At 62.2% G+C, this 114,088-nt stretch carries 105 protein-coding genes, 1 tRNA gene, 3 pseudogenes and 1 riboswitch (2 of these 110 only partly in view); of the genes and pseudogenes, 73 read left to right on the forward strand and 36 right to left on the reverse strand.

Annotated elements, in window-relative coordinates; all coding sequences use genetic code 11:
* From M4J40_RS21200 to treZ, 13 genes and pseudogenes are all read left to right on the forward strand, one after another.
* Positions 1-283 (forward strand): annotated as a pseudogene (locus tag M4J40_RS21200) (flagellin); its annotated part reaches 509 nt to the left of the window's first position; the annotation flags it as partial.
* A gap of 222 nt (positions 284-505) precedes the next feature.
* Positions 506-802 (forward strand): annotated as a pseudogene (locus M4J40_RS22655) (flagellin); the annotation flags it as partial.
* 88 nt (positions 803-890) lie between these two features.
* A complete protein-coding gene (fliD, locus tag M4J40_RS21210; protein WP_251756398.1) occupies positions 891-2,615 on the forward strand; it encodes a flagellar filament capping protein FliD in 1,725 nt (574 codons plus the stop codon).
* Between the two features lie 25 nt (positions 2,616-2,640).
* A complete protein-coding gene (fliS, locus tag M4J40_RS21215) occupies positions 2,641-3,141 on the forward strand; it encodes a flagellar export chaperone FliS (RefSeq protein WP_251756399.1) in 501 nt (166 codons plus the stop codon).
* Between the two features lie 261 nt (positions 3,142-3,402).
* A complete protein-coding gene (locus M4J40_RS21220; protein ID WP_251756400.1) occupies positions 3,403-3,687 on the forward strand; it encodes a hypothetical protein in 285 nt (94 codons plus the stop codon).
* Between the two features lie 291 nt (positions 3,688-3,978).
* On the forward strand, positions 3,979-4,257 hold the full coding sequence (locus tag M4J40_RS21225; protein WP_251756401.1) for a flagellar hook capping FlgD N-terminal domain-containing protein: 279 nt from the start codon (positions 3,979-3,981) through the stop codon (positions 4,255-4,257).
* An 11-nt stretch (positions 4,258-4,268) separates the two neighbouring features.
* Positions 4,269-5,516, forward strand: coding sequence for a flagellar hook protein FlgE (gene flgE / locus M4J40_RS21230; protein WP_251756402.1), 1,248 nt, complete (start codon positions 4,269-4,271; stop codon positions 5,514-5,516).
* Between the two features lies 1 nt (position 5,517).
* Positions 5,518-5,859: a hypothetical protein gene (locus M4J40_RS21235; RefSeq protein ID WP_251756403.1), complete on the forward strand. Its 342-nt coding sequence runs from the start codon at positions 5,518-5,520 to the stop codon at positions 5,857-5,859.
* On the forward strand, positions 5,834-6,286 hold the full coding sequence (locus M4J40_RS21240) for a flagellar protein FlgN (RefSeq protein ID WP_251756404.1): 453 nt from the start codon (positions 5,834-5,836) through the stop codon (positions 6,284-6,286). Before M4J40_RS21235 ends, M4J40_RS21240 begins: the two co-directional genes overlap by 26 nt.
* 25 nt (positions 6,287-6,311) lie before the next feature.
* Positions 6,312-8,048, forward strand: coding sequence for a flagellar hook-associated protein FlgK (gene flgK / locus M4J40_RS21245; protein ID WP_251756405.1), 1,737 nt, complete (start codon positions 6,312-6,314; stop codon positions 8,046-8,048).
* 25 nt (positions 8,049-8,073) lie between these two features.
* The gene (locus tag M4J40_RS21250; protein WP_251756406.1) at positions 8,074-8,967 is read left to right on the forward strand and encodes a flagellin; all 894 of its coding nucleotides are present in this window, start codon (positions 8,074-8,076) and stop codon (positions 8,965-8,967) included.
* Positions 8,968-9,192: 225 nt separating this feature from the next.
* Positions 9,193-10,107, forward strand: a complete 915-nt coding sequence (locus tag M4J40_RS21255; RefSeq protein ID WP_251756407.1) for a DMT family transporter — start codon at positions 9,193-9,195, stop codon at positions 10,105-10,107.
* A gap of 95 nt (positions 10,108-10,202) precedes the next feature.
* Positions 10,203-11,966, forward strand: coding sequence for a malto-oligosyltrehalose trehalohydrolase (gene treZ, locus M4J40_RS21260; protein WP_251756408.1), 1,764 nt, complete (start codon positions 10,203-10,205; stop codon positions 11,964-11,966).
* 18 nt (positions 11,967-11,984) lie between these two features.
* On the opposite strand, the gene M4J40_RS21265 is transcribed toward treZ, so the two are convergent.
* Positions 11,985-13,154: an iron-containing alcohol dehydrogenase gene (locus M4J40_RS21265; RefSeq protein ID WP_251756409.1), complete on the reverse strand. Its 1,170-nt coding sequence runs from the start codon at positions 13,152-13,154 to the stop codon at positions 11,985-11,987.
* Between the two features lie 232 nt (positions 13,155-13,386).
* Positions 13,387-16,017: an EAL domain-containing protein gene (locus M4J40_RS21270; RefSeq protein WP_251756410.1), complete on the reverse strand. Its 2,631-nt coding sequence runs from the start codon at positions 16,015-16,017 to the stop codon at positions 13,387-13,389.
* A 763-nt stretch (positions 16,018-16,780) separates the two neighbouring features.
* On the opposite strand from M4J40_RS21270, the gene M4J40_RS21275 reads away from it, so the two are divergent.
* The 3 genes from M4J40_RS21275 (at position 16,781) to msrQ (ending at position 19,825) form a co-directional block, all read left to right on the forward strand.
* On the forward strand, positions 16,781-18,100 hold the full coding sequence (locus M4J40_RS21275) for an O-acetylhomoserine aminocarboxypropyltransferase/cysteine synthase family protein (protein ID WP_251756411.1): 1,320 nt from the start codon (positions 16,781-16,783) through the stop codon (positions 18,098-18,100).
* Positions 18,101-18,248: 148 nt separating this feature from the next.
* Complete coding sequence (msrP, locus tag M4J40_RS21280; RefSeq protein ID WP_251756412.1) at positions 18,249-19,208, forward strand: protein-methionine-sulfoxide reductase catalytic subunit MsrP; 960 nt, start codon at positions 18,249-18,251, stop codon at positions 19,206-19,208.
* On the forward strand, positions 19,208-19,825 hold the full coding sequence (gene msrQ / locus M4J40_RS21285; RefSeq protein ID WP_251756413.1) for a protein-methionine-sulfoxide reductase heme-binding subunit MsrQ: 618 nt from the start codon (positions 19,208-19,210) through the stop codon (positions 19,823-19,825). The genes msrP and msrQ overlap by 1 nt, the downstream gene beginning before the upstream one ends.
* Before the next feature lie 97 nt (positions 19,826-19,922).
* Here the strand turns inward: msrQ and rpiB are convergent, their stop codons facing one another.
* The 4 genes from rpiB to hutC all read right to left on the reverse strand — a co-directional run bounded on the left by rpiB (position 19,923) and on the right by hutC (position 23,606).
* Complete coding sequence (gene rpiB / locus M4J40_RS21290; RefSeq protein ID WP_251756414.1) at positions 19,923-20,387, reverse strand: ribose 5-phosphate isomerase B; 465 nt, start codon at positions 20,385-20,387, stop codon at positions 19,923-19,925.
* A 138-nt stretch (positions 20,388-20,525) separates the two neighbouring features.
* On the reverse strand, positions 20,526-21,110 hold the full coding sequence (locus M4J40_RS21295; RefSeq protein WP_251756415.1) for a HutD family protein: 585 nt from the start codon (positions 21,108-21,110) through the stop codon (positions 20,526-20,528).
* A complete protein-coding gene (gene hutU, locus M4J40_RS21300) occupies positions 21,107-22,780 on the reverse strand; it encodes a urocanate hydratase (RefSeq protein WP_251756416.1) in 1,674 nt (557 codons plus the stop codon). Before hutU ends, M4J40_RS21295 begins: the two co-directional genes overlap by 4 nt.
* Positions 22,781-22,868: 88 nt before the next feature.
* Complete coding sequence (gene hutC / locus M4J40_RS21305; RefSeq protein WP_251756417.1) at positions 22,869-23,606, reverse strand: histidine utilization repressor; 738 nt, start codon at positions 23,604-23,606, stop codon at positions 22,869-22,871.
* Between the two features lie 108 nt (positions 23,607-23,714).
* Here hutC and hutF point away from each other — a divergent pair, with 108 nt between their 5' ends.
* The 10 genes from hutF to efeO (M4J40_RS21355) all read left to right on the forward strand — a co-directional run bounded on the left by hutF (position 23,715) and on the right by efeO (M4J40_RS21355) (position 34,352).
* Entirely contained in the window at positions 23,715-25,091 is a 1,377-nt protein-coding gene (gene hutF / locus M4J40_RS21310) for a formimidoylglutamate deiminase (RefSeq protein WP_251756418.1), read from the forward strand.
* Positions 25,092-25,169: 78 nt separating this feature from the next.
* Positions 25,170-26,006, forward strand: a complete 837-nt coding sequence (locus M4J40_RS21315; protein WP_251756419.1) for a transporter substrate-binding domain-containing protein — start codon at positions 25,170-25,172, stop codon at positions 26,004-26,006.
* Positions 26,007-26,083: 77 nt separating this feature from the next.
* Positions 26,084-26,806, forward strand: a complete 723-nt coding sequence (locus tag M4J40_RS21320) for an ABC transporter permease (protein WP_251756420.1) — start codon at positions 26,084-26,086, stop codon at positions 26,804-26,806.
* Positions 26,807-26,819: 13 nt separating this feature from the next.
* The gene (locus M4J40_RS21325; protein ID WP_251756421.1) at positions 26,820-27,557 is read left to right on the forward strand and encodes an ABC transporter permease; all 738 of its coding nucleotides are present in this window, start codon (positions 26,820-26,822) and stop codon (positions 27,555-27,557) included.
* A complete protein-coding gene (locus tag M4J40_RS21330; protein ID WP_251756422.1) occupies positions 27,550-28,329 on the forward strand; it encodes an ABC transporter ATP-binding protein in 780 nt (259 codons plus the stop codon). The genes M4J40_RS21325 and M4J40_RS21330 overlap by 8 nt, the downstream gene beginning before the upstream one ends.
* 7 nt (positions 28,330-28,336) lie before the next feature.
* Complete coding sequence (gene hutH / locus M4J40_RS21335) at positions 28,337-29,818, forward strand: histidine ammonia-lyase (protein WP_251756423.1); 1,482 nt, start codon at positions 28,337-28,339, stop codon at positions 29,816-29,818.
* A gap of 330 nt (positions 29,819-30,148) precedes the next feature.
* Positions 30,149-30,994 carry an iron uptake transporter permease EfeU gene (efeU, locus tag M4J40_RS21340; protein ID WP_251756424.1) on the forward strand — a complete coding sequence of 282 codons (846 nt, stop codon included), beginning with the start codon at positions 30,149-30,151 and terminating at the stop codon, positions 30,992-30,994.
* A gap of 2 nt (positions 30,995-30,996) precedes the next feature.
* Positions 30,997-32,187: an iron uptake system protein EfeO gene (gene efeO, locus M4J40_RS21345; protein WP_251756425.1), complete on the forward strand. Its 1,191-nt coding sequence runs from the start codon at positions 30,997-30,999 to the stop codon at positions 32,185-32,187.
* 5 nt (positions 32,188-32,192) lie between these two features.
* On the forward strand, positions 32,193-33,500 hold the full coding sequence (gene efeB / locus M4J40_RS21350) for an iron uptake transporter deferrochelatase/peroxidase subunit (protein WP_251756426.1): 1,308 nt from the start codon (positions 32,193-32,195) through the stop codon (positions 33,498-33,500).
* A gap of 33 nt (positions 33,501-33,533) precedes the next feature.
* Positions 33,534-34,352 (forward strand): iron uptake system protein EfeO, encoded by an 819-nt coding sequence (efeO, locus tag M4J40_RS21355; protein WP_251756427.1) that lies wholly within the window; start codon positions 33,534-33,536, stop codon positions 34,350-34,352.
* A 60-nt stretch (positions 34,353-34,412) separates the two neighbouring features.
* Here the strand turns inward: efeO (M4J40_RS21355) and ribH are convergent, their stop codons facing one another.
* The 7 genes from ribH to M4J40_RS21390 all read right to left on the reverse strand — a co-directional run bounded on the left by ribH (position 34,413) and on the right by M4J40_RS21390 (position 40,518).
* Positions 34,413-34,868 carry a 6,7-dimethyl-8-ribityllumazine synthase gene (gene ribH, locus M4J40_RS21360; protein ID WP_251756428.1) on the reverse strand — a complete coding sequence of 152 codons (456 nt, stop codon included), beginning with the start codon at positions 34,866-34,868 and terminating at the stop codon, positions 34,413-34,415.
* A gap of 7 nt (positions 34,869-34,875) precedes the next feature.
* The gene (gene ribB / locus M4J40_RS21365; protein WP_251756429.1) at positions 34,876-36,084 is read right to left on the reverse strand and encodes a 3,4-dihydroxy-2-butanone-4-phosphate synthase; all 1,209 of its coding nucleotides are present in this window, start codon (positions 36,082-36,084) and stop codon (positions 34,876-34,878) included.
* A complete protein-coding gene (locus tag M4J40_RS21370) occupies positions 36,060-36,668 on the reverse strand; it encodes a riboflavin synthase (protein ID WP_251756430.1) in 609 nt (202 codons plus the stop codon). Before M4J40_RS21370 ends, ribB begins: the two co-directional genes overlap by 25 nt.
* A gap of 6 nt (positions 36,669-36,674) precedes the next feature.
* The gene (gene ribD / locus M4J40_RS21375) at positions 36,675-37,682 is read right to left on the reverse strand and encodes a bifunctional diaminohydroxyphosphoribosylaminopyrimidine deaminase/5-amino-6-(5-phosphoribosylamino)uracil reductase RibD (protein ID WP_251756431.1); all 1,008 of its coding nucleotides are present in this window, start codon (positions 37,680-37,682) and stop codon (positions 36,675-36,677) included.
* A 90-nt stretch (positions 37,683-37,772) separates the two neighbouring features.
* Positions 37,773-37,924: riboswitch (FMN riboswitch) on the reverse strand.
* 116 nt (positions 37,925-38,040) lie between these two features.
* A complete protein-coding gene (locus M4J40_RS21380; RefSeq protein ID WP_251756432.1) occupies positions 38,041-39,003 on the reverse strand; it encodes an ABC transporter substrate-binding protein in 963 nt (320 codons plus the stop codon).
* Positions 39,000-39,752 (reverse strand): ABC transporter ATP-binding protein, encoded by a 753-nt coding sequence (locus M4J40_RS21385; protein ID WP_251756433.1) that lies wholly within the window; start codon positions 39,750-39,752, stop codon positions 39,000-39,002. The genes M4J40_RS21380 and M4J40_RS21385 overlap by 4 nt, the downstream gene beginning before the upstream one ends.
* Positions 39,745-40,518 carry an ABC transporter permease gene (locus tag M4J40_RS21390; RefSeq protein WP_251756434.1) on the reverse strand — a complete coding sequence of 258 codons (774 nt, stop codon included), beginning with the start codon at positions 40,516-40,518 and terminating at the stop codon, positions 39,745-39,747. The genes M4J40_RS21385 and M4J40_RS21390 overlap by 8 nt, the downstream gene beginning before the upstream one ends.
* 136 nt (positions 40,519-40,654) lie before the next feature.
* Here M4J40_RS21390 and pabB point away from each other — a divergent pair, with 136 nt between their 5' ends.
* Positions 40,655-42,070: an aminodeoxychorismate synthase component I gene (gene pabB / locus M4J40_RS21395; RefSeq protein WP_251756435.1), complete on the forward strand. Its 1,416-nt coding sequence runs from the start codon at positions 40,655-40,657 to the stop codon at positions 42,068-42,070.
* Complete coding sequence (locus tag M4J40_RS21400; RefSeq protein ID WP_251756436.1) at positions 42,067-42,675, forward strand: aminodeoxychorismate/anthranilate synthase component II; 609 nt, start codon at positions 42,067-42,069, stop codon at positions 42,673-42,675. The genes pabB and M4J40_RS21400 overlap by 4 nt, the downstream gene beginning before the upstream one ends.
* On the opposite strand, the gene M4J40_RS21405 is transcribed toward M4J40_RS21400, so the two are convergent.
* The gene (locus M4J40_RS21405) at positions 42,676-44,175 is read right to left on the reverse strand and encodes a CoA-acylating methylmalonate-semialdehyde dehydrogenase (RefSeq protein WP_251756437.1); all 1,500 of its coding nucleotides are present in this window, start codon (positions 44,173-44,175) and stop codon (positions 42,676-42,678) included.
* 120 nt (positions 44,176-44,295) lie between these two features.
* Between M4J40_RS21405 and M4J40_RS21410 the strand changes: the two genes are divergently transcribed.
* Positions 44,296-45,213: a LysR family transcriptional regulator gene (locus tag M4J40_RS21410; protein WP_251756438.1), complete on the forward strand. Its 918-nt coding sequence runs from the start codon at positions 44,296-44,298 to the stop codon at positions 45,211-45,213.
* Positions 45,214-45,360: 147 nt separating this feature from the next.
* Positions 45,361-46,221, forward strand: coding sequence for a serine O-acetyltransferase (gene cysE / locus M4J40_RS21415; protein ID WP_251756439.1), 861 nt, complete (start codon positions 45,361-45,363; stop codon positions 46,219-46,221).
* Positions 46,222-46,295: 74 nt separating this feature from the next.
* Here cysE and M4J40_RS21420 read toward each other — a convergent pair whose 3' ends face one another.
* The 4 genes from M4J40_RS21420 to M4J40_RS21435 all read right to left on the reverse strand — a co-directional run bounded on the left by M4J40_RS21420 (position 46,296) and on the right by M4J40_RS21435 (position 50,128).
* Positions 46,296-47,576 (reverse strand): TRAP transporter large permease, encoded by a 1,281-nt coding sequence (locus M4J40_RS21420; protein ID WP_251756440.1) that lies wholly within the window; start codon positions 47,574-47,576, stop codon positions 46,296-46,298.
* On the reverse strand, positions 47,576-48,112 hold the full coding sequence (locus tag M4J40_RS21425) for a TRAP transporter small permease (RefSeq protein WP_251756441.1): 537 nt from the start codon (positions 48,110-48,112) through the stop codon (positions 47,576-47,578). Before M4J40_RS21425 ends, M4J40_RS21420 begins: the two co-directional genes overlap by 1 nt.
* Before the next feature lie 95 nt (positions 48,113-48,207).
* Positions 48,208-49,119 carry a TRAP transporter substrate-binding protein gene (locus M4J40_RS21430; RefSeq protein WP_405030783.1) on the reverse strand — a complete coding sequence of 304 codons (912 nt, stop codon included), beginning with the start codon at positions 49,117-49,119 and terminating at the stop codon, positions 48,208-48,210.
* A 193-nt stretch (positions 49,120-49,312) separates the two neighbouring features.
* Complete coding sequence (locus M4J40_RS21435; protein ID WP_251756443.1) at positions 49,313-50,128, reverse strand: 2-keto-4-pentenoate hydratase; 816 nt, start codon at positions 50,126-50,128, stop codon at positions 49,313-49,315.
* A 140-nt stretch (positions 50,129-50,268) separates the two neighbouring features.
* Between M4J40_RS21435 and M4J40_RS21440 the strand changes: the two genes are divergently transcribed.
* The 5 genes from M4J40_RS21440 to M4J40_RS21460 all read left to right on the forward strand — a co-directional run bounded on the left by M4J40_RS21440 (position 50,269) and on the right by M4J40_RS21460 (position 55,748).
* Entirely contained in the window at positions 50,269-50,979 is a 711-nt protein-coding gene (locus M4J40_RS21440; protein WP_311134178.1) for a GntR family transcriptional regulator, read from the forward strand.
* 124 nt (positions 50,980-51,103) lie between these two features.
* Complete coding sequence (gene rhaB, locus M4J40_RS21445) at positions 51,104-52,582, forward strand: rhamnulokinase (RefSeq protein ID WP_251756445.1); 1,479 nt, start codon at positions 51,104-51,106, stop codon at positions 52,580-52,582.
* A gap of 359 nt (positions 52,583-52,941) precedes the next feature.
* Positions 52,942-55,038, forward strand: coding sequence for a carbon starvation CstA family protein (locus M4J40_RS21450; protein WP_311134179.1), 2,097 nt, complete (start codon positions 52,942-52,944; stop codon positions 55,036-55,038).
* Positions 55,004-55,234: a YbdD/YjiX family protein gene (locus M4J40_RS21455; protein WP_251756446.1), complete on the forward strand. Its 231-nt coding sequence runs from the start codon at positions 55,004-55,006 to the stop codon at positions 55,232-55,234. Before M4J40_RS21450 ends, M4J40_RS21455 begins: the two co-directional genes overlap by 35 nt.
* Positions 55,235-55,352: 118 nt before the next feature.
* The gene (locus tag M4J40_RS21460) at positions 55,353-55,748 is read left to right on the forward strand and encodes a rhodanese-like domain-containing protein (RefSeq protein ID WP_251756447.1); all 396 of its coding nucleotides are present in this window, start codon (positions 55,353-55,355) and stop codon (positions 55,746-55,748) included.
* Between the two features lie 18 nt (positions 55,749-55,766).
* Here the strand turns inward: M4J40_RS21460 and M4J40_RS21465 are convergent, their stop codons facing one another.
* Positions 55,767-57,440 carry an alpha-glucosidase gene (locus tag M4J40_RS21465; RefSeq protein ID WP_251756448.1) on the reverse strand — a complete coding sequence of 558 codons (1,674 nt, stop codon included), beginning with the start codon at positions 57,438-57,440 and terminating at the stop codon, positions 55,767-55,769.
* A 290-nt stretch (positions 57,441-57,730) separates the two neighbouring features.
* Between M4J40_RS21465 and M4J40_RS21470 the strand changes: the two genes are divergently transcribed.
* From M4J40_RS21470 to M4J40_RS21480, 3 genes are all read left to right on the forward strand, one after another.
* Entirely contained in the window at positions 57,731-58,705 is a 975-nt protein-coding gene (locus M4J40_RS21470; RefSeq protein ID WP_251756449.1) for an aldo/keto reductase, read from the forward strand.
* A gap of 170 nt (positions 58,706-58,875) precedes the next feature.
* A complete protein-coding gene (locus M4J40_RS21475; protein ID WP_251756450.1) occupies positions 58,876-59,652 on the forward strand; it encodes an SDR family NAD(P)-dependent oxidoreductase in 777 nt (258 codons plus the stop codon).
* 40 nt (positions 59,653-59,692) lie between these two features.
* Positions 59,693-60,583, forward strand: a complete 891-nt coding sequence (locus M4J40_RS21480) for an NAD(P)-dependent oxidoreductase (RefSeq protein ID WP_251756626.1) — start codon at positions 59,693-59,695, stop codon at positions 60,581-60,583.
* 26 nt (positions 60,584-60,609) lie between these two features.
* Here the strand turns inward: M4J40_RS21480 and M4J40_RS21485 are convergent, their stop codons facing one another.
* Positions 60,610-61,530 carry a LysR family transcriptional regulator gene (locus tag M4J40_RS21485; RefSeq protein ID WP_251756451.1) on the reverse strand — a complete coding sequence of 307 codons (921 nt, stop codon included), beginning with the start codon at positions 61,528-61,530 and terminating at the stop codon, positions 60,610-60,612.
* Positions 61,531-61,708: 178 nt separating this feature from the next.
* Here M4J40_RS21485 and M4J40_RS21490 point away from each other — a divergent pair, with 178 nt between their 5' ends.
* On the forward strand, positions 61,709-62,371 hold the full coding sequence (locus M4J40_RS21490) for an HAD family phosphatase (protein ID WP_251756452.1): 663 nt from the start codon (positions 61,709-61,711) through the stop codon (positions 62,369-62,371).
* 25 nt (positions 62,372-62,396) lie between these two features.
* On the opposite strand, the gene M4J40_RS21495 is transcribed toward M4J40_RS21490, so the two are convergent.
* From M4J40_RS21495 to M4J40_RS21505, 3 genes are all read right to left on the reverse strand, one after another.
* Positions 62,397-63,194, reverse strand: coding sequence for an ABC transporter ATP-binding protein (locus tag M4J40_RS21495; protein WP_251756453.1), 798 nt, complete (start codon positions 63,192-63,194; stop codon positions 62,397-62,399).
* Positions 63,191-64,072, reverse strand: a complete 882-nt coding sequence (locus tag M4J40_RS21500; RefSeq protein ID WP_251756454.1) for an ABC transporter permease — start codon at positions 64,070-64,072, stop codon at positions 63,191-63,193. The genes M4J40_RS21495 and M4J40_RS21500 overlap by 4 nt, the downstream gene beginning before the upstream one ends.
* A 139-nt stretch (positions 64,073-64,211) precedes the next feature.
* Positions 64,212-65,165, reverse strand: coding sequence for an ABC transporter substrate-binding protein (locus M4J40_RS21505; protein WP_251756455.1), 954 nt, complete (start codon positions 65,163-65,165; stop codon positions 64,212-64,214).
* A gap of 292 nt (positions 65,166-65,457) precedes the next feature.
* Here M4J40_RS21505 and M4J40_RS21510 point away from each other — a divergent pair, with 292 nt between their 5' ends.
* The 7 genes from M4J40_RS21510 (at position 65,458) to M4J40_RS21540 (ending at position 74,708) form a co-directional block, all read left to right on the forward strand.
* Complete coding sequence (locus tag M4J40_RS21510; protein ID WP_251756456.1) at positions 65,458-66,303, forward strand: DeoR/GlpR family DNA-binding transcription regulator; 846 nt, start codon at positions 65,458-65,460, stop codon at positions 66,301-66,303.
* Positions 66,300-67,010 (forward strand): class II aldolase/adducin family protein, encoded by a 711-nt coding sequence (locus tag M4J40_RS21515; RefSeq protein WP_251756457.1) that lies wholly within the window; start codon positions 66,300-66,302, stop codon positions 67,008-67,010. Before M4J40_RS21510 ends, M4J40_RS21515 begins: the two co-directional genes overlap by 4 nt.
* A 54-nt stretch (positions 67,011-67,064) precedes the next feature.
* Entirely contained in the window at positions 67,065-68,837 is a 1,773-nt protein-coding gene (locus M4J40_RS21520) for an L-fucose isomerase (protein ID WP_251756458.1), read from the forward strand.
* A gap of 79 nt (positions 68,838-68,916) precedes the next feature.
* Complete coding sequence (locus M4J40_RS21525; protein WP_251756459.1) at positions 68,917-69,915, forward strand: aldo/keto reductase; 999 nt, start codon at positions 68,917-68,919, stop codon at positions 69,913-69,915.
* Positions 69,916-70,535: 620 nt separating this feature from the next.
* Positions 70,536-71,543, forward strand: coding sequence for a D-xylose ABC transporter substrate-binding protein (gene xylF / locus M4J40_RS21530; RefSeq protein WP_251756460.1), 1,008 nt, complete (start codon positions 70,536-70,538; stop codon positions 71,541-71,543).
* Positions 71,544-71,966: 423 nt separating this feature from the next.
* Positions 71,967-73,505: a xylose ABC transporter ATP-binding protein gene (locus M4J40_RS21535; RefSeq protein ID WP_251756461.1), complete on the forward strand. Its 1,539-nt coding sequence runs from the start codon at positions 71,967-71,969 to the stop codon at positions 73,503-73,505.
* A 33-nt stretch (positions 73,506-73,538) separates the two neighbouring features.
* A complete protein-coding gene (locus M4J40_RS21540; protein ID WP_251756462.1) occupies positions 73,539-74,708 on the forward strand; it encodes a sugar ABC transporter permease in 1,170 nt (389 codons plus the stop codon).
* 94 nt (positions 74,709-74,802) lie between these two features.
* On the opposite strand, the gene M4J40_RS21545 is transcribed toward M4J40_RS21540, so the two are convergent.
* Positions 74,803-75,849, reverse strand: coding sequence for a dipeptidase (locus M4J40_RS21545; RefSeq protein WP_251756463.1), 1,047 nt, complete (start codon positions 75,847-75,849; stop codon positions 74,803-74,805).
* Between the two features lie 301 nt (positions 75,850-76,150).
* Between M4J40_RS21545 and M4J40_RS21550 the strand changes: the two genes are divergently transcribed.
* Positions 76,151-76,465 (forward strand): DUF2249 domain-containing protein, encoded by a 315-nt coding sequence (locus M4J40_RS21550; protein WP_251756464.1) that lies wholly within the window; start codon positions 76,151-76,153, stop codon positions 76,463-76,465.
* Between the two features lie 87 nt (positions 76,466-76,552).
* Here the strand turns inward: M4J40_RS21550 and M4J40_RS21555 are convergent, their stop codons facing one another.
* The 5 genes from M4J40_RS21555 to M4J40_RS21575 all read right to left on the reverse strand — a co-directional run bounded on the left by M4J40_RS21555 (position 76,553) and on the right by M4J40_RS21575 (position 82,334).
* On the reverse strand, positions 76,553-79,009 hold the full coding sequence (locus M4J40_RS21555; protein WP_251756465.1) for a glycogen/starch/alpha-glucan phosphorylase: 2,457 nt from the start codon (positions 79,007-79,009) through the stop codon (positions 76,553-76,555).
* Positions 79,010-79,295: 286 nt separating this feature from the next.
* Entirely contained in the window at positions 79,296-80,216 is a 921-nt protein-coding gene (prmB, locus tag M4J40_RS21560) for a 50S ribosomal protein L3 N(5)-glutamine methyltransferase (protein ID WP_251756466.1), read from the reverse strand.
* Between the two features lie 334 nt (positions 80,217-80,550).
* Positions 80,551-80,625, reverse strand: a tRNA-Glu gene (locus M4J40_RS21565).
* A 104-nt stretch (positions 80,626-80,729) separates the two neighbouring features.
* The gene (locus M4J40_RS21570; protein WP_251756467.1) at positions 80,730-81,851 is read right to left on the reverse strand and encodes a D-Ala-D-Ala carboxypeptidase family metallohydrolase; all 1,122 of its coding nucleotides are present in this window, start codon (positions 81,849-81,851) and stop codon (positions 80,730-80,732) included.
* A gap of 42 nt (positions 81,852-81,893) precedes the next feature.
* A complete protein-coding gene (locus M4J40_RS21575) occupies positions 81,894-82,334 on the reverse strand; it encodes a VOC family protein (RefSeq protein WP_251756468.1) in 441 nt (146 codons plus the stop codon).
* Positions 82,335-82,665: 331 nt separating this feature from the next.
* Here M4J40_RS21575 and M4J40_RS21580 point away from each other — a divergent pair, with 331 nt between their 5' ends.
* Positions 82,666-83,241 (forward strand): cold-shock protein, encoded by a 576-nt coding sequence (locus M4J40_RS21580; RefSeq protein ID WP_251756469.1) that lies wholly within the window; start codon positions 82,666-82,668, stop codon positions 83,239-83,241.
* A gap of 93 nt (positions 83,242-83,334) precedes the next feature.
* Positions 83,335-83,850 (forward strand): DUF192 domain-containing protein, encoded by a 516-nt coding sequence (locus tag M4J40_RS21585; protein WP_251756470.1) that lies wholly within the window; start codon positions 83,335-83,337, stop codon positions 83,848-83,850.
* A gap of 31 nt (positions 83,851-83,881) precedes the next feature.
* Here the strand turns inward: M4J40_RS21585 and M4J40_RS21590 are convergent, their stop codons facing one another.
* Positions 83,882-85,720, reverse strand: a complete 1,839-nt coding sequence (locus M4J40_RS21590; protein WP_251756471.1) for a potassium/proton antiporter — start codon at positions 85,718-85,720, stop codon at positions 83,882-83,884.
* A gap of 381 nt (positions 85,721-86,101) precedes the next feature.
* Here M4J40_RS21590 and M4J40_RS21595 point away from each other — a divergent pair, with 381 nt between their 5' ends.
* The 4 genes and pseudogenes from M4J40_RS21595 to M4J40_RS21610 all read left to right on the forward strand — a co-directional run bounded on the left by M4J40_RS21595 (position 86,102) and on the right by M4J40_RS21610 (position 89,730).
* Positions 86,102-87,802, forward strand: a complete 1,701-nt coding sequence (locus M4J40_RS21595) for a glycosyltransferase family 39 protein (protein WP_251756472.1) — start codon at positions 86,102-86,104, stop codon at positions 87,800-87,802.
* Positions 87,803-88,103: 301 nt separating this feature from the next.
* Positions 88,104-88,442 (forward strand): annotated as a pseudogene (locus M4J40_RS21600) (phosphatase PAP2 family protein); the annotation flags it as partial.
* Positions 88,443-88,655: 213 nt separating this feature from the next.
* Positions 88,656-89,411 carry a glycosyltransferase family 2 protein gene (locus M4J40_RS21605; protein WP_251756627.1) on the forward strand — a complete coding sequence of 252 codons (756 nt, stop codon included), beginning with the start codon at positions 88,656-88,658 and terminating at the stop codon, positions 89,409-89,411.
* Complete coding sequence (locus M4J40_RS21610) at positions 89,404-89,730, forward strand: lipid-A-disaccharide synthase N-terminal domain-containing protein (protein WP_251756473.1); 327 nt, start codon at positions 89,404-89,406, stop codon at positions 89,728-89,730. Before M4J40_RS21605 ends, M4J40_RS21610 begins: the two co-directional genes overlap by 8 nt.
* Before the next feature lie 75 nt (positions 89,731-89,805).
* Here the strand turns inward: M4J40_RS21610 and ruvX are convergent, their stop codons facing one another.
* Together ruvX and M4J40_RS21620 are read right to left on the reverse strand one after the other, a co-directional pair.
* Positions 89,806-90,300 carry a Holliday junction resolvase RuvX gene (gene ruvX / locus M4J40_RS21615; protein ID WP_251756474.1) on the reverse strand — a complete coding sequence of 165 codons (495 nt, stop codon included), beginning with the start codon at positions 90,298-90,300 and terminating at the stop codon, positions 89,806-89,808.
* Positions 90,301-90,373: 73 nt separating this feature from the next.
* Positions 90,374-91,261, reverse strand: a complete 888-nt coding sequence (locus M4J40_RS21620; RefSeq protein WP_251756475.1) for a diguanylate cyclase — start codon at positions 91,259-91,261, stop codon at positions 90,374-90,376.
* Between the two features lie 442 nt (positions 91,262-91,703).
* Here M4J40_RS21620 and gatC point away from each other — a divergent pair, with 442 nt between their 5' ends.
* The 10 genes from gatC (at position 91,704) to M4J40_RS21670 (ending at position 101,262) form a co-directional block, all read left to right on the forward strand.
* Entirely contained in the window at positions 91,704-91,991 is a 288-nt protein-coding gene (gatC, locus tag M4J40_RS21625; RefSeq protein WP_251756476.1) for an Asp-tRNA(Asn)/Glu-tRNA(Gln) amidotransferase subunit GatC, read from the forward strand.
* Between the two features lie 45 nt (positions 91,992-92,036).
* Entirely contained in the window at positions 92,037-93,512 is a 1,476-nt protein-coding gene (gene gatA / locus M4J40_RS21630) for an Asp-tRNA(Asn)/Glu-tRNA(Gln) amidotransferase subunit GatA (RefSeq protein ID WP_251756477.1), read from the forward strand.
* Between the two features lie 96 nt (positions 93,513-93,608).
* Positions 93,609-95,003, forward strand: a complete 1,395-nt coding sequence (locus tag M4J40_RS21635; protein WP_251756478.1) for an esterase-like activity of phytase family protein — start codon at positions 93,609-93,611, stop codon at positions 95,001-95,003.
* A gap of 175 nt (positions 95,004-95,178) precedes the next feature.
* Positions 95,179-96,657, forward strand: a complete 1,479-nt coding sequence (gene gatB, locus M4J40_RS21640) for an Asp-tRNA(Asn)/Glu-tRNA(Gln) amidotransferase subunit GatB (protein WP_251756479.1) — start codon at positions 95,179-95,181, stop codon at positions 96,655-96,657.
* 205 nt (positions 96,658-96,862) lie between these two features.
* Entirely contained in the window at positions 96,863-97,642 is a 780-nt protein-coding gene (locus M4J40_RS21645; protein ID WP_251756480.1) for a MotA/TolQ/ExbB proton channel family protein, read from the forward strand.
* A gap of 118 nt (positions 97,643-97,760) precedes the next feature.
* Positions 97,761-98,624, forward strand: a complete 864-nt coding sequence (locus M4J40_RS21650) for a flagellar motor protein MotB (protein ID WP_251756481.1) — start codon at positions 97,761-97,763, stop codon at positions 98,622-98,624.
* A gap of 65 nt (positions 98,625-98,689) precedes the next feature.
* Positions 98,690-98,986 (forward strand): hypothetical protein, encoded by a 297-nt coding sequence (locus M4J40_RS21655; protein WP_251756482.1) that lies wholly within the window; start codon positions 98,690-98,692, stop codon positions 98,984-98,986.
* Between the two features lie 97 nt (positions 98,987-99,083).
* Positions 99,084-99,791, forward strand: coding sequence for a glutathione binding-like protein (locus M4J40_RS21660; RefSeq protein ID WP_251756483.1), 708 nt, complete (start codon positions 99,084-99,086; stop codon positions 99,789-99,791).
* Between the two features lie 342 nt (positions 99,792-100,133).
* On the forward strand, positions 100,134-100,400 hold the full coding sequence (locus tag M4J40_RS21665; protein ID WP_251756484.1) for a sel1 repeat family protein: 267 nt from the start codon (positions 100,134-100,136) through the stop codon (positions 100,398-100,400).
* Between the two features lie 184 nt (positions 100,401-100,584).
* Positions 100,585-101,262 (forward strand): orotate phosphoribosyltransferase, encoded by a 678-nt coding sequence (locus M4J40_RS21670; RefSeq protein ID WP_251756485.1) that lies wholly within the window; start codon positions 100,585-100,587, stop codon positions 101,260-101,262.
* Between the two features lie 28 nt (positions 101,263-101,290).
* Here the strand turns inward: M4J40_RS21670 and arsC are convergent, their stop codons facing one another.
* Positions 101,291-101,722: an arsenate reductase (glutaredoxin) gene (gene arsC, locus M4J40_RS21675; RefSeq protein ID WP_251756486.1), complete on the reverse strand. Its 432-nt coding sequence runs from the start codon at positions 101,720-101,722 to the stop codon at positions 101,291-101,293.
* 417 nt (positions 101,723-102,139) lie between these two features.
* Between arsC and M4J40_RS21680 the strand changes: the two genes are divergently transcribed.
* The 3 genes from M4J40_RS21680 to M4J40_RS21690 all read left to right on the forward strand — a co-directional run bounded on the left by M4J40_RS21680 (position 102,140) and on the right by M4J40_RS21690 (position 109,169).
* A complete protein-coding gene (locus M4J40_RS21680; RefSeq protein WP_251756487.1) occupies positions 102,140-103,942 on the forward strand; it encodes a site-specific DNA-methyltransferase in 1,803 nt (600 codons plus the stop codon).
* Positions 103,939-106,512: a DEAD/DEAH box helicase gene (locus M4J40_RS21685; protein ID WP_251756488.1), complete on the forward strand. Its 2,574-nt coding sequence runs from the start codon at positions 103,939-103,941 to the stop codon at positions 106,510-106,512. Before M4J40_RS21680 ends, M4J40_RS21685 begins: the two co-directional genes overlap by 4 nt.
* 923 nt (positions 106,513-107,435) lie before the next feature.
* The gene (locus tag M4J40_RS21690; RefSeq protein WP_251756489.1) at positions 107,436-109,169 is read left to right on the forward strand and encodes a peptidoglycan-binding protein; all 1,734 of its coding nucleotides are present in this window, start codon (positions 107,436-107,438) and stop codon (positions 109,167-109,169) included.
* A gap of 58 nt (positions 109,170-109,227) precedes the next feature.
* Here the strand turns inward: M4J40_RS21690 and M4J40_RS21695 are convergent, their stop codons facing one another.
* The 3 genes from M4J40_RS21695 to M4J40_RS21705 form a co-directional block, all read right to left on the reverse strand.
* Positions 109,228-109,491 carry a pyocin activator PrtN family protein gene (locus M4J40_RS21695; protein WP_251756490.1) on the reverse strand — a complete coding sequence of 88 codons (264 nt, stop codon included), beginning with the start codon at positions 109,489-109,491 and terminating at the stop codon, positions 109,228-109,230.
* A gap of 8 nt (positions 109,492-109,499) precedes the next feature.
* Complete coding sequence (locus tag M4J40_RS21700; RefSeq protein ID WP_311134180.1) at positions 109,500-109,823, reverse strand: GapR family DNA-binding domain-containing protein; 324 nt, start codon at positions 109,821-109,823, stop codon at positions 109,500-109,502.
* A gap of 406 nt (positions 109,824-110,229) precedes the next feature.
* Positions 110,230-110,574 (reverse strand): transcriptional regulator, encoded by a 345-nt coding sequence (locus tag M4J40_RS21705; protein WP_251756491.1) that lies wholly within the window; start codon positions 110,572-110,574, stop codon positions 110,230-110,232.
* Between the two features lie 456 nt (positions 110,575-111,030).
* Here M4J40_RS21705 and M4J40_RS21710 point away from each other — a divergent pair, with 456 nt between their 5' ends.
* The 7 genes from M4J40_RS21710 to M4J40_RS21740 all read left to right on the forward strand — a co-directional run.
* On the forward strand, positions 111,031-111,324 hold the full coding sequence (locus M4J40_RS21710) for a hypothetical protein (RefSeq protein WP_251756492.1): 294 nt from the start codon (positions 111,031-111,033) through the stop codon (positions 111,322-111,324).
* A gap of 136 nt (positions 111,325-111,460) precedes the next feature.
* Positions 111,461-111,940 (forward strand): hypothetical protein, encoded by a 480-nt coding sequence (locus M4J40_RS21715; RefSeq protein WP_251756493.1) that lies wholly within the window; start codon positions 111,461-111,463, stop codon positions 111,938-111,940.
* Entirely contained in the window at positions 111,937-112,212 is a 276-nt protein-coding gene (locus M4J40_RS21720) for a hypothetical protein (protein WP_251756494.1), read from the forward strand. The genes M4J40_RS21715 and M4J40_RS21720 overlap by 4 nt, the downstream gene beginning before the upstream one ends.
* Positions 112,209-112,793, forward strand: a complete 585-nt coding sequence (locus M4J40_RS21725) for a hypothetical protein (protein WP_251756495.1) — start codon at positions 112,209-112,211, stop codon at positions 112,791-112,793. Before M4J40_RS21720 ends, M4J40_RS21725 begins: the two co-directional genes overlap by 4 nt.
* Positions 112,790-112,996: a hypothetical protein gene (locus M4J40_RS21730; protein ID WP_251756496.1), complete on the forward strand. Its 207-nt coding sequence runs from the start codon at positions 112,790-112,792 to the stop codon at positions 112,994-112,996. The genes M4J40_RS21725 and M4J40_RS21730 overlap by 4 nt, the downstream gene beginning before the upstream one ends.
* On the forward strand, positions 112,993-113,301 hold the full coding sequence (locus tag M4J40_RS21735) for a hypothetical protein (protein WP_251756497.1): 309 nt from the start codon (positions 112,993-112,995) through the stop codon (positions 113,299-113,301). The genes M4J40_RS21730 and M4J40_RS21735 overlap by 4 nt, the downstream gene beginning before the upstream one ends.
* Positions 113,302-113,918: 617 nt before the next feature.
* On the forward strand, positions 113,919-114,088 hold the 5' end (the start) of the coding sequence (locus M4J40_RS21740; protein ID WP_251756498.1) for a hypothetical protein. The gene runs 328 nt beyond the window's last position; only the first 170 of its 498 coding nucleotides appear in the window; its start codon is at positions 113,919-113,921; its stop codon lies beyond the right edge, outside the window.

Genomic DNA, 114,088 nt, shown 5'->3' on the forward strand with positions numbered 1-114,088 from the left:
ATCTTCCGCCCTCGATCTCTCCACCTCGGCAGCCAACGACATCACCGCCGAACTTTCCGGTGTCTCCATCGGTATCGGGCAGGGCGCAAGCGCAACCCAGATCGTGCTGACCATCGGTTCGACCGACGATGCCGGCGCCGCCACGACGGTCAATGTCACGCTCGGCGCTTCGGCGGACACCGATGGCGATGGTGTGCTGACCGGTGAGGAGATTGGCGACTTCCTGACCACTGATACGACCACCACGACGGCGCTGGACGCGGCCAACGTGGCGATTTCCTACAGCAACGGTACGCTCACCGTTTCCAACTCCTCCGAGGCTACGGGCTCCTCCAGCGCCCTGTCCATAGGCGTCGATACGACCGCCACCACCGGCACGACCTTCGACGCGGACGCTGACGGCACGGTCGCCGGCGACGCTGACGGTGTCCTGAAGGCGCTCGGCTTTACGTCCGACTCGTCGCAGTCGACGATTTCGACGAAGGGGTCCGGTACGTCCAATATCGACGTCACCACGCAGGACAATGCCACCACCGCCCTTGAAGCCATCGATGCCGCCATCGACAAGGTGTCGGCCGCCCGCGCCAGCATCGGCGCTCAGGAAAGCCGCTTCGAGTTCTCTTCGGAGTCGATTGCGACTTCCATCGAAAACCTGTCGGCCGCCAACTCGGCGATCACCGATGTCGACGTCGCTTCCGAGGAAGCAAAGCTCGCTTCCGCCGAAGTCAAGGTGCAGGCAGCCGTCGCCGCTGCGTCGTCGGCGAACGACATGACGCAGAACCTCTTGAAGCTGCTGCAGTAAATTTGCGGAGGGCTAAAGAGCGGAAGGCGCGGTTGACGCGCCTTCCTTCAACTATGTTTCCCCGGTTCGGGGCGATGGAGGAGGTCTCATGTCTTCGGTCACCAGCGCCACGACCAGTTCGACCGCATCGACGACGACGACGACCAGTACGTCCACGTCGAGCAGCGGCTCGACCTCGACCAACTATGCCTCCACCGACACTTCGTCGATCGACTGGGACGGTCTTGTCGAGGAGCTTTATGAGGCGAAGCTGGCCAAGGCCGATACCTACGAGACCAAGATTACCAACAACGAGACCAAGATCGCTGCCTACGAGGACGCAGCCACTCTTCTCTCGACGTTGCAGGATACGGCGTCGGCTCTGCGCGTTGCGACCGACTCTTCGGGAAGTGGCGACGACGTCTTTAGCGAACGAACCGCCTATCTCACATCGGTCGGGAACGTCGATACCGACTCCACCCTGTCCGTCTCCGCCGAGGCCGGCGCGGAGACCGGCAGCTACTCGATAACCGTCCAGCAGTTGGCGACGGCCCACAAGGTCGCGAGCAGCAGCTACGCTTCCTCCAGCAGCGACCTGTCGCTGTCGGGCAGCATCTCGCTTGGCATCGAAGGCGGCACCGAGGTGACCATCGACGTCACGGAGGACATGTCGCTTTCGGAGATCGCGGCCGCCATCAACAAGCAAAGCGGGACCAGCGGCGTCAAGGCCACCGTGCTCAAGGTTTCCGACTCCTCCTACGAACTCATCCTCACGAGTTCCGAAACCGGGCAGACCATCGGTTTTGAAGATCCGGATGGCGTCTTGCAGAGCCTGGGCGTGATCGACGAGGACGGCGCTTTCGCAGACGAGTTGCAAGCCGCCCAGAATGCCATCTTCACCGTCGATGGGGTTCCAATCACGCGGTCGACCAACGATATCGACGACGTCATCGACGGCGTGACGTTCTATCTTTACTCGACGACGACGGACAATCAGTCCATCACCGTCGAGATCGGCCAGAATCTCTCCGATATCAAGAGCGCGGTCCTTGAGTTCGTCGATGCCTACAATGCCTATCGGGAATGGGCCATCTCGCAGCAGCAGTTGGCGACGGGCGGCGGCGCCTCGGCCGACTCCGTCCTGTTTGGCGATGCGAGCATTCGCAGCATCAACCAACAGGTCGCCTCGGCTCTGAACTTTTCGCTCGATGAAGCATCGATCTCGGCGATCGGTCTCAGCTTCGACGAGAACAACTACCTCGAATATGACGAGGACACGCTGGACGATGTCCTGCTTGAAGACCCGGACCTTGTTCGGCAGTTGTTCGGCTACACCTTCGAGAGCTCTTCGAGCGATGTCGGCGTACTTTATCGGGGCACAAGCGCGCCTTCGACGTTCCAGCTTGAGATCACGGTGGATGAAAGCGGCGCGCTCTCGTCGGTAACCGTCAATGGCGAGACCGGGCTGTTCACGGTGTCCGGCAGTCGCATCAAGGGCGTCGAAGGTACGGCCTACGAGGGTTACACGCTGGTGTTTACCGGCACGACATCGCAAACGGTGACCATCAGTCAGGCCTCCGGTATCGCCGAGCAAATCTATAACCTCGCTGATAGCGCCATCAACTCGGATGACGGCACGCTAACGACGATCGTCACCAATCTCACCGAGAAGAATGACGAGTATCAGGATCAGATCGACACCATCACATCGCGGGCCGAGACCTATCGGGACAATCTGATCACTCGTTATGCCCGCCTGCAGGCCTCAATCAGCACGGCTCAATCAACACTCGCTTACCTCCAAGCCCTGCTCGACGCCAAGAGTAGCAGTTGATCGTGGATATCAGGAGTTCCAGGATATGAATTCTCGCATGGGCCAAGCTGCGGCCGCCTATCGGCAAGCTGCCGCGTCCGTTCATCCGACCGTCGCCGTCGTCAAGCTCTACGATGCCACGTTACTGGCGATTTCCCAGGCCATTCGGGCGCGCGAGGCGTCGCAGTTCGAGGAGTGCTTCATCAAGGTCATGCGGGCGGCCACCATTTTGCGCGGTCTGGACCATGCTCTCGATTTTGCGAAGGGCGGGGCCGTGGCCGAACGGCTGCATCGCGTCTACAAGGGATACATCATCGCCCTTCACCTTTCCTACGGCAAACCCGATGTCGTGCGGCGCTATCGCAAACTTCACGACAGCCTTGTCGAGCTGCGAGACGCCTGGGCCGGCATAGCCGGCATGGCGGCTTTCGTTCGCCAGGACGGGGCGGATGCCCCGCAGCCACGGAGCACGATCGAGCCGGGGCCGCGCCTGGTGCCGGAGGATCGATTGGATCCGTCGATGTTCATCGGTCTGACCGGCCGCTGACGTTGGGCGTTGTCCATCTGACGCGCGATTGATTCCCCCCTGGGCCAAGCAGATTCGTGCTCTTGCGTGAATGGCATCGAGCCTCGGCCCTTCGTTCGCGACACGGGCTGCCTCGCCGCCCCATAGGCAACTGTGCACAACCCATCGGGCGTGTGGAGGTTGCGGGATGTAACGCTGCGTGTCGACTGTTTCTCTATTGATCGCGGTTGGACGCCAGTAGATACTCAGCGGCAATCTGTTACGAATGAACTGGTTGCACCGATGGACGAAGCGCAGTTTCAGGACCTCGTCGACCGTCATGGCGAGGACTTGGCGCTTTGGCCGGCGGCTCTTCGCGCTGACGCGGAAGCTCTGTTGGAGCATTCCGACCGCGCGCGTTCCATTCTCGACGCCGCGGTCAAGCTACGCAAAGCATTGACGTCCGGACCGAAGGTGCGGGCGCCGGCGGGGCTGGCGGCCCGCATCGTAGCTCTCGCCGACGATGACGAAGCCGACAAGCCCACGCCTTCGGACAAGGCCTCTCCGCGCGCGCGCGCCGGCTCCTGAGCTTCTTGCAATTCGCATCGGTTTTCGACGTTGAGAGCGGTGACGCGTCCGGCAGCCGTATCTGTCTTCTTGCCCGCGCCATGGATTTTCGCGGATTGGCCCGCGATGCCGATGAAGCCTGACTTGAAGTATTAATTTGCGTTAACGAATTTCGTTGCTAACTTTCATTAAGTTTTCGCGCCTGGTTTTGCGACCTGGCCCGTCTAAAGACTGAAGCCAATCAACAACGGCACCGATCAGTCTCTTGATCCGGACTTCTTTAGTGAAGTCTGGAGGCGGGTGAGGTTTATCATGTCCTCTATTTCTGCGGCGACCACCACCACAACATCTACGGCGTCGACAACAAGTTCATCTTCGTCCACGTCCATAGACACTTCACAGTTTCTGCAGCTGCTGGTGCAGGAGGTGCAGAACCAGAATCCGCTGAACCCGACGGATACGTCTGACTTTCTCAACCAGATGATGTCCTACGCGAGCTACTCGCAGCTCAGCGAGATGAACGCGACGCTCCTGTCTCTACAGGAGTCGATGGACGCGATCTCATCCAGTCTCACCACCACGACGGCCTGAGGAGAAACGCCATGTCTCTCACGGGCGCGATGAACTCCTCCGTTTCGGCGATGCAGGCTCAGTCGTCGGCATTGTCGATCATTTCCAACAACCTAGCCAACGTTTCGACGACCGGATACAAGGCCAGTTCGGCGAGCTTCTCTTCGCTTCTGACCTCCGGTGACGCCAACAGCTCCAGTGGCGGCGTCACGGTGGCGAAGTCGCAGAACATTCTGGCGAGCGGCACACTCGTCTCGTCCTCGATCAGCACCAACATTGCCATCGATGGTGATGGTTTCTTTGCGGTCACCACGGGCGATGGCAGTGATATCTACTATACTCGCAACGGCAGCTTCACCGTCGATGACGACACGGGCTACCTCACGAGCAATGGCTACTCGCTGCTCGGTTGGCCGACCGATGCCGATGGCAATGTGGTCGGCGGCACTACGGAAACCAACCTTGAGCAGATCGACACTGATGTACTGACCGGTTACGCGGCGGCTACGACAAGCATGTCGATGACGGGCAGCCTGCCGGCCGACGCTGCGGTCGGGGATACCTATACCAGTCAGATCGAGCTGTTCGACAGTCTGGGCACTGCCTACACGATGGACGTGACCTGGGAGAAGACGGCCGAGAACACCTGGGAAATGTCCTTTGCCGATCCGTCTTCGACGGGAGGCTCCACAGGTACCGCTCAGACGACGACCGTTGAGATCAAGTTCAACGAAGATGGCACGCTCTTGACCCCAGACACGGCGACCCTCTCGATCACCGGTCTCAGCGACGGTGCCGCCGACATGTCGGTCACCCTCGATTTCGGTACCATCAATGGTTCGGACGGCCTGTCGCAATATACCCCCGACGACAGCAGCGACGCGACCGTCGACATAGCGGGTACCGGAAACGGCTGTTCCTACGGCACGCTCTCCGGCGTCTCGATCGACGAGGACGGCACCGTCTTCGCCAACTACAGCAACGGCGAGTCGATCTCGATCTACAAGATTCCGCTCGCCACCTTTTCCAATGCCAACGGTCTTATTGAGATGAGCAACTCGGTCTACTCGGCCTCGACCACTTCGTCGGGCGCCACCTATCACTTTGCGGACTCGGACGGCGTCGGCTCGATCCAGGATTATGAGCTCGAGGAGTCCACCACCGACACCAACACGGAGTTCTCGTCGATGATCGCGGCGCAGCAGGCCTACTCGGCGGCCTCGCAAGTGATTTCGACGGCAAAGGACATGTTCGACTCCCTTCTGTCGGCGGTGCGTTGAGATGACGGCTCAATCGGAACGGGACGCAACGCAGGCAGCCATCGACCTGCTGGTCGGGCGCCTGGAAAGACTTCAGCGAGACATTCGGCGGGAAGGGAAGGATGCCGATGTTCGCAGCATCGGTCTCTTCAAGGGCGATGTCACCGAAGTGCTTTTCGAGTTGGAGCGCCATCTCGACGAAACGGCTGCCGCGCTCTCCAACGCGAACACCGGCTATGCCGTCAGCCACGCCTATCTGGCCGTGGGAAAGCTGCTTGCCGCGTCAACCGAAGGAACCGGTGTTGTCGTTCCTCTCGATCAGTTCAGGAGAGCAAGCCATGCCAAGCGCCAAGCTGCCCGCTGAGACAAGTTCGCTCGATATGGGGCGCTTTGCCGAGCTGGACCGGCTGATCGATCAGCTGATTTCCATCATCGATGACGAAAACGCGCTGCTTGCCAGCGGCATGCCGGCTTCGCTGGCCGCGACCACCGGCACCAAGAGCAATCTTGCGGGCAGCATAGAAGAACGCCTTAGGGCGCTCGGCGACGCCGGTCCGGTCTCGCCTGAGGAACGCGCCTATCTCGACGAGCGGATCACCCTTGTTCAGAGCAAGGCGAAGGACAACCTGTCCCGCCTTGCTGGAGCCATCGGCGCATCGCGACGGCGGATTGCCGCCGTGGTGGCGGCCGTCCGGGAATCGGGAACCACGTCCGTTTACGGCCGTACCGGCAACCGCGTTGCAGACGCGCCAAGCGGCCGCTCGTCGCTGTTGCCCGACCGGCTCGCCTGAGGCCGTACATCACCGGGGGACGCCCATGTCGATATCCGTCGCAAGCACCATCGCCCTGTCCGCTTTGCGGGCGGCGCAGGTCGGTATCAGCGTCACCTCTTCCAACATCGCCAACGCGGACGTCGACGGCTACACCGTCAAGACTGCTAATCAGGTGTCGACGGTGTCGGCCTCGACCGGTTCCGGTACGGCTGTCGCCTCGATCACCGGCGGTGTCGACAAGTACGTGTTCGCATCCCTGATCTCCGCCAACGCCGAAGTTGGGGCCGCTTCGGTCACCGCGAGCTACACCGACCGCCTACAGGCGCTGATGGGATCGACGACGGGCAGCGAAGATGGCGGGACATCCGTGGCGACGCTGGTGACCGATCTCCAAACTGCCGTCAACTCGCTCGCTTCGTCGCCCGAGGACGACACAGTCCAAAGCGAGGTTATAGCGGCGGCCGACAGCTTGGCGAGTTCGCTGCGCGAGACCTCGTCTTCGATCCAGAGTCTGAGGTCCGATGCCGACCGACAGATCGCCGACGACATCGGTACCATCAACGATGCGCTTGAGACCATCGATGACCTCAATGACGCGATCCTGGCCGCGAAGGCGAAGGGAACCTCAACCGCGGATCTCGAGGATCAACGCAATGCCGCCATCGAGACCATTTCCGGGCTGATCGACATCAAGACGACCACCGCTTCCAATGGGGCGATCTACATCTCCACCACTGGCGGCACCGCACTGCTCACCAGTTCCGTGCACCAGCTGAGCTTCAGCGCGTCGGCGACCGTAAGCTCCAGTTCGGTGTTGAGTGGTGTCTCGGTGGATGGCAAGGACATCACCGACGAGCTCTCCAGCGGTGAGGTTGGCGGCCTCCTGACCTTGCGCGACACCACGTTGGTCGAGGCGCAGGATGAACTCGACGCGCTGGCGAACGCCCTGATCGATACCATGAACGCGGTGACCGCCGATGGCTCGGCAGTGCCGGCGCCTGAAAGCCTCAGCGGCATTACGGAAGTATCGTCATCGACCGCTCTGTCGGCGTCCGGCAGTGTCCGCATCGCGCAGGTCGACGAGGATGGGGCGCTGGTCGCCTACACCGACCTCGATCTTTCCAGCTACGCCACGGTCGGCGATCTGGTTTCGGCTCTTGACGCCATCGACGGCATCGATGCCTCCCTCGACGGTGATGGCAAGTTGACCATCACCTCGACGACGACGGGTGCTGGTGTCGCCATCGGAGCGCTTGATGGCGACATGACTGGTGACGGCACCAGCTTCTCGAGTTACTTCGGTCTCAACGCCTTGTTCAGCGGGAGCAGCGCCGCCAACATCTCATTGTCTTCGGCGATTGCCGATGATGCGGGCGCTCTCGCCATCGGCACGCTCTCGACCTCGACGACGGTTGGGGCGACGGTGCTGACCTCCGGCTCGACGACGGTGGCCGATGGGTTGCTCGCGGCGATGACCGAAACGCAATCGTTCGAGGCCGTAGGAGGCATAGGTTCTTCCACCGTCACCCTCGGCGATTATGCGGCTCGCATAGTCTCCGATTTTGCCAGCCGGGCTTCGAGTGCCGAGGAGGCGGAAACCAGCGCGGAAACGCTGGCGACCTCACTCGCGGACACCATCGCCTCGCGGTCGGGCGTGAACATAGACGAGGAGACGGCGAAGTTGTCCGATTACCAGGCGCTTTACTCGGCGGCCGCTCAGATCATCCAGGCGGCCAACGACATGTTCGAGGCGCTGTTGTCGGCCGCCAAGTCGGCTTGAAGAACGGGAAGATATGCCAATGGGCATGCGTGTCGCTACCTTCGCTTCGTCCGACCGTCTGTTGCAGGCGGCGCTGAAGATACAGGCCAAGCAAGCCGAGGCGACGCTGCAACAGGCGTCCGGACAGATTTCCGAGGATTATGGCGGTCTCGGCAGAGCGGCCGGATCTGTTGTCTCGTTGCAGTCGTCGATCTCGATGTCCAAGGCCTATGCCGAGGCGGCAAGCACGGCCGGCAATCGCGTCGAGGCGATGTACGATGCCGTCGACAGCATCATCGACCAGATCACCGGCATGAAGGCGACCCTGTCATCCTTCTCGTCGACGACCAGCGGGACCGACGAGCTGAAGGTTACGGCCGAGGAGATGCTGGAGAGTCTTGCCTCGCTCATGAACACTCAACTCGGCGGTCGCTACCTTTTCTCGGGCAGCGCCGTGGAGATCGCGCCCATCGATTTGGGGAGTCTCGCGTCGGCAACCACGCCGTCAACCTCCGACACCAGCTACTACAAGGGAGACGAAGCGGCTGCGTCGGTGAAAGTTTCATCCGAACAGACGGTCACCTATGGCGTTACCGCTGATGACGAGAATTTCGAGAAAGCACTCAGGGCCTTGTCGCTGGTCGCGTCCGGAGCCACCGACGATGACACGCTGTCGGAAGCAAGCGACCTCCTGGACGAAGCGATCAGCGGTCTCGCCACCGTGCAGACCCGTCTGTCGCTCAATGCTTCAGCGCTAAAAACGGCGATCAGCGATCAGGAGACCTATCAGGACTTCGCCGACAACCTCGCAACCAGTCTCAGCGGCGTGGACGTCGCCGTTGTGGCTGCCGAGATGTCTGCCTACGAGACCCAACTGCAGGCGGCATATGCCGCTATCGGCAACATCGCCAGCCTAAAGCTGTCGAGCTATCTGTCCTGACGGGCTGGGCAAGCCGCGGGGAAGCAAAAGAGTTTCGAGCGGGGCGCATTTACCGTCCGTTCATGTCGTTTTGCCACAGCCCCGGTTTTTTTGTCGTACTTTTCAAAGCTGCCTTGTCTTTGCCTCAAAATCGTTTCATCCAACACGTGGCGACTGAGCCAACCTGAGCCGACTTCGCCTATACGCGGCTCTCTTTTCGGGCAAATCAAGGTGACCTCCCAGACCATGTCTCCGACGGTCGACGTCGGGCTGTCGCGCGTCAACGAGCAGGTGCTGCTCGCCATCTCCCTGATCGTCGCGTCGACGTTGCTCTTCGCTGCCTGCGATGTGGGCGCCAAGTTCATCCAGAATGAAGCCAGCGCCGAGAAGATCGCTTGGTGGAGAAATCTGACCTATGTGATCGTGGCCGTTCCGTTTGCGCTACGCCGCGAGGGGACGGCGGTGTTTCGCCCCACGCACCCGTGGCTCAACATTCTGCGCGGATTGGCGGCGATCTGCGGCACCATCCTGTTCCTGCTCGGCCTGCAGCATCAAACCATCCCCGACGCGACGGCGATCGCCTTCGTTTCGCCGGTGTTCGTGATGGCGCTGTCGATCGTGTTTCTCGGAGAGATCGTAGGCGTGCGACGTTGGCTTGCGGCGCTGGTCGGCTTTACCGGTGTGCTGATCATCGTCCAGCCGGGAACCTCGAGTTTTCATTACGCATCGATTTTCACGTTGGTGGCGGCGTTTGTCGGCGCTTTCTCGACCATTCTGACGCGCAAGGCGGTGCGCGACAGCGCCGAGACCATGATGGTCTGGACGTCGGTCATCGGTCTCTTGGTGACGACGACGCTCGTCTGGCGCGAGATCGGAGAAACGTCCTGGCACGAGGTCGTCTTCGGACTTGCCGGCGGCCTGTTCTTTGCTCTGGGCCAGATCTGTTGCGTGTTCGCCTATCGCATGGCGCCCGCCTCCCTGCTTGCTCCCTTCAGCTACGTGCAGATGATTTCCGCTACGGCCGTGTCCTATCTGGTGTGGAGCATTGTGCCGGGCGTGACCACGACCATTGGCGCCTCGCTGATTGTTGCCAGTGGACTTTATTCGTTGCATCGCGAGCGATTGCGCGCCCGTCAGCGGCTTGAGGCCTTGAAGTTGTAGTTTGCAGAAGCTGACCGGTTGCTTGCGTGGACCGCGACAGCCACAATGGTCCCAGCTGATCGGTCGCATCGCGACCGTCAACGGGGGAAGCCGGGATGGACATGTCAACGCCGGCCGCGCCGACAACGATCGTGATGGAGCGTCCGCCGGTGGCGTTCGGGCCCGTTCGACGCGCCGGGCTCGTCCATTTCAGGCTTTGGGCGCCGAATCTGGCTGAGGTTTCGCTGGCAATCGAAGGGCGCGACCCCGTGCCCATGGAGGGCGGTGACGACGGTTGGTTCACCCTGACGACTGCCGCTCCAGATGGCTGTCGCTATCGTTTTCTTCTCTCCGATGGCACCCTGGTTCCCGATCCAGCCAGCCGATTCCAGCCGGAGGACGTACACGGACCGAGCGAGGTCGTTCCCCAGGATATCTTTGGCTGGTCGGACCACCGGTGGCGTGGTGTTTCGTGGAATGAGGCGGTGATCTACGAGTTGCACTTCGGCACGTTTACGCCGGAGGGCACATTCCGCGCCGCCGCTGCAAAGCTTCCCTACCTGAAGTCGCTCGGCGTCACGGTCATCGAGATCATGCCGATCGGCGATTTTCCCGGTCGATGGAGCTGGGGTTATGACGGGGTGCTGCTGTTCGCCCCCGACAGCCGCTACGGGCGCCCCGACGATCTCAAGTTCTTCGTCGACCGCGCCCATGCGCTCGGTCTCGCCGTGCTGCTGGACGTTGTCTACAACCATTTTGGCCCGGACGGAAACTACCTGCCGCTGCTGGCTCCGGCCCACACCGACCGATATGCGACGCCTTGGGGGGAGGCCATCGACTATGGTCCGCGCGAGACGACGTCCATGCGCGATCTCGTACTCGCCAACGTCCGAATGTGGATTGGAGAGTTTCATCTGGACGGGTTGCGCATCGACGCCGCTCACGAGATTCGCGATGTGGACCCCGGTCACATACTGGAGGACATCGCCGAGGCCGCTCGGGCCGCAGGCGGTGACCGGAAGATACATCTTGTCCTGGAGAGCGCCCGACTGGAACCTGATCGGATACCGCCGGTCGGTGGCTTTACCGCTCAATGGAACGACGATCTTCATCATGCACTTCACGCCGCCGCGACCGGCGAGACCGACAGGGACTACGCCGATTACGCTGGGAGGCCGGATATTCTGGCACGGGCTCTCGCCGAGGGAGTGCTGTCTTGCGACGAGGCGGCGCCGGCGGTTTCTCCGCCTCAGGTCGCGTTCGTCTCGTTCCTTCAGAATCACGACCAGATAGGAAATCGGGCGCATGGCGAGCGGATCGGCATGCTGGCCCCGCCGGCCGCCGTTCGGGCGGCGACGGCTGCTTTCCTCCTGGCTCCACAGATCCCAATGCTGTTTCAAGGTGAGGAGTGGGCCGCGACTGCTCCGTTTCCCTTCTTTTCCGATCTCGCACCGGCGTTCGTCTCGGCGGTAAGGGAGGGGCGGATCGCCGCTTTCGCAGTCGATCCGGGCGATCTGCTCGATCCTTTTGCTCCCGCAACCTTCGAAGCCGCCCGGCTCGATTGGAGCGAGCAAAGCCTTAGGCATCATGCCCGGTTGCTCGATTGGCACCGCGCCATTCTGCGTGTTCGCCGTCGAGAGATCGCACCGCTTGTCGCGGGCATCCGAGGTGCAGGTCATTGGCAGGTGGACGACGGCGTTATCCGCATCGCATGGCAGGGGGAGGCGAGGGATCTGATGCTGACCCTCAACCTTGCTCCCAGGCAGGCGCCGTTGCCGGCTCCCCTGACGGGCAAGCCCATCTGGCGGGAAGGGCGAGCGGCGAACGGCCTATGCTCGCCGTGGTTCGTTGCCTGGTCGGTTCGGCGGCGGGAGAGATAGCCCCCCGCCGCCGTGAGCTCAGAGGGCGAGACGCAAGATTTCCGCGATGGCTTTGCTGTCGAGCTTGACGAAGTTGCCAAGCGTTCGGCTGTCGTCGCCGGTGCCCTTCTTTGCCATTTCCTCGATCCGGTCGTCGTGGATGCCCAGCGAGGCGAGCGTCGTGCCGAGGCCGATCCTGTGGAAGAACGCCTCGAGGCGGGCAATGCCCTCACGCGCGGTCGCCTCCTTGTCGAACACGTCGAGTTCGACGTTCCAAACGCGCACCGCCCACTGGACGAAGCGGTCGATGTCATGGTGGAGCACGTATTTCATCCAGGCCGGGAAGACAACCGCAAGGCCGGCGCCGTGGGCGACGTCGTAGATTCCGGAGACTTCGTGCTCGATGTCGTGCGAGGCCCAGTCGCCAATGCGACCGGTGTTGAGCAGATTGTTGTGGGCGATGGTGCCGGCCCACATCAGCTCCGACCAAGCGTCATAGTCGTCCTGGTTGGCCAGCACCTTGGGGGCCTGGGCGATAACCGTCTTCATGGTCGCTTCGATCAGCCGGTCGGTGAAGGCGACATTGGTCACGTTGGTGAAATAGCGCTCCATCAGATGCGCCATGATGTCGGCGGCGCCACAGGCCACCTGGAACGGCGGCAGGGTGGCGCAAAGGGCCGGGTTGAGGATCGAGAAGCGCGGGTAGAGGAACGGGCCTCCGACCGCGCGTTTCAGCCAGCCGTCCTCATTGGTGATCACCGTGCCGTCGCTTGACTCCGAGCCCGCGGCCGGAATGGTCAGCACGGTACCGATGGGGAGCGCGTCGGTCGGCGTACCCTTGCCGACGTAGAAGTCCCAGACGTCGCCGTCGATCACGGCTCCCATGGCGATCGCCTTGGCCGAGTCGATGGCGCTGCCGCCGCCGACCGCGAGGATGAAGCCCAGCCCGTGCTGCTTGCAAAGGCGCACGCCCTCGTGGACCAGGGAAAGGCGCGGATTCGGCTTGACCCCGGCGAGCTCGACCCACTCGACGCCAGCTGCCTTGAGCGAGGCGCAGACGCGATCGTAAAGGCCGGACGCCTTGATCGAGCCGCCACCATAGTGAAGCAGAATCTTGCGGCTGTAGCGGGCGGTTTCCACGCCGACCGATGTCTCGCTGTCCCGGCCGAAGACGATCTTGGTCGGATTGAGGAAGGTGAAGTTCTCCATTGCGTCTCTCCCGTCTACCGGCGGTCCCTTTTTTGATGGACGGCGCGGACTTGGGCGCAACCTATGCGCCCGAGACGATCGACACAACGGGCAAGGAAGCGCTCACGCCAGCTCGAAGGCCAAGTCGCCGAGTCTCGTCTTCTGACGAGATGGCCAAGGCTAAGGACGGGAGTGGAGCGCCACTGTGCGACTGCTGCCGACTACATCGGACAGGGCGCACCGGTTCTCGTGCTCAGAGCGTACGGGCCGAGGCCAAGGTGTCGACGATCTTGTCGTAGACCTGGATCGGTGCCGGCCGTCCGATGATGTAGCCCTGGATCTCCGGACAGTGTTCCTGGGCGAGGAAGCTGCGCTGTTCTTCGGTCTCGACGCCTTCGGCAATGACGGGAATGCCTAGGCCGCGGCACAAGCCTATGACGGCTCGGATGATCGTCGTCGCCTGCTCGGTGCGTCCTATGGACTGCACGAAGCTCTTGTCGATCTTGATCTTGTCGAATGGAAAGGCCTGCAGATAGGAGAGCGACGAGTAGCCTGTGCCGAAGTCGTCCATGGCGATGCGTACGCCCATCGCCTTGATCCGCCTCAGCATACCGACAATGTGGGCGAAGTCGCCGAGCAGGATGCCTTCGGTGATCTCCAGCTCGAGCCGGGATGGCGGCAAGCCCGTGTCGATCAGCGTCTGCTGAATGAGGCGAGGCAGCTCGCCGTGCTGAAACTGGATCGGCGACAGGTTGACGGCGACGGTGAGCGGATGTGTCCAGCCGGCCGCCGTGCGGCAGGCCTCTTCGAGCACCCACTCCGACATGTCGAGGATCAGGTTGGATTCCTCGGCCAGTGGAATGAATTTCTCGGGCGAGATGGGGCCGCGTGTGGGATGCGTCCATCTCATCAGGGCCTCGAAGCCGAAGATCCGTCCGTTGATCTCCGCCTGTGGCTGGAAGTGCAGGGATAACTCTCCATTGCGAAGAGCATGTCCCAGATCTGCCTGCAGCACCCAACGGTCGCGAATGACCTGGTCGGCCTTGGACTCGTAGACGCGGACCTGACCGCGCGCCTCGGACTTGACGTGATAGAGCGCGGCTCCGGCATTGGCGAGCAGCAGTGAGCCGCTGTCGCCGTCATGCGGGTAGGTGGCGACGCCTATGCTGATCCCTATGCGGATGGACTTGTCGTCAACGACGATGTCCTTCGAGAAAACGCTCTGGGCCAGCGCCGCCAGTCGACGAGAGGCGTTCGGCTGGTCCGGATCGTTGGAGATCATCACGAACTCGTCGCCGCCAGGGCGGAAGACCAGGCCGTCGCCTGCTATATCGACCAGACGCCGCGCCGCTTCCTTCAGGACCTTGTCGGCCACGGCGTGGCCGTAGAGGTCGTTGAGCGTCTTGAAGCGGTCGATGTCGACGCTGAGGAGACCGAAGCGTGCCTGCGTCGCCGTCGCGGCAAAGATGCCGTCGGCAAGGCGCACCATCATCGCTTCTCTGTTGGGCAGGCCTGTCAGGGCGTCATGCTGCGAGAGGTAGGCGATCTGCTCCTCGGCGCGGCGCTTTTCGGTGACGTCCATCGTCACGCCGACAATGAACCGTGGCGAGCCGTCGGGGTTGCGAACCACCATGCGGGTGATCGTCAGGAGCCGGGTGCCGTTGGGTGTCGAGACGGTTTCCGAGGCGGTAAGTTGCTTCACCCCGCCCGACAGGAGCTCGTCTTCCTCGGCCTCGGCGGCGATAGCTACCCGCTCGCCGAAAATCTGGCGGGCGCTCTTGCCGATGAAGTCCTCGCGCATACAGCCGAACAGAAGTTCGCCCGCCCGATTCAGCAAGATGTATTTCCGACTGACAGGATCCTTGGCGAACAAAGCTGCCGGCACGTTCTCGATGATCGTGTCGAGAAACTCTCGTGTCGCTTCCAACTCGTCGGAGGCGCGCTTGCGCTCGGTGACGTCGATCGCCGTCACCAGCACCGCCTGCCGGCCGTTGTGGAGCTGTTTTCGAGAAAAGACTTCGACGTCGATTTCAGTCCCGTCGGCTTTGAGGTGTCGGAACAGCTGGTTGCCGCTTTGCGTGTCGACCCCGTTTCGAATTGCCACGAGCGCTTCGGCCCTCAACCGCTCCGGGCGCATGTCCAAAACGCTCATGTTCATGAACTGATGGACGGTGTAGCCGTAGCGGGAAACGGTCGCGCGATTGACTGCCAGGAAGCGCAGCGTCTCGGAGTCGAACAAATACATCGGAACGGGGCTGTCTTCGAACAGCAGCCTGGAGGCTGCCTCCCGTCGCTTGAACTCGCTTATGTCGACACGGATGCCAACGCGTCCGCCGTCCGCCATCCGGCGCTCTTCAACGCGAATCCAGCGTCCGTCTGCGCGGTGCTGTTCCTCGATGCTATTTGGAAGAGCGTGCCGCTCGAGACGCGCCTTGAGCCATTCCTCCTCGCGGCCGCGGGCATCGACATAGGCGCCGCGCTCCAGACCAAGGCGCAGCATTGTCTCGAACGAGCGCCCCTCGACGAGAAAGCCTTCGAGCTCCGGATAGAACTCAAGGTAACGCTGGTTCCAAAGAACGATCCGATCATCGGCATCGAAGACCGCAATTCCCTCCGACACTGTGTCAAGCGCAAGGGTCACCAGGGCGTTCTTGTCGGTCTTCTCGACGCTCAACGCATCGGTTCGCCCGTCGATCCTCCCAAGCTCCGTCGCCAGGTTTTCGTAGGTCGACCCGATAGCCTCTAGAAGCGCGGGCAGGTCGACTTCTCCGTTGGCGCGCGTCGCCTCGGAAAGCTGGTGTGCCAAGAGCTCGGTTGCTCGTTGACTTCCCGCCTTCTCGCCGAGGCCCGGCTCTTGGCGTGTGTCGCTCTCCCGGTCGGACATCAAATCGAGTGTTCTCCTCGGGAACAAAGGGTTATCCGGTGTAGTCAGCGAACGACCCATTCACTGAAAGGCCTAATTTCGGCGGTCTCACGTATCGGAATCGAGCCGCCGTTACTTGTCCCATATCGCGGCCGTTTGCATCAATGTCTCGGGCGCGCAGCCTTTCGTCGAGTTGATCGCCGCCAGTCCAGACGTTTAACTGCGTGATGCAGCTCTATTGGGAGAGCTGGCCTTGAACGACTCATTTTCAACCTATCGGTGTGTGCAAGCATTCCTGATTTTCATACTACAATCTATCTATCAATTTTATCATGATTGCAAGGTTCCGCAGATTGAGGGCTCGTTTGGAGTCTATTACGCATTCTGCTCGAAGAATATATTAACATCTGAACTGCGCTTGTTTGGCGTGGAATTCTGTTGAAATATTTATCAAGGGCAACGAAAATGATCCGGCGAGACTATTTGCCTTAGTCTCTGGTGTCAGAGACTTGGGATTTTTAGCGTATGCCATGTCCTTTGAGATCGTTACGACGCCTTGTGCGTCGGACCGTGCCTCGGGGCGGCGAGGAAAGTTGGTCCTGAAATGAGCTTGCTCAAGGATGGATATTACCTTTCTCGACCGCGCAAAGAAATTCCAGAACTGTCGTCCTTCCTCCGGGCGTGATGGAATGAAATTCGTTGCTGGGGCTGAGGAGGAAAAATCCATCTCAGGCCGCTGAGGCGCCAAAACGAGCGTCGTATGATCGAGCTGGGAGAGAAATCCATGAGCAAGTCGCTGCATCCCGAGACCCTTGCGCTTCACGGCGGCAGTTTCCGTGCCGATCCCTCTACTGGCTCGGTCGCGGTGCCCATCCACCAGACAACGTCCTATCAGTTCCAGGATGCGGGGCACGCGGCCCGTCTGTTCGGTCTCCAGGAACTCGGCTTCATCTATACCCGCCTGGGAAATCCGACGCAGGATGCGCTTGAAACTCGCATCGCCGCGATCGAAGGCGGTTCTGCGGCCGTTGCCGTTTCTTCCGGGCAGGCCGCGACCACCTTCGCCATCCTCAATCTGGCGTCTGCCGGCGACAACATCGTTTCCTCGACCGATCTCTACGGGGGAACCTGGACGCTTCTTGCCGATACGCTCAGCCAGTTCGGTATCGAGGTCCGTTTCGTCGATCCCGCCGACCCGGAGAACTTCCGAAAGGCGACCGACGAACGTACCCGGGCTTACTATGCCGAGCTGTTGCCCAACCCCAAGCTCAACGTTTTTCCGGTAAAGGAGGTGGCCGACATCGGCCGGCCTCTCGGCATTCCGCTTATCATCGACAACACGGCGGCGCCGTTGCTGTCCAAGCCGTTCAAGCACGGAGCGGCGGTGGTGGTCTATTCGGCCACCAAGTACATCGGCGGTCATGGCACGTCGATCGGGGGGCTGATCGTCGATGGCGGCAATTTCGAGTGGGACAAGTTCCCGGAGCGCCAGCCTCTGCTCAACACGCCCGATCCGGCCTATCACGGCGCCATCTGGGCCGAGGCGGCCAAGCCGCTCGGACCGATTGCCTTTGCTCTGCGCGTCCGCGTCAAGCTGTTGCGCGACGTCGGCGCGGCCATTTCGCCATTCAATGCCTTCCAGCTCATCCAAGGGCTCGAGACGCTGCCGCTCAGAATTCGCCAACACGTGGCGAACGCCGAAAAGGTGGCCGACTATCTTGCCGGTCACTCCGCAGTGACGAGCGTCATCTACCCGAAGCTACAGGATGGTGAGTTCCGCCGCCGCGCCGATACCTATCTCGAGGGCGGGTACGGCGCTCTGCTTGGCTTCGAACTCAAGGGCGGCATTGAGGCTGGCCGTAAGTTCATCGATGCGCTGAAGCTGCTCTACCATGTCGCCAACATTGGCGATGCGCGATCGCTGGCCATTCATCCGGCATCGACCACGCATTCGCAGCTGACTGCCGAGGAGCAACTGAAGACCGGTGTCACGCCGGGCTACGTGCGCCTGTCGATCGGCATCGAACACCCGGACGACATCATCGCCGATCTCGATCAGGCGCTGGCCGCCGCGTCGGAAACGGTTGCCACTGCCGCCGAGTAGTCGTCGTTTCTTCAGAAGAATGGGCCGGCGCTGAGGTTCATGGCGCCGGCCTTTTGCTTCTCTACACGAAATAGTGGCTTTTCATTCTGTCGCGTACAGTCGAGAATGCCTCCAAAGTGCAGTTCTGGGAACCGCTTGGAGGAATGCCATGCCGACCTATCGTCCGCCCGCCATTCCGGCATCCGAAATCACGCCACGTTCGGTCTATCTTCGTCGTCGCGAGTTCATGGGGCTCATGGCCGGGGCAGGGGTGATGCTTGGCGTCGGTGGGGCTCGTGCCGAGGCGCCGGCAACTTCGCCGCTCAAGACGGTGCCTGGCCCCTACAAGGTGGATGAGCCGCTCACGTCACGGGAAGATGTGACCACCTACAACAACTTCTATGAGTTTGGCACCGACAAGGCCGACCCGTCGCGCCATTCCGGCGATTTCAAACCGCGTCCGTGGACCATCACCGTGGATGGACTGGTCGGCAAGCCACAGACCTTCGATGTCGACAAGCTGATCGCCGAGCTGCCCATCGAGGAGCGGATCTATCGCATGCGCTGCGTCGAAGCGTGGTCGATGGTGATCCCCTGGGACGGTTTTCCGCTGAAGGCGCTGCTCGACAAGGTGGAGCCGCTGGGTTCGGCCAAGTACGTGGCCTTCGAGACGGTGGTTCGGCCCGAGGAGATGCCGGGGCAGAAGGGCTACTTCCAGCCCATGCCATGGCCCTATGTCGAGGGGCTGCGTCTCGACGAGGCGCTTCATCCGCTCACCATCCTCGCGGTCGGTCTCTATGGCGAAACGCTCCCCAACCAGAATGGAGCGCCCATCCGCCTCGTGGTGCCCTGGAAGTATGGTTTCAAGGGGATCAAGTCGATCGTCCGCATTTCGCTCGTCGAAAAGCAGCCGCCCAACTCCTGGAACTCGCTTCAGGGCAGCGAGTATGGCTTCTACGCCAACGTCAATCCCGAGGTGGACCACCCGCGTTGGAGCCAGGCGACTGAGCGACGCATCGGCGCAAGCGGCTTTTTCGGCTCTGGCCGGCGCCCGACGCTGATGTTCAACGGCTATGCCGACGAGGTGGCGAGCCTCTATGCCGGGATGGACCTGAGGGCAAACTACTGATGGCGTCGGATCGGTCGCCCCTCGTCGAAACGTTTGCCGGCTGGGGCATCTATGTTGTCGGCTTCATTCCGGCGGTCTGGAGCTTCTGGCTCGGGGCGACGGGCGGTCTTGGGGCCGATCCGGTTCGTGCCTTCGAACAGACGCTCGGCCTGTGGGCGCTGCGCTTTCTCGTTCTGACGCTGGCCGTCACCCCGCTTCGTCAGTTGGCGGGTATCAACCTTCTGCGCTTTCGGCGTGCTCTCGGTCTTCTCGCCTTTTGGTACGCCGCGATGCATTTCAGTGTCTACCTGACGCTCGATCGCGGCCTCATCTGGAGCACGATCATTCCCGATATCGCGCGGCGGCCGTTCATCACGTTGGGCTTTGCAGCCTTGATGTTTCTGCTGCCGCTGGCCTTGACCTCCAACCGGTTGTCGATCCGTCGACTGGGGAAGAACTGGCGGCGGCTGCACCGTCTCGTCTACGTCGCAGCGTCGCTCGCCGCCGTTCACTACCTCTTGGCGACAAAGGTGCTCGATCCCACGCAAGCCGCTCATATCGGGTTGGTGCTGCTGCTGCTCGGCTATCGCCTGGTTCGAGCGCTGCTGGTCCGGCGGCCCGAGCGACGGGCAGCCTGAATGGCCCCGATGCAAGAAGGGCGTCCGAACACAAGGTCCGAACGCCCTTATCTCCTCCCGGCCGGCCGCCAATCGGGAGAACGGCGGCCACGCCCTTTCAGCAGACCGAGTGGCCCGCTTCAAGCTCGGAAATCATGCCGACGCGGCGAGCGTGCCGCCCGCCTTCGAACTCGGCATTGAGGAACTCGTCGACGATCATCAACGCGAGATCCTGGCCGACGACGCGGGCGCCGAAGGCGAGCATGTTGGCGTTGTTGTGCTGGCGCGACAGCTTGGCGGTGTAAGGCTCCGAACAGACGACGCAACGGATGCCCTTCAGCTTGTTGGCGGCAAGCGAAATGCCGAAGCCGGTGCCGCAGATGGCAATGCCAAGCTGCGCGCCGCCGGCAAGCACCACCCGCGCCGCCTTCTCGCCCCACTTGGGGTAGTCGGTGCTCTCGGTCGACGTCGGACCGACGTCCTCGACCGCATATCCTCGCGTTTCCAGGTGGGCGACGACGGCCCGCCTGAGGTCGATACCGGTGTGGTCGGACGTGATGACGATTTTGGTCTTGTCGCTCATGGCTCTGCGCCCATGCTGTTGTCTAGCTGATCGGTGCCAGAACACCGCGGAAGTCAGCTTCCCCTAACACTCATGTCTGACAAATTCCAGCATCCATGCCGCGAGTAACGTCTTCGTGCCAATACGCATCGCGCGCAGTCACTCCGTTGGCATAGCCTCGCCGTCGATCCGGTCCAGACGAACGGCGAGAGCGGTTCCCGGCTCGTCGCACTCCACCCGTACAGGCCCGCTTTCTCGGCATTCGACCAGCTCGCCCGCCTCGGCCCGTATCGTGGTTTTTCCGGCATTCACCGTGACGCCGCCGCCTGCGGCGAAGACATAGGCAAGCTCGGCGGGAGCTAGGCCGGCTCCAGCAACCTCGACCTTGGCGGCAACCTTGTCGCGCGCCGTCATCACGTTGAAGTCGCGTGACGGGCCGCGAACGACCGTGGCGGTCGTCCGCCAATCGCCCGAAAATGCCAGCGGTTCGAACGATCGCAGTGAGACGCTCTGTCTCGAACCGGCAAAGTCGAGATCGAAGCCCTCGCCATCTATCAGGGTGATCACCCGGTCGATGCCGGGAAGCGGCGAGAAGGGGCCGGGCTCGATCACATCGGCAACCGACAGGCGCCAGAGCAGGGCGCCTGTCGCGTCGTCCTGACGCACGAGCTCCAGCGTCGTGCCTCGACCGTTCTGCCAGGGCAGGCGACGGAACTCGGTCGCCGTCAGAAGCCGGATGCTCATTTCCCGAGCATCGGCAGGTCGAGATCCTTCTCGCGAGCGCATTCGACGGCGATGTCGTAACCGGCGTCGGCGTGGCGCATCACGCCCGTCGCCGGATCGTTGTGCAGGACGCGGGCGATACGCCGGTCGGCATCCTCGCTGCCGTCGCAGACGATCACCATGCCCGCATGTTGCGAGAAGCCCATGCCGACGCCGCCGCCGTGGTGCAGCGACACCCAGGTTGCGCCGGAAGCAGTGTTGAGCAGCGCGTTGAGGAGCGGCCAGTCGGAGACGGCGTCGGACCCATCGCGCATTGCCTCCGTTTCGCGGTTCGGCGAAGCGACCGAGCCACTGTCGAGGTGGTCGCGGCCGATGACGATCGGCGCCTTGACGATACCCTGCCGGACCATCTCGTTGAAAGCGAGGCCGAGGCGGGCGCGGGCGCCGAGCCCGACCCAGCAGATGCGAGCGGGCAGGCCCTGGAAGGCGATGCGCTCGGCGGCCATGTCGAGCCAGTTGTGAAGGTGCGGATTGTCGGGCAGCAGTTCCTTGACCTTTGCGTCGGTCGCGGCGATGTCTGCCGGATCTCCCGATAGCGCGGCCCAGCGGAACGGTCCGATGCCCCGGCAGAACATTGGCCGGATATAGGCCGGGACGAAGCCGGGGAAGGCAAAGGCATTCTTTTCGCCGGCATCGAAGGCGCGCTGGCGGATGTTGTTGCCGTAATCGAAGACGGGGACGCCGAGCGTCTGGAAATCGAGCATGGCGCGGACGTGCTCTCGTATCGAAGCCGTGGCGGCGGCGATCACCGTCTCGGGTTCGACCTTGGCACGCTCGCGATACTCTTCCCAGGTCCAGCCGGACGGAAGGTAGCCGTTGAGCGGGTCGTGGGCCGATGTCTGGTCGGTGACGAGGTCGGGCCGCACGCCGCGCCGAACCAGCTCCGGCAGCACGTCGGCGGCATTGCCGAGCAGGGCGATGGAGACGGCTTCGCCTTTACCGGTATGCTCGGCGACGAGGCGCAGCGCGTCGTCGAGGTCCTTCGCCTGCTTGTCGACGTAGCGGGTTCGCAGGCGGAAATCGATGCGCGACTGCTGGCACTCGACGACCAGCGCGCAGGCGCCTGCCATCACGGCGGCAAGCGGTTGGGCGCCGCCCATGCCGCCGAGGCCTGATGTCAGCACCCAGCGCCCCTTGAGGTCGCCGTCATAGTGCTGGCGCCCGGCCTCCACGAAGGTCTCGTAGGTGCCCTGCACGATACCCTGCGCGCCGATGTAAATCCACGAGCCGGCCGTCATCTGGCCGTACATCATCAGTCCCTCGGCATCGAGCTTGTTGAAGTGCTGCCAGTTCGCCCAGTTGGGGACCAGATTCGAGTTGGCGATCAGGACGCGCGGCGCGTCCTTGTGCGTGCGGAACACCCCGACCGGCTTGCCGGACTGGACGAGCAGAGTTTCGTCGTCTTCGAGGCGCTCGAGCGTACTGATGATGGTGTCGAAGCACTCCCAGTCGCGGGCGGCGCGACCGATGCCACCATAGACAACCAGTTCCTTTGGGTTCTCGGCGACATCGGGATCGAGGTTGTTCATCAGCATGCGGAGCGGCGCCTCCGTCAGCCAGCTCTTGGCCCGAAGCGTGGTGCCCCTGGGTGCGCGGATTTCCACGTCACGATATCGCGTGTTGCTCGGCATGATGATCCCCTGTCTTGTCTATACAAGATAGAAGCACCGGCACGGGCAAGTGTCAATGGAGAGGGTAATGGGCCTTTGGGGAGTGCCCTCAGGCCGAGCCTGCGGTCTGCCGGCTCTCGATGCGACTGCGCCCGCCTGGCATCAGCAGGCGCACCGAGGTGACGACCCGCTCGCCCGAGAAGGTGCGACGTCGGATCAGCAGGCAGGGGTCTCCGCGAGCAATGGCCAGAAGCTTGGCCTCCCAGGAGGCGGGAAGAACGGCCTCGACCGTATGTTCGACCGTTGTCCAGGGCGCCACGGCGCTCAGATAGCTGTTAGGTGTGCGGGCGGAAAAGTCTTGAGCAAGATAGTCCGGGGCCAGGGTCGGATTGACATATCTGTCTTCGAGCTGGACCGGGATGTCGTTCTCGAGGTGGATGACCAGCGAATGGTAGACGGGAACGCCGAGTTCCACGCCCAACTCGTCGGCAAGCTCGGGTGTCGCCTTCACCTCGTCTTTCATCACGGTCTGCGCCGCGTGGGCGTGGCCGCGCTCGCGGATTTCGTCGGCGATGTTGCGCACCTTGAACACGGAGGTCTGGCTCTTGCCCTCGGCGACGAAGGTTCCAAGTCCCTGGATGCGCAGCAGGACACCGTCTGCCGCAAGCTCGCGCAGTGCCCGGTTGATGGTCATCCGGCTGAGGCCGAGCGTGGCGACAAGCTCGTTCTCGGAAGGGATGCGATGGCGGGCGGGCCATTCGCCGCTACCGATCCGTCCGAGAATCATCTGTTTGACCATGGCATAGTGCGGGGGAGTCCCACCTTGACGTTCGCTGACGTCGCTCATTTTCTAGGCACTCCCTAAAAATGGTCAGAGGCGAATGGATTCGGCTTGCGGCCTAAGAATTTTCCTCTACAGTGCTTGTATGTACAAGCGTGAGGTTTCGCGAACAAGATGGTAACAGATAACCATCAATTACTTTTCGCCGAAAGAGCCTTGCTGATTGATGGCTGGGCCGAAGACGTCGTCTTTGCCGTTGACGTCGACGGGCGGATCGTCTCGATCGAACGTCAGGCCGATGCGGGCGACGCCAAGCGGCTTGGCGGACCGGTCATCCCGGCGGTGGCCAATCTCCATTCGCACGCCTTCCAGCGCGCCATGGCCGGACTGACGGACGTTGCAGGGCAGGGGGACGACAGCTTCTGGACCTGGCGCGAGGAAATGTACCGGCTGGTGTCACTGCTGACGCCCGATGACGTCGTGGCGATCGCGGCCAAACTGCAGATGGAGTTGCTGAAGGGCGGCTTCGGGCGCGTTGCCGAGTTCCACTACCTTCATCATGGTCCGGACGGTCGTCCCTATGGCGAACCGGCCGACATGTCGCTGGCGATGCTGCGGGCCGCGGAACAATCCGGCATCGGGCTGACCCTGCTGCCGGTGTTCTATGCTCACTCGGACTTCGGCGGAGCGGCGCCGACTGCCGGCCAGCGCCGGTTCATTCACGACGTCGACGGCTTTCTGACGCTGCTGCATGGTCTTGTCGAGCCGTGTCGTGCGATCGGCGCGAGGCTCGGCCTTGCCTTTCATTCCCTGAGAGCCGTGACCGGCGACGAGATCGCGGCCATCATGAAGGCGGTGCCGGAACATGCGCCCATTCACATCCATGTGGCCGAGCAGGAGGGAGAGGTGTCGGCTTCCCTTGCTCATTCGGGGCGACGCCCGGTCGAGCGGCTCTATGACATGGCCGATGTCGACGAGCGCTGGTGCCTGGTTCACGCGACCCACGTTACCGACGTCGAGATGGCAATGATTGCCGGCTCAGGCGCCGTCGTCGGTCTCTGCCCGACGACCGAGGCGGATCTCGGTGACGGCATCTTTCCCGGCTCCGACTTCCTTTCCGTCGATGGGCGTTTCGGCATTGGCACGGACAGCCACGTCGCCACGTCGGTTGCCGACGAGTTGCGCTTACTTGAGTATGGGCAGCGGCTGCGTGAACGTCGTCGGAATCGAATGGCCGGGCGGCCGGGCGCGTCGGTTGGTCGTACGCTGTTCGATCGCGCGCTTGCCGGCGGCGCTCAGGCGGCGGGTGTCGCGGGGGACGGGCTTTCAGAGGGTGCGCCCGCAGATCTCGTGGTGTTGGACGACCGTTCGCCGTATCTGGCTTCGGTGGACGGCGACGCGATTCTCGATCGCTGGATTTTCGGTGGATTGGGGCCGGTCGTGCGCGACGTGATGATCGGAGGCCGCTGGCTGGTGGAGGATGGCCGCCACCCCGAGGAGGAAAAGATCGACCGGGCATTCGGCGCGGCGCTCGCTCGCCTTAGGGCATGAAAAGCCAGCCGGCATGCGGTAGATGTGACGAGAGTACAGAAGAAGCCGGAGTGCTTCGCAAAACCAGAGGAGAACACCATGAGTCTTCGCAGTCTTGTTGCCGCATCCACCTTGTTCGCCGTGCTGGCCGTGCCGGCATCGGCCAAGGACTGGACGGAAGTCACGATCGCGCTCGAGGGCGCCTATGCGCCCTGGAACCTGACCGACGCCAACGGCAAGATCGTCGGTTTCGAGCCCGACCTTACAGAGTATCTTTGTGCCCATGCCAAGTTGAAATGCACGCTGATCTCGCAGGACTGGGACGGCATGATCACCGCGCTCAATGCCGGCAAGTTCGACGTCATCATGGATGCGTTGTCGATCACTCCGGAGCGCAAGGAGGTGATCGATTTCACCGTTCCCTACGCCGCGACGCCCGCCGTCTTCGCCGCGCCCAAGGATAGCGACCTTGCCAACCTTGCGGGCACCGGTTCGGTGATCAAGCTCGCGGGCACCATGGATGGGGGCGATGCCGTCGAGACGCTCAAGAAGGCGTTGACCGGCAAGATCATCGGCATCCAGGCTTCGACGGTCTATGCCGGTTTCATCTACGACAACTTCAAGGACGTTGCCGAGATCAAGGAGTACAAGACCTCGGCCGAGCGCGATCTCGACCTCTCGGCTGGTCGCATCGATGCCGGCTTCGATGATGCCACTTACTTCCTGGGCGCCTTCGAGAGCGCCGACAATGCCGATCTGGCCTTCACCGGCCCCGAAATCGCCGGTCCGATCTGGGGCGAGGGAGAAGGTCTCGGCATCCGCAAGTCCGATCCGGAGCTGAAGGCGCTGTTCGACGAGGCGATCAAGGCCGCCGTCGCCGACGGCACCGTGAAGAAGCTGTCGGAGAAGTGGTTGAAGGTCGACGTCACCCCCTGATGTGACAGGAAGCTCCCGGACTGGTGATGGCGGATACGATCCGCTAAAGGGTCCGGGAGCGCCGACGGAGAGCCTTGATGTCCTGGATTGACCTGATCGGCTTCGGTGAGCATGGCCGGGGCGCCATTCTCCTGTGGGCTACGGGCATGACGCTGGCCGTCACCGCCGCGTCGCTTGCAATCGGAGCGCTGCTCGGCGCCATCATTTCTGCGGCCAAACTGTCGGCGTCTCGCCCGGCGCGCTGGCTTGGCGATGCCTACACCACGGTGTTTCGGGGCGCGCCGGAACTTCTGATCATCTATCTCGTCTATTTCGGTGGTTCGCAGGCGGTCACCGCCATCGGGCAATGGCTCAACTACGAGGGATTCCTGGGGCTGCCCTCCTTTCTGGCTGGCGCCATTGCCGTGGGGTTGATCTCCGGCGCCTATCAGGCGGAAGTCTATCGCGGCGCGTATCAGGCGGTCTCTCGGGGCGAACTCGACGCTGCTCGTTCGATCGGCATGGGGACGATGTTGCGCTTCCGTCGCATCTTGGCGCCGCAAATTCTTCGATTCTCGCTGCCGGGGCTCGGCAATGTCTGGCAGCTCAGTCTCAAGGACTCGACCCTGGTGTCGGTGACGGGCCTTGCCGAGCTGATGCGAACCTCCCAGATCGCCGCCGGCTCCACCAAGCAATACTTTCTGTTCTTCATCGTCGGTGGGGCGCTCTATCTCGTGCTGACGACGCTGTCCGACCGCGTCTTCGGTTTCGCCGAGCGACGCGTCGCCAGAAGCTTCCGCCACAGTCTCGGTCGGCGCTAGGGAGGAGGGCACCATGAGTTTCGATGTCGCCTTTCTCCTCTCCACTTTCGTCAAGCTGGTCGCCGCGGTGCCGATGACGCTGGGGCTGTTCGCCTGTTCGGTCAGCCTGGGCGCGGTCTTCGCGCTGGGCATCACCTATTGCCGGGTTTCGGGAGGGCCGTTGCTGTCGGCCTTTGCCCGCGCCTACGTTTTCGTGTTTCGCGGCTCGCCGCTCCTCATCCAGATGTTCCTGATCTACTACGGTCTCGGGCAATTCCCCGCCGTTCGGCACAGCCTGTTCTGGCCGGTGCTGCGCGATCCATTCTCCTGCGCCGTGTTGGCGCTGGCGCTCTGCACCGCAGGCTACCAGGCGGAGATCATGCGCGGCGGCTTGCAGGCCGTGCCGTCTCGCGAGATCGAGGCTGGAAGGGCGGCCGGCATGTCCGGTCTTTTGCTGTTCCGGCGCATCATCGCACCGATCGCCGTCCGGCAGGCCCTGCCGGCCTACTCGACCGAGATCATCCTGATGGTGAAGTCGACGGCGCTCGCCAGCCTCGTCACCGTCTGGGAGGTAACCGGCACAGCTCAGCGCCTGATTTCACAGACCTATCGCACCATGGAGGTGTTCCTGGTTGCGACGCTGATCTATCTTCTGATCAACTTCATCATTGTCCGCCTGATGGCGCTCGTCGAATACCGACTGTCGCCGCACCTCAGGGAGCGGCCGGTTTCGGCCAGCGACGGCGGACGCCAAGGAGAGGTTCATGGCTGACGCTCCGGTACCGGCAATTTCGGTCCGCAACATTCACAAGTCCTTTGGCCAGCACGAGGTGTTGCGCGGCATTTCGCTCGACGCTCAGGATGGCGACGTGATCTCCATCCTTGGCGCTTCCGGGTCGGGCAAGAGCACGTTCCTGCGCTGCATCAACCTGCTTGAAACGCCCGATGAGGGCGAGATCACGGTTGCCGGCGAGACCATTGCCATGAAACGGAACCGTACGGGCTCTCTGATGCCGGCCGACCGCAAGCAGGTCGACCGCATCAGGTCCGAGCTCGCCATGGTGTTCCAGAGCTTCAATCTCTGGTCCCACATGACGGTGCTTCAAAACCTAATCGAGGGGCCGGTACACGTCCTGAAGCGCCCCAAGGCGGAATGCATCGCCGAGGCGGAGGCTCTGCTGGAGAAGGTCGGTCTCGCCGAGCGACGGAATTATTACCCCGCCCATCTGTCCGGCGGCCAGCAGCAGCGTGCAGCCATCGCCCGGGCTCTGGCCATGCAGCCGAAGGCGCTGCTGTTCGACGAGCCGACCTCGGCGCTCGATCCGGAGCTCGTCGGCGAGGTGCTGAAGGTCATGCGCTCGCTCGCCGAAGAGGGGCGGACGATGCTGGTGGTGACCCACGAGATGGCCTTTGCCCGCAACGTCTCCGACCGGGTGATGTTCCTGCACGAGGGCGTCGTCGAAGCCGACGGTGCGCCCGAGGACATCTTCACCAACTCCGAGTCCGAACGCTTCCGGCAGTTTATCGGTAACTTCCAGGCCTGAGGGCGCCATGACCGACATCGTCGTCGAAACCCATCTCGGCTGGCGCGACATCGCCGCCGTTGCCGAGGGCGCGCATCTTCGTCTGGGAGAGGCGGCGAAGCGACGCATTTCGGAAGCTCGCGCGATTGTCGAGGCAATCGTCGATCGCGGTATCCGGGCCTATGGCGTCAACACCGGCGTCGGGGCTCTTTGCGACGTGGTGGTGGATCGACCTTTGCAGCGGCAGCTGTCGCACAACATCCTCATGAGCCATGCCACTGGCATCGGTGCGCCGCTCGGGATCGTCGAGACGCGCGCCATCATGGCGACCGCCGTAAGCAATTACTCGCTCGGCCACTCCGGCGTGAGACTTGAGGTGGTCGAGGCGTTGGCGGGGCTGCTCAACGCCGACGTGACGCCGGTTGTGCCTGCCAAGGGGTCGGTCGGCTATCTCAGCCACATGGCGCATATCGCGTTGGTGCTCATTGGTTCCGGCCGGGCGCGCGTGGGGGAGAGGATCGTCACCGGTGCCGAGGCGCTGGTCGCCGCCGACCTTGCTCCACTCGAACTCGCGGCCAAGGAAGGCCTGTCGCTGGTCAATGGAATCCCTTGCGCCAGCGGTCTGGCGTCACTGGCCTTGAAGCGTGGCGAGCGGATACTGGAGTGGGCGGATGCCATCGCCGCCCTGACCATCGAGGCGCTGATGGGAAATCCGGCGGCCTTCGATCCGGCCGCCCTGTCGCTCAGGGCATCGCCCTCTCTGCAATCCGTCGGTGCATGCCTGCGCGATCGGCTCGCCGGCAGCGGTATTGTCGCCGCCGGTGCCGGTCGCAAGACGCAGGATGCTCTTTCGTTGCGGGCCGTGCCGCATGTCCATGGGGCGGCGCGTGACGCATTCGCGGTGGTTGCCGATGTCGTCGAGCGAGAGCTTGCGTCGGTATCGGACAATCCGGCCATCGTCGGTACGCCGGACATGCCGGGCGTGCATTCGGAGGCGCATGCGGTCGGAGCTGCCATGGGGCTGGCGCTCGACCAGTTGGCGATTGCCTTGGCCGAGGTCGCGGCGATGGCCGAGCGCCGCCTCGACCGGCTCGTCAATCCTCTGGTGAGTGGACTGCCGGCCTTCCTTGCCGCTGACAGCGGCGTCAACTCCGGTTTCATGATCGCCCAGTATGCGGCGGTGTCGCTTGTCAACGAGAACCGTCGCCTGTCGCTGCCCGCAAGCCTCGACGGCGGCATTACCTCCGCTTTGCAGGAGGACCATCTCAGCCATGCGACGCCGGCGTCCCTAAAGGCGCTTTCGGTGATCGAGAACGCAGAGGCCATCCTTGCCATCGAGCTTCTGACTGCCGGTCAGGCCCATGAGTTTCGCTCCGAAGGTCGGGCGGAGGGGACAGATCGCCTCTATCGCCAGCTTCGCGATGTCGTCGGTCCCTACAAGGACGACCGTCCGCTTGCCGACGATATGGCAAGGGCGGCCGATCTCATCCGGGCTGTGCTTCCGGACTGAGTGCCTGATTTCAGGGCGTATCAGCCGGCCAATGAAACCCAGTTCTCTTCGTGATTTGGTTTAGAAAACATACAGAATATATTGATATTGTTCATTTAATTGATTTTTCTTAATGTTGTGAATCCGCTTGGTATCCAGGCTTCCTCATGCGTTGATTCATGGCGCCCCCGGAAGTGCCCCATTTTTCTTCATGTTGTGAATCAACGGGCTGATCATCGGTGCAAGTACGCATATTTGCGAGTGACTCGCAAAAACACCGACCGTGCTATTGACAGGCGCACCCTAAATGTTGAAACCAGTATTCATCTTATTGGTCTGCAGGAGGCTGGGGTGCTGGTGCCGTTTCTCATCATGTTGCGCGAGGGCATAGAAGCTGCGCTGGTGACCGGTATCATCGCGAGCTACCTCAAGCAGACGGGGCGCGGCGCTTTCCTGCCGGTGGTTTGGGTTGGTGTGCTGCTTGCCGTGGCGCTGTCGCTATTCGCTGGCGCAGCTTTGCAACTGATGGCGGCCGAGTTTCCCCAGAAGGCACAGGAGCTGTTTGAGGCGATTGTCGGCTTCTTGGCGGTGATCGTCCTTGTCAGCATGGTGTTCTGGATGCGTCGAGCCGCTCGCTCGATCAAGGGCGAGTTGCACGGGGCAATCGACGCCGCCATGCAGGCGCCGAGGGGCGCAACATGGGCGCTGATCGGCATGACTTTCTTTGCCGTGGGACGCGAGGGGCTCGAGTCGGTGTTCTTTCTGCTCGCCGTCTTCCAACAGAGTCCGGGCGCCTCGGCGCCGGTTGGTGCGCTCCTTGGCCTCCTGCTCGCCGTCGTACTGGGCTACGCGCTTTATCGTGGTGGAATTCGCCTCGATCTCAGGCGTTTCTTCCGCTGGACCGGTGTCTTCATTCTGGTGGTCGCTGCAGGGCTGGCTGCGGCCAGTTTGCGCAGCCTGCACGAGGCTGGTGTCTGGAACCTTCTCCAGGAGCGCGTCTACGATCTGTCCGACACGCTGCCGGTATCGAGCGTTCTCGGTACTGTTCTGTCCGGTGTGTTCAACTACCAGGAAGCACCGACGCTCGGTGAGGTGGGGCTCTATGTCGTGCTCCTCGCCGTGACGCTGGTGTTGTTCCTGAAGCCCGCGCGGCCGGCCTTTCTCGGGTCGGCGGTCTCCGGGGCCGAAAAGGGGTAAGAATGTCTCCGCCTGATCCGCAACGCGTCGGCGTTCCGTCGTCGCGACTGATGACTGTTGCCCTTTTGGGGGCGGGTGTGTTGGCGCTGGCCGGTGGTGGCGCTTTCTATCTGGCGTCGCAAAAGGCCCTGCGCCCCGTTGAGGCGGGCCTCATTCCTGTTCGCGTCGGCGACAAGAGTTGCGAGCCGATGGACCTGACGGTTCCGGCCGGACGCACGGTCTTCGAGATCGAGAATGCGTCGAACCGGCCGATCGAGTGGGAAATTCTCGACGGCGTCATGGTGGTCGAGGAACGCGAGAACATTGCCCCCGGCTTCCGGTCGCAGCTCGCCGCGCGACTGAAGCCCGGCGTTTACGACATCACCTGCGGTCTTCTGTCGAATCCGCGCGGCAAGCTGACGGTGACCGCTTCGGCTCACTCGGAAGCCGAACGGGCAAAGCCACCGCTCAAGGCGTTCATCGGCCCGTTGTCGGAGTACAAGGTCTACCTGACGCTTCAGGCCGGACAGTTGATCCAGGGAGCGAAGGCGCTTTCGAGTGCCATCGAGTCCGGTGACATTCAGGCGGCAAGGTCGGCTTATGCCAAGGCAAGGACTGCCTATCGTCACGTCGAGGCGGTGAGCGGGCGCTTTGCCGATCTGGAGAATGCCATCGATCCCGTGGCAGCCTATCTGGCTCTCCGCGAAGAGGACCCGGCATTTACTGGGTTTCACCGCATCGAGCTCGGTCTCTGGCGGAACAGCTCGGTCGCCGATCTCAGCCCCGTAGCGGAGAAGCTGATCGTCGACGTGGAGGCGCTCCGGGATCGTCTGAAGACGGTGAGGTTCGAACCCGCCGACCTGACAGGCTATGCGTCGCGCGAGGCGCGGCGGCTTGCCGAGGGGGCGGTTGTCTCCGGTGACAGTCTCTACGCCGGCGACGACATCGCCGAGTTCGCCGCTGCGGTCGACGGGCTCGAGAAGCCGGTGTCGCTGCTGTTGCCACTTGCAAGCGAGGCATCCCCCGACGTCGCCAAGGCTGTGACGGATGCGTTCGCCGCAGCGCGGGCCGAACTCGGCAAACTCGCCGGATCGGGCGCTGTGCCGGTCGCCTATACGGAGGTGTCGCCTGAAGCCCGCAAGGGGCTGGCCTCCACCTTCGTTGCCATTGCCGATGCTATCGACCGGATCAATCCGGCTCTTGGTCTGGAGTAACCAGCATGCAGTCTTCCAAAGACCTTACTCGCCCTCGGCGCGGGCTCGATCGCCGCAGATTGCTGTCCGGTCTCGGCGCCACGGCGCTCGGCGGCTCGCTGGCTGGCGTTGCTCGGGCCGATACCGCTCATCACACGGTCGCCGACGCGCCGATCGCCAATGTCGCCAGTCAGCTCGATAGCGTTCCTTATCTTGGTCGTCACCAGGCTGGCGTGGTTGATGCGCGCCCGGCGAACGGCATGGTGGCGAGCTTCGACGTGCTGGCAAGGGACGCCGACGAGCTGGAGGCATTGTTCCGCACACTGACCGAGCGCATAGCCTTCCTGACGGTTGGCGGCCCCGTGCCGGCGTTGGATCCGAAGTTGCCGCCCGCCGACTCCGGGCTCTTGGGCCCTGTGATCCGGCCGGACAACCTGACGATCACCGTCTCGCTCGGCTCGTCGCTGTTCGATGATCGGCCATGGCTGGCCTCCCTGAGGCCAAAGCATCTTCAGAGGATGATGCGCTTTCCCAATGATGCGCTCGATGCCGACATTTGCCACGGCGATCTGTCCGTCCAGATTTGCGCCAACACCCAAGACACGACCATCCATGCCTTGAGAGACATCATCAAGGCGTCCAGCCGTCAGATGATCCTGAAATGGAAGCAGGAAGGCAATGTGCCGGTTATCACGCCGGGACCGGACGGCCGCGCCGAAAGCGCCCGCAACTTCCTTGGCTTCCGCGACGGATCTGCCAACCCGGACTCCTCTGATGTCGCCGAGATGGATCGCGTTGTCTGGGTGGGGCCGGAAGATGGTGAGCCGGCCTGGGCGGTCGGTGGCAGCTATCAGGCCGTGCGCATCATCAGAAACTTCGTCGAGCGCTGGGATCGCACGCCCTTCGGCGAACAGGAGCGGATCATGGGCCGCACCAAGATGACCGGCGCTCCCCTCGATCGTCGTGAGGGCAGTGAGTTCGACGTGCCTGACTATGTCAGCGATCCCGAAGGCAAGGCGACGCCAATGGATGCTCACATCCGGCTCGCCAACGCGCGCGACGAAGCGTCGAAAGCCCATATCATTCTCCGGCGGCCTTTCAACTACTCGAACGGGGTTACCCAATCCGGCCAGCTCGATCAGGGGCTTCTGTTCATCTGCTATCAGGCGAACCTCGAGCGCGGCTTCATCACCGTACAGCGAAAGCTCAACGGCGAGCCGCTTGAGGAATACATCAAGCCGGTCGGCGGCGGCTTCTTCTACACGCTTCCTGGAATTCGCGATGCTTCCGACTACGTCGGCAGCTCGTTGATCGCCGCTGCGCGCGGCGCCTGAACCCGCATCCATTTCAAAAAGGGAGACCGAAACATGCGTATGTCCGGCCTTGTCGGCGCTTCGGCGCTGGCGTTCATTCTTTCGTCCGGCGCCTTTGCCCAGGAAGCGAGCCTCGACCTCGTCGAGCCGATCGCCGAGTACAAGATCTACGTATCCGAAAAGCTTGCCAAGCTCGTCGAGGATACCACCGCCTTTACCGACGCCGTGAAGGCTGGCGAGGTCGACAAGGCCAAGGAGCTCTTCGCGCCGACCCGTCTTTCCTATGAGGCGATCGAGCCGATCGCCGAGCTGTTCTCCGACCTCGACGCGTCCATCGACTCGCGGGCCGACGACTATGAGAAGGCTGAGGCCGATCCGGAGTTCCCCGGCTTCCATCGCATCGAGTACGGTTTGTGGGAGAAGAACTCCACCGAGGGCCTTGCTCCGGTGGCCGACAAGCTGCTCGCCGATGTCAAGGAACTCGAGGGGCGCATCGCCTCGCTGACCTTCCCGCCCGAGAAGGTTGTCGGCGGCGCTGCCGTGCTGATGGAAGAGGTGGCTGCCACCAAGATCTCCGGCGAGGAAGATCGCTACAGCCACACCGACCTCTGGGACTTCCGTGGCAACTTCGATGGCGCGCGCAAGATCGTCGATCTGGTGCGACCGCTGATCGCCGACAAGGAAGCCGACTTCCTGAAGACGGTGGACGCCAACTTCGAGACGGTCGATACGACGCTCGCCAAGTACAAGGACGGCGACGGCTATGTCACCTACGACAAGCTGACCGACGATGACCGCAAGGTGCTGGCGGCGGCGGTCAACACGCTTGCCGAGGATCTCTCGACACTGCGCGGCAAGCTCGGTCTCGACTGACGCTTTCCGGGTGGAAAAGCGAGGCGGCGGTCCGGGTGGCCGCCGCCTTTGCATTTGGGGTCACGCGGCCCTGATTTTCACAATCGTTGCCAGCGCCTCGACGCAGGCCGCGGCCGCCTCTCGTCCCTTGTTCGCCGCATCGTCGCGACTGCGCAGCAGGGCCTGCTCATCCGTATAGGTGGTGAGGATGCCGAAGGTGATCGGCACGCCGGTGGCGAGCGTTGCCTGCATCAGTCCGGTCGCGGCGCCGAGGCTGATGAATTCGAAATGCGCCGTGTCGCCCTTGATGACGCAGCCCAGGCAGATGACGCCGGCATAGCGACCTGTCTTGGCCAGCGTCTGGGCGAGCAGTGGGATTTCGAAGGCGCCCGGCGCATGGAACACGTCGGCGTCAGCAAGCGGCACGCCGCGTTCGTCGAGTTCGCGCCGCGTGCCGGCGAGCAGACCTTCGGTCACCTCGGGATTGAAGCGGCTGACGACGACGGCGAGACGGGGCGGGGTGGGGGATTTTGTCATTGTGTCCTCAGGAGTCATGCTGGCAAAGGCTGTGGCCGAAACGCCTGCCCTTGGTGGCGAGGTAGGTGCGGTTGAACGGGTTGGGTGGGATGACGAGTGGCACCTGGTCGGCAACGACGACGCCGTAGCTCGATAGTGCTTCCACCTTGGCAGGGTTGTTGGAGAGCAGGCGCAGACGGTCGATGCCTAGCGCTTTCAGGATTTGGGCGGCGATGCCGTAGTGGCGGGCATCGGCCGGCAAGCCGAGGGCGGTGTTGGCGTCGAGCGTGTCGAGGCCGCCGTCCTGCAGCGCATAAGCGCGGATCTTGTTGGCGAGTCCAATGCCGCGCCCTTCCTGACCACGCAGATAGATGACCACGCCGCCGTCGGGATCTTCCGAGACGAGCCTTTGCGCTTCATGAAGCTGGGGGCCACAGTCACAGCGGAGCGATCCGAGCGCATCGCCGGTCAGGCACTCCGAGTGCACGCGGACCAGCGGTGTGCTGCCCAACGGGCGGCGGACGATGGCCAGATGCTCTTCCCCGTCGACGAGGCTGCGGAAGGCGTGGACGCGCAGCACGCCATCGGCGTAGGCGGTCGGAAGGTCGGCGCTTGCCACCTCCTCGACCAGCGGCTCGGTTGCCCACCGATGCTCGACCAGTTCGGCGATGGTGAGCACGGGGATATCGTGCTCCCTGGCGAAAGCGTCGAGTTCAGGCCGGCGCGCCATGTGGCCGCTTTCGCCCATGACCTCGCAGATGACGGCCGCCGGAGACAGGCCGGCGAGGCGAACGAGATCGATTGCCCCTTCCGTATGGCCGTTGCGGGCGAGAACGCCGCCGTCGGCCGCGCGCAACGGGAAGACATGGCCGGGCGACACGATGGCGCCGGGCGCCACCGCAGGATCGGCTGCGACGCGGATCGTATGCGCCCGGTCGTAGGCCGATATGCCGGTGGTAATGCCCTCGCGCGCCTCGATGGAGACCGTGAAGGCGGTGGAGCGGCGGGCGCGGTTCATCGCCACCATCGGAGAAAGGCCGAGGCGGTCGATCTGCTCGCCGGTCAGCGCCAGGCAGATCAGCCCACAGGCCTTCTTGGCCATGAAGGCGATGGCTTCAGGTGTCGCGAACTCGGCGGCGACGACGAGGTCGCCCTCGTTCTCCCGATCCTCGTCATCGACGAGCAGGACCATGCCGCCGGCCTTCAGCCGGTTCAGTGCGCGAGATAGGGCTTGCATAGGGCCTCCACATATTTGGCGATGACGTCGACTTCGACATTGATCTCGTCGCCGAGAGCGGCGGAGGAGAGGTTGGTGTTGTCCCAGGTGTGGGGAATGATGGTGATGCCGATGCGGGCGCCATCGTCTGACGGCTCGATGCTGTTGATGGTCAGGCTGATGCCGTTGAGAGAGATCGAGCCTTTCTCGACGCAGTAGCGTGCAAGCTCGGGCGGCAGATCGAACTCAAGCCGCCGGGCATCGCTGTCGGGTGTCACGGCGATAAGTGTCGCCTTGCCGTCGACGTGGCCTTGGACCATGTGGCCGGATAGCCGGTCGGCGAGCGCCACGGATCGCTCGAGGTTGACGACCGAACCGGTGGCAAGGCGACCGAGGTTGGAGCGCGATAGCGTCTCGGGCGACAGGAAAAAACGAGCCGTGCCGTCCTCGTCCATTTCGGTGACGGTGAGACAGACGCCATTGACGGCGATGCTTTCGCCGAGTTCGAGGTCGGACCAGCCGGTGGGGATGGTCACCACCAGCGAGCCGCCGGTTGCGGTGGCGGTCTGGACGGCGACGGTCCGGGCAATGATGCCGGAGAACATGGGATTTTAGCCTTTCTTGGTGCGGTTACGGGAAACGGTGATCTGATCGGGAAGGTCGGATCGGGTCCTCTGGATGACGACGTGCTCGTCCCAGAGGCCGGCGGCGAGGATGGCACCGGTCAGTGCGGGGCCGGCTTCGACCAGCACTTCGTGAACGCCTTCGTTGCCGAGGCGCGTGAGAGCGTCGCCAATGTCGTTGAACAGCATGGGGCGCAGACCGCGCCGGATCGCCTCAGCCAGGTAGTCGGCTGGCACTTGGCCCGATCGGTCGAGGATGGCGAGGATGCGGCTCTTGTCGGGATGGTCGGGGAGGTGGCGGACGGTGAACTCCGGACGGTCGGCCAGGATGGTTCCACTGCCGGTCAAGATGGCGTCGGCGCGTCGGCGCATACGATGGGCCAGCGTCAGCGAGGCTTCCGAAGTGAAGGTTCGGTGGCCGGGCGGAGGGATCATCGATCCCGTCTCGTCGAGTGCTTGCTTGATCGTGACGAAGGAGCGGCCGGTCGTCACCCAGGTGGCGAAGGGGGCGATCAGGCGCTCGGCTTCGGCGGAAAGGCGCGCAGCATCCGGATGATCGAGTTCAGAAAGGAAGCGGACCGAGAGGTTGGCCGCCGCGAGGCGGTGGGCTCCGCCGCCTTCCACGCGAGGATTGGGGTCGGCTTCCGCGATCCAGACCTCGCGGGCCGGTGTCGACAGGATCGCTTCGGAACAGGGGGGCGTACGTCCGTGGTGGTTACACGGCTCCAGGGTCACCACGACGGTATGAATACGGTCGATCGTACCGGCTGCCCGGCAGGTGGCGATGGCTCGCGCCTCGGCATGGAGGTCGCCCGCCTTGCGATGCGCTTCGACAGCAAGGATGTTGCCATCGGCGTCGAGGATGGCGCAGCCGACCGGCGGATTGGGAGAGGTCGCCCCGGCATGGTCCATCGCGGCGGCGATGGCGCGCGCAAAAGCATCGGCAATGAAGCCGCCGGACAGTGAAGGTGTGGTCTGGTCGTGTCGTGCGCCCATGCGGTCCTCGATCCATCGATCGAACGCACTTGGGGCGCGAGCAAACGCGATTACGCGCGCCTCCGGTCAGGAGGACGCACGTGTGGCATCTGCCGTTCTCTACCATCCGGACTATACCGTCGGCCCCGGAATCACACCGGGTCTGCTGACCCCGCTTCCGAAAGGAAACGGGCGCTCGCGGGCTGACGCGCTTTCGCGCGATTACCGCCGGTGGGGAATTTCACCCCGCCCCGAGAACGTTCGCCGCCATGAAAGGCGGCTCATAAAGCATAGGCACGACGGTCCGGACGCGCAAGGTCGGATCGTTTACGAAGGGCGCCGCACACGGGAACGTGTCCGATGCGCGGCCTCCGTCGAGTTACTGCGCCGAGAAGGCGATGGGGGCGACGAGATCCTTGCGAATGTCGATCGCCCGATCCTTCGGCAACATGCCGTTATCGATCATGAAAGCCTGGTCGGCCTCAAGGTTGGCGATGTCGGCATCCGTCAGCGTCGGCGTGAAGTCGTAGAGCGGCAACTGCGCCTTGGCGTCCTCGATCGAGATCTTCTGCTCGTCGGCGGCGATCTTCAGCGCCGTCTCGGTGTTGGCGGCAATGAAATCCAGTGCTTTGCGATGGGTGGCGAGATAGGCCTCGACCAGATCCGGGTGGTTTTCGATGAACTTGCCCGACGCGGCAATCACCGTGGTCGGATGAATGAGGCCTTCGCCGGTGGCGAGCGTCTTGCCGCCGGCCTTCTCGACGGCGATGGCGTTGTTGCCAGCCAGTGTCGCCACGTCGATCTGGCCGGAGAGCAGGGCGGCGCGGGCCGTCGGCAAGTCCATGTTGATGTAGTCGACGTCATTGATGGTGAGGCCGGTGGAGGCAAGCGCGGCCGCCAGGAGTTGGTGCAGGGTCGTTCCCTTGGGGCCGGCGATCTTTTTGCCCTTGAGGTCGGCCAGCGTTGTGGGGCCGTCAGCGCGGGTCATCAGAGCGAACGCCTTGGGAGAGCGCGAGTAGACGGCGATGATGCGGACGTCCACGCCATTGGCTTTGGCGAGGATGGCCGAAGCTCCGCCCAGGACGGAGGCGACGTCGATGGCGTCGGCGGCGATGGCCTCGGTCTGCTTGGCGCCTGAGGTAATTTCAGGGCGTTCGATCGCGATGCCCCTGGCGCCGAAATCGGCTTCGAGGAATCCCTCGTGCTTGTCGACGATCGACGGCACGTTGAACGGCGCCGTCACGTAGGTGACGCGAAGAGTTTCGAGGTCGGCAGCGCCAGCGGGTGAAAGTGCGCTTGCGACAAGAGCCGCGCCGAGAGCGAGGCGGACGATTGATTTCATGGATTCCTCCTGGGGTTTTGTATGGAACTGAATGGAGCGCCGTCGACGAGGCGGGCGAGAATTCGGCGTCGATAGTCGACCACGGCCGGGTCGGTCGCTTCGCGCGGAAATGGAATGTCGAGGGGAACCCGACCGACCACCCGGCCCGACTCCATTTCGATCACGCTCTCACCAAGCAGTACCGCTTCCTCGACATCGTGGGTAACGAGCACCACCGTCGGTCGACGCTCCTGCCAGATATCGATCAGGACACCTTGCAGACGACGGCGCGTGAAGGCGTCGAGAGCGGAGAACGGCTCGTCGAGAAGCAGAATGTCGGGGTGCTGCGCCAGTGCGCGGGCGATGGCGACACGTTGCGCCATGCCGCCGGAGAGTTGTGAAGGCAGGGCGCGTCTTGCCTCGGTGAGCCCCACCAGTGAAAGAGAGTCCGACACGCGATCGGCGATCTCGGCCTCGCTCAGCCGCTTCTTCAGGGGAAAGGCGACGTTGGCGGCAACGTCCAGCCAGGGCATCAGCCTAGCCTCCTGAAAGACGACGCCGATGCTATGGGAAGGCGCGCGCTGGACTCTGCCGGAACTCGGCTCGGTCAGGCCGGCGAGAAGTCGGAGGAGGGTCGTCTTTCCGCAGCCGGAGCGGCCGACCACGGTCGTGATCGAACCGTCGGAAAAGTGTTGTGTCACGTCGTCGAGCGCGGCAACCGTTCGGCCGGCGACGATGTAATGACGGCTTGCGTCGTCGAGCTCAAGCACGGGCGGCCTCCAGATGGGGGGATAGCCAGGGGAAGGCGCGGCCAATGGCGAGGCGGAGCACAAGATCGGAGAGAAGGCCGATAGCGCCGATCACCAGGATTCCCGCAAGCACGATGTCGGTGCGGGCGAGGTTTTCAGCATCGATGATCATGTAGCCCAGACCGGCGGACGAGGCGATCAGCTCGGCGCCGACCAGCGCGCGCCAGCTGTAGCCAAGGCTGATGCGTAGCCCCACCACCAGCTCCGGCAGCGCTGACGGTAGGACGATGCGCGTCAGGATTTCGCGCCGCGAGAGGCCGGCGACGCGGCCGACCTCGACCAGTTTGGTATCAACGCCGTCTATTCCGCCTCGAAAGCCGAGGAACACCGGAAAGAAGGAGGCGAGCACGATGATGCCAAGCTTTTGCGCCTCGCCGATGCCGAGCCAGAGGATCAGAAGCGGGATGAGGGCGAGCGGGGGCACTTGGCGGGCGAACTCAAGCAGAGGATCGAGCACGGCGCGGGCCGGCCGGCTCGCCGACATCAGCACCGCAAGCGGCAGGGCCAACCCCACCGACAGGCCAAAGCCGAGCAGAACGCGCTGGAGGCTGACCAACGTATGCTTCACGAGAAGCCCCGAGGCGGCAAGGTCGACAAGAGCCTCGATTACCGCCGCCGGAGCTGGCAACAGATAGGCGTTGGTCCAGCCTGCTTGGTGCGTCAACCACCATAACAGAATGACGCTGGCGAAGACGGTGGCTGGTACGAGGATGCGGCGGGCTGGCATGACGGCTGTTATACGTCCAAAGTCGTGCGTGTCGAGCGTGATGAGGAATTGTTGAGAATGCAAATCATAAATGGTTTCAGATGTTTGTAATAAGCGTTATACCGTAGAGATCCCCGCCTTTGCCTCCATATGTCAGATGATCGTCACCCCCCTCGACTGCTCCGATCCGATGATCCTTGCCGGGCGACTTCGCCCGTTGTCGCGGTTTGCCTTTCTTGACAGCGCTCTCGTCGGCACCGGATTGGGCAACCACGCCTTTCTGGCCGCCGATCCATTCGCGACGTTCCGTGTGATTGGAGAGCGGGTATTCTGGAACGATGAGGAGGTCGCGGCGCACCCGGATGATCCTCGATCGCCCGGTCGTCGGGCGCTGGCCGAACTCCATCGTCGTCTGGCGCTCTACAGGCATGAGCCTGTGGCGGGATTGCCGCCTTTTCAGGGGGGCGCCATCGGACATGTCGCTTATGAGTTCGGTCGCTTGCTCGAACGGCTGCCCTCGACACCGGCGCCAACGGAGGGCATCGCCGAACTCGAGATGCACTTCTACGACGTGGTCTTAGCCTGCGATCTTGCTGCCGGTCGCGCCTTTCTCATCTCGACCGGTTGGCCGGAGCGTGAGCCGAACAAGCGGGAGACGAGGGCGAAGGCGCGGGCCGAGCAGTTCATGGCGGTGATCGAGAGGACCTCTCCGGTCGAGAAGCCCTTCGCCGGTTGCGACGATCTCGTATTCGAGGCGAATCTCGATCGAACTCGTTACGAAGCCGCCGTGGCGCGAACGCGAGACTACATCCTCGCCGGCGACATCTTCCAGGCCAACATCACGCGGCGCATCGAGGCGGACCTGCCGGACGATTTCGACGCCTGGGGGTACTATCGCGCTTTGCATGCCGCCAATCCTGCGCCCTTCGCCGCTTTCCTCGATTACGGCCAGGCGCAGATTGCCTCATCGTCGCCGGAGCGCCTGATCGAGGTACGAGGGCGTTGCGTCGAAGCCAGGCCGATCAAGGGAACCACGTCCCGGGGCGCCGATCCGGCCGAGGATGCCGCCCGCGCGGTGGCGCTTGCAGCCTCGGAAAAGGACCGGGCGGAAAACGTAATGATCGTCGATCTGCTGCGTTCCGACCTTTCTGCCGTTTGCAAGCCGCATACGGTCAAGGTGCCGAGCCTTTGCGAGGTTGAGACCTATGCTTCTCTGCATCATCTCGTGTCGGTGGTTACGGGCGAGCTCAGGGATGGCTGTTCGGCGGTGGATGCGCTCGCCGCCGTCTTTCCCGGTGGATCGATCACCGGCGCGCCGAAAATCCGGGCCATGGAGATCATCGCCGAACTGGAGGAGGTTCCGCGTGACGTCTATTGCGGGGCCATCGGCTATTTCGGCTTCGACGGCTCGGCCGACTTCAATATCGCGATCCGCACGGCGACGTTTGCCGGCGGGCGAGCTTCGCTTGGGGCAGGGGGTGGGATCACGCTGTTGTCCGATCCCACCGCCGAGTTTGATGAGGCCGAACTCAAGGCGAAGCGGCTGATCAGCGCTTTTGGGAGTCCGAATTGATCGTCGTGCTGGACAACTTCGACAGCTTCGTCGGCAATGTCGCCCGCTATCTCGTCGAGCTGGGCGAAGAGGTGACCGTATTGCGCAACGATGCGATCGATGTGGCTGGTATCGTCACTCTCGGCGCGGAGGCCCTGGTGATAAGCCCCGGCCCTTGCGGTCCAGGCGAGGCGGGCGTTTCGACCGATGCGGTGCGCATGCTTTCTGGCCGTCTGCCGATCCTCGGCATCTGTCTCGGCCATCAGTGCATCGGGGCCGCATTCGGGGCGACGATCGTTCGGGCCCGTGAGCCGATGCACGGACGGTCATCGTCGATCGCCCATGAGGGGGCCGGGCTTTTCTCAGGACTTCCGAGCCCGCTGGTCGCCGGGCGCTATCATTCGCTAGCCATCGATGTGTCGGCGGGGACGCCACTTCGCGTCACGGCGCGGAGCGAGGGGGGCGATGTCATGGCCGTCGAACACATGGAGCATCCGACGTTCGGCGTGCAGTTCCATCCGGAAAGCGTGCTTACCGAAGGCGGCTATCGACTGTTCGCCAACTTTTTGTCCCACTTGCCGGGGCGGGCAAAGCGGAGTGCTGCCACCCCGCTCGCCCCGTTCTGATTACTCCATCGTCGGCATGATGAAGTCGGCGCCGGAGCGAATGCCGGTCGGCCAGCGGCTCGTCACGGTCTTGAGGCGGGTGTAGAAGCGCACGCCCTCCGAACCGTGCATGTGGTGGTCGCCGAACAGCGACGCCTTCCAGCCTCCGAAGGAATGGAACGCCATCGGCACCGGGATCGGTACGTTGACGCCCACCATGCCGGCCTGGATGCGGGTGGTGAACTCGCGCGCGCTGTCACCATCGCGGGTGAAGATGGCGGCGCCGTTGCCGAACTCATGCTCGTTGATCAGCTGGACGGCGGCGTTGAAGTCTTCGACGCGCACGATGCCGAGTACCGGTCCGAAAATCTCCTCGCGATAGATCTTCATCTCGGTCGTCACATTGTCGAACAGGGAGGCGCCGATGAAGTAGCCGTTCTCGGCGCCGGGGCTGATGAACCCGCGTCCGTCGAGCACCAGCTTCGCGCCCTCGGCAACACCACTGTCGACGTAGCCGCGCACTTTCTCGAGGTGGGGCTTCGAAACCAACGGCCCCATTTCGGATGCCTTGTCGGTTCCGGCGCCGATGACGAGCTTCTTTGCCCGTTCGGCGAGCTTCTCAACGAGGGCATCGGCGGTAGTCTTGCCAACGGGCAGGGCGATGGAAATGGCCATGCAGCGCTCGCCGGCCGAGCCATAGGCGGCGCCCATCAACGCATCCGCCGCCTGGTCGAGATCGGCGTCCGGCATGATCACCATATGGTTCTTGGCGCCGCCGAGCGCCTGGCAGCGCTTGCCGTTCCTGGTCGCCGTTTCGTAGATGTAGCGGGCGACCGGCGTCGAACCGACGAAGCTAATGGCGGCGATGTTGCGGTCGTCGAGAAGGGCATCGACGGCGACCTTGTCGCCTTGCACCACCTGGAAAATCCCCTTGGGAAGGCCGGCTTCGGCCAACCACTCGGCGATCAGCAACGACGCGCTGGGGCAGCGCTCCGATGGCTTCAGGATGAAGGCATTGCCGCAGGCGAGCGCGACGGGGAACATCCACATCGGCACCATGGCCGGGAAGTTGAACGGCGTGATGCCGGCCACGATGCCAAGAGGCTGGCGCAGCGAGTGGCTGTCGACACCGGTGCCGACGTTCTCGGAGAACTCGCCCTTCAACAGCTCCGGCGCGGCGATGGCGAACTCCACCACCTCGATGCCGCGCTGGATCTCGCCGCGCGCGTCGCTCAGCACCTTGCCATGCTCGGCCGTGATCACCGCGGCGAGATCGCCGGCCCGCTCTTCCATGATGCCCAGAAACCGGTTGAGGATACGGGCGCGACGCAGTGGCGTGGTTGCCGCCCAGCGGGGCTGGGCCACCTTGGCGGCTTCGACGGCGACCCGCACATCCTCCTCGCTCGCCATGGCGACCCTACCCGTCTCCGCGCCCGTGGCGGGGTTGAACACCGGGGTCGAGCGGCTCGAGCCTGGGGAGACGTGATTGCCGTCGATGAAGTGGCCGATGGTTGTCGTCATTTCCCTTATTTCCCTCTGGTTGAGCTTGCATGTCCTGCCCGCTTGAGGCGATGAAACACCAAGACCGGGTTGCGCGGCAATATGCTGGCTTGGAAAACCATTGTGCATTAATGTGAAGACATGGACTGGGATCATTTTCGCGTATTTCTCGCCGTCGCTCGTGGCGGACAGCTTTCCGCCGCGGCACGCCGGCTGGGTGTCAACCACACCACCGTGGCGCGCCGTCTCGATGCGCTGGAGGCTGAGCTTGGCGCGGCGCTCTTCGAGCGGCGCCCGACCGGTTGCGTGTTGACCGAGGCTGGCGAGCGCTTGATCCCGCTGGCCGAGCGCATCGAGATCGAGACGCGAGCGGCGCTGGCGGCCGTGTCGTCCGGTGAGACCGAGATCACCGGCACCGTCCGTGTCGGCGCGCCCGACGGGCTTGGAAACAGCTTTCTTGCCCGCGAGTTGGGACTGTTCGCGGCGCAGCATCCCGGGGTGCTCGTGGAGCTGGTTCCTTTGCCGGTGAAGTTCTCGGTGTCTCGGCGAGAGGCCGACCTCGTCATCGAGCTATCTCGGCCGACAACGGGTCGCCTCGTAGCGACCAAGCTCGTCGACTATACGCTTGGCGTCTATGCGGCCGAAGGCTATCTCGCCGACCATGGTTCGCCCGCCTGTCTCGACGATCTCGCGGGGCATCGTCTCGTCACCGGCATCGACGACTACACTTTCTCGTCGGCGCTCGACTATGCAGCCACCTTGCAGGCCTACTCGAAGCGTCTCTACCGCTGCGCTGGTGCAACGAGCCAGTTCGAGGCGATCTGTGCTGGCGCTGGCATCGGCGTGTTGCACGACTTCATGGCGCTTGACGCGACAGGGCTTGTCCGTTTGCTGCCGGAGGTGAGCTTCTCGCGTACCTACTGGCTGGTGGGCCACCCCGGTGCGACATCGATCGCGGCCATCGCCGCCTGTCGGCGCTACCTTGTCGAGACCTTTCGCCGGCAGCGTCGGTACTTCCAGCCGCTTGGGCCAGCCAAGGTATCGTCATCTTCTGAGTGATCCGATACTGGAACAAAGTTCCAACGGCGCGAAGTTCCATAGAACAAACTTCCGATCATTGCCGTTGCGCGACAACGCCATGCTTTGGCGTCGATGCGACTTTCGTATAAAATTCCGTGTAGAGATCAAGTTATTCGAGTGATGGCCATGGACCGGGCGTCGAGACTTTGGGCAGGCGAGGTTGCGACCGGCCGGTCGTCGGCCATCGACCTTTACTGGCATCGCCTCAAGGGCGAGGCGGAAGCCGCCATGGCTCGCGAACCGGCGCTCACGTCGCTTCTCGCCGCCACCATTCTCGAACAGTCCGATCTGGCGACGGCGCTCGCCAGCCGTCTCGGCCAGCGGCTTGCGGGAGATGAACTCGCTTCCGAAGTCATCGCCCGGACCGTGCTCAAGGTGCTCGATGCCGATCCCGGGATTCTGGATGCCGTGCATGCCGATCTCAAGGCGGTGGTCGAGCGAGATCCGGCGTCCGGTCGCCTGATCGAGCCATTCCTGTTTTTCAAAGGCTTTTCGGCTATCCAGACGCATCGCATCGCCCACCACCTGTGGCGGGCCGGCCGGCGTGACATGGCTCTGGTGCTGCAGAGCCGCTCGTCCTCGGTTTTCCAGACCGACATTCATCCGGGTGCCAAGATCGGGCAGGGCATCTTCATTGACCACGCCACCGGCGTCGTGATCGGCGAGACCGCCGAAATAGAGGACGAGGTGTCCATCCTGCAGGACGTGACGCTGGGCGGTACCGGAACGCATACAGGCAAGCGCCATCCGACAATCCGGACCGGCGTGATGATCGGCGCCGGCGCCCAGATCTTCGGCCCGGTGGAAATCGGCGCCTATTCCAAGGTCGCTGCCGGCTCGCTGGTGACGACAACCATTCCCGCCCACTCAACGGCCGTCGGTACGCCGGCCCGCATCATACTTGGCGATGCGCCGGCCAATCCGGCCCGCAACATGGACCAGATGCTCACCGAGCGCGATTACTCCGCCTTCACCTGGGTGATATGATCGATCTTGCGCTGATGCGCCGAACAGTTCTGACGGCGGCTCGGATGGTCCGGGCCGCCTTTGTCTTTTCGAGGCTAGTGAAACAGGCGCGGCAGCCACAGTGAGACCGCTGGAACGTAGGTGACGATCATCAGCACCAGGAAGGCGGCGACGTAGAATGGCCAGATGGTGCGGGCGGCCTGTAGGATCGGGATCTTGGCGATGGCGCAAGTCACGAACAGCACAGAGCCCACCGGAGGCGTACACAGCCCGATGCCGAGGTTGAGGATCAGAATGGCGCCGAACTGAACCGGGTCCATGCCGAAGGCGGTGACCACCGGCAGGAAGATCGGCGTGGTGATGATGATCAGCGGCGCCATGTCCATGAAGCAACCAAGCACCAGTAGGATCAGGTTCAGCAGCAGGAATATGACGAGCGGGTTCTCCGACACCGCCTGCATGGCCGCGACCATCGCAGCGGGTACCTGTAGCAGAGCCAGGAGCCAGGCGAACGATGCCGCCGAACCGATCACCATCAGTACCATGGCGGTGGTTCGCACCGCTCCCAGCGTCGCCTCGCGGAAGTCGCTCCAGCTCATCGATCGATAGACGAGCAGTGTGATGAGCAGCGCATAGATCAGCGCGATGCAGGAACTCTCGGTCGCCGTGAAAATACCCGAGCGGACGCCACCGAAGATGATGGCGATCAATAGGATGCCGGGGATGGCGTTCAGGACGATCGGGCCGATCTTGCGCCATCCGGGGAAGAGCTCCGCCGGATAGCCGTGACGCCGGGCCACCCAATAGGCGGCGATCATGAGCGAGGCGGCCAGCATCAGGCCGGGTATGACGCCGGCCGTGAACAGGTCGGCGATGGAAATCTTGCCGCCGGCCGAGATCGAATAGATGATCATGTTGTGCGACGGCGGGATCAACAGCGCGATGATGGCGCCGACGGAGGTGATGTTCACCGCGTAGTCGACGTCGTAGCCGCGCTTCTTCATCTGCGGGATCATCAGGCCGCCAACCGCCGAGGCATCGGCGACGGCCGAGCCGGAGACGCCGCCGAACATGGTCGAGGCGACGATATTGACCTGTCCCAGTCCACCACGCGCATGCCCGACCATCGAGGCGGCCAATCGCACCAGTTTCTCGGCGATGCCGCCGCGCGCCATGACGTCACCGGCGTAGATGAAGAAGGGAATGGCCAGAAGCGCGAAGGAGCTGATGCCGGAGTTGAGCCGCTGAACGACGATGACCGGTGGCATGCCCAAATAGAGAATGGTGAACAGCGACGAGATCGCCAGGCAGAAGGCGATGGGCGTGCCGAGCACGAGAAGCCCCACGAAGGAGCCGAACAGGATCCAGAGTTCCATCAGGATGCATCCCTCGGCAGTGCGGTTTCCGAGACGTCGGACTCGGAGCTGCTCGCTCCGAAGTGCAACCGAATGATCCGCTCGACGGCAAACAGCGTGAACAGCAAGCCCGAACAGATCAACGGCAGGAAATCGGTCGCGCCGGTGATGCCCAGGCCGGGGATCAGCGTGTCCCATGTCCGGGCGGCAAGCTGAAACCCGTACCAGGAGATGAAGAGACCGAAGACGGCGATGAGCGACAGGGAAATCGTGTCCAGCAGGCGGTTGACCGATGGCGGCGCCAGGTAGCGCAACAGGTCGAGCCCGAGGTGAAAGTTCTCCCGAACACCGACCGCCGCGCCAAGAAAGATGAACCAGCCCATCAGCTGGATGGCCATCGGTTCGGCGAAAGTCAGGGAGAAGTTGAGAACGTAGCGGCTGAACACCTGGGCGCCGACGACGATGGTCATCAGCACAAGCGCGATACCGGCGGCGGCCAGGGTCGCTTTGGCCAGTCTGTCGATGAGGTGGAAAAGCAAGTTGTGTCGGGTCTTCATGGCATCACCGAGATCCTGACGCACCGAACACCGCCCGGCTTTCGGGCCGGGCGGCGGCTGAGTTCGGACGGGCTGGAGCCAGCCCTCGGCCGTGGTTACTCGGTGGCCTGGATACGGGCGACGAGATCCTTCAACTTCGGATCGGTAATGAACTTGTCGTAGACGGGCTTCATCGCCTCGATGAACGGGCCCTTGTCGATCTGAGCTACGATCGCGCCGCCTTCGCGCACCTTGGCTTCCGACGCCTTCTCGCGGGCGGCCCACAGCTCGCGCATCTTGGGAACGCTGTCCTTTGCCGCCTGGCGGATGACCGCCTGATCCTCTGCCGAGAGCTTGTCATAGCTCGACTTGGCCATGACCAGCACTTCAGGCTGCAGCGAGTGCTCGGTCAGCGTGTAGTGCTTGGCGACCTCGAAGTGACGTGTGGATTCATAGGAGGGCCAGTTGTTCTCGGCGCCGTCGATGACACCGGTCTGCAGGCCCGAGTAAACCTCGCCGAACGGCATCGGCGTCGGATTGGTTCCCATGGCCTCGGCCGTGGCGACCCACATGTCAGACTGCTGAACGCGCAGCTTGAGACCCTTGAGGTCGTCGATCGAGGCGATGGGCTTCTTGGTGTAGATCGACCGGGCGCCGGAGTCATAGTAGCAGAGGGCGATCAGCCCCTTGGCCTCGAAAGCCTTCAGGATTTCCTCGCCGATCGGCCCGTCGACGACATGGTGCATGTGATCGACCGACTTGAACACGAACGGTAGGCCGAGCACCGACGTCTCTGGCACCACATTGTTGAATTGCGCGGTGGAGACGCGGTTGAAGTCGATGACGCCGAACTGAGTCTGCTCGATGGTGTCCTTCTCCGAGCCGAGCACACCGTTGTTGAACTCCTGGATCTTGATGCGCCCGCCGGTCCTCTCCTCGACCAGCTTGCCCATGTAGATCACCGCCTCGACGGTGGGGTATCCGTCCGGATGGACGTCGGCGGCCTTGAATGTGACCGTATCGGCCATGGCAGTGCCTGCGAGCCCGAAGGCTCCGACGACACCCAAAATGCAGGTGAGTCCTCGCTTCATGCCTTTCCTCCCATTTGCGGCGTCATCAGCCGCGTCGCCCGCTATGGCAGCTGGCGGGCACAGCCCCTCGAACCGATCGCCCAGGCTCCTCAACCGAGCGGCGGGTTCGCTTCACAAAGCAAACGACCGGTCAGAGACCGGCCGGAAGGGCTTCAAAAACCTCGATGTCGCAGGGGGCGGCGCCCGAAAACTCGATGCGGCCCCGATCACCGGGAACGACCTGATGTATCCCGGTGGTCATGCCGGTCAGAACGATGTCACCGGCCCTCAGATGTCGCCCCCGTGTCAACAGATGCTCGGCCAGGAATTGCAAAGCGGCGATCGGTCCACCGACGACATTGGCTGCCGAGCCTTCGCCAGCAACGCTACCGTTGATCGACATGCGCGAGCCGAGCTCGGACAGCTCCGTGGTGCGCCAGCCGGAAACCTCTGGGCCGACGACGGCTCCGGCATTGTTGCCATGGTCCGATACCACGGCGGTCGGGCCGAGATCGTTGAGGGTCGCCAATGGGCTTGAGGCGATTTCCGAGCCAGCGTGCAGGCCGGACAGAGACGCCGTGATGGAGTCCGCGGAAAAGGCTCCGTCGACGGGCAGGAGGTCGCGCGCGAAGATGGCGACGAACTCGGCCTCTAGCGCGGCGAAGCCGCCGGCAAACACAGGCATCCGAACCGTTCCACCGTCAGGCAGAAACTGGATGTTGCCGGACATGATCGGACCGGCGAGACGGCTGGCCCCGAGCGTTTCGCGCAGATCGGGGCGAATGCCGGCAACCTTCCAACCGGCGACCGAACGGCCGCTCAGGGCAATGGCTCTCTCCTGCACCCGATAGGCGTCTGCCAGCGAGTCAGGCAGTGCGCCGGGAAAAGCGTCGAGTGCCGTGGCGGCGCGGCGCGCCTCCACGAAATGCGCGGCGATACGATCGACGTCGGCTTCCTGCAGACTCATGTTTGGTGTTCCCCTGACAGCCGGTGGTCCTTGAGGCCGGGCGTCGAGCAGTTGCTCCCACCGGGCCGAAGGGTGGCTTTTTCTGTACCATACTGATGTGGTATGGCAGATGTCGAGCTAGAAAAACGGATACCGACTTTTTGACTGCGGACGAAGAAAGCGGGCGCCAGAAGATGACGGTTCTCCCGGACACCTCCGAGGACTCGGCTGCGCGGCGCGTGGAGCGCGAGCTGCGCAAGGCAATCATCACGCTTGAAATCCAGCCGGGAGCCTCGCTGTCGGAAAAGGAGCTGGCCGATCGCTATGGCGTCTCGCGTCAACCGGTGCGTGAAGCGTTGATCAATCTCGGCAAGGCGGGGCTTGTGGGTATCCTGCCGAGAAGGGGAACCTTCGTCGCCAAGATATCGCTCGATCTGATGCGTCAGGCTCGCTTCGTTCGAGAGTCGATCGAAGTGGCGGTGGTGCGCCGAGCCTGCGTTTCGTTCGCCCCCGAGGCCCGTCAACGCATTGATGGCATTCTCGATCGGCAGGCGGATCTTGCCGCGGCGCAATCCCACTATGCCTTTCAGCGGGAAGACGAGGCTTTCCACGCGGCTCTTTCGGAGGGAGCCGGTTACCCAACTGCCTGGGAAACCTTGGCGACCATCAAGGCGCACATGGACCGCGTCTGCCATCTGACCTTGCCGCAGCCAGATACGTTGCCGAAACTGGTCGAGGAGCATCGGCGGATTATAGACGCCATCGACTGCCATGATGCCGATCGGGCCGAGGTGGCGCTGAAGGTTCATCTGGACGGAATTCTCAAGGCATTGCCAAGAGTTCGAGATCAGTTCGGGTTCCTGTTCGCCTGAGCTTGACCGGGAATGAATGATCGATCTTGCAAAATATTGATACTTTCTGCTGAGATCCGCCAAGTTTGATTGACGGCGAGGCCCCCTCGAACCTAGGTTCGCCAAGGTAGGGGAGGGTGCGGTCATGTTGGGTGAGAAGCAGCGGGTGCATGTCGCCGCAGTCGATGTTGGCGCCGGCAGCGGTCGCGTCATGCTGGCCTCGTTCGATGGCGACCGTATCGAACTGAGGGAGGCCCACCGCTTCGAAACGCCACTCGGAGTCGATCCGACCACCGGGTACGATTGCTGGGACAGCGAGGCGATTGTTCGGGAAATCCGCGCGGGGATCGATCGCGCCGACGACATGGCGCCGATCGAGAGCGTCGGCTGCGACACCTGGGGTGTCGATTACGTGTTGCTGGACGAAGACTTGCGCCAGGTCGGCGTCTCCGTCGCCTATCGCGACGACCGAACCGCCGGCATGATCGACGAGGTGACGGCAATCATGCCGGCCGCCGAGATCTACCGGCGCACTGGTATCCATTTCCAGCCCTACAACACGCTCTATCAACTGCGCGCCACAGCGAAGGAGCATCCCGAGTGGCTCGCTGTCGCCCGACATCTTCTTTTCACGCCGGACTACCTTCACTTCCGCCTGTCGGGGATTGTCTCCAACGAGTTCTCGATCTCGACCACATCACAGCTTCTGTCGCTCGAAACGCGAGACTGGGACGCAGATCTCCTGGAACTGACCGGTGTCCGCCGGAGCCTTATGAAAAAGCCGGTTGAACCGGGAACGGTACTCGGGCCGATGACCGGCCGCGATGGGCGGCGCCCTGTTCTCGTGATCGCGCCCGGTGGCCACGATACCGCGTCGGCGGTTGCCGCCGCTCCGATCGGAGGAGCCGACGAGGCTTTCCTCTCGTCAGGGACATGGTCGCTCATGGGGGTGGAAAGCCCGATTCCTTATGTTGGAGAACAGGCGCTTGGCTTCAATATCGGCAATGAGGGCGGCGTTTGCGGTCGTTACCGTGTTCTCAAGAATCTGATGGGCCTCTGGTTGATCCAACGGGTGCGCAAGGAGTTCGGCGAACCGGCGTTCGGCGATCTTGTGGCCGCCGCCGCCGAAGCGCCCGCCTGGGTGACGCTCATCAATCCGGATGACCCGCGTTTCCTCAACCCTGCCTCGATGACCGCCACAATCCGGTCTCTCGCTGCCGAGCATGGCGAACCGGTGCCGGAAGGGCTTGGTCCGGTGGCGAGAGCGGTGTTCGACAGTCTTGCCCTCGACTATGCCCGCGTGAAGGACGAACTCGAAACGCTGACCGGCCGCCCCCTGACACACATCCGCATCATTGGCGGAGGAGCCAAAAACGAGCTCCTCAACCAGCTTACGGCCGATTCCTGCGGCATTCCGGTCAGCGCCGGCCCCGTTGAGACGTCGGCGCTCGGCAACGCCGCGCTCCAGATGATGGGGCTTGGCGTGATCGGCTCCCTTGACGAGGCCAGGGGCATCGTGCGCCGCTCGTTCGGCGTGACCGAGATCGCGCCGGCGACCGTGGTCTCGGAAGGCGTTCGCGACCGCTTCCGGTTGATTGTTCAGGCGACGCCGGCTGCCCATTGATCGGCTGTTTGCCACCTATGACGGCGCAGTCCCCTGAAAAGCGGGGACTCATCATCCTATTTGCTAAGGGAAACATCTCGCGTTAAGCGTTTCTTCACCTTGTCGCGAAGGAAGCGATACAATAATCCAGTCTTGTTCGCATCGTTACAGTGAAGCGGAAGGTTGCCGCGGGAGTGGAGCCGCCGTCGTTCGTCCGGATCAGAGTCCTGGGGAGGAGGAGGATCGGTCGATACGGCGGCGGCTGGTGGAATCAGAAGCAAAATCAACCCGTTTGGGTCCCGACAAATCCTGTCGGGGCGACGGGGAGGCTTGTCTGCAACTCCACCCTTCCTCGGCCGGGTTTCCGTCGGGAGGACAAGATGTCAACAGTCGCCAAGATGCCCCGTTCACCGGGCGAATGGCTCGTCTGGATACTGATCGCCGTCGTCGGCGCCGTCGCTCTCGGCGTCGTCGCTCTCAGCCGCGGCGAAACCATCAACGCACTATGGCTGGTGGTCGCCGCCGTCGCGACCTATCTCGTCGCGTTCCGCTTTTACGCGCTCTATATCGTCAACCGTGTTCTCGGTGCGGATCCCTCCCGCAGGACGCCAGCGGTACGCCACAATGACGGTCTCGATTATGTTCCGACCGACAAGTACGTTCTGTTCGGTCACCACTTCGCCGCCATTGCCGGCGCCGGTCCGCTGGTCGGCCCGGTGCTCGCCGCGCAGATGGGGTATCTGCCCGGAACCATGTGGCTGATCGCCGGCGTCATCTTTGCCGGCGCCGTTCAGGATCTGCTGATCCTGTTCGCCTCGACCCGGCGCGACGGCCGGTCGCTCGGCGACATGATCAAGACCGAGCTTGGCCCGCTTCCCGGCGTTGTCGCGTCGATCGGCATCCTGATGATCATGATCATCCTGCTTGCCGTGCTCGCGCTGATCGTCGTCAAGGCCCTGGTCGGCAGCCCGTGGGGCACCTTCACGGTGTTCGCCACCATTCCGATCGCCGTTCTCATGGGGCTCTACAGCCGGTTCTTCCGGCCGGGTCGCATTGGCGAGATGAGCGTTATCGGCGTCGTGCTGCTGTTGCTTGCCATCCTTTTCGGCCGCACCGTCGCGGAAAGCGAGATGCTGGCGCCGTTGTTCACCTACAAGGGCGAGGCCCTGGCGCTCATTCTGATCGGTTATGGCTTCGTCGCTTCGGTCCTGCCGGTGTGGCTCCTGCTCGCGCCGCGCGACTATCTGTCGACGTTTCTGAAGATCGGCACCATCATGGCGCTGGCCATCGGCATTGTCTTCGTGATGCCCGAGATGAAGATGCCGGCGGTGACCAAGTTCATCGACGGCACGGGGCCGGTGTTCTCCGGCAACCTCTTCCCGTTCCTGTTCATCACTATCGCCTGCGGCGCCATCTCCGGCTTCCACGCCCTGATCTCGTCGGGCACCACGCCGAAGATGATCGAGAGCGAGAGCCAGTTCCGCTTCATCGGATATGGCGCGATGCTGATGGAAAGCTTCGTCGGCATCATGGCGCTGATCGCCGCTTCGGTGATCGAGCCCGGCGTCTACTTCGCCATGAACACCTCGGCCGGTGTCATCGGCACCACGGCCGACCAAGCGGCGCAGGTGATCTCCAGCTGGGATCCGCTGTTCACCGTGACGCCGGACATGCTGAGGGAGATGGCAAAGAACGTCGGCGAGGCGACCATCCTGTCGCGGGCCGGCGGTGCGCCGACACTCGCGGTGGGCATGGCGCATATCCTGTCGGGCGTGATCGGCGGCGTGGCGCTGATGCCCTTCTGGTATCACTTCGCCATCCTGTTCGAGGCGCTGTTCATCCTGACGACGGTCGATGCCGGTACGCGCGTCGCCCGATTCATGATTCAGGACCTGATCGGCACGGCGGTTCCCGCCTTCCGGCAGACCCATAGCTGGACGGCCAATCTCGTCGCCACGGCGCTTGCCGTCGCCGCGTGGGGCTACTTCCTCTATCAGGGCGTCGTCGATCCCCTCGGTGGCATCAACACGCTGTGGCCTCTGTTCGGAATCGCCAACCAGATGCTGGCGGCGATCGCACTCGCCTTTGCCGTGGTGATGCTGTTCAAGATGAAGCGGCAGGCCTATGCCTGGGTTGCGTTGGTGCCGCTGGCTTGGCTTTCCGTCTGCACGCTGTCGGCCGGCTGGCTGAAGCTGTTCGACGGTCGTCCGGCAGTCGGCTTCATCGCCCAGGCCAACCGCTTCTCCAAGGCGATCGCAGAAGGCACCATTCTCGCCCCGGCCAAGACGGTGGAGGAGATGCAACGGGTCGTTCTCAACCAGTGGGTCGACGCTGCGCTCACCGCCGCATTCATGATCATTGTCCTCGGCATGCTGGTGTTCGGCGTGCAGGCGATGCTCAAGGCGCTGCGCGAGCAGAAGCCAACTGCAAGGGAGGTGGGCGATGACATGCCAGGTGTGCGGCCTCAGGCTACCTGATCCGAGAAAGGTCGGCCGGAAGTTCGCCCAGACGGCGCGTCTCATGGTCGGCGTTCCCGACTACGACACCTATGTCGTTCATCGGGAGGTCAATCACCCGGACGAGCCGGTCATGACAAAGGAAGAGTTCTTCCGAAACAGCCAGGAGCGCCGCTATGGCGGGGGCTCCAACGGCGGAGTGTTCCGCTGCTGCTGACGACGGACTTCTTCTCAATTGCGGCGCCGATTTCTCCCAAGGGAGAGGCCGGCGCCGTTATTTCGTCAATCGTTCTTGCAATCATCGTGTATCGGCCCCCATATTCGCGGAGGGCAATATGAGGGAGTGGACGATGCGGCTGGTGAACTGGGCGTTTCTCGGGGGCTTGTTTCTGTCTCTTGCCGGGCCGGCTGTGGCCGGGGAGGTTTTCAGCTTCGATCAGGTGCGGGCGGGGCTGAACTCGAACCGCATCCATCTCGTCGACGTCCGCGAGGCCGAAGAGTTCGCGGACGGCCACGTGCCGGGCGCCGTCAACCTGCCTCTGTCGACCTTCAAGGCCGAACAGTTGCCGCCGCCATCCGATATTCCCGTCGTCCTGATGTGTCGCTCCGGTCGGCGCGCCGGGCAAGCGATGACCGTAGCCGAAGCCGCCGGGCGTTCGGATGTCAGCGTCTATACCGGAAGCATGATCGAGTGGACGGAGAAGAACGGCCCGATCGTCACCGGGCCGTAGGGCCTTCCCAAGGCGGGGTCAGCGGCAGCGGTGGATGCGCGCTTCCCAGCCGGCCAATCGCTTGCCCTTCGATGGATCGGCAAGGTTGCCGAGCAGTTGCTCGCCAATCTCCACGCCGGACGGCAGGTCGACCTCGATCGTCTCGCGCGAGAAGTTGAGCAGGACGAGCAAGGTCTCCTCACCAAGCCGTCGCGTGTAGGCAAAAAGCTTGGGGTGAGCCGGCGCAAGATCCTGGAAACCGCCGTAGACGAGGGCGGGGTGCGAACGGCGCAGTTCGGCCAGCCTCGCATAGTGGTGGTAGATCGAGCCGGGATCGGCCAATGCCGCCTCGGCATTGATCCTGGGATAGTTGGGATTGACGGCGAGCCATGCCTTCTCGGCTGTGGTGAAACCACCGTTCGGCTTGGCGCTCCATTGCATCGGTGTACGGGAATGGTCGCGACTGGTGCGCGCCATGCCCTCGAGGAAGTCCGACGCGGTCACGCGCCCGGTCAGTACCTCCGCCTTCCATGCGTTTCGGACGGCAATGTCATCGTATTGTTCGACCGACGTGAAGGGATAGTTGGTCATGCCCAGTTCATCGCCTTGGTAGATGAACGGCGTTCCGTGCAGGGTCATCAGCATCGTGGCCAACAGCTTGGCTGACGGCTCGCGCCACGGTTCGGCGTCGTCGCCGAAGCTGCTGACAAGGCGGGCGTTGTCATGGTTGGACAGGAACACGGTGTTCCAGCCGTGAGGGCCGGTGTTCTCCTCAAGGCGGCGATAGATGGCCTTCAGCTCGGGCAGCGCCCACGTTCTGTAACGATGGCCATCGTTGCAAAGACGGACGGCGTCGAAGTTGAAGATCATGTTCAGTTCGCCGCGCCGCTCGTCAACGAGGTCGGGCGTCTGCTCCGGTGTGACGCCGAAGGCCTCGCCCACCGTCATCACGTCGTATTTCGAGAGAACTTCGCGGTTCATCTCCTGGAGGAACTCGTGCAGGCGCGGCCCCACCGCGTGGTAATACTCGGTGCGTTCGCGATGCTCCGGCGGGTAGTCGGGGAAGGTCTGCTCCTTGGAGATCATCGGAATGACATCCATGCGGAAGCCGTCGACGCCTTTATCGAGCCAGAAGCGCATGAGGTCGTAGACCTCGGCGCGCACCTTGTCGTTCTCCCAGTTGAGGTCCGGCTGCTTGTCGGCAAAGAGGTGCAGATAGTACTCACCCGTGGCCGGATCGAGCGTCCAGGCAGAACCGGAGAAGTACGAGCGCCAGTCGTTCGGCGGGCCGTCGCCGCGCCCCGGCCGCCAAATGTAGTAGTCGCGGTACGGATTGTCCTTCGACTTGCGGCTCTCGACGAACCAGACGTGCTCGTCGGAAGAATGGTTGACCACAAGGTCGACGATGAGGCGCATGCCGCGCGTCTTGAGGCCGGCCAGCAAGGCGTCGAAGTCGGCCATGGTGCCGAACTCGGCCATCACCTTGCGATAGTCGCGGATGTCGTAGCCGTTGTCGGCATTGGGCGAATCGTAGTGCGGGCTCAGCCACACCACGTCGACACCGAGATCCTTGAGGTAGTCGAGATGTGAAATGATGCCGGCAATGTCGCCGATGCCGTCACCGTTCGAGTCCTGAAAGGAGCGAGGATAGATTTGGTAGACGACGGCCTCTTTCCACCAGCGGCGGCTGACGGGCTCTTGGTGTTCCGACATGGCTTTCTCCATTGCGTACCTCTCGGGGCCGCCTTGATCGGACAGACGTTAGCAAAAACGATTCATCCCAACGAGTGTGAAGTGGTGCGACCGTCTATCAGACCAGAACGAAAAGCCGAGAACGTGACATCCAAAGCGCATTGAATGGCTTATTGTGTCATCTATGGAGATCAATCTTATCTCGATTATCCATTTGACGGATCAAATCGGTGGCGATTGACTGCCGGATCGAAAAGAGACGTAGCGGATGCCGATGATCTGTTCAGCGGCTTCCTGAGGGAGGAGTTGCCATGCAGTATATCCGGTTCGGAAAGTCGGGGCTTGAAGTCAGCCGAGTTTGCTTCGGTTGCATGTCCTTCGGAAAGGTGACGGACGAACGCCCTTGGGTGCTTGGCCTCGATGAAGCGAGGCCACTGTTCCGTCAGGCCTGGGAGGCCGGCATCAACTTCTTCGATACGGCGAACGTCTACGCGGCTGGTTCGAGCGAGGAGATAACCGGAACCGTCCTGAAGGAGTTGGCGCCGCGTGAAGAGTTCGTGCTCGCCACCAAGGTTTTCTTCCCGATGCGACCGGGACCGAATGGCCGTGGCCTGTCTCGCAAGGCCATTCTGGGTGAGATCGACAACAGTCTGAAGCGGTTGGGCACCGATTACGTCGACCTCTACCAGATCCATCGTTTCGATCCCTTCACGCCGGTCGAGGAGACCATGGAGGCGCTGCATGATGTGGTGAAGGCCGGCAAGGCGCGCTACATCGGCGCGTCTTCGATGTTCGCCTGGCAGTTCGCCAAGATGCAGCACGTCGCCGAGCTCAACGGCTGGACCACGTTCGCCTCGATGCAGAACCAGCTCAGCCTCGTCTATCGTGAGGAAGAGCGCGAAATGCTGCCTCTCTGTCGCGACCAGGGCGTCGCCGTCATTCCGTGGAGCCCGCTCGGCGGCGGCAAGCTGACGCGCCCCTGGGGTACGGAGACCAAGCGCAACACCACCGACCGTCACAACAAGGGCATGTACGACCACACCGAAGGCAATGCGCCGGAGGTGGTTGGGGCCGTCGAGAAAGTGGCGAAAGCGCGTGGACGTTCCATGGCAGAGGTGGCGCTTGCCTGGGTGCTGCAGGTGAATGGCGTGACCTCGCCGATCGTCGGCGTCAGCAAGATGAGACACCTTGATGATGCCGTCGCTGCCGTCGATCTCGACCTCAATGCCGAGGAGATCGCGGCCCTCGAAGCGCCGTATCAGACCTTCATGGTCAAGTCGCTCTAGAGCACCCGCCGATCAGGTCGAATCGACCTGATCGAAAAGCGGCTGCTCCAGCGAATGCTCTAGGCGCGGCATAGCCGGCTTGCCGATGGACAGCGGTCACGGGACGGGCTTTGCTTGACCCGTGACCCCGACGCGACCGTCTGGCGCTCAGCGTGACGAAGGAGGCCCTTATGACGAAGCCACTCAGCATTCCCGATCTCGCAGGCAAGGCCGTGCTCATCACGGGGGCTTCTTCCGGCATTGGCGCGGCTCTGGCGCGCGCCTTTGCCGAGCAGGGAGCTTCCGTGGGAATCCACTACAACTCGTCCGCCGCCGCCGCTGAGGCACTCTGCGCCGACATCCGTGCCGCAGGCGGCAAGGCGACGGCCGTGCATGGTGACGTCACCAAGCCGACCGAGGTTGCCCGGGTGGTCGAAGAGACAGCCATGGCGCTCGGCCGGCTCGACGGTCTCGTCAACAACGCCGGCGGCATGGTGGCGCGCATGCCCTATGCCGCCTTCGATGGTGCAGTGTTCGACGAGGTGATCGACCTCAACGTCCGTTCCGTGCTGGTGGCTTCCCACGCTGCGCTGCCTTTCCTCAAGGCGCAGCAGGGCTTCATCATCAATACGACGTCGATCGCCGCCCGCACCGGAGCCAGTCTTGGCGCCGGTCCCTATGGTTCGGCCAAGGCCTTCATAGAGAATGTGACGCGCGGCATGGCCAAGGAGTTCGCGCCCTTCGGCGTCCGCGTCAACGCGGTGGCGCCGGGTATCGTCGAAACACCGTTTCATGAACGCTATTCCGATCAAGCCTATCTCGAGGCGATGCGCGTCACCATTCCGCTGCAGCGCCTCGCCAAGCCGGAGGACATGGTCGGTCCATACCTGTTTCTCGCCTCCGAAGTCCTCTCCGGCTACATGGTCGGTCAGGTCCTCGAGGCGAATGGCGGCCAACTGATGACCTGACGCATCGCGACGTCAGGCGCATGAAATCTCGGAGACAATGATGGGAAGCAAGATCATCTTTACCGGCGGCTCGGGCAAGGCCGGCCGCCATGTGGTGCCCTATCTCAAGGGAAAGGGGCATGACGTCTTCAACCTCGATCTCAAGCCACTCGATTGTCCGGGGGTGACGACGTTGGCCTGCGACCTGACCGACGCCGGGCAGGTCTACAGCGCGCTGTCGATGCATTTCGATTTCGACAGCCTCGCCAGCGGATCCCGGCCGGTGCTTCCCGATGCCGTCGTCCACTTCGCGGCCGTGCCGCGCATTCTTCTGACGCCGGACAACCACACCTTCCAAACCAACGTGATGTCGACCTACAACGTCATCGAGGCGTCGATGAAGCTCGGCATTCGCAAGGTGATCATCGCCTCGAGCGAGACGACCTTCGGCGTGTGCTTTGCCGAGGGCGACAAGGACTTCCATCAGTTCCCGATGACCGAGGACTACGACACCGACCCGATGGACAGCTACGGCCTGTCCAAGGTGGTGAACGAGAAGACGGCTCGCGCCTTCGCCATGCGCTACAACGCCGACATCTACGCACTCAGGATCGGCAACGTCATCGAGCCGCACGAGTACGCCAACTTCCCAGGATTCATGGAAGATCCGCTGACGCGCAAGCGCAACGCCTGGAGCTATATCGACGCTCGCGATCTCGGTGAAATCGTGCATCTCGCGGTCGGCAAGAAAGGGCTTGGCTTCCAGGTGTTCAACGCCGTCAACGACACGATCACGGCCCGCGAGCCAACCGAGACCTTCCTCAAAAAGGTGTGCCCGGACACGCCGCACAGCCGCCCGCTCGTCGGATACGAAGCACCGATCTCCAACGAGAAGATCCGTACCGTACTGGGCTTCAAGGAGCAGCACGACTGGCGGAAGTATGTGAGCTGACGTCGACCAGAAGGGCGCGCGGCTCGTCAGGCCGCCGCCTCTTTTTCGTCGTCGACGCTAGGAACGGCGATCAGCAGGTCCATGAAGGCCTTGGGCGCGCCGTCCAGAATGACGTCGTCGCCGCTGCCGGCGAGCGTGGCGACTGCCAGTTCCCAGCACATCTGCGGTTCAGCGAGGCGGACGACGCCGAGCGTCTCGGCTTCCGCCTCGGCAATTGCCTCGGGGACCAACGCGATGCCGAGCCCGCGCGATACCAGTTCGATCAGCGTGCCGAGGTCATTGACTTCGAAGGCGACGCGGCGTTCGACGCCGGCTTGGCGAAACCCGCTGTCGACCAGATGACGCGTGCCCCAGGCCTGTTCGAAGTCGACGAAGGGCTCGTCGCGGAAGGCCGAAAGCGGGACGTCGGTCCGGCCGGCCAGCGGATGGTTCTTAGAGCAGATGGCGACGAGGTACTCGCAGGCGATCATCCTGGTGGCTATGCCGCGCGGCGCCTCGATCAGCGGCACGATGGCGAGGTCGATGGCGCCGGAGCGGATCTTGTCGACGAGGTGGTCGGCGTTGCCCTGGCAGAGGCGGACTTCGATACCGGGGTAGAGCTCGTGGAACGAGGCGAGAAGGGCCGGCAAGTCGACGAAGGCCGGCAGGCTCTGCACGGTGCCGATGGCCAAGCGCCCGCGCGTCAGTCCCTGAACGGCGGCGACCGCGTCGCGCGCTTCGCGCACGGCTTCGAGGGCAAGGCGCGCCTTGTCGAGAAAGACGCGGCCGGCAGCGGTCAGCTGGACCTGGCGCGTGTTGCGCATGAACAGCTTGGCGGCAAGTTCCTCTTCAAGCGCGCGGATCGATGTCGACAGTGCCGATTGCACGATGTTGACGCGGCGCGCGGCGCGGGTGAAGTGCATCTCCTCGGCGACGGCGACGAAATGCTGCAGTTGGCGTAGTTCCATTTGGGTCCGCTTTATTGTGCTTATGAAGAGATCAATACATATCACGCATTCGAATTGGAAGATTAAAAGTCCGGCGGGTCGACCGGTCAAATGAGCGTCACGCGGCTGGACCCTTCGGGGTCCCCGGTGTATGCAGGCCGCCTCGAAAGACGCGTTGCCGCGACCGGAGTCCCTGCTGATGTTTTCACGTGCCCTGCTGTTCGACATGGATGGAACGCTGACCGACAGCGACCCCTTCCATCACGAGGCTTTCGTGGAGTTCGGCAAGGCCTATGGCGTCGACGTTGATGAACAGACGTTCCTGAAATACGTCTCCGGCCAAGCCAATTCTCTGATCTTCAAGACTCTCTTTCCCCATGTCGCGGAGGAGGAGCATCCACGCCTCGCCGACGAGAAGGAGGCGCTGTTCCGGCGCCTGATCGTCGGTCGCCTCAAGCCCATCGATGGACTGATCGACGTGCTGAACTGGGCCGTGGAGCACAAGATCGGACTGGCTGTCGTCTCAAACGCGCCGCGGCCCAACGTGAGCGACATGTTGGCCCAGCTTGGTGTGACCGAATACTTCCATACCATCGTCATCGGCACGGAACTGGAGCGCGGCAAGCCCGATCCGCTGCCTTACCTCACCGGACTTGAGCGGCTCGGCGTTTCCGCCGATCGGGCGATAGCCTTCGAGGATGCACCTCCCGGGTTGCGGGCGGCGCACGCGGCGAAGATCGCCACCGTGGGGCTGACCACGACGCTCGACGAGGCGACGGTAAAGAAAAGCGGGGCGGACATCGCCGTGCCCGACTATCGGGCCCCGGCGCTGTGGGAGCTGATCGCAAGGATCATCGGGTAGGAGAGGGCGGCGAACCGCCCTGGCGTCATTCGGCGATCAACAGTTCATCGTCATCGAGAGTCTGGCCGCGAACGCGGCGGAACATGTCGATAAGGTCCTCGACCTCGAGGTTGCGGCGGTTGTTGCCTTCGACGTCGAGCACGATCTCGCCACCGTGCAGCATGATGGTCCGGTCGCCGTAATCGAGCGCCTGCCGCATCGAATGCGTCACCATCAAAGTCGTCAGCTTGTTGGCGCCGACGATCTTCTCGGTGAGCCGCATCACGAACTCGGCCATGCCAGGATCGAGCGCGGCGGTGTGTTCGTCGAGTAGCAACACGTCGCAACTGGCCATCATGGCCATCACCAGCGACACGGCCTGACGCTGCCCGCCAGACAGCATGGCCATACGGTCGCTCATGCGGTTTTCAAGGCCGAGATCGAGTTCGGCGATCCGTTCGCGGAACAGCTTGCGGCGCTGGTGTCCGAGCGCCAGCTTGAGGCCGCGCCGCTGGCCCCGCCGGTAGGCGAGGGCGAGGTTCTCCTCGATGGACAGTGCGCCGCAGGAGCCGGCGAGCGGATCCTGGAAGACGCGGGCAACGCGCCCGGCACGGGCGGCGGTCGGCAGTTTGGTGACATCGGACGTGCCGATGCGTACGCTGCCCTCGGTGGGAATGACGTCACCGGCCAACACGCCAAGCAGAGTCGACTTGCCGGCCCCGTTGGACCCGATAACGGTGGTGAAGGCGCCTTCCTTGATGGTCAGCGAAACGCCGGCCAGCGCTTTCTTCTCGAGCGGCGTACCGCGCCCGAACACGACGTGGATGTTGTCGAGGACGATCATGACGAGAGCACTCCCCGCTTGAGGCGCGGCAGCACCAACGCGAAGGTGACGAGGACGGCCGTGACCAAGTTCAGATCGGATGCCTGCAGGCCAAGCGAGTCGGAGGACAGCGCGAGCTGGATGGCAATGCGGTAGAGGATGGAGCCGACGACGCAGCCGATCAGAGCGATCAGAATGCGGCGGGTGCCGAACAGCGTCTCGCCGATGATCACCGCGGCGAGGCCAACGACGATGGTGCCGACGCCCGAGGTAACGTCGGCAAAGCCGTTGGTCTGGGCGAACAACGCGCCGCCGAGCGCGACCAGGGCGTTGGAAAGGGCGATGCCGAGATAGATCTGGCGGTCGGTGTTGATGCCCTGGGCGCGGGCCATGCGGGCATTGGCGCCCGTGGCGCGCATGGCAAGGCCGGCGTCGCTTTCAAGATAGCGCCAGACGACGATCAGCGCCACGATGGCCAAGACCAGAAGGAACAACGGCCGAACCATGAAGTCCCTGAGGCCGTTGCCGTAGAAGGGGGTCAACATGGTGTCGACGGAAAGCAACGCAACGTTCGGCCGGCCCATAACGCGAAGATTGACCGAGAACAGGGCGATCATGGTCAGGATCGAAGCGAGCAGGTTCAGGATCTTGAAGCGGACGTTCAGCGCCGCCGTCACCAGCCCTGCCAGCGCACCGGCCAGCATGGCAACGAATGCGGAGACCCAAGGGTTGACGCCGGCCATGATCAATACGGCCGTTACGGCGGCACCGAGCGGGAACGTACCGTCGACGGTGAGGTCGGGAAAGTCGAGGACGCGGAAGGCGAGATAGACGCCGAGCGCGACGAAGGCATAAACGAGGCCGAGTTCGACGGCCCCCCATAGGGCGATTTGACTCACGCTCAACGATCCTCAGTGCTGGGTATCCCGGAACGGCGTGCTGGGCCAACTTGGCAACACGGGACACCCCGGCCGGCAAACCGGCCTGTCTTGTGGAGGCGCGCCCCGCTGCAACTTGAAGCGGGGCGCGACGCCTTGATTACTCGATCACCTTGGTGGCGCGGGCGACCAAGGCTTCCGGCAGGGTCACGCCCATCTTGGCGGCGGCCGTCTTGTTGACGACGAGGTCGGTGCCCTTGGCAATAGTGGTGGGGATATCGCCAACGGTTTCGCCCTTAAGTACGCGAACGACGATGTCGCCGGTCTGCTTGCCGACGTCATAATAGTTGAAGCCGAGCGCGGCGATGGCGCCACGGGACACGCTGTCGGTGTCGGCCGTGAACAGCGGCAGCTTCGACTCCTCGGCAACGCCGACAGCGGACTCCAGCGCTGAGATAATGGTGTTGTCGGTCGGGACGTAGACCGCGTCGGCCTTGCCGACCAGCGCGCGCATCGCGCCCTGAACCTCGGCCGTCTTTGTGGCGGCGGACTCGACCACTTCGATACCGGCCTTCTCGGCTTCCGCCTTGAGGGCAGCCAGCAGAGACACCGAGTTGGCTTCGCCAGAGTTGTACAGGAAGCCCAGCTTCTTCACGTTCGGCAGGATTTCCTTGATGAGGGCAACATGCTCGGCCACCGGCGACATGTCGGAGAGGCCGGTAACATTGCCGCCCGGCTTGTCCATGTTCTTCACGAGCTGGGCACCGACCGGATCGGACACGGCGGAGAAGACGATCGGGATGTCGCGCGTGGCCGCAGCGACCGCCTGGGCCGACGGGGTCGAGATCGGCACGATCACGGTGGGTTCTTCGCCGGCGAACTGACGGGCGATCTGGGCGGCGGTCGCAGCATTGCCCTGGGCCGACTTGTAGACGAAGGTCAGGTTCTCGCCTTCCTTGTATCCAGCGGCTGCCAACGCGTCCTTGACACCGTCGCGAACGGCGTCAAGCGCCGGATGCTCGACAATGGCGGTGACGTCGACCGTCACGTTTTCGGCATGAACCGGCAGGACCGCCGCAACGCTGGCGGCGAGAGCAAACAACAAGGCGCGCATCGAACTTCCTCCGTCAGGGCCTTCGGCCGATTTCGGGCCGGGGTTGTGGACGGTCTTAGGTAATCCCGATGAGTGAATCAAGCGCGGGAAATGCCGAGTGCGCACGAATTGATCGTAACCATGGGTGTTTGCGACGAAAAGCGCCATGTGTTGCCTTTTTGGTCACCCAAATGCCGCCTGGATTGGCACGAGGTCCGGGGCTGAAATGTATTGCGATCAAATGAGCTGTTTTGAACAAATCTGCAGACTGGCAGATTGACGCTTCCGGCCCCACGGACTTATGGTCTGTGGCATGCTGAAAGAAGAACGTTTCAACCTGATCCTGAAGGCCGTCGAAGGGCGCGATGCCGTGTCCTACGAGGAGCTTCTGACCATGGTCGACGCATCTGGCGCGACGCTGCGTCGCGATGTCGATCAGCTTTGCGAAGCCGGACGCATCCGCAAGGTGCGCGGTGGTGTTGCGCCTCTGATGGCAGCCGGCCGGCCGCTCGCCTCCTATTTCTTCGGCGTGCAGGCACAGCGTGCGGCCGCTGCGAAAGAGGCGATCGCCCGCCGCGCTGTGGAGTTGGTCTCTACGCCGGACACATTGATCCTCTACGGCGGTTCGACTGTGGCCCGCTTTGCCGAGATGTTGCCGGCGGTGGGGCTGACGGTACTGACCGACTCCCTTCCGGTGGCCAACCACCTGGCCTTCAAGACCGACAACCGCGTCTTCCTGACCGGCGGTGAGGTGCTTGCCCAGCAGGGCATCGTGCTCAGTCCCTTCGATGACCCGCCAGCCTTCCACGTTGCCGCCAGCACCTTCTTCATTGGCTGTCATGCCGTCGGCCCTGCCGGCATCATGGAAGACGATCCGCTGCCGCTCAGGGCGGCGCGGGCATTGCGGCGGCAGGCGGCGCGCCTGGTCGTGCTGGCCGACAGCACCAAGTTCGGTGAGGCGCGCAGCCTTGTGGTGTTCCCCCTTGCCGAGGTCGACGTGTTCGTGACCGACGAAGGGATTTCCGACGGCGATCGGCGCATGCTGGAGGATGCCGGCGTGGAGGTGCTGATTGCGCCGCTCGATCATGATTTCCGGGAACAAGCTCCGGCGGAAGGGATGGCCGTTCCGTCCGTGCCTCAGGAGGCAGCCAACAAATGACTGATCATCTCGACCTGCGCGAGGAAATGATCGCGATTTGCCTCAGGATGAACGCATCCGGGCTGAACACCGGCGCTGCCGGCAACCTCAGCGTACGGGTCGAGGGCGGGTTGCTGATCACGCCGTCCGGCGTCGCCTACGACAAGATGCGGCCGGAGCAGATCGTCGAGATGGATTGGGAGGGGCGTTATTATGGCGACTTCGTTCCCTCGTCCGAATGGCGCTTTCACTACGACATCCTGAAGGCTCGCCCCGACGTGGACGCCGTGCTGCACAGCCACGCCATCAACTGCTCTATCCTCGCCTGCTGTCGGCTTGATATACCGCCAGTCCACTACATGATCGGCGTTTCCGGCGGCGACGTGGTGAAGTGCTCGGCCTATGCGCCGTTTGGCACGGCTGAGCTGTCGGTCGAGGCGCTCTCGGCGCTGGAGGACCGGATGGCCTGTCTTCTGGGCAACCATGGCGTCATCGCGCTGGGCAAGACGCCGGCCAAGGCCTTCGCCGTTCTCGAGGAGGTGGAGAATCTGGCGCGGGTCTACATCGGCACGCGCATGTTGGGCGGCGGCGTGATTCTCGGCAAGGAGGAGATGGACGTCGTGCTGGAGCGCTTCAAGAGCTACGGCAAGCAGGCCGGCGAAGCCGTCGATGCGACCGTCAAGAACAGAGTTGAGCCACCACCGCATGGCGGACCGAAGCGCCTCTGATCCCAGGTGGGAGGTTGGCCTGGGCAAAAGGTATCGGGAGGAAGGGAGAGAGACATGAACGGCGTTTTCAAGAATCTGCCGAAGCTCGGCATCCGTCCGGCCATCGACGGCCGGCGCAATGGCGTGCGCGAGAGCCTCGAGGATCAGACGATGGGCATGGCCAAGGCTGTGGCCGAGCTCGTTACGGCCACGTTGCGTCATCCCACCGGTGAGTCCGTCGAGTGCGTGATCGCCGACACCACCATCGGTGGTGTCTCGGAGGCCGCGGCCTGCGCGGAAAAGTTCGCTCGTGAGAATGTCGGGGTTTCGCTGACCGTCACGCCCTGCTGGTGCTACGGCTCGGAGACCATGGACATGGATCCCCTGATGCCCAAGGCTGTCTGGGGGTTCAACGGCACCGAACGTCCGGGCGCCGTCTATCTTGCCGCCGTGCTGGCGGCCCACAACCAGAAGGGCTTGCCGGCGTTCGGCATTTATGGCTCCGAAGTGCAGGACGGCTCGGACCGGACAATTCCCGACGACGTTAGCGACAAGATCCTGCGCTTCGTACGTGCCGGCATCGCCGTCGCCACCATGCGCGGCCGCAGCTATCTTTCGATGGGCGCCGTGTCGATGGGGATCGCCGGCTCCATCGTCGACGCCGACTTCTTCCAGCGTTATCTCGGCATGCGCACCGAATACATTGACATGAGCGAGTTCCAGCGTCGCCTTCAGCTCTCCATCTACGATCCGGTCGAATACGAGAAGGCGCTCGCCTGGACGCTCGAGCATTGCAAGGAAGGGTACGACCCGAACGGCGACAAGGCCTCGGATGCCGCGCGCAAGCGCTGGGAATGGGAGACGTCGGTCAAGATGTGTCTCATCGCCCGTGACCTGATGGTGGGCAACCCGCGTCTCGCGGAGCTCGGCTACGTCGAGGAATCCTGCGGTCATCATGCCATCGCCGCCGGTTTCCAGGGGCAGCGGCAGTGGACCGACTTCATGCCCAACGGCGACTTCATGGAAACCATGCTGAACACGTCGTTCGACTGGAACGGTCCGCGTCAACCGCTGATCCTCGCCACCGAGAACGACTGCCTCAATGGCGTCGGCATGCTGTTCGGCAATCTCCTGACGGCGCGGGCGCAGATCTTCTCCGACGTGCGTACCTATTGGAGCCCAGACGCGATCAAGCGCGTTTCCGGCCATGTCGTGGACGGCGCGGCGGCGGGCGGTCTCATCCACCTCATCAACTCGGGCGCCACCTGCCTTGATGGCGCCGGCGAGATGATGGTCGACAACAAGCCGGGTATCAAACCGTTCTGGGAGGTCACCGAGACTGACCAGCAGCGCACGCTTGAAGCAACGCGTTTCTGTCAGGCCAACCATGGCTACTTCCGGGGCGGCGGCTGGTCGACCGACTTTGCCACGCGCGGCGGCATGCCCGTGACCATGACGCGTCTGAGTCTGGTCGCAGGCATCGGGCCGGTGCTGCAGATCGCCGAAGGCGAGACGGTGGCGCTGCCGGAGCGAGTGCACGACATCCTGGACAAGCGTACCGATCCGACCTGGCCGACGACCTGGTTCGCGCCTCGACTGACGGGGGAGGGACCTTTCAAGTCGGTCTACAAGGTGATGGCAGCCTGGGGCGCCAACCACGGGGCGATCTCCTACGGCCATATTGGCGCCGACCTGATCGCTCTGGCCTCCATGCTGCGCATCCCCATCGCCATGCACAATGTCGGTGAGGAAGCCATCTTCCGCCCGAGCGCATGGTCGATGTTCGGCATGGATCCGGAAGGCGCCGACTTCCGTGCCTGTGGGACATTCGGGCCGCTTTACGGCTGACAGGACATCACGACGGCGGCAGGCCGTGGCGGTGCGTACGCCACGGCCTGTCGTTCGTGCCTACGGAGCCTACGGGACAATGACAAATCCGTTCGAGAAAAATCCAGCCTATCGCTTCGGGTTCGGGGCGTCAGGCCTCGGCACGCTTTCATGGGACGTGCCGGACGACGTAGCCGATTCCATCCTGGCCGAAGCTTGGGCTGAGGGCTTTCGCTACTACGACACCTCGCCGCTTTATGGCTATGGCCTCAGCGAGTTGAGGCTCGGTCGCTTCCTGCGCAACAAGCCTCGTGGCGAGTACCTCCTGTCGACCAAGGTCGGGCGCTACTTCGTGCCCTATCGGCGCGGCGAGACGCCGGATCGGGGAGGGTGGGTGCGGCCGCTGCCGTTGCGGCCGGTTCTCGATTACACCTACGACGGTTTCATGCGGTCGCTCGAGCAGTCCTACAACCGGCTCGGGGCGCAGACGATCGACATTGCCTACATTCACGACCTCGATCGGAGAAATCTCAAGGCCAGCTTCGATCAGCATTATTGCGAGACGCTCGACAGCGGCTTTCGCGCGCTCGACGAACTGCGTCGCAGCGGCGATCTCAGGGCGATCGGCATCGGCGTCAACGAAGCGGATGTGGCTGCCGATCTGGTCTCCAAGCTCGACCTCGACGTGGTGATGCTCGCGGGGCGCTACACGCTGCTGGAACAGCCTGGCCTCGCCGATTTCCTGCCTCTCGCCGAAAAGAAGGGCGTTGGCGTGGTCGCCGTCGGCATCTTCAACTCAGGCATCCTGGTGAAGCCGCCGGAGGCCGGCGGCAACTACGACTACGGCGCCGCGCCGCCTGAGGTTATCGACAAGGCAAGGCGAATCGCCGCCGTCTGCGCCGAGGTTGGCGTGCAAATGCCCGCAGCAGCAGTGCATTTCCCGTTGGCTCATCCCGCGGTCAAGGCCGTCGTGGTGGGCATGAGCAGGCTGGGTGCCGCCAAGCAGAACTTCGACTGGTATCGCGCCTCGATTCCATCGGCCCTTTGGGACCGACTGCGGGCGGAGGGGCTCCTCTCCGCTGGCGCTCCGACACCCTGAAGCCTGATCGATCAGGCTTGCCGGATCCTGCCGTTGGCTTTCGAAGGTCGTTGCCGGCTTTCTCAAAGATGCCCCGCTGTGGCCATGCGCTCCGGCGGGGTATTTTGTTGCCGTCTTGCCCGATGGACCATTCGTCGATGTCGGTCTGATTGTCTCTTGCCAAGGTTGCGTGATGAGTATAATTTGAGGGTCGAAATTTACCGGCGGCATGGAGGGCTCCCGGAAAAGATCGTCAGGGGCAAGGGAGGGAATGCTCTTGATGTAATCACATCAAATTTGACGACTGTCCGACAGGAAGAGCGCGTCAGGGATTATTTGTGCTCGCGCAAGGATTTGCGCGGGTACATGTCTGTCTCAAAGGAACCTCATGACGAAGTTAGGAAATTTCTTCGTCAAATGGATGATGGTCACAACGCATCTACGCAATCAAAATGAGTTGCGTCCATCATTGCTTTGAGGCATCTATCCTCGCGTGAGGTATATCCCGAACCAACGGCGAAGCTCATGACGGGCATTGCTGGGGGAAGTGACCGAAGGATCAATCATTCGGTCGTGGTTCGGGTGCAAGGAGGCCGCCGGGGAGGCGGTCAGGCCCGAGGGGGCCTTCAGGAGGAGTGACAATGAAGCTTTCTACCATTCTCTCGAGCACGATCCTGGCTGCTGCCGTTGCGTTGCCCATGGCTGCTCAGGCGTCTGCCGACAAGCCGGTTCTCGGCTTCTCGATCGACGATCTGCGCGTTGAGCGCTGGGCTCGTGACCGTGACTATTTCATTGCCGCCGCCAAGGAACTGGGCGCCGAAGTGATCGTGACCTCCGCCGACGCCAACGAGCAGAAGCAGGTCAACCAGGTCGAGAACCTGATCTCCCAGAAGGTCGACGCCATCGCCATCGTGCCGATGAACTCGCAGGTGTTCGGCGAAGTCATCGACGAAGCACACAAGGCCGGCATCAAGATCGTCTCCTATGACCGTCTGATCCTGAACGCTGACGAAGACGCCTACATCTCCTTCGACAACGAGCGCGTCGGCTATCTGCAGGCCGAGGCCGTCCTCAAGGTCGTGCCGGAAGGCAACTATTACATGCTCGGCGGCGCGCCGACCGACAACAACGCCAAGCTGCTTCGCGCCGGCCAGGAGAAGGCTCTCCAGGCTGCCGTCGACGCTGGCAAGGTGAAGATCATCGGTTCGCAGTGGGTCAAGGAGTGGAGCCCGACCGAAGCGCTGTCCATCATGGAGAACGCTCTGACGGCGGCCAACAACAAGATCGACGCCGTCGTCGCCTCGAACGACGGTACGGCCGGTGGCGCCATCCAGGCTCTCGCCGCCCAGGGTCTTGCCGGCAAGGTAGCCATCTCCGGTCAGGATGCCGACCTCGCCGCCATCAAGCGGGTCATCGACGGCACGCAGACGGTCACCGTTTACAAGCCGCTGCAGCTTATCGCGTCGGAAGCCGCCAAGCTGTCGATGAAGCTCGTCAAGGGTGAGGCCGTTGAATACTCGGCCAAGCTCGACAACGGCATGAAGGAAGTCAACTCCGTGCTGCTGACGCCGATCCCGCTGACCAAGGACAACGTGATGAAGGTCGTCGAGGACGGCTTCTACACGAAGGAACAGGTCGAGGGTAAGTGATCCTCTGACGCAATAACCGGGGCGGGCAAAACCCGCCCCGGCATGCTGTTTGCCGATCGGGTCGGGATGGTCCGTCGGTTTGCCGGTCGACTGGCGATGGCCTTGAGCCGCCGTTTCGGCGTGGTGTGCGTATGTCGCCTGGGCGGCTGCGTATCGAGGCCAATTCCGAGCGCATCGAACGAATGATGGTTGGTCGATGCCTTCAGGCTCGGCCTTCATGCAGAAAACAGCAGAAGATGTCGCGGCTTCCTGCAAAGGCGCCGTGCCGGGGCGGCAAGCCGCGGGGGCGGCCTGTCGAGTCGTATTCGGCGGAAAGCCGGTTTTGGGAAGCGACGGGCCTTCAAGGCCTTTGGCTCCGATCGGAGATAGATGGCGCGCGAGGCCTGCCCGAGGCCGTTCGCGCCGTCGAAGGGAGTGCGGTCCATGTCAGACTATCTCTTGGAGATGCACGACATCACCAAGGACTTTAATGGCGTCAAGGCGATCGATGGGATTCATCTCCAGGTTCGCCGGGGCGAGTGCGTGGGACTCTGCGGCGAGAACGGTGCCGGCAAGTCGACGCTGATGAAGGTTCTCTCGGCGGTTTATCCTTACGGAACCTGGTCGGGGGAAATTCTCTGGGAAGGCAAGGAACTCAAGGCGCGCAACATCCGCGAGACGGAAGAGGCGGGTATCGTCATCATCCATCAGGAGTTGATGATGGTGCCGCATCTCACGGTCGCCGAGAACATCTTCCTCGGCTCCGAGCCACGCAACATGGCTGGCTTCATCGACTACGACCTGATGAATGCACAGGCCGAGAAGCTGATGGCCCGCCTCAAGATGAGCGACATCAACGTTGCATTGCCGGTCTACAACTATTCGGGTGGCAAGCAGCAACTGGTGGAAATTGCCAAGGCGCTCAACAAGAACGCCAAGCTTCTGATCCTTGACGAGCCGACCTCGGCCCTGACCACTTCCGAAACCAAGACGCTGCTCAATCTCATCAAGGAGTTCAAGGCCAACGGCATGGCCTGCGTCTACATCTCGCACAAGCTCGAAGAGGTTGCCGAGATCGCCGACACAGTGACCGTCATCCGCGACGGAACCCATATCGGGACGCAGCCGATGGCTGAGCTCGACACCAACAAGATCATCACAATGATGGTCGGGCGCGAGATGAAGAACCTCTTCCCGCGCGAGACGCACGCCATTGGCGACGTGGTGTTCGAGGCCAAGAACATCTCCTGCTGGGACGTGACCAACCGCGAACGCAAGGTGGTGGACAACGTTTCCTTCGAGCTCCGCAAGGGTGAAATCCTCGGCGTGGCCGGTCTGGTCGGAGCCGGGCGAACCGAGCTTGCCTGCAAGCTGTTCGGCTGCTGGAACGGTGACCATGAGGGCAAGATCTTCCTCGAAGGCCAGGAGATCAGCGTTCGCGCACCCCGTGACGCGGTGAGGCTCGGCATCTGCATGGTGCCGGAAGATCGCAAACGTCATGGCATCGTGCCGCTGATGGGCGTCGGCTACAACATCACCATGTCGGTGTTGAAGCGCTACACCACGGGCGGTTTCATCCAGTCCGAAGTCGAGCTTGCCGAGATCCAGAACCAGATCATTCGCATGAAGGTCAAGACGGCGGAGCCTCTCCTGCCGATCGCCTCGCTGTCGGGTGGCAACCAGCAGAAGGCGGTCGTCGCCAAGATGCTGTTGCCCGAGCCGAAGGTGCTGATCCTGGACGAGCCGACGCGCGGTATCGACGTTGGCGCCAAGTACGAGATCTACAAGCTGATCTTCGAACTCGCCAAGCAGGGTGTCGCAGTGCTGATGATCTCCTCGGAAATGCCCGAGGTGCTCGGCATCAGCGACCGCGTCCTGGTCATGGGCGAGGGCAAGCTGCGAGGCAACTACGTCAACGAAGGCTTGACGCAGGAGAAGGTTCTCGCCGCCGCCATTGGACAACCGGCCACGGAAGCCGCCTGAGGCTCTTCCTTCAAAGAATATCGGTGTACGATCATGACACTTACCAAAAAAGACGTCAGGAAGTTCCTGTCCGAGTACAAGATCGTCGCCCTCCTGATCGTCATTGCGATCATCTGGGCTTTCTTCGGCTACCTCACCTATGACACCGAACTGGGCGGTTCGCAGTTCCTGACGCCGCGCAACTTCTCCAACCTGCTGCGTCAGATGGCGATTACCGGCATGTTGGCATCAGCGATGGTGTTCGTCATCGTCGCAGGAGAGATCGACCTTTCGGTCGGCTCGCTGCTCGGTCTTCTCGGCGGCATAGCTGCGGTGCTGGATGTCACATACTCCTGGCCGTTATGGGCCACGATCGTGCTGGTTATCGCCATGGGCCTGTTCTTCGGCCTGATGGTCGGCTGGCTGACCGCGTATCTCGGCATTCCCTCGTTCATCGTGACGCTGGGCGGTCAGCTCGCCTTCCGAGGCATGGTGCTCGGCCTGACGGGCGGCATCACCATTGCTCCGGTGAGCTCCGATCTGAAGTTCATCGGTCAGGGTTATCTGCCGGAGCTGATCGGCGACGTCGGTGGCGTGCTGTTGTTCCTGGTGCTGGTGTTCCTGGCGCTTCGCACGCGCATGAACCGCCAGAAGCACAATTTGGCCGTCTCGACGATGCCGACTGAGGTCGGTCGCCTGCTGTTCGCCGGTATCATCATCCTTGGCTTCGTGATGACGCTCAACGACTACCAGGGCGTTCCGGTGCCGGTGCTGGTGCTGCTGGTCATTCTGGCGGTGTTCACTATCATCGGCAACAAGACGACCTTCGGGCGCCACATCTATGCCGTCGGCTCCAACATGGAGGCAACGCGTCTTTCGGGTGTGAATGTCGCCTACGTGAAGATGATGGTGTTTGCGCTGATGGGCCTGATGTGCGCGTTCGCCGGCCTGACCACCACCGCCCGTCTTGCGGCCGGTACGCCGTCGGCCGGCTTCGGCAACGAACTGGACGCCATCGCCTCCTGCTTCATCGGCGGCACGTCGATGCGCGGCGGCGTTGGCTCGGTTTCGGGCGCACTGGTCGGCGCGGTCATCATGGCCAGCCTCGACAACGGCATGTCCATGATGGGTATCGACACCTTCTGGCAGCAGATCGTGAAGGGTATCATTCTGGTCGCCGCCGTTTACATGGACATCTTGTCGTCGGGCAATCAGCGCGCCTGACGTTTCTACTGTTGTTCTGGGCAAAATGCAGAAACCCCGGTCGCTTGCGGCCGGGGTTTTCGTTTGATTGGCGCGATGAAGACAGGCTGGCGCGTCATTCCCGCCAGGTCTGCGCCAGAACCCGCAGCCAGTTGTCGCGGCAGAGTTTGGTGAGCTCCGCTTCGCCGTATCCGGCCTGCCTGAGTGCACCGACAAGCGCCTGCTGGCCGGCGGCGTCGCCGATCTCCTCAGGGATGGTGGCGCCATCATAGTCGGAACCGAGGCCGACGCTGTCTATGCCGACATGCTCCACCAAGTAATCGATGTGACGCACCATGTCGGTGAGCGGCGTCGCCGCGTTTTCCTGGCCGTCCGGCCGCAGGAAGGACGTCGCATAGTTGAGGCCGACCATGCCGCCGGTCTCGCGGATGGCAGCGAGCTGCCGGTCGGTGAGGTTACGCGTCACCGGAGTGATGGCGTGTACGTTCGAATGCGTGGCCACGAGCGGCATTTCGGAGATCCTTGCCACATCCCAGAACCCCTGTTCGGTAATGTGGGACAGGTCGACCATGATGCCGAGCCGATTGCAGGCCTTCACCAGGCGTACGCCGGCCTCGGTAAGGCCGGGGCCGGTGTCGGGCGAACTTGGGAAGGCAAAGGGTACGCCATGACCGAAGGCGTTGGTTCGGCTCCAGACTGGCCCGAGCGACCTGAGGCCAGCTGCGTAGAAGAGATCGAGCGCGTAGAGGTCAGGGTCAATGGGATCGCAGCCTTCCATGTGCAGCACCGCGGCGAACACACCGTCCTCGATGGCCTGGCGAATCGCCATGGTGGACGTGCACAGGCGCCAGGCACCCGCCTCGTCGATTCGACGAGCTATGCCGGCCATGGTGGCGGCGGCGGCAAGAGCTACCGGCTGATCGATCGGCTCGGCGAGCGGAGCGGCATAGGCGCCATGATCGATCGTCGGTCGCGGCCCCTGTCTGGATGGTACGAAAATGGCGCAAAGACCGCCGGCGAGGCCTCCGGCCCGGGCCCGTGGCCCATCGATGTGGCCCGAGGCGATGCCGTCTCGAAACTCCGCAACCGGATCGCCACCTTTGCCGGCCGTTTCCCACAGGCGCATCAGAACGTCGTTATGTCCATCGAATACAGGCTGCATTTCACCATCGCTCGTCAGAGGGAAGGATTGTCCCAAAAGGGCAACGCATCGAAGGGGAGGGAGGCCGGCGCTCATAACGGCGCCGAGTCCCATCCGCATAGGTGCCAAGTGGTAGGAGTGGAGCCCTGGGAGGTCAACCTATGTCAGCAGAGCGATCTCCGCTGCGTCATTCTGGCTCGGTCGGGAAGCGACCTTCTCAGCCTTGCAGATAGAAGAGAAATTTTCTCCGGTTTGCGCCGGAGCAAAGTGTCGTGGCGACGCCATCCCTATGATCGGGCCACAGACCAAGCGGAGAAACAACATGACCGACATTGCCCCCCGGGATCTCGAACTCGACGTGCGCGGGCTACCTTGCGTGAACCGTCGCGCCATCATCTTCGGCAGCTTCGATCGGCTGGCCGATGGCGAGTCGCTGGTGGTGATCAACGATCACGAACCAGTGGGGCTGCGCGGTCACTTCGAGGACATCGTGCCTGGGCGTTATCGCTGGGAGGCGCTGGCGCGCGTCGACGAGGCGTTTCGAGTACGCATCACCCGCTCCGCCTTCGATCCGGAGCTTGCTCGCGAAGGAGCGGCGGCACTGGCCGCGCTGGCCCTACACAGCTGCGATCACTGATAGTCGTTCTGCCGCTCGGGGCGGAAAACGGAACGGGCGGCAGGCTGTGAGCCTTGCCGCCCGTTCTGTTGTGTCGGTTCGTCAGCCTCAGAAGTTCGGCTCGACGCCCCAGACGTCCTTCGAGTAGCCGCGGATGGTACGGTCCGAGGAGAACCAGCCCACCTTGGTGGTGTTGAGGATCGATCGCTCCGTCCAGCGGTCCCTGTCGCGGTAGTCGACGTCGACCGTGCGCTGGGTCTGGAAGTAGGACTGGAAGTCGGCCGTCACCAGGAACCAGTCGGTGTGCCAGAGGCGGTCGGCCACCTCGTTGAAGCGACCGTGATCGTCCGGCGAGAAGGTGCCGTTGACCATGGCATCGATGGCGCCCTTCAGCGTCGGGTCGCTGTCGATGGTGGCATTGGGGTTGTAGCCGCGCTGGCGCAGGCCGGCGACGTCGTCGGCGGTCAGGCCGAAGATGTAGATGTTGTCGGGTCCGACCCGTTCGGCGATCTCGACGTTGGCACCGTCGAGCGTACCGATGGTCAGGGCGCCGTTCAGCGCCAGCTTCATGTTGCCGGTGCCGGAAGCCTCCATGCCGGCCGTCGAAATCTGCTCGGAGAGATCGGCAGCCGGAATGATGATCTCGGCCAGCGACACGTTGTAGTTGGGCAGCACGGCGACTTTCAGGCGATCGCCGATGATCGGGTCGTTGTTGACGATCCGGGCGACGTCGTTGGCCAGCTTGATGATGCGTTTGGCGATCTGGTAGCCGGGCGCGGCCTTGCCGCCGAAGATCTTGACGCGCGGCGTCCATTCGGCGCCGGGGCCACGGCGGATGGCCTGGTACAGCGCGATCGTCTCGAGGATGTTGAGAAGCTGCCGCTTGTACTCGTGCATGCGTTTGATCTGCACGTCGAACAGCGCCGTGGGGTCGACACGCAGGCCGATGCGGCGCTCTATCTCGGCAGCGAGGCGCACCTTGTTGGCCTGCTTGGCGGCGGCGAATTTCTCGCGGAAGCTGGCGTCGGTGGCGAACTTGGCGGCTTCCTCGATCTTCTCGAGGTTGTCGACCCAGCCGTCGCCGATCGCTTCGAGCAGCAGCGCGCGCAGCCCCGGATTGCACTCGTAGAGCCAGCGGCGCGGCGTGATGCCGTTGGTCTCGTTGACGATGCGGTCGGGGTAGAGGACGTGGTAGTCCTTGAACACCGTCTGCTTCATCAGTTCGGTGTGCAGCGCCGACACGCCATTGACCCGCCGGGAGCCGACGAAGGCGAGGCTGCCCATCTTGATCTCGCTACCCCACTCGATGATGCGGATGGCATCGAGCGAGACCGGAAGGTTGCGCCCCTGCACCTCGGCGAGGTGATGGTAGTCGATCCACTCGATGATCTGCATGTGGCGCGGCAGCACCTTGCGGAACAGGTTGGTGTTCCAGCGCTCCAGCGCCTCTGGCATCAGCGTATGATTGGTATAGCTGAGGCACTGGCGGGTGATCTCGAAGGCTTCCGGGAAGGTCAGCCGGTAGTCGTCGGCGAGGATGCGCATCAGTTCGGCGACGGCGATGGCCGGATGCGTATCGTTCATCTGGATCGCGACCTGATCGGGCAGCTTCCGGATGTCATCGTTGTCTTCGAGATACCGACGAATGATGTCCTGCAGCGAGGCGGAGGTGAAGAAGTATTCCTGCTTCAGTCGCAGTTCCTTGCCTTCCGCCGTGGTGTCGTCGGGATAGAGCACGCGCGAGATGGTCTCGGCGCGGATGGTCTTCTCGGCCGCCGACATATAGTCGCCGTGATTGAAACGGCCGAGGTCGAGCACTTCGACCGGGCGCGAGGCCCAGAGGCGCAGCGTGTTGACGTGGCGTCCCTTCCAGCCGGCGATCGGCGTATCGTAGGCGACGGCCTTCACCGTTTCATCGGCGCGCCAGTAGGTGGCGCCGTGGCCATCGAACGAGATCTGACCGCCGAACTTGACGAGATAGGCCATCTCGGCGCGTTCGAACTCCCAGGCCCGACCCGATACCAGCCAGTCCTCCGGCTCTTCCACCTGCCAACCGTCATGGAAACGCTGGCGGAACAGGCCATGATCGTAGCGAATGCCATAGCCGTGGGCGGGGATGCCGAGCGTAGACATGGAGTCGAGGAAGCAGGCGGCGAGGCGGCCGAGGCCACCGTTGCCGAGGGCGGCGTCGCTCTCCTGTTCGAGCTGGGCCTGATAGTCGATGCCGAGCTCGGCGCAGGCACTGCGAACCTGGGCTTCGATGCCGAGATTGCAGACCGCATCGTTGAGGAGGCGACCGATCAGAAACTCCATGGACAGATAGTAGACGTGCTTCTTCTGGCCAGCGTGGGAGGCTCGTGTGGATTCGAACCAGCGTTCCACGACCTTGTCGCGTACGGCAAGGGACAGCGCCATGCTCCAGTCCTTGGCCGTCGCCCGGGACGGGTCCTTGCCGACAGCGTAAGCCAACTTGGCGCGGACGGCGTCCCTGAAGGCCGCTGCCGTGAGCTCAAGCGGCTGGCCGGTGGAGCCGCCAACCTTATCGATCGTGGAAGTGTCGTTCATCGGTGATCCCTGCGTTTCGATCGATTGTCGCCGATGATGGTTACGACGTGGTGACCGATTTCTTCGGCTTCACCCTAACGCCAAGCACCGCCACCAAGATAATCGTCGCCAAGACTACACGGCCGACAGCCGTGTCCCCTCGTCGACGGACACTGGCCGGCAGCGGTGTGCCTGTCTAGGTCTTCAGGACCACACTTGCGAAAAAACGCGAGGAAATGCGAGTTTAGTGCTCCGTTTTTGCATATCTCGACATAATATCAGTCCTAGATATGCAATAAATGCATCTCTAGACGCCCTCGGTTACACCAAGGTCCTTGGCAGAGAGCCAGAAAACCTCGCCTTCGGACTCGGCCGTGTCGAGCCAGACGAAGGGTAAGTCGGGGTAGGTCATCTCCAGGATCTCACGATCGCTGCCGACCTCGCAGAGGAGCCCCCCCTCCGGGTTGAGGTGGTCTGGAGCCGTCTCGATGATACGACGGACGATATCCAGCCCGTCGAGTCCGCCGGCGAGCGCCATCTCCGGCTCGTGCCGGTATTCGTCAGGCAACTCCGCCATTGCTTCGTCGTCGACATAGGGCGGGTTGGTGATGATGAGGTCGTAGCGACGGCCTTCCAGCGGAGCGAACAGGTCGCCGTGGTGGAGACCGACCCGTCCATCGCCCAGGCGGTCGACGTTGATCGCGGCGACGTCCAGCGCGTCTTCGGAGAGGTCGACCGCGTCGACCGCGGCGTTCGGAAAAATCATGGCCGCCAGGATGGCGAGGCAGCCGGAGCCGGTACAGATATCGGCGACCGAAAGGATATCGTCGGGATCGCGGATCAAGGATTCCTCGCCTTCTCCGGCGAAGGCGTCGGAGAACAGCAACTCGCCAATGAACGAGCGTGGCACGATGACCCGCGGATCGACGACGAAGGGAACACCCTGAATGTAGGCCTTGCCAACCAGGTAGGGCGTCGGGACGCGCTCTTCGACGCGCCGGTCGATGCGCTCCACGAGCAGCTGGCGCTCGGCGCGCGTCAGGCGGGCGTCGAGCCAGGGATTGATGTCGTCGATGGGCAGGTGCAGCGACTCGAGGATCAGGAACACGGCGTCGTCGATTGCCTCGCTGGTGCCGTGGCCGATGCCGATCTCTTCGCCGCCGTAGCGGCTCATGGCGTAGCGAAGGAGATCTCGGACGGTGAGAAGGTCATCGGCAATGTCGGTCACGGCGTTGTCCCGGAAAATAGAGGCGCGGCTGCTATCGCACGGCGGGGCCATGGCTGCAATCGGGCATGTGTGAATGGAGCGGGGTCGCCCGGAAAACGTGACCTGATCATGGGACGAGTCTCCGTTCCGAAGCGGAAATCGCCGGCCTGCATGCCAAGATCGACGTACTCAGCGCCGACATCGAGCGGCTCATCGCTGCTGATGGCGATATTGTCGAAGGGCGAGCCTAAGGAACCTGTGGGAGTGGAGCGACCAAGCCAACGTGGCGCCGCTCCTCCCATCCCACAAGCCGAGGGTGCAAAGAACTTTTGGAAGAAATGGAGAAGATGTTGGGTGGTACGGCCTACGGGAATCGAACCCGTCTCTCCAGCGTGAAAGGCTAGTGTCCTAACCGATAGACGAAGGCCGCCCAACGAGGGGCGCTTATAGTGAGCTTCTGCCGGTTGGGCAAGAGCCAATCGGCATTTGTTGCGGCTTTTTTACAGCTTCGTCTATGGGCTTGAACGACAAGCGTTATCCGCGTCCGCGACAAGCCCAGCGCCACTCGCGTCTCCGCCCGGTATCCACATGGATCGACTTGGTGTGGCAATAGAGCCCAAGACCGCCCCGCGAGGGATGGCCGTAGAAGTAGCGGGCGAGTTCGTCGCGGGAGATTCCGGGCATATAGAGATCGACGGCATTGCAGTAGAGGTGCTGCGAGTGCAGCGCGCCCCGAACGCGTCGATTGTGCGACGGAGAGCGATAGCCCGAGGTGACGACGACCTTGCGGCTGAAATGCCGTTCCGCGTCCCGTATCATGCCGAGCAGTGCCGGCTTGACGCAGGATACGTTGATGGCCGAGTGGGCCAGCAAGAGGCCGTTGGCAGCCTGGACGACGTCGCGGGGCAGGCCGGGCACATAGTGGGCGTAAGGCTGAACCTCGCCATCGAACAGGCCGCGTGGGTCGCCGTCGGGACCGCGCGAGGCGAGCACGAGATTGCCTTTCCACGCGACACCCGGCAGCCCCTCGAACAGGTCCTGCTGTCGCTCCGGGCGCGATGTGTAGACGTTGACGAAATCATGCTCGAGACCGTCGTCCACCGGCGGCTTGGGCACTGCGATCTTGTCAGGATCGGCTTCGCTCTCGCCTGCGAGCTCGGCTTCCGAAATCTCTTCGGTTGCTTCAGGTGGCGCTGGAGAGACCGAATCGGCCGCTGGCAGGGCGGTCGGCTCGACTTTGGCCAAGACCGTATCCGCAGCCGCCGGCTCGCTGCCGACGGAGTTGTCGCCGGGCGTGGCGGCGGCAGGATCGACCGCCGAGGCTGGTTCGGAAGCGTTCGCCTGTTCGGAATCACCGAACAGCGAGGCAAACAGACCAGTTGCCTTTGGCTTTTCCGTGGGAGCGACCGCGACGGCCATGGGGACCGCCGTGTCGCCAGCCACCGGTTCTGTCGTTTTCTCAGGTGAGGCCGAAGAGGCCTCACCCGGTTTCTCGGCTGCGTCCTTGCCGCTGGTTTCGTTCTTCGCGTCGGCTGTCGCCTTGATCTCGGCAATCTCGACAGGCGTGAGGGCTTTGAAGTCGGACCGGTTCAGCACGGCGCCGCAGCCGGCCGCGGCAAGGCCCGCCAACAAGAGCGGTACCGACCGAAGCGTCACGGTCCGCCTAATCCCTTCCGCCAGCCGGTCCGACATTTCGTCTCACCACTTGCCGGTGTTCGGCATCGATGCCCAGGGCTCGGCGGGCGGCAGAGCGTCGCCCTTCTGCAGCAGCTCTATGGAAATGTTGTCCGGCGAGCGGACGAAGGCCATCCGACCGTCCCGAGGCGGACGGTTTATTGTGACGCCGCCCTTCATCAGCCGATCGCAAGTGGCGTAAATGTCGTCCACCTCGTAGGCGAGATGGCCGAAGTTCCGGCCTTCGCCATAGACCTCCGGATCCCAGTTGTAGGTCAGCTCGACAAGTGGGGCGCTGTGCGCACGGCCGGCTTCCACGTCGTCGGACGACGCAAGGAAGATCAGCGTGAAGCGGCCGGCCTCGTTTTCGGTTCGACGGATTTCGGTCATGCCGAGGAGGTCGCGGAAGAAGGCAAGCGACGCGTCCACGTCGGTAACCCGGACCATGGTATGAAGATAGCGCATGTCGATTTCCTCCTTTTGGGCTCTTGGCGGCCGACCTCCGCCTCTGTCAGGCGGGCTAGTTATCCTTGGGATCGGGGTGGATGCAAGACTTGGCGCCTCTCCATGCATCGGCAATCCGGGGCATTGCAGTCCGGCCGGGAGCGCGAGGTCATGACAATATCGGCAAGGAACCGAGTCTGGCGGCGAGAAACGCGCTCAAAACCGTTAACAGTCGTTAACGAGGGGCTTGCGGAAGGGTGGCCTTCAGGTGGTATTTTAGCAGAAGAATCACGAATAGTCGTGGCGCGGATTCATCCGCGCTTCTAGTAAGTGCCATCGTGGAGACTGGCTCATGGCCAAGGCTCAGTTTGTGTCGGAAGACAATAACGTTGACGAAGACGTCGGCGTGGAAGTCATTGAGGTCGCGGGCGTCATCAAGTGGTTCGACGTTGCGAAAGGATTTGGCTTTGTCGTGCCCGATGAGCCGGGCCTGCCCGACGTGCTGCTCCACGTTACCTGCTTGCGGCGCGATGGATTCCAGACGGCTTACGAGGGCTCTCGCGTCGTCTGCGAGGCGGTGCGTCGGCAGAAGGGGCTGCAGGCGATGCGCGTTCTGTCGATGGACGAGTCCACGGCTATTCATCCCTCTCAGTTGCCCCCCTCTCGCACCCACGTTCAGGTGACGCCGTCGAGCGGCCTCGAGCAGGTTGAGGTGAAGTGGTTCAACCGTGTTCGCGGGTTTGGCTTTCTGACGCGTGGTGACGGCAGCGAGGACATCTTCGTCCACATGGAAACGCTGCGTCGTTTTGGGATCACGGAACTTCGGCCTGGTCAGCGTGTGCTCGTGCGCTACGGCGATGGTCCCAAGGGGAAGATGGTCGCGGAAATCCGTCCGGTTCAGGCCGGTGGCATACCTTCGTCACATTGATGTCCTAATGGGGCGGCACGCGGCGCCGGGCGGGCCCGGCGAGGCGCGTCTTTTCGTGTGAGAACGCCGAACAGTCAGGGATCGAAGGCAAAAATGTCGGAAGTCACCTCGTGGCGCCTGTTGATACGGGCGCTTGCCGCAGGTCTGGTTGCTGCGATCGCCATCCTCTACTTTTTCGGAAACGGTTCGAATGCCAGTCAGGGCGACAATCCAGTCGGCCCGCGCTCCAACCTAAGCATCGAGACGTCGACCGGCGTCTACCCGTATCAGGTCGAGGTTGCCGACAACGACGAGAGTCGGTCGCGCGGCCTGATGTTCCGGCGGTCGATCGAGCATGGAACCGGCATGCTGTTCGATATGGGCATGACGCGCGATGTCGCCTTCTGGATGCACAACACCTTCGTGCCGCTCGACATCATCTTCATCTCCGACGCGGGCCGGGTGGTTTCGGTCGCGCGCGGCGCAAAACCCCAGTCCGATATGCGCATCCCGTCCGGCTCGCCCGTGCGTTTCGTACTTGAGATACCGACCCCCGAGGCAAAGCGTATCGACGTTTCGGTTGGCGATCTGGTTCGGCATCCGATCATCGACGCCGTGGCCGGGCGGTAAACGCCCGGTTTGCCTCCCTCCGACGCCGGCCCTACTTGGTTGGCTCGTTGGGTTTTCCCTTGTTCCGGAAGCGTTGATGCAGCCGGTCGTAGAGGCGACGGATCTGCGACGGCGGCGGTAGCTGCGGCGTTCGCATGGAAACATCGACGACATCTTCAAGGCGCAGACTGGCCTTCAGAAGCTGTCCATCCTCCACGACGCGCGCGACGAGTTCGGCATAATTGGCGAGGGTCAACCGGCTTCCCGTATGCAGTCGGTTGCCATAGCGGACCGAGAAGGCTTCGGCGACGGTGAGTCCGGCAAGCTTTGGCGGAATTTGCATCTCATAGAAGGTCGCAAGGTCGGAGAGAGGTGCGTCCGGGGCCACGGCGAACTCGCCAAAGGCACTGCGCTTGGCCGCCGTCACAGCCTCGGCCGGCAATGCCGCGAACAGCCTGTCGAGACGATTGACGCGATCCTGAGGGGAGATGAAATAGGCGTAATCGCCGGCCTTGATCTGTCCTGCCTCGGCGGCGTTCTTGACGGTGCCGTCGCGCACAACGATGACCGGTTTCAGCCAGGCGGGCAGGGAAGCCGGGCGCAGCGCGGCATAGCTGTCGGGCCTGACCGGATATCCGACCATCTCGTTGTCGGTCTGGCCGGGCAGGTCGATCTCGACGCGGCGGGCGCTCGCGGCCGGTCGCTTCAGCGCCATGCCAAAGAACCGGGCGGCCGGCGCGATGGTCCAGCCCTGGACGAGCAGCGATATCAGCACCACGAAGAACGCGACATTGAAGTACATCGGTGCATTGGGCGCGCCGGCCAATGTCGGAACGGTGGCAAGGAAAATCGAGACGGCGCCACGCAGGCCCACCCAAGAGGCAAAGTTGATTTCCGGCGGCGTAAAGCCCAGAGGCTTCAGGCAGATCCATACGGCCGCCGGTCGGCCGATGAGCATCAGGAACAGGGCGATGGTCAGGCCCTCAGGCGCATACTCGATCAGGTTGCTCGGCGTCACCAGCAGGCCCAGCATCAGGAACATGACGATCTGGCAGAGCCAGGTGGCGCTTTCGAGGAACTTGCTGATGGCGGGGTAGGCGCGAACGCTGCTGTTGCCGACCACCAGACCTGCCACGTAGACGGCGAGAAAGCCTGAGCCGTCGAAATAGGAAGTTGCGCCGAAAACGCTGACCGTCAGCGCAATGACGAACAGCGGGTGCAGCCCCCCCGGCAACGTCAGCCGATTGAGCGCGAGCGTCGCCACGCTGCCGCCGGCAATCCCCATGGCGGCGCCAAGCAATGCCTGCCGGCTGAGCTCGGTCAGTGTGCCGAACCCCGGTGACGAGTGGGCGACTGCAAGCTCGGTAAGGACAATGGTGAGAAAGACGGCCACGGGATCGTTGGATCCGGATTCGATCTCGAGCGTCGAACCGATGCGCGGCTTGAGCTGAAGACCGCCCGTCTTCAGCAGGAAGAACACCGCCGCCGCGTCGGTCGAGGCGATGATGGAACCGAGCAGCAACCCTTCGATGAGGGTGTATCCCATGACCAGATAGCTGAACACGCCGATCAGAAGGGCGGTTACCGCGACGCCGACCGTTGCCAGCGCCAGAGATGGGGCTAGCGCCTCCCGTGTTTCCGCGAGCCGCGTCCTGAGCCCGCCGTCGAACAGGATGATGGCGAGCGCGCAGGAGCCGATCAGGTAGGTGAGACGATAGTTGCTGAACTCTATTCCACCGGGGCCGTCAACGCCGGCCAGCATACCCACCACCAGGAACACCAGGAGCAGGGGAGTGCCGAAACGCGAGGCCAGCAAGCTGGAGAGAATGCCGAGGAGGATCAGCGTCGCGCCCAAGGCCAAGACAAGATTGGCGACCGCGATCTGATGCATACGAGCCTCGGTTGTTGAGGGAGTCTATGGAATAGACTTCGACATTCGAGCCCCGGCAGACACAGTGCGCCGGATCTAGCGTCAGATCCAAAGACTCCGTTGGGAGCAGCGAGTTTTCATGGCCGTCTAGCCTCTGGCGCTTGATCCGAGCAAGACATCGGAGAGCGGCAAGTTCCAGAGTCGAACCACTTAGGTGACATGCTTCCATATTGAGGCGACTTTGGGAACCAGTTCATGAAGATCGCGCGTTTTTCACAGTCGGCTCCAACAATATTCCGATTGCGTCGGCGGGTTGCGCAAGTGTGATGCCCAGACGTAGCGTTCCGTGATAAGAGGCGCGCGTATCGCCCGACAGCGGGCTCCCACTGCGGATTTCGATGCATGGACAATGAGAGCGATAAGGGGATCGGCGAAGACGGAGCGCCAGTTGCGCCGGCAGCATCCCGAAAGGGATGGGCATTCGCGCACTCCCATCTCGTCAATCTCCTCGTCCTGACCTTTGTCACGCTTGCGCTGCTCGCCCCTGGCATTTCCTCGTTGCCGCTGACCGATCGCGACGAGGCGCTCTACGTCCAGGCGTCCCACCAGATGCTGGAGACGGGAGACTGGGTGGACATCCGCTTCCAGGATGAGCCTCGCTACAAGAAACCCGTCGGCATCTACTGGATTCAGGCCGCGACCGCCGAGCTGTCGGGCTATGCCGCCGCCGCTCCACTTTGGGTCTATCGCCTGCCGTCACTGGTCGGCGCGGTCCTTGTCGTGCTCTTCACCTACGGCATTGGCGCGACGCTCGGCACGGCGCGGGCTGGGCTGTTTGCCGGCCTTCTTTCCGCCTCGACGATGCTCATCGGTTTTGAGGCGCGCATCGCCAAGACCGATGCCATGCTGTGCGCCACGGTGCTCGCCGCGGAGTTCGCGTTGGCCCGCGCCTATGTCGATCAGGCGAGGGCGAGGTCGTTCCCGCGCAATGCCCTGTTCTGGACGGCCATGGGTATCGGCGTTCTGATCAAAGGCCCCATCACACCGTTGGTGGCCGCTCTCACGCTTCTTGCCATTTGGGCAAAGGAGCGATCGACGACCCTCTGGCGCTCGCTGTCGCCGCTCAAGGGCATCGTCTGGATGCTGCTTCTCGCTCTGCCTTGGCTGATTGCCATCGGTTGGATCTCGGGCGGGGCGTTCTTCAGCCAGGCCGTTGGCCGCGACATGCTCGGCAAGGTCGCCTCCGGCCAGGAGTCGCACGGCGCACCGCCGGGCATGCATCTGCTTGTGGCGCTTGGTACCTTCTGGCCGCTATCGACGCTGGCGCCGCTGGCGGTCGTTCAGGCCTGGAAAACGCGACGCGAGCCTGCGATCTTCTTTCTGATCGCCTGGGCGCTGCCCGGCTGGATCGTGTTCGAGGCGGTTGCCACCAAACTGCCCAACTATGTGTTGCCCTTCATGCCGGCGCTGGCGGTCTTGATCGGCCTGCTTCTCGATACCGGCATTCTTGGCGCGGCGCGGCGCGGATGGCGTGTTTCTGTCGCGTTCATCGCGATCGGGTCGCTCCTGGTCGGCTTCGGCCTCAACATCGCCTTTCTCGTTTATCAGGGATACGCGAGTTGGCAGGGGCTCGTCGGAGCGGTTGTTATCGCCGGCCTCGGTCTGTCGGCGAGCCGTTTGCTGGCTTCGGGGCGTTTGCGGTCCGGACTGGTGGCGATGGTTGCCGCCTCAGGCGGCCTGATGCTGCTCGGCTACGTGATCCTTCTGCCAGCGGCGCGGCAGATCTGGCTCAGCGACGATCTGGCCGACGCCGTAGCCGCCACCCGCCAGTGCGATGCGCCTGCGATTTCGATCGCGGGCTATGGCGAACCGAGCACCGTCTTCCGGCTTGGCACCGGAGTTGTTCGGGCGGGTGTATCGGGCGTCGCCGAATCCTTCCGATCGAATGACTGCGCCATTGCCATCGTCCCGCAAGAGGCGCGGGGCGAGTTTCTGACGGCGCTCGGCGATGTCGAGACAGCGCCGGAACCGGCCGCCACCGTCACCGGTCGCAATCTCAATGGCATGAAGCTCCGCACCATGCTGCTGTTTTCGAAGCCGTGAGGAGCCGACCATGCTGATCAACAAGCGGCCCGCCCGCTGGCGCGATCCCGACGTCGTCAGGACGGCACTCTGGCTGGTCGGCCTGCTGACGGTGCTTGCCGTCATCGTGGCAAGCCGCTTCGACGAGGACGCACGCGCCTGGGTGATGGCTGGCGGGCCGCCGGCGTCCATCTGGCCCATTCTGTCGCGGTTGGGCCAATCCGACTGGATGCTGATTCCGTCAGGCCTCGCGGTTCTGCTTCTCCATTATCTCAATCGCCCGAAGTTTGGCCCTCCGGGGAGCTTCGCAACGCTTCAGAACATGGTTTTGTTCTTTTTCGCGTCGATCGCGGTAACGGGAATTGCGGTCTTGATCGTCAAGTACTCGCTTGGCTTCTCGCGCCCGTCGGTCGCGGGCGAACGGGTTGTCCGGTTTTTTGCCTTCCGCCCGTCCTACGCCGCTTTCCCGTCCGGGCACTCGACGACGGCGGCGGCCTTCGCACTGTCGTTGACGCTCTTGTGGCGCCCGCTGGCTGTCGTGGTATGGCCGTTCGCCCTTGCGATCGGCGTATCGCGGGTGATGGTCAACGCTCACCGCATCTCGGATGTAGTCGCCGGCCTCTCGTTCGGCACTTGGGGCACGCTGCTCGTCGCCGTGTGGTTCGCCAGGCATGGCCGGTTGTTCCGCCTGTCCGAGAGCGGATTGCCGCTGCCGCTTCGCCATCGGATCGACATGATCTCCGGCGAGGGCAGGGCCTTGTTGATGCGGCTGCGTCTTGCCATAAGCAGGCAAAGCATCGATCCAGTTTTTTGTTCTTCAGGAGCCGGGGTGCCGGACGCCGGGACGAGCGCGGACCCGGTCGGAGTGACCAGCATGATCTTACCGAAGCCTTCCGAGACGGGATTTGTCTCGGTCGTCATTCCCGCCCGCAACGAAGCGGACAATCTGGCCGTCATCGTGCCGGAGATATTTGCGGCCATGACAGGCCGCGCCTTCGAGGTGATCGTCGTCGACGACGGCTCGACCGACGGCACGGGCGCCGCCATCGTGGCCTGGAAGGCGGAAGGCAAGCCCGTCCGCCACATTCGTCATGTCGAAGCTTGCGGCCAATCGGCCGCCGTCCGCTCGGGCGTGCTTGCCGCGCGCGGTGAGATCGTCGCCACGATCGACGGCGACGGCCAGAACGACCCAGCTTACATCCCGAAGCTGGTCGACGCGCTCGTCGCAGCCGGTCCTTCCGTTGGAATCGCCGCCGGACAGCGCCTCAAGCGAACCGACGGGTTGGCCAAGCGCTACGCGTCGCGCTTCGCCAACTGGCTGCGCAACGCCATCCTGAAGGATGCAACCCGAGACACCGGCTGCGGCCTCAAGGCGGTGCGACGCGACATTTTCCTGCTCTTGCCCTTCTTCCACGGTTGGCACCGCTACCTTCCGGCGCTGGTGCTTCGCGAGGGATACGGCGTCACCCATCTCGACGTGGTCGATCGGTCGCGCATGCACGGTGCATCCAACTACGGCATCTTTGACCGTGCGCTTCAGGGCGTACTCGATCTCTTCGGCGTCTGGTGGCTGAAGCGGCGTATCAAGCGTCTTCCCGTCGTCTCGGAAATCGGAAACGACAATGGCTGATCTCTTCGCGCAGTTTGCCGGCTGGCTTCACGACGTGTTCGTCAAGCAGCTCGATTTCTGGGTCATTCTCGGCTTCGTCGCCCAGCTCATGTTCACCATGCGCTTCGTCGTGCAATGGCTTGCTTCCGAGAAGGCCAAGGCTTCGGTCATTCCGGTGGCTTTCTGGCTGTTCTCGCTGGGCGGCGGTTTTCTTCTTCTGGTCTACTCGATCGCTCGGCAGGATCCTGTGTTCATTGCCGGGCAGGGCCTTGGTCTTCTCATCTACATCCGTAACCTGATGTTGATTCGGAAGTCGACCAAACGCGCGCGATCCGACTGATCGAAACGGCTCCCAGAGCATTCGCTGGGGCAGCCGCTTTTCGATCAGGTTGATTCAACCTGATCGGCGGGTGCTCTACAGTCGGCGGGGGTCATCGGCACGCGCGGCAAGGTGAAGGCGGTCGAGAAAACCCTGCAGGATGAAGCTCGCCGCGAGCTTGTCGACCACTTCGTCGCGTCGACGACGCGAGGCGTCCGCCTCAAGAAGCGTCCGGGTGACAGCCGCCGTTGAAAGTCTCTCGTCCCAGAAAAACAGAGGGCGTCCGTCGAGTGGCGCGAGATTGCGAGCGAAAGCGCGCGTCGATTGGGCGCGAGGTCCCTCGCTGCCGTCCATGTTGATCGGTAAGCCCAGGATGTAGGCGCCGACATTGTGCTTGTCGGCAAGCTCGATCAGTGCGGCGGCATCCCTGCCGAACTTGACGCGGGAAAGAGTTACCAAGGGCGTCGCGATAAGGAACCGTTCGTCGGAAACGGCGACGCCGATCGTCTTGGTTCCGAGATCAAGGCCGAGCAGGCGTCGCCCCGGCTCCAGGGTCGCCACAAAGGCAACGGGGTCTTCGGTCTCGGTCATTGGGTCTGCCTCATCCTGCGCGGAGGCATTGCCTATCACGGCCAGCGCTTCTGCCCAAGTTGCGATACTGGGGTCAGGAGACGATTTCCGGCGAGGTGGCCGAGACGCGGTCGCGACCGGTGTTCTTTGCCTGGTAGAGCGCGAAGTCTGCGCGACGGTAGAGGTCATTGACCGTGTCGCCCGGCCGAAACTCGGCGACGCCGAAACTCGCGGTAATCCGAATGGTGTTGTCGCCGCGTTCGATGGAGAGCGCATTGACCTGTTCGCGAAGATACTCAGCGACCGAAAAGCCGCCATCAATGGGAATGCTGGGCAGAATCACGGCGAACTCTTCGCCACCGATGCGGGAGAAATGCCCGTCCGGCGGCACTCGGAGCGTCCCCACGCTGCGGATTACGTCGTCGCCGACATCATGGCCGTAGATATCGTTGATATGTTTGAAGTGATCGATGTCGAACAGAATGAGCGAGAAGGTTCCGCCGACTTCGGCGGTGGCGATTTCCGCGTCGAACCGTTGGCGAAAGGCGCCTCGGTTGAAGAGGCCGGACAATGGGTCGACGGTCGCCATTTCGATGAGACGACGCTGCATGATCAACGTTCGCTCGGCGACACGCAGCCTAGCGTTGAGTTCATCCTGGCGCGGCGGCTTGGACATGAAGTCGTCGGCGCCCGCGTCGAGTACGCTGATGGAGTGCTGCGCATCGTTGGAGGCGGACATGCCGATGACATAGAGAGGGCGTCCCGCGTCTGCGAGGAGGCGCGCCTCCCAGCAAAGCTCGGTGCCTGAAACGCCACCGATTTCAAAGCTGGTAATCAGTACCTCGGCTTGCGGTGTCGACCGAATGTAAAGAAGCGCCTCGCAACCGTCGGTAAAATAAGCGACGTCATCACCGCGAGGTTCAAGCATCCTTTGCAGGATCATCAGTCCGGTTCGACTGCCGTCGACGAGCACGATGTGCATGATGCGCTAGATATACCTGATAAGAGGTAAGGTCGTCCCGAAAAGCGGGGAACTCATAGACCGCTTTTGTCGATTTCATCAATGAAAAAACAACGGATTCCCGCCAATCGCGGTTCAGAAAGCAGAACTTTGCAAAGACGCTTTCCGACAAAAGAACTACCCGTCTCGGTGGTGGATTAAAATATTCGTATAGATCAATGTGTTAAGCTGCCGGCGTTGGATGGAGCTCCGCGCACCGGTTTGCTAGGCCTCCGAAAGGATGAGGCGCTCGATTCCGGCTCGATGGTCTCTCTTTTGGGTTGTGGTGCGCCGAATCCTGCGACTCACCGCCAACCGATCGTCATTTCGCCCGATGCCGTATCGGTGGCACGAGGAAGCGGGTGGCTCCGGCGCGCGACCGGTGCTATACGCGGGACATTCCAGTTTGTTCGAGGGAATCTACATGTCCGTGGATACGGCTACCGTGCGCCGCGTTGCGCGTCTCGCCAGGATCAAGGTCACCGATGACGAGGCGGAGCGCATGACCAATGAGCTCAATTCCATTCTCGGGTTCGTAGAGCAACTGGACGAGGTCGACGTTGCCGGCGTCGAGCCGATGACTTCTGTGGTCTCCGTTAAGATGCGCCGCCGGCAGGACGTCGTTACCGATGGCGAGGATGCCGAGGGTGTTACCGCCAACGCCCCGGTCTCCGAGGACAACTTCTTCCTGGTGCCCAAGGTGGTCGAGTAACTCCCGCCAGACACCGGCTTCTCACGTTTTTTCGGGATTTCCGCAGTGACCGATCTCACCTCACTTACCCTTGCCGAGGCGCGCGATGCGCTGAAGGCCAAGTCCTTTACCGCCGTCGAACTGACGGATGCCTATCTCGCTGCCATGGAAAAGGCGCGGGTGCTCAATGCCTATGTTGCCGAGACGCCGGAAAAGGCGCGCGAGATGGCGAAGACCTCCGACGAGCGCATCGCCGCCGGCAAGGCCGGGGCGCTCGAGGGGTTGCCACTCGGCATCAAGGACCTTTATGCCACCAAGGGTGTTCACACCCAGGCGTGCAGCCATATTCTCGACGGGTTCGAGCCGACCTACGAGAGTACGGTGAGCGCCAACCTGTGGGCCGATGGCGCCGTCATGCTCGGCAAGCTCAACATGGACGAGTTCGCCATGGGCTCCTCCAACGAGACCAGCCATTATGGCTCTGTCGTCAATCCGTGGCGCCGCAATGGTTCCGATGCCAACCTGGTTCCTGGCGGTTCGTCGGGCGGCTCGGCTGCGGCTGTGGCCGCACGCCTCTGCCTCGGAGCAACGGCCACCGATACCGGTGGCTCGATCCGTCAGCCGGCCGCCTTCACCGGCACCGCCGGCATCAAGCCGACCTATGGTCGCTGCTCGCGTTGGGGGCTTGTCGCCTTTGCGTCCTCGCTCGATCAGGCTGGCCCGATCGCCCGCGATGTCCGCGACGCGGCGATCCTCCTGAAGTCGATGGCGTCGGTCGATCCAAAGGACACTACATCGGTCGACATTCCGGTTCCCGACTATGAGGCCGCCGTCGGCAAGTCCGTGAAGGGGCTCAGGATCGGCATTCCCAAGGAGTACCGGCTGGATGGCATGCCGGCGGAGATCGACGCCCTCTGGCAGAAGGGTATCGACATCCTGCGCGAGGCGGGCGCCGAGATCGTCGACATCTCGCTGCCGCATACAAAGTACGCTCTGCCGGCCTACTATATCGTGGCGCCGGCCGAGGCATCGTCGAACCTCGCCCGTTACGACGGTGTCCGCTACGGTCTGCGCGTGCCGGGTTCGGATATCGTCGACATGTACGAGAACACCCGGGCCGCCGGTTTCGGCGCCGAAGTGAAGCGTCGTATCCTGATCGGCACCTACGTGCTGTCGGCTGGCTACTATGATGCCTACTACCTGCGCGCCCAGAAGGTCCGGACGCTGATCAAGCGCGATTTCGAGACTGTCTATGCCGCGGGTGTCGATGCCATTCTGACCCCGGCGACGCCTTCGGCAGCCTTCGGCATTGGCGAGAAAGCCGACGCGGACCCTGTCGAGATGTATCTCAACGACGTGTTCACCGTGACCGTCAACATGGCCGGTCTGCCGGGCCTGGCCGTGCCGGCGGGGCTCTCCGCCGAGGGGCTGCCGCTCGGCCTGCAACTGATCGGGCGGCCGTTCGACGAGGAGACACTGTTCACCCTCGGCTCGGCGATCGAGAAGGCCGTGGGCACGTTCGCACCCAAGCGGTGGTGGTAAGGCAAGGGCGCCGGCTTTCGTCCGGCGCCACCTTCACAACAGGTTCAAACAACCCGCCTATTCAACAGCCTCTCGGGTTTCACCTATGGGGCTGTCATGAAGCTTTACTCAACGCTTTTCGTTCTTGCCGCGACCCTTGCCGCCGGCACTTCGGCTTTTGCGGCCGACCTCCCGGTTAACAAGGGACTGGTGGCTGTAGGCCGTCTGCCGGCCGATCTTCGCGACAATTTCGGCGAAACGTTCGGCTCCGGCTCCGGCATGACCGTCGTCGACTGGAAGAAGACCGACAACGGTTATCAGGGATCCCTGCTTCTGCTGCCCGACCGCGGCTACAACGTCGAGGGTACGACGGATTACAGCGCCCGGGTCAACGCCCTTTCGATCGCCTTCGCGGCGCCGGAGGCCGGCAAGGCCGCGGTTGCCGACCTGAAGCTGGAGAGCACCTTCCTGCTCACCGACAAGGCAGGCAAGCCGCTGACCGGCCTCGATCCGGTAACCGTCAATAAAGACAACGGCACCGATCTGCCGGGCGCGGTCACTGGTGCCGTCAGCATAGACCCGGAGGCCATCGTCCGGCTGTCGGATGGCTCGCTGATGATCTCCGACGAGTATGGCCCGGCCATCTATCACTTCACGGCCGAGGGCAAGCTCGTGTCGGCGACGCTGCCTCCCAAGGCATTCCTGCCGATGCGCAAGGGAGCGGTCAACTTTTCCTCCAACAATCCGGGCGAGGGCGCTCCGAAGCTAGATCCGGAGAACCCCGAGACCGGACGCCAGAACAATCAGGGCTTTGAGGGAATGGCCCTCAATCCGACGACCAACGAGCTGACGGTGGTCTTGCAGAGCGCCACTCGACAGGATGGCGGCGACAAGAAGTCGACGAGATACAACACGCGGGCTCTCGTCTACGATGCCGCCGACCCCGATGCGCTGAAGCTCAAGGCCGAGTATGTCGTGCCGCTACCGACCTTCAAGGATGCCGAGGGCAAGACCCTGGTGGCCGCTCAGTCCGAGCTTGCCGTTTTGCCGGACGGACGGCTTCTGCTGCTCTCGCGCGACAGCAACAATGGGTGGGGCGTGAAGGGCGACACTTCTCTCTATCGTCGCGTCGATTTGCTCGACTTTGCCGGCGCCACGAACATCGCCGGCAGCAAGTTTGACGACCTCGAGCCTGTCGCGCCGAAGGGCGCGCTTGATGCGTCGGTCACCGCAGCCAAGCTTACCACCGTCATCGACATCAACGACAATGCCGAGCTCGGCAAGGCAGGTCTCCACAATGGCGCGCCCCACGATGCCAATGACCTGTCGGAGAAGTGGGAAGCGATCGGCGTCGTTCCGGCATTCGATCCGGAACACCCCAAGGACGTGCTGATGCTTATCGCCAACGACAACGACTTTCTCACGACCAAGGGACATCAGGTTGGCGCCGATTACGACGCCGGGGCCGATGTTGACACCATGGTGCTGGTCTATCGGCTCTCTCTTGACTGACGGCATTCGTCGCGCTTTGCACTCGGGGCGTCGCGTCATCGCGACGCCCTTTGTCTTTTCGGGTCGCCTCTCAATCCGCGACATGCTGGACTGACGCGCCTTTCCCGTTTACCTCCAACGCAAAACGGGCTATCCCGCCAGACAGATGTCGTATGACCGATCCGAGAGACCCACGATGAACATGGCTGTCCGCACTCCCGACCCCAAGAAGCTCATCAAGGGCGCCACCGGCGACTGGGAGATCATCATCGGCCTCGAAGTGCACGCCCAGGTCACTTCCAATGCCAAGCTGTTCTCCGGCGCGTCGGCCGTCTTTGGCGCGGAGCCGAACATGCACGTGTCGCTGGTCGACGCGGCGATGCCCGGCATGCTGCCGGTTATCAACGAGGAGTGCGTGGCGCAGGCGATCCGCACCGGCCTTGGTCTCAAGGCGGCGATCAATCTCTATTCGGTCTTCGACCGCAAGAATTACTTCTACCCGGACCTGCCGCAGGGCTATCAGATCAGCCAGTACAAGCAGCCGATCGTCGGCGAGGGCAAGGTTCTGCTCGACATGCCCGAAGGCGTCGTCGAGATCGGCATCGAGCGACTGCATCTGGAGCAGGATGCGGGCAAGTCGATCCACGATCAGCATCCGACCATGTCCTTTGTCGACCTCAACCGCTCGGGCGTGGCGCTGATGGAGATCGTCTCCAAGCCCGACCTCCGCTCGTCGGAGGAGGTGAAGGCCTATCTCGCCAAGCTCCGCACCATCCTGCGCTATCTCGGTACCTGCGACGGCAACATGGAAGAAGGCTCCATGCGCGCCGACATCAATGTCTCCGTTCGCAAGCCCGGCGATCCGCTCGGTACGCGCTGCGAGATCAAGAACGTCAACTCCATGCGCTTCGCCGCCCAGGCGGTCGAGTTCGAGGCGCGCCGGCAGATCGGCATCATCGAGGACGGCGGCAAGATCGATCAGGAGACTCGGCTCTACGATCCGGGCAAGGGCGAGACGCGGTCGATGCGCTCGAAGGAAGAGGCGCATGACTATCGCTATTTCCCCGATCCGGATCTTTTGCCGCTGGAACTCGACCCGGCTTGGGTGGAGGGCCTCAAGGCCCAGTTGCCGGAACTGCCGGACGAGAAGAAGGCCCGTTTCGTCGCCGACTATGGCATCACACCCTATGACGCCATGGTGCTGACTCTTGAGCGCGCTTCGGCCGACTATTACGAACAGGTGGCGAAGAAGCGCGACGGCAAGGCCGTCGCCAACTTCATGATCAACGAGCTCTTCGGGCGCCTCAACAAGGATGGCAAGGGCATCGAGGCGTCGCCGGTTTCACCCGAACAGCTCGGCTCTATCGTCGATCTGATCGGTGATGGGACGATTTCCGGAAAGATCGCCAAGGATCTGTTCGAGATTGTCTACACCGAGGGGGGCGATCCGAGGAAGCTGGTCGAGGAACGCGGCCTCAAGCAGGTCACCGATACCGGCGCCATCGAGAAGGCCGTCGACGAGGTGATCGCGGCCAACCCCGACAAGGCCGAACAGGCCAAGGCCAAGCCGACGCTCAGCGGCTGGTTCGTCGGGCAGGTGATGAAGGCCACCGGCGGCAAGGCCAATCCGCAGGCGGTCAACGATCTGGTGAAGGCCAAGCTTGGCATTGAGTAAGCGGCGAGGGCGGCACAAGCTGCCTTCTGCAAACGGCAATTTGCGTCAGGGCGGCCTTCGGGCCGCCTTTTTGCTAGGTCGCGGAAGGTTTGGTTAACCCTGTTCGTTAAGCCTGCCTTATCGGCATCATCCTTAATGTCGGGGTGCTGGGGTTTCGCGGCGTAGGCCGTACAGTCCGACTCTTTCCCCCCGGCCCGAGCGATCGATGGATATTGCAACCCTTCTTGGCGTAATCGGCGGCTTTGGCGTGCTGTATATAGCCGTCCTCCTCGAAGGTTCGAACATCATGATGTTCATGAACCTTCTTGCGACCGTGGTCGTGGTCGTGGGCGCCCTTGTTGCGATGCTCGGTCGGTATACGCTCAAAACCTTCCCTGTGGCCGTCTTCGGTGGCTTCAAGGAAGCGGTCATGTACAAGACGCATGACATCTTTCACCTGCTCGACCAGCTGACCGAGATCGCCGAGGTGGCGCGCAAGCAGGGGCCCCTTGGTCTCGAGAAGCTCGAGATCGACGAACCCTTTCTCCAAAAGGCGATCCAGATGATCGCCGATGGTTATTCCGGCGAGACCATTCAGCACGTTCTCGAGCGCGAGCGCGACTTGCAGCACGAGCGTCTGCACATGGGACACACTGCCTGGGGCAAGATCGCCGAAGCGGCGCCGGGCATGGGCATGGTGGGTACCATCATCGGCCTCGTGTCGCTGTTCGCCCACATGTCCGATCCCAAGCAGATCGGCCCGGCCATGTCGATCGCTCTGCTGACCACGCTCTACGGGGCGGTCGTTGCGAACGTTGTCGCGGCCCCTGTGGCCGACAAGTTGGCCAATCGGGCCAATCACGAGGCGGAAGTCCAGTCGATGATCATCGACGCGGTGCTGATGATCCGGGAGAACAAGAGCCCCAAGCAGGTGCATGAAGAGCTGCTTTCCTACCTGCCGCTGAAGCACCGGGCCAAGGCGGAAGCCAGCAAGGAGGCCGCCTGATACTTCGGGTCGCGAACACGATTTCGGTCCCGTGGCGAAACTGGTGCGATAGCGAAGGACTGGATCGGCGCCTCCTTGGTTGGGACGCGGGACGATCATAAAGCGGAAGGGCGGCGGAATGAGCGGCAAGAAGAAAGGCGGCGGCGGTGGCGGACATGGCGGAGCGCCGTGGGTCATCACCTTTGCCGACCTGATGGCTCTTCTGATGGCGCTGTTCGTGATGATCGTGTCCTTCTCCAGTCAGGACGAGCAGAAGCTGCACGATGCAGCCGGCTCTATGCGCGACGCCTTCGGATACCAATCGGTGCAACGCCCTGCCGGCATGATCGAGCAGAGTGGTCTTCCCGAACGAAAGTATCTGCGCAACGTCCAGCCTATGTCCCTTTCGGACGCCGTGGAGTTCGCCACCGACTTCAACGACCAGTATGAGAAGCAGGGGCCGGAGGTGAACACCAACCGGTTCGAGAAGGCGGCAGAGAGCAAACCGCGCGAGTATCTCACCGCCTCGGAGTCGTTGCGGCAGGCTTTGCAGGACCTGCCCGACTATGCCGAGTTGTCCAAGCAGATCATCCTCAACATCACCGAAGACGGCTTGCACATTTCGATTATCGACCAGGACGGCCGGCCGATGTTCGCCTCGCAGTCGAGCGAGCCGACCGATCGTATGAAGATCCTGTTGTCGCGCATCGCACCGGTTATCCAGCAGATGCCGGGACGGCTTCAGATTATCGGACATACCGAGTCGACCGGTGACATGGCTGTTCCCGGTGGCGCTGCCTGGGCGCTTTCCGCAAAGCGGGCGCTTGCGACGGCCGAGATCCTCGGCAGCTTCGGCCTCGGGCCAGGTAGTCTCGCCCAGGTGATCGGCGTCGCCGACAAGGATCCGATGTTCCCCGACGACCCGTTCCTCTCCGGCAACCGCCGCATAGAGCTCGTCTTGCTCAAGGAAGCACCGGCCCTGCCGAGCGAGAGCCCGTTCTAGTGGCGCAAGGCTGAGGCAAGGCAGGGGACGGACTCTCCGTCGGATTCATTCCGACAGGGGGCTTCATGTCCGATTCTTCCACGCCCGATACCGATGATCGACGCCGGGAAGATCGCCACAGGACGCGATTGAGGGGCGGGATACTGAGAAGCCGCGATGGCCTGCGACTCGCAGACTGCCTGATCCGCGACCGTTCGGCGAAGGGAGCAAAGCTGGTTCTTGCCGAGATGCGGCCGCTACCGCTCGATCTGGAGCTCGAGGACGAAGCGGATCATCGGCGTTACCGTGTCCGGATCATCCGGCGCGATGGTCCGGAGATCGGGGTTGTCGTTGAGGGCGAGGCGATCGCTCCGTCGGCCTGAACACGCCAAGTTCATCGCCCGCCTCTTTTCGCCGGCGTGGTCAACAAATATGCTGCCTCGCCTTAAGCCGATACCGGAAACGGGCGAGGAGAAGCCGATGACCGCGACCCAGACCAAGCCAATCGACCTCTATTACTGGCCGACGCCGAACGGCCACAAGATCACGATCATGCTCGAGGAGCTCGGCGTCCCCTACAATCTGCACTTCATCAATATTGGCAAGGGCGATCAGTTCCAGCCGGATTTCCTGGCGATATCGCCCAACAACAAGATGCCGGCCATCGTCGACCCCGAGGGACCGGATGGCAAGCCGATCTCGGTGTTCGAGTCCGGCGCCATCCTGCTCTATCTCGGACGCAAGTTCGGAAAGTACTATCCGCAGGATGAGCGTGGTCGTGTCGAGGTCGAGCAGTGGCTGATGTGGCAGATGGGCGGCTTCGGGCCGATGCTCGGTCAGAACCATCACTTCGCGCTCTATGCGCCCGAGAAGCTTCCCTATGCGATCAAGCGCTACCGGGACGAGACGCACCGCCTCTACGGCGTGCTCGAGAAGCAGCTTGCCGGCAAGGACTTCATCTGTGGCGACTATTCCATTGTCGACATGGCTTGCGTTGGTTGGGCGCGCGGCTGGGAGCGCCAGGACATAAATGCTGAAGAGTTTCCGAACGTGATGGCCTGGGTCGACCGGGTGTCGAACCGTCCCGCCGCTGCGAAGGCGCTTGCGATCACCGCTCCGACGCCAGCCAGCAACCTTGCCGACGACAAGGAAGCGCAGAAGGTCCTTTTCAATCAGCGCGCCCGCTGATCTTTGCTTTCCAGCTCTTTCATGACCGCTCCGACCGCTTTGGCCGGGGCGGTTTTGCTTTTCGTAGTCCAGAGAATTTCGTTGCGAGCTGAGTCCATGGTGAATCCCTGGTTTCCGTCGAGGAAGCAACGCTCCCGGCCTGTTTGCCACGAAATGGCGGAAGTCCGGAAAATCCATGGTTGACGGCCGTTAAAGGTAACTTTCGGTTCAGTTTTTGTTGTTTCCTTGTTAAGTCTGCAATTTAATCTGCTTTTTAATCAAATGGCCCAGCATGATCACATCTTCGGAACGCGAAGACACGAGGCGTAAGACCTCTGGAAATACAGAACAGGGAATGTGATCATGGCTCGTCTTGAACTGAACTCGATCGATCAACTGGCCGGCGGTGCCGGCGCCACCAGCGACATCCTCTACGAACTCGGCGTGATGTACGCAGTTGGGCGCGACGTGAAGCAGAACCTTATCGAGGCCCACAAGTGGTTCAACATCGCCGCTTTCCGTGGCTCGGAGAGTGCCGCCCGCTACCGTCGCGAGCTCGCCGACGAAATGTCCTCGACCGAGATCGCCATGGCTCAGCGCGAAGCGCGCGAGTGGATTTCGCTGCATTGATCGACGCGACCGGCCCCGGAACGGGCCCCGCGACAAGATCTGGAAAATGCTTGCCTGAGGCAAAGGGCAACTGACGGCGGTTCTTCCTGGGGAAGGGCCGCCGTTTTGTATTGTCGGCCGGTGAAATGCGGGACAGAGCGGAAAAGCTGTGCTATGGCCGGGCAAATCAGCCAGAGGACAGCCCATGGACAAGTCGTTCATCGCCCGCGAGACCGCCCGCCTCCTGCTGGAGGTCGAGGCCATCCAGTTCAACCCGGAGAAGCCGTATATCTTCACCTCCGGCTGGGCGAGCCCGGTTTACACCGACTGCCGCAAGCTCATTTCCTTCCCACGTCTGCGCAAACGGCTGATGGCGTTCGCCGAGGAGATCATCCTGTCCGAGATCGGCGCCGAGTCGCTCGATGCGGTGGCCGGTGGTGAGACGGCGGGCATTCCCTTTGCCGCCTGGCTCTCCGATCGGCTCGAACTGCCCATGCTCTATGTGCGCAAGAAGCCTAAGGGCTTCGGTCGCAACGCCCAGATCGAGGGCGATGTCAAGGAAGGCGCCCGCGCCATTCTGGTCGAGGATCTCGCGTCCGATGGCCGTTCCAAGCTGATCTTCACCAAGGCCATGCGCGACGCCGGGCTCAAGGTCAGTCACGCCTTCGTCGTCTTCCACTATGGCATCTTCCCGTCCTCGACCGAGGTACTGGCCGCCGATGGTATCACGCTGCATGCGCTGGCCACCTGGTGGGACGTGCTGGCCGAAGCCAAGGCCTCGAACCGCTTCCCGGCGGAAATGCTGGCGGAAGTCGAGAAGTTCCTGCATGCCCCGGCCGAGTGGTCAGCGGCCCACGGGGGCAGGGCGTCCTTCGAGGGATAGTAGGGTTGGGCTGGATGGGCGCCCGCCCTTATCCAGCCCGCTTTCCCTCGGCATCGATCACCAGTTCGCCATCCTCCTTGGCGAATGGGCCGGATGGCCAGCGATCGAGGAGGTCTAGCACCTGTTCGCTCGGCCGACAGAGCGCTGTGCCCTTGGCCGTCACGACGATCGGCCGCTCGACGAGGATCGGGTGGGCGATCATAGCCTCGATGATGTCTTCGTCTGCGACCGAGGGATCGGTGAGGCCGAGCTCGGCGGCCGGAGACTTCTTGACACGCAACGCGTCGCGCGGCTTGACCCCGGCGGCTGCAAACAGCGCAAGAAGTTGTGGCTTGGTCCAGCCGGTCTTCAGATACTCGACGACAACAGGTGTGTAGCCGGCCGCCTCGACAATGCGTACGACGTTGCGCGACGTGCCGCAGTCGGGATTATGAAAGATGACGACGTCTGTCACGGGCATGTCAGCCTCCCAGGATTAGCTCCGTTATAGCCGTTGACCGTCCCAACCGAAACGATTTGCCACTCGTCATGCGCTTTTGAACTCGGCGGTCCCTCGTCTTTTTGAGACTTTTGGCTTATGGGAGCGGAAGCTTCCAGAAAGGATCCGATGACCCATTACGCTGCCCCCGTATTTGCCGTAGCCCCTATGCTCGACTGGACGGTGTGGAATAAATAGCCTTTATATTTCAATAAATTGCGCGCTGTTTTTGGTTGTGTTGTGAAATTTGTTGTGAATTTCGAGGCCGCCAAGAAAGAGAAGCTGGACTAGATATATCAGGTGAGTTGTTGAGGCGAATCCCAAATGCCGTGCTAACATTGGACCACAACAGTGCTTGATGCCGAGCTCGCTCCGGCAGCGCAGGTCTAGGGGTTCATAGTGGGTAAGTATGACGGGCTGAGCCGAGAACAACTGGTCGAACTTCTTGAGAAGCGGGATCGAGAAAAGAAACTAGGCCTGGTTTGGGAGCGCGACGAGATCGAAGCTGACCAAGCTATTGATGCTAATTTTGTAGCTCCGACGCTCGAAATACACCTTTCGGACAAGCCGGCTCCTTGGCGCAATCTTGTTATCGAGGGTGACAATTTTGATGCCTTACGCTGGTTGCGTATGGCTTACGCTCATCGCGTCAAATGCATCTATGTCGACCCACCATATAATACCGGTGCCAATGACTGGGTCTATAACGACCGCTATTTCGACAAGGACGATCGTTTTCGTTTTTCTACTTGGATAGAATTTCTCTATCGCCGCTTCGCACTCGCCCGAGACCTATTGACTGAAGATGGTGTCATCTTTGTTTCTATCAACGACGACAATCGTTCGCTGATGGAGTTGATGCTAGACGAAGTCATGCCAGGCATGAGGATCGGATCAATAGTCTGGAGAACCAAAGATAGTGCCAATGGGGAAGATAGAAATTTTTCGGCTGTTCATGAACATGTCCTTGTGTATGGTGCCCCTCGTTTCTCATTTCTTGGCTCTCTTGTAGACCATTCCAAGTATGTAAATCGAGATTGTGACTTGCGTGGTGATTATTCACTTGATCCATTAACGCAGCCAAAGACTCGTCTCCAAAGAGAGAATGGATACTATCCAATTTTTGATTCCAAGACTGGATGGTGGTATCCCTGCAATCCTGATTCCGTGTGGCGTCTTGCTTCGGAACAAAAAATAACGAAAAAGACTAAACTTCGTTCAGAAACGATTGAGTCTCTCATCGAGGATAATAGAATTTATTTTACGGCGTCTGAATACGTCGAATATAACTCAATCGATGAAATTATGAATGCTATTGAGAACAGGACTGTGCCGGCCGATGGTAAAGGCCGCCCCTTATTGCGTGTAGATTTGCCGGATTTAGCATTTTGGGTGGGGAAAAAAATCGGCTTGGGACGGCCGTGGAGAAAGTCATTTTGGTCTGAGAGACAGAGTATGTATCGTCCTGTAAGTAGTCTGTCCGTATTACCGAAGGAGGAAAAAGATAGTGAATTTTATCAAATTATTGCTGATAAGCAGGGCGTTGCTACTGATGAGGTTCAGAAAATTTTCGGGAATAAAGTATTCAACTACCCCAAACCTGTATCGCTTATTGCTTCGCTTATAAATAGCGCAATGGGCCGTGAGGGCATTGTTCTCGATTTCTTCGCTGGTTCGGCAACTACAGCTCAAGCGGTAATGGAGCTCAACGCCGAGGATGAGGGCCAGCGCCGCTTCATCATGGTCTCGTCGACTGAGGCTACGACGGAGGAGCCCGGCAAGAATATTTGTCGTGACATCACATCTGAACGCATTCGCCGGCTCAACCACTCGGACGATGAGAAATATGCTGCTCTCGCTGCCGAGTTTGCTTATCTTAAATGTCGCGAAATCCGTTTTGAAGATCTCGATCAGGATATTACTCCGCAGGAAGTCTGGACTTCGATTGAAGCCATACATGACTTACCACTGACGGTGTATGAGCCCGCCGCACTTTGGCAGGAAAACGGGACGCCGGGCGAGATCGTGATCTATGCTGACAAGGTGGCCGACGAACTGTTTGACCGCATCGACGACCTACTGAAGGCCCGCGCCAACCTGTTTGTCTATGTCTGGGCGCCTGGGCAGCTTGCCCGGTATGAGGGACGCGATGTCGAAGTCAGACAAGTACGGGAGGCGCTGGTAAAGCGGTTCCAGCAATGAGCGTAGAGGCAGATACTATTGCGTCGCGCATGTCGCTGGCCGGCTATCAGCAGCAAGCGGTAGATGGCCTTCAGAGCACTATCCGGCGTGTCGCTGGCTATCACCATCAGGAGCCTCAGCACCGCCAACGTATCGCCCGTCAAGCTGGCGTCATGCTTCTGCAATCGCCTACCGGTTCTGGAAAGACGCTGGTCTTGGGCCGGACATTGGAAGGCCTGCGCGGTGCCATAATCGGCAAGGTGGTTTGGTTCTGGTTTGCTCCCTATGCTGGCCTTGTCTCGCAGACACGGGATGCTCTGGCGGCACAATGCGGATCGTTGCGGCTACGCGATGTTTACGTCGACCGAGAGCCTACGCAAGCTCGCGATGGCGATGTGTTCATCCAGACTTGGGCCTCGCTCGCGGCTCGCAACGCTGCGTCGCGAAAGGTGCGCCGAACAACAGAACGTGCAATGTCCTTCGATGATATGTTGAAAGAGTTGCGCGGACAGGGCTTCAATATTGGCGTCGTCATTGATGAGGCGCATCTCAACTTTGGCACTAATGCCGCAGCAGCCGCCCAACTCTATCTAGAAGTGCTTGCGCCTGACTATACTATTTTGGCAACTGCTACTCCCAACGACGATAAGTTGGAACAGTTTGAAGCTAAAGCCGAATTGACGGTGGCAACTCGTATCGTCGTTGATAGGGCGCAGGTAGTGGAAGCGGGGCTCAACAAAGCTGGCCTCATGCTTGGTGTGCTTCGCTTCCGCGACGGCGATGAAAAGCTGATTGATATCGAGCAGGCGACGTTGACGGCCGCCTGGAACCAGCATTGCTTAGTTAAGGATGAGTTGGCGAGACACGACCTCGGCCTCGTGCCTTTGATGCTTGTGCAAGTGGAGGACCAAGCTAAGGGTGCCGAGGACCCAATCAAGCGGGTGCGCGACAAGCTGGAGCAGATTGGCGTTCCTACCGCCGCGATTAAGTCCCACACCTCGGGCGAGCCAGATCCGGAGTTCCACACACTGGCGTACGACCCGGCGGTGGAGGTTCTGGTGTTCAAGGTCGCGGTGGCTACCGGCTTCGACGCACCGCGCGCTTGGACGCTTGTCTCCGTCCGACCCAATCGCGGTAAGGAATTTGGGCTGCAAATCGTCGGTCGCATCATGCGCGTTCATCCTCTGGTGCGCCCTATCCATGGCGAAGTGCCGCTCTTTGATCGCGGATATGTTTTTTTGTCGGATCCGGAACTTCAGGGTGGCCTGGCGGCGGCTGTGGACGACCTCAAAGCGGTGCGTCAGAGCATGGAGTTGCTCACCGACCGCCTCGACATCATTGAATTTGGAAATAGTGAAGACGCTCTTGAAGGGGCTATCGATCGTCAATCCACTATGCCGGCGCCCCGGCCTCCCCAATCTGACGAGGAGCGTCGTACCAGACTTGATTCGCTCGTCGCCGCAGGTGTTGTCCACCAGTCGGTCATGGCACTGTCAGTTGTCGAGCAGGACAGGGCGATAGTTACTGGTGAAATGACCCAAGGCCTCAACAGCACACCGCTGTTTGGACATCTGCCGGAAATGATGGCGCCGACGTCGTTTCATCCTGTCTCTGTGCAGGCAGGCAACAACGGCCCAAGGCGATACCGGCTGCGACGTGAGCTTGGCGTCCCCGAGGCTTTGTACCGCGAGGAGCTACCGCCTATCCATGGGATTGAGGGGCAACTGGTCATTGAGATCGCCCGTGAGTTCTGTAGGGACGACTTGCTGGCCGAACTGACAGCCCGTAGACGGCGTGCCGATCTCAGCTTGAAGGAGTTATTTCGAAACGAAGCTGAGGAGCACCGATCCATCCAGATCCGACTCTCGGACGTTCGTGTTGCTGAACAGGCACAACAGGCTTTCGAGTTCAATGATGGCATTGACCCTCGGGCACTAAAGAGGGCGCTTTACGACCGACTCGCTATGATGGCAGATGATCGAGGCATAGACGGTATTTCTCAGTCCGACATCCGGCGTGCGATAGACATTGCAGTGATGCGCGATCCGGGCAAGCTCAAAGACGCCGTGCGTGCAGCGTTAGTACCCTTCATTACTCTGAACAATGATTTGCCAATTCCTTTGGAAACTGACCCGTGGCCGCGCAATCTAGAGCCGGCAGAAAAGGGTGCATATGGTGTCTTCCCGGAGCATATGAATCAAGAAGAGATCGCTTTCGCTCGCGTTCTGGATGCAGACGACAGCGGCAAGGTTCTCTGGTGGCTTCGAAATCCTGAAAACGTAAAGTGGGCAACAAAGCTTATTCTTCCTAATGGCAGGCGATTTTACCCGGATTTCGCTGTCGGGATTCGTGGGCGCTCAACAAAGGATGCTATCGCGCTCGTCGAAGTCAAAGACGATGGAGAGACGGGGCGATTGCAGTCCGACAATAATACGCTGAAAATCCGCGTCCAACATCGGGAGTATCAGAAGGTTTGCTGGGTTTTTCGCACCTCCGACAAGAAGTGGGTGCGAGCCTCGTATGCGGAGCGGTTGGGCAGAATTGTTGAGCAGGATCGTTTCGAAATAGATGACCTTGTGTTTATCGAATAGAGATGAGTCTGCAACGCCCGCACACGAAATTCCTGATACTTCCCATCGATGATGGAAGTACCCGCATGCCATACGCTCATAGAGTTCATACTCGTGCTACTAAATCAAATCCGAGCAAGGATGCTAGCGAGGACGATCGGCAAGAAACCGGCAGCGGCTCAGTTAAAGCTGTCGTTCAAGCTCCGTTGGTGAACGTCTCCTGGAAGCTTCCGGAGACCTCCTCATTGAAGCATCAGGCCGTCTTGGCTACCCGCATATACATCTACCTCCTAGAAGCGTCTGCAGGCGGGTCCAAGATCGTGAGCTTCACGCGTGAGAGTCTCCATGAAGCTCTGCTGCGCCAGGCGGCCAGCGGCAATGATATCGTGTTCCAGTCGTTGCCACTGGATGTCCAGAAGAACAACATGACTTCCCGGGTCTATAGCGAGGCGTCGAAAGGCCACATCTCAAACGCGCTGAAACTTCTGGAAGTCGGGAACCGAACCAATCCCAGAAGCTATCGTCGCGCCGGCGCCGATCCGCTAAAAGAAGCTGGTGACGGGAAACCATCCGGCCACAAGCCTCAGGCTTCCTTGACGCTCGCTGGAGGAACGGCTCCCCAGAGCCCCTCCTGCTGGCTTCCGAACGTCTACCGAATGGGCGTCTGGTCGGGAGTGTGCCTTGACTGCGTTCGGCCATGGGGGTGGACGGGGTAGAGGATCAGGCAGGATTGGACAATGTCGATGACCGTATCCAAGAGAGCATCGGGCGTCATATGTAGGATGCAATTGTAACGGTTAATACTGATCGTCTTTTGTTGCGATGGCCGCCTGCGGGTAACCATTCTCGGAAATCGATAATCCCCAGATACCAGCGCATATTTGAGTAGTTAAAAATTTATGATAGCTGTCTCCAATTGCTATTTAGGCGAGCAGGAGGCTGGGGTGGCCAAGGGCAAATTTCTCATTTCGATTGTGACAGCGCTTTATCTGTCGACTTCGGTTCAAGCTTCCGCGAATGATGGCGGGGCGATCGTGGGTGGATTACTCGGCATCTTCGCGGGTGCTGTGGCTGCGGACATGGCTCGCAAAAATCAGAGAGCCCATGAGCGTCAGCAGTATCGTCAGCAGAAGAACGCGGAACTGATTGCTGCCCGAGCTGAAGTCCAGAGGCGCTTGAACGACCTAGGCTTCAATGCTGGTTATCCGGACGGCGTTTACGGCCCGCAAACGCGCCAGGCAATTGCAGCATTCCAAGACTCCATCGGAGCCAACTCCGACGGCAAGATCACGAAAGACCAGATCGCGATCCTGTATGAGAAGAGCGATCAAGGCTACGCGCAGCAGCAGTACGCCAACAACGAGCCGCAGACACAACCGACCTACGGCCAGCAGAATGCAGCACCCGCGATCGGGTACAACGCGCCCGCGCAAGCTTATGTGCAGCCCCAGTCGCAGGCTCAGGCATTGACATCCGAAGCATGGGAAGAGCCCGAAGCTCCAATTGCTCAGCAGAATGGCACCGGGGGTACTGCAACGGCTTACGTAGACCCGGCAAATCCCCAGTACGCCCAAGCGGGACAAGCTGGAGCGCAGGCCTGGGAAGAGCCGGATGCGCCAGGCACGACATCGTCTGCTCCGACCGCCTCAACGCAGCCTGTTGCCAACCCAGTTGACGGGGTGATGAACACGATCGCGGAAGCGGTCTGCAATGATAATAGCGCTCTATTTGAGTCTGTACGATCTTTCGTTCAGGCAAATGTCGTCACGAAGGAACAAGTTTCCAAGAAAATCAGAGAAACCTATCCGACTTGCGTTGTCAGGGGGTATAAAAACAGCCTGAAGATGCTCGTTGAGTTTGAAGGTATGGACGCTACATTTCCGATTTGGCTCGTCAGCACCGATTATCACCACGGTGACTCGACCTACATGAGTTTTGACCACGCTGCTATTCGATCCAAGGACTCGTCATATGTATTAATGACAGCGAATTATGCTCAGCTATCAATCCATCTGAACAGTTACATGTATTACAACCGCCCGGATTCGGACGTCAATCGCATACTTGAGCAGAACGTCAACAAGCGAGACTGCTTGGGCTATCCACCACTATACTATGCAGCCACTAACAAGAACTGGGACATGATCAAGTGGCTAATCGAAAAGGGTGCCAACCCGAATCTGATTGTGCCCTACACGGTCAGAGATGTCGGCTTCCTTGAAGAGGCCGTGGAGAAGTCGATTCCAATTACCACCATCGGTAACAACTCGAAGGGTTATGGGCTGAAGTCGCAATACAGCTGCGTAGACAACGGTCCGAGTGCGGCGCTGATGAACTCGTACAAGAGTAACAATGAGCTCGTTCCTCTTTGGACATTCCTTGCGAGAGCATTGTCGACTAATGAGACCTCTGATTCAAACGCTTACTTCCTCTCGCGTGTGATGCCGATGGTCCCGTCAGTTCCCAGGACGACAATCCCGGATTTGATGGACCTCAGTGAGTGGAGACCTAACGTCAATTACCAGCAACATCTTGATATCGTGAAAGCGTTTGTAGCGAAGGGCGCGGATATCAACGCTCCAACACGCGAGGATGGCACTCCGATCAAAATCTGGGTTGCTCACCAGATTCAGCCGAATGCGCTCCAGCAGTTGCTCGCCATCGGGGCGCGCATGTAACGCATGCATCCACACGTGGAAGCCGTCCTGAAGCCTGAGGGCCGATGGGCGGCTTCACCTATTCCGTGCAAAGCGCGTCTCTCTCGCGGATTGCAGCAGCCCTTCTCTTGTCCAGGTACTCCGCCAGATCCGAGATGTGGACACCCTTGGCGGCTTTTTGGCTGCCTTCGATGCGGGTGACAGGGAGGTCGATCTCGCCGGCCATTACTTTGCGGAGGAGCTTTGGCATTGTCAGGTGAGGGAAGAAGTCGGCGCGGACTTTGTCGAGCGGGATGATGACGGCAGCGTTGTATTGCGCCATGAGGAGGAACAGGGTGTTCATGGTTCGCCTCAGATCATGCCTATGGCGTTCATATAGAGGTCCTGGATCGCTTCGGAGGCTCGGCGTTCCTCGGGATCGAGTTTGCGTAGCTTGATGATGGCGCGCAGAGCCTTGGCGGAATAGCCGCGGCCTTTTGCCTCGGCGAGCACGTCCTTGATATCGTCGCTCAGCGAGGACTTCTCCTCCTCCAGGCGCTCAATCCGCTCAATGAAGCGCAGGATCTCCTCGGCGGAGACACCCATTTCCTTTGGGGTGAAGGCTTCTTCCTGTTGTCCCCTTCGGGCTCGCCCTTTCTTTTCTTGGCCGTCGATCTGGCTGCTCTCGGTTTCCATTGTGACCTCATCAGAGAGAAGGGCGGCGGCACCGGAGCGTTGAGGCGATGGAGCTTTCCGGCGCCGCCGTCCGCGCCTGAGCGCGGATCTAGATGGGAGGCCCGGCGGCCGTTGCTGGCACTCGTCGTTATCTGCCGCCGGGCTCGGCGCCGTTGATTGGGTTTTTCCGGTGCCGGTAGGGATGCACAGATGCACGCAATAGCGTGTCGTGTCAATCGCAAAACACGCTTTAGCGTTCGTCATTGGTTGTGGTAGCGCTGATGGCGGGTGGAATCAGTGTGCGATCTGGCTGCGTGGAAAACGGTAGGTGCTCACTTGCTTGCAATGCGTGTTCGCAATATGTTCTCCACCCAGAAGGGTGTTAGCGTGACGGAACTTCAGAAACTGTTCGACATTTGGATTCGTCTTAATCCTCGGAGTCGAGCGACTGCGCTTGAGATTCTTGCTTCTCTAGGATCGTCCGGAAAAGAGAAACGGCCTGCTTCTTTGTCTCCTCGTCGAGCTGAGAAGCGGTAGCTAAGAACTCAAGGTCTGCATCACTTAGGGCTTGTCCGGTTAGTATATGGAAAGCCTTGGATGCTCCTAAAACATTTACGATGCGGATGAATCGATCAATTCCCGGATGCTTATTGTCCTTGATCATTTGCTGGACATAGTTCGGTCCGCACTTAGCTGCCAAGCTGATGGTGCGCATGTCTCGGCCGTCGGCCTTAATGGCTTCGATGAGCCTGTCGAACCAAGTGTTATCCATGAGCAATCGATAGCACGCTAAAAGGCCGTCGGGAGCACGTTATGACGTGCGTTGCGTCGCACGCTATAGCGTGTTATGCCCGGCGCATGAGCGATGCCCTTCTCTCCAAAATCGAGGCCTTCATGGCCCAACAGAACATCGGTGAGTATCGGTTTGGCATGCTTGCCGCCCGAAACGGTCGATTAGTCGAACGGCTGCGTCGAGGTGGTCGGGTTTGGCCGGAAACCGAGCAGTGTGTTTTGGCATTCATTGCCAAGCATCAGTTGTCTCCGGCGAGGTTCGAGCCCGCCAGCCGTAGGCTGCCCAGTAGTCTGGTGGAACTGGGGGCGGACAAATGAGCGGGCGATCGTTTGTCCGCGCTGCCTCGTTCCCGATCGATCGCTCGGGAATGGCGCTCGTCCTATCGCTCGGAGTGGCGATCGTCGCCGACATCGCGTTCTTTGCGGGCTCGATTCCATGAGTATCGTGCTTCCACCCGACCAAGGCGCCGCCTTGCTGTGGCTTCGCCAAGCTGGTGGCCGTGCGGGATGCGACAGCGCCGGCAATCTCTCCGTTGGTCGCAACCGTTGCCCGCTGGTTTTCGCGCCTTTCGACAGGCTCAACCAACTCGGCCTCGTTGAAATGCGTCTCCCATCCGACAAGGCCGAATGCCGTCTCTGGGTGCTCGTCACCGAGGCCGGCGCGGCGCTGGAAATCGATCCGGCCGCTGAGAGGCGGCTCGACCAACTCATAAGGAGGTTCGACGACTGACACGGCGGCAACGCCTCAAGTTCTGACAACCTTCGCCGGTCCGTCCGGCTTGCCCACAACTCCATCATTTCACGCGGTTTCCCGCCACGGGAAACCTTTGCCGTTTTCCCGGAACGGGAAACTCATGAGGTTCGACATGGCAATTTCCGAGGCTTGGTTTCATCGGCTCAAGGCCGCGACGCGCGACCTGGTCAAGGTGTGCGGCGGCGTTGTCCGCGCTGGCGAGATCTCCGGCTATTCGAAAACCGAGGTCGGGCGCTGGCAGTCGGCAACCGATACCGACGTGATACCGATCCCGGCCGCGTTGGCACTTGAGGCTGATAGCGGCCGGGCTTTCGTCTCGTCGGTCATGGCCGAACTCAATGGGCGGCGACTTGGCGAGCCTGGGGCGGATGCGCGGGAGACGGCGAACCTCGCCCGGACACATGCCGAAGTGGCGCACGCTGTCGGCGAGGCGAGCATCCAGCTAGCGATTGCCCAAGAGGACGGGGTGATATCGCCCGGCGAGGCGGAAACCATTGATCGCGCCTATTCGGAGATCGAGCGGCGCGTTGGCGTAGCGCGCATGTCGCTGGCCACTGCCAAGGTGCGGGTGGTGAAGGGGGACAGGCAATGACCGACCTGTTCCAAGCCGCCGACCTTGCGGCGCGGCCGGCGCCGAGGCCAGTTCGGGGCTTTGCTGCGCTGAAGCCATCCGGCCGGTTTGAGAGGCACGGCAAGGCCGTGTTGTTCGTCCACCATTGCGCCAAGTGCGGCTCGGTCGACGCGCCCTTTGGCTATCTTTGCCACCTCGGCCCGGCGATGGACGCGGGCGACGCGCGAAAGGCCGGCATCTGGCTTTGCGCCGATTGCCGAGACGTGGTTCTCGCCGAGGAGGACGCAGCGTGAGCAGCCTCAACTTCTTTCTTCGTGGCGCGGTGCTTGGTCTCTGCCGGGAGCGGGTTCCGCTTGGCGTTCAGGCTCGCGGGCTGAAGCTTTCCCGGAGTGACGTCAAAGCGACGGCGCTGGAGTTCCTTGCCAAGGGGATGATCGGAGAGCTGCCAGTCGACGATATCAGGGCAGGGCGCGCGTTCTCGTGGCCAGAGGCGATGCTACCGGACGCGCCTGAGCTTGCGAGAGACGTGCCGGATTTGCTGGAAAGCAGCCCGGCAAAGGTAGAGCCGCAGCTGGGGGGCACGAGTTTACCAGTCGGCACCGCTCCGAAGGTTCGCTACTGGCAGGGGCGTGTTGTGTCTCCGCGCCATCTCGTCGGGCTCGATTTGCTCGCAGGCGCACCGCCGGGAATGCCGGTGAGTGCCGATGCCATGAGCGAGTGTTTACAACAGGCGGGCTTCTCGGGCGCACGGAAGGCCGTGCAAGTGTTGGTGACCGAGCTTCGCCGCATGGGCTTCGTGGTCAAGTTCACCGCCGGCCTCGGTTATGTGCTGGACGATGGCTCCCGAGCTAAGTGGCTGGGGAGGGCGCGGTGACCGACCTTCATTGCAAGCCGGCCCTCCGGCTGATCAACCTGCGCTCGGCGCTGTGGAGCATCCTGGGCTTACCGCCGAGTTCGACCGATGGGGAGATCATCGCGGCCGTGCGCAAGTGTGCTTCTGGCCGCGCAGAAGCACCGTTTGGCGAAGGCGTGGCTCACCCGTTCATTCTCGCCGTCATAGACGAGGATGCACCATGACGGACGCCGTATCGGGGCGGCGACCAAAGCCGTCGATCGACGATCAGATTGCCGCCATCAGGCAGCTGATCGACTGGGAGACGACGCGCCTGGAGTTCAAGGTTTCACGCGGGCAGATGCGTGCGGACACCGCGCAACGAAGGCTCGACGCACTCGGCGCCGCCTTCGCCACGCTGACCTTTGTCCGTCGCTACGGTGCCGCCATCCGAACATGTGTTGAAGCCGAACGCGCTTTCGCGAGAGAGCGCGTGGCGGAACTAGAGGCTTTGCAGTCAAGCGGCGAAGCCGAAAGGGAGGCCGCATGAGCGGGCCACGATTTTCCATCATCCCAGCGGCCGCCGTAGTCGACACGCGCTTGGAAGGACGAGATCTTCAGGTTCTTGCCCTGCTTGGAACTCACACCAACGAAGACGGATGGTGTCGCCGTTCCCAAGTGAAGATGGCCGAACAGCTCAAGTGCGCTCGATCCACGGTGCAAGCCGCTCTACGTCGGCTTGGAGAGGCCGACTATGTCGAGGTGAAAACCGAGATGCGACGCGACGGTGGAGACGCTTCGCACTGGTACCGGGTGCGCCTCGATGTGAACCCCGAGCAGTCATCGGCAGCGGGTTCGCATGTGCTCTACGACGACGATGATACCCCCTGCCGACAGGCCGGCACCCCTGCCGGCCCTAGATCGGCACCCCCTGCCGGCCCTGGATCGGCACCATTAACGAAAGAATCTAACGATCAAGATCTAACGATACCCCCTAAAGCCCCCCGAGGGGCGAGAGAGACGCGCGCGAACGAAGATGACGAGGAAGGCTTCGATAGGTTCTTCCAGGTGTGGACGTCTGCCGATCCAGCGCAACGGTTCGACAACCGAGGACGCGCCTTTGCGGCATGGCGGCGTTTGTCGGGGGCGGAACGGGTAGCGGCAGCTGTGCCGGCCACCATCGCGGCGGTGATCGCCGGTCAGCGGAGATCGAAGCGGACTGGGCTCATGGAGGCGGCACGCTATCTCCGCGATAAGGCTTTCGAGAGGGTGGAAGCCACACCCTCGGCGTCAGGTCCGGGTGAGCTGGTGCCGTTGCCGCTGTTTGGGCGGGCTTG

Origin of the sequence: Pleomorphomonas sp. JP5, assembly GCF_023721815.1 — a bacterium.
Taxonomy (GTDB): domain Bacteria; phylum Pseudomonadota; class Alphaproteobacteria; order Rhizobiales; family Pleomorphomonadaceae; genus Pleomorphomonas.

Bases quoted from the DNA above. Each gene is read 5' to 3' on its own strand.
- fliD (WP_251756398.1), top strand. From the start codon at position 891: ATGTCTTCGGTCACCAGCGCCACGACCAGTTCGACCGCATCGACGACG.
- fliS (WP_251756399.1), top strand. From the start codon at position 2,641: ATGAATTCTCGCATGGGCCAAGCTGCGGCCGCCTATCGGCAAGCTGCC.
- M4J40_RS21220 (WP_251756400.1), top strand. From the start codon at position 3,403: ATGGACGAAGCGCAGTTTCAGGACCTCGTCGACCGTCATGGCGAGGAC.
- M4J40_RS21225 (WP_251756401.1), top strand. From the start codon at position 3,979: ATGTCCTCTATTTCTGCGGCGACCACCACCACAACATCTACGGCGTCG.
- flgE (WP_251756402.1), top strand. From the start codon at position 4,269: ATGTCTCTCACGGGCGCGATGAACTCCTCCGTTTCGGCGATGCAGGCT.
- M4J40_RS21235 (WP_251756403.1), top strand. From the start codon at position 5,518: ATGACGGCTCAATCGGAACGGGACGCAACGCAGGCAGCCATCGACCTG.
- M4J40_RS21240 (WP_251756404.1), top strand. From the start codon at position 5,834: ATGCCAAGCGCCAAGCTGCCCGCTGAGACAAGTTCGCTCGATATGGGG.
- flgK (WP_251756405.1), top strand. From the start codon at position 6,312: ATGTCGATATCCGTCGCAAGCACCATCGCCCTGTCCGCTTTGCGGGCG.
- M4J40_RS21250 (WP_251756406.1), top strand. From the start codon at position 8,074: ATGCGTGTCGCTACCTTCGCTTCGTCCGACCGTCTGTTGCAGGCGGCG.
- M4J40_RS21255 (WP_251756407.1), top strand. From the start codon at position 9,193: ATGTCTCCGACGGTCGACGTCGGGCTGTCGCGCGTCAACGAGCAGGTG.
- treZ (WP_251756408.1), top strand. From the start codon at position 10,203: ATGGACATGTCAACGCCGGCCGCGCCGACAACGATCGTGATGGAGCGT.
- M4J40_RS21265 (WP_251756409.1), bottom strand. From the start codon at position 13,154: ATGGAGAACTTCACCTTCCTCAATCCGACCAAGATCGTCTTCGGCCGG.
- M4J40_RS21270 (WP_251756410.1), bottom strand. From the start codon at position 16,017: ATGTCCGACCGGGAGAGCGACACACGCCAAGAGCCGGGCCTCGGCGAG.
- M4J40_RS21275 (WP_251756411.1), top strand. From the start codon at position 16,781: ATGAGCAAGTCGCTGCATCCCGAGACCCTTGCGCTTCACGGCGGCAGT.
- msrP (WP_251756412.1), top strand. From the start codon at position 18,249: ATGCCGACCTATCGTCCGCCCGCCATTCCGGCATCCGAAATCACGCCA.
- msrQ (WP_251756413.1), top strand. From the start codon at position 19,208: ATGGCGTCGGATCGGTCGCCCCTCGTCGAAACGTTTGCCGGCTGGGGC.
- rpiB (WP_251756414.1), bottom strand. From the start codon at position 20,387: ATGAGCGACAAGACCAAAATCGTCATCACGTCCGACCACACCGGTATC.
- M4J40_RS21295 (WP_251756415.1), bottom strand. From the start codon at position 21,110: ATGAGCATCCGGCTTCTGACGGCGACCGAGTTCCGTCGCCTGCCCTGG.
- hutU (WP_251756416.1), bottom strand. From the start codon at position 22,780: ATGCCGAGCAACACGCGATATCGTGACGTGGAAATCCGCGCACCCAGG.
- hutC (WP_251756417.1), bottom strand. From the start codon at position 23,606: ATGAGCGACGTCAGCGAACGTCAAGGTGGGACTCCCCCGCACTATGCC.
- hutF (WP_251756418.1), top strand. From the start codon at position 23,715: ATGGTAACAGATAACCATCAATTACTTTTCGCCGAAAGAGCCTTGCTG.
- M4J40_RS21315 (WP_251756419.1), top strand. From the start codon at position 25,170: ATGAGTCTTCGCAGTCTTGTTGCCGCATCCACCTTGTTCGCCGTGCTG.
- M4J40_RS21320 (WP_251756420.1), top strand. From the start codon at position 26,084: ATGTCCTGGATTGACCTGATCGGCTTCGGTGAGCATGGCCGGGGCGCC.
- M4J40_RS21325 (WP_251756421.1), top strand. From the start codon at position 26,820: ATGAGTTTCGATGTCGCCTTTCTCCTCTCCACTTTCGTCAAGCTGGTC.
- M4J40_RS21330 (WP_251756422.1), top strand. From the start codon at position 27,550: ATGGCTGACGCTCCGGTACCGGCAATTTCGGTCCGCAACATTCACAAG.
- hutH (WP_251756423.1), top strand. From the start codon at position 28,337: ATGACCGACATCGTCGTCGAAACCCATCTCGGCTGGCGCGACATCGCC.
- efeO (WP_251756425.1), top strand. From the start codon at position 30,997: ATGTCTCCGCCTGATCCGCAACGCGTCGGCGTTCCGTCGTCGCGACTG.
- efeB (WP_251756426.1), top strand. From the start codon at position 32,193: ATGCAGTCTTCCAAAGACCTTACTCGCCCTCGGCGCGGGCTCGATCGC.
- efeO (WP_251756427.1), top strand. From the start codon at position 33,534: ATGCGTATGTCCGGCCTTGTCGGCGCTTCGGCGCTGGCGTTCATTCTT.
- ribH (WP_251756428.1), bottom strand. From the start codon at position 34,868: ATGACAAAATCCCCCACCCCGCCCCGTCTCGCCGTCGTCGTCAGCCGC.
- ribB (WP_251756429.1), bottom strand. From the start codon at position 36,084: ATGCAAGCCCTATCTCGCGCACTGAACCGGCTGAAGGCCGGCGGCATG.
- M4J40_RS21370 (WP_251756430.1), bottom strand. From the start codon at position 36,668: ATGTTCTCCGGCATCATTGCCCGGACCGTCGCCGTCCAGACCGCCACC.
- ribD (WP_251756431.1), bottom strand. From the start codon at position 37,682: ATGGGCGCACGACACGACCAGACCACACCTTCACTGTCCGGCGGCTTC.
- M4J40_RS21380 (WP_251756432.1), bottom strand. From the start codon at position 39,003: ATGAAATCAATCGTCCGCCTCGCTCTCGGCGCGGCTCTTGTCGCAAGC.
- M4J40_RS21390 (WP_251756434.1), bottom strand. From the start codon at position 40,518: ATGCCAGCCCGCCGCATCCTCGTACCAGCCACCGTCTTCGCCAGCGTC.
- pabB (WP_251756435.1), top strand. From the start codon at position 40,655: ATGATCGTCACCCCCCTCGACTGCTCCGATCCGATGATCCTTGCCGGG.
- M4J40_RS21405 (WP_251756437.1), bottom strand. From the start codon at position 44,175: ATGACGACAACCATCGGCCACTTCATCGACGGCAATCACGTCTCCCCA.
- M4J40_RS21410 (WP_251756438.1), top strand. From the start codon at position 44,296: ATGGACTGGGATCATTTTCGCGTATTTCTCGCCGTCGCTCGTGGCGGA.
- cysE (WP_251756439.1), top strand. From the start codon at position 45,361: ATGGACCGGGCGTCGAGACTTTGGGCAGGCGAGGTTGCGACCGGCCGG.
- M4J40_RS21420 (WP_251756440.1), bottom strand. From the start codon at position 47,576: ATGGAACTCTGGATCCTGTTCGGCTCCTTCGTGGGGCTTCTCGTGCTC.
- M4J40_RS21425 (WP_251756441.1), bottom strand. From the start codon at position 48,112: ATGAAGACCCGACACAACTTGCTTTTCCACCTCATCGACAGACTGGCC.
- M4J40_RS21430 (WP_405030783.1), bottom strand. From the start codon at position 49,119: ATGGCCGATACGGTCACATTCAAGGCCGCCGACGTCCATCCGGACGGA.
- M4J40_RS21435 (WP_251756443.1), bottom strand. From the start codon at position 50,128: ATGAGTCTGCAGGAAGCCGACGTCGATCGTATCGCCGCGCATTTCGTG.
- rhaB (WP_251756445.1), top strand. From the start codon at position 51,104: ATGTTGGGTGAGAAGCAGCGGGTGCATGTCGCCGCAGTCGATGTTGGC.
- M4J40_RS21450 (WP_311134179.1), top strand. From the start codon at position 52,942: ATGTCAACAGTCGCCAAGATGCCCCGTTCACCGGGCGAATGGCTCGTC.
- M4J40_RS21455 (WP_251756446.1), top strand. From the start codon at position 55,004: ATGACATGCCAGGTGTGCGGCCTCAGGCTACCTGATCCGAGAAAGGTC.
- M4J40_RS21460 (WP_251756447.1), top strand. From the start codon at position 55,353: ATGAGGGAGTGGACGATGCGGCTGGTGAACTGGGCGTTTCTCGGGGGC.
- M4J40_RS21465 (WP_251756448.1), bottom strand. From the start codon at position 57,440: ATGTCGGAACACCAAGAGCCCGTCAGCCGCCGCTGGTGGAAAGAGGCC.
- M4J40_RS21470 (WP_251756449.1), top strand. From the start codon at position 57,731: ATGCAGTATATCCGGTTCGGAAAGTCGGGGCTTGAAGTCAGCCGAGTT.
- M4J40_RS21475 (WP_251756450.1), top strand. From the start codon at position 58,876: ATGACGAAGCCACTCAGCATTCCCGATCTCGCAGGCAAGGCCGTGCTC.
- M4J40_RS21480 (WP_251756626.1), top strand. From the start codon at position 59,693: ATGGGAAGCAAGATCATCTTTACCGGCGGCTCGGGCAAGGCCGGCCGC.
- M4J40_RS21485 (WP_251756451.1), bottom strand. From the start codon at position 61,530: ATGGAACTACGCCAACTGCAGCATTTCGTCGCCGTCGCCGAGGAGATG.
- M4J40_RS21490 (WP_251756452.1), top strand. From the start codon at position 61,709: ATGTTTTCACGTGCCCTGCTGTTCGACATGGATGGAACGCTGACCGAC.
- M4J40_RS21495 (WP_251756453.1), bottom strand. From the start codon at position 63,194: ATGATCGTCCTCGACAACATCCACGTCGTGTTCGGGCGCGGTACGCCG.
- M4J40_RS21505 (WP_251756455.1), bottom strand. From the start codon at position 65,165: ATGCGCGCCTTGTTGTTTGCTCTCGCCGCCAGCGTTGCGGCGGTCCTG.
- M4J40_RS21510 (WP_251756456.1), top strand. From the start codon at position 65,458: ATGCTGAAAGAAGAACGTTTCAACCTGATCCTGAAGGCCGTCGAAGGG.
- M4J40_RS21515 (WP_251756457.1), top strand. From the start codon at position 66,300: ATGACTGATCATCTCGACCTGCGCGAGGAAATGATCGCGATTTGCCTC.
- M4J40_RS21520 (WP_251756458.1), top strand. From the start codon at position 67,065: ATGAACGGCGTTTTCAAGAATCTGCCGAAGCTCGGCATCCGTCCGGCC.
- M4J40_RS21525 (WP_251756459.1), top strand. From the start codon at position 68,917: ATGACAAATCCGTTCGAGAAAAATCCAGCCTATCGCTTCGGGTTCGGG.
- xylF (WP_251756460.1), top strand. From the start codon at position 70,536: ATGAAGCTTTCTACCATTCTCTCGAGCACGATCCTGGCTGCTGCCGTT.
- M4J40_RS21535 (WP_251756461.1), top strand. From the start codon at position 71,967: ATGTCAGACTATCTCTTGGAGATGCACGACATCACCAAGGACTTTAAT.
- M4J40_RS21540 (WP_251756462.1), top strand. From the start codon at position 73,539: ATGACACTTACCAAAAAAGACGTCAGGAAGTTCCTGTCCGAGTACAAG.
- M4J40_RS21545 (WP_251756463.1), bottom strand. From the start codon at position 75,849: ATGCAGCCTGTATTCGATGGACATAACGACGTTCTGATGCGCCTGTGG.
- M4J40_RS21550 (WP_251756464.1), top strand. From the start codon at position 76,151: ATGACCGACATTGCCCCCCGGGATCTCGAACTCGACGTGCGCGGGCTA.
- M4J40_RS21555 (WP_251756465.1), bottom strand. From the start codon at position 79,009: ATGAACGACACTTCCACGATCGATAAGGTTGGCGGCTCCACCGGCCAG.
- M4J40_RS21575 (WP_251756468.1), bottom strand. From the start codon at position 82,334: ATGCGCTATCTTCATACCATGGTCCGGGTTACCGACGTGGACGCGTCG.
- M4J40_RS21580 (WP_251756469.1), top strand. From the start codon at position 82,666: ATGGCCAAGGCTCAGTTTGTGTCGGAAGACAATAACGTTGACGAAGAC.
- M4J40_RS21585 (WP_251756470.1), top strand. From the start codon at position 83,335: ATGTCGGAAGTCACCTCGTGGCGCCTGTTGATACGGGCGCTTGCCGCA.
- M4J40_RS21590 (WP_251756471.1), bottom strand. From the start codon at position 85,720: ATGCATCAGATCGCGGTCGCCAATCTTGTCTTGGCCTTGGGCGCGACG.
- M4J40_RS21595 (WP_251756472.1), top strand. From the start codon at position 86,102: ATGGACAATGAGAGCGATAAGGGGATCGGCGAAGACGGAGCGCCAGTT.
- M4J40_RS21605 (WP_251756627.1), top strand. From the start codon at position 88,656: ATGATCTTACCGAAGCCTTCCGAGACGGGATTTGTCTCGGTCGTCATT.
- M4J40_RS21610 (WP_251756473.1), top strand. From the start codon at position 89,404: ATGGCTGATCTCTTCGCGCAGTTTGCCGGCTGGCTTCACGACGTGTTC.
- ruvX (WP_251756474.1), bottom strand. From the start codon at position 90,300: ATGACCGAGACCGAAGACCCCGTTGCCTTTGTGGCGACCCTGGAGCCG.
- M4J40_RS21620 (WP_251756475.1), bottom strand. From the start codon at position 91,261: ATGCACATCGTGCTCGTCGACGGCAGTCGAACCGGACTGATGATCCTG.
- gatC (WP_251756476.1), top strand. From the start codon at position 91,704: ATGTCCGTGGATACGGCTACCGTGCGCCGCGTTGCGCGTCTCGCCAGG.
- M4J40_RS21635 (WP_251756478.1), top strand. From the start codon at position 93,609: ATGAAGCTTTACTCAACGCTTTTCGTTCTTGCCGCGACCCTTGCCGCC.
- gatB (WP_251756479.1), top strand. From the start codon at position 95,179: ATGAACATGGCTGTCCGCACTCCCGACCCCAAGAAGCTCATCAAGGGC.
- M4J40_RS21645 (WP_251756480.1), top strand. From the start codon at position 96,863: ATGGATATTGCAACCCTTCTTGGCGTAATCGGCGGCTTTGGCGTGCTG.
- M4J40_RS21650 (WP_251756481.1), top strand. From the start codon at position 97,761: ATGAGCGGCAAGAAGAAAGGCGGCGGCGGTGGCGGACATGGCGGAGCG.
- M4J40_RS21655 (WP_251756482.1), top strand. From the start codon at position 98,690: ATGTCCGATTCTTCCACGCCCGATACCGATGATCGACGCCGGGAAGAT.
- M4J40_RS21660 (WP_251756483.1), top strand. From the start codon at position 99,084: ATGACCGCGACCCAGACCAAGCCAATCGACCTCTATTACTGGCCGACG.
- M4J40_RS21665 (WP_251756484.1), top strand. From the start codon at position 100,134: ATGGCTCGTCTTGAACTGAACTCGATCGATCAACTGGCCGGCGGTGCC.
- M4J40_RS21670 (WP_251756485.1), top strand. From the start codon at position 100,585: ATGGACAAGTCGTTCATCGCCCGCGAGACCGCCCGCCTCCTGCTGGAG.
- arsC (WP_251756486.1), bottom strand. From the start codon at position 101,722: ATGCCCGTGACAGACGTCGTCATCTTTCATAATCCCGACTGCGGCACG.
- M4J40_RS21685 (WP_251756488.1), top strand. From the start codon at position 103,939: ATGAGCGTAGAGGCAGATACTATTGCGTCGCGCATGTCGCTGGCCGGC.
- M4J40_RS21695 (WP_251756490.1), bottom strand. From the start codon at position 109,491: ATGAACACCCTGTTCCTCCTCATGGCGCAATACAACGCTGCCGTCATC.
- M4J40_RS21700 (WP_311134180.1), bottom strand. From the start codon at position 109,823: ATGGAAACCGAGAGCAGCCAGATCGACGGCCAAGAAAAGAAAGGGCGA.
- M4J40_RS21705 (WP_251756491.1), bottom strand. From the start codon at position 110,574: ATGGATAACACTTGGTTCGACAGGCTCATCGAAGCCATTAAGGCCGAC.
- M4J40_RS21710 (WP_251756492.1), top strand. From the start codon at position 111,031: ATGAGTATCGTGCTTCCACCCGACCAAGGCGCCGCCTTGCTGTGGCTT.
- M4J40_RS21715 (WP_251756493.1), top strand. From the start codon at position 111,461: ATGGCAATTTCCGAGGCTTGGTTTCATCGGCTCAAGGCCGCGACGCGC.
- M4J40_RS21720 (WP_251756494.1), top strand. From the start codon at position 111,937: ATGACCGACCTGTTCCAAGCCGCCGACCTTGCGGCGCGGCCGGCGCCG.
- M4J40_RS21735 (WP_251756497.1), top strand. From the start codon at position 112,993: ATGACGGACGCCGTATCGGGGCGGCGACCAAAGCCGTCGATCGACGAT.